The organism is Antiquaquibacter oligotrophicus, assembly GCF_020535405.1.
Classification (GTDB): domain Bacteria; phylum Actinomycetota; class Actinomycetes; order Actinomycetales; family Microbacteriaceae; genus Rhodoglobus; species Rhodoglobus oligotrophicus.
The window spans coordinates 343460-458802 of the sequence record NZ_CP085036.1; the positions used below are offsets into that span (position 1 = coordinate 343460).

Annotated in this window: 105 protein-coding genes (2 of these 105 running past the window's edge); 34 read left to right on the plus strand and 71 right to left on the minus strand. The window is 65.8% G+C overall.

What is annotated here, in order from left to right; all coding sequences use genetic code 11:
• Positions 1-864, plus strand: partial view of a TIGR01777 family oxidoreductase gene (locus LH407_RS01710; protein ID WP_322133018.1) — the 3' portion only. It extends 48 nt beyond the left edge of the window; only the last 864 of its 912 coding nucleotides appear in the window; its start codon lies off the left edge, out of view; its stop codon occupies positions 862-864.
• Here LH407_RS01710 and LH407_RS01715 read toward each other — a convergent pair.
• From LH407_RS01715 to LH407_RS01730, 4 genes are read right to left on the minus strand one after another with little or no spacing between them, the layout of a single operon-like run.
• Entirely contained in the window at positions 827-1279 is a 453-nt protein-coding gene (locus tag LH407_RS01715; protein WP_322133017.1) for a hypothetical protein, read from the minus strand. The genes LH407_RS01710 and LH407_RS01715 overlap by 38 nt on opposite strands.
• The gene (gene dapB, locus LH407_RS01720; protein ID WP_322133016.1) at positions 1276-2028 is read right to left on the minus strand and encodes a 4-hydroxy-tetrahydrodipicolinate reductase; all 753 of its coding nucleotides are present in this window, start codon (positions 2026-2028) and stop codon (positions 1276-1278) included. The genes LH407_RS01715 and dapB overlap by 4 nt, the downstream gene beginning before the upstream one ends.
• Before the next feature lie 39 nt (positions 2029-2067).
• On the minus strand, positions 2068-2670 hold the full coding sequence (locus tag LH407_RS01725) for a histidine phosphatase family protein (RefSeq protein ID WP_322133015.1): 603 nt from the start codon (positions 2668-2670) through the stop codon (positions 2068-2070).
• A gap of 23 nt (positions 2671-2693) precedes the next feature.
• The gene (locus tag LH407_RS01730; RefSeq protein WP_322133014.1) at positions 2694-4055 is read right to left on the minus strand and encodes a M16 family metallopeptidase; all 1362 of its coding nucleotides are present in this window, start codon (positions 4053-4055) and stop codon (positions 2694-2696) included.
• A 207-nt stretch (positions 4056-4262) separates the two neighbouring features.
• Between LH407_RS01730 and LH407_RS01735 the strand changes: the two genes are divergently transcribed.
• Positions 4263-4856 carry a TetR/AcrR family transcriptional regulator gene (locus LH407_RS01735; protein ID WP_322134912.1) on the plus strand — a complete coding sequence of 198 codons (594 nt, stop codon included), beginning with the start codon at positions 4263-4265 and terminating at the stop codon, positions 4854-4856.
• Positions 4857-4884: 28 nt separating this feature from the next.
• Here LH407_RS01735 and LH407_RS01740 read toward each other — a convergent pair whose 3' ends face one another.
• A complete protein-coding gene (locus tag LH407_RS01740; RefSeq protein ID WP_322133013.1) occupies positions 4885-5874 on the minus strand; it encodes an aldo/keto reductase in 990 nt (329 codons plus the stop codon).
• Positions 5875-6036: 162 nt separating this feature from the next.
• Positions 6037-8316: a polyribonucleotide nucleotidyltransferase gene (locus LH407_RS01745; protein ID WP_322133012.1), complete on the minus strand. Its 2280-nt coding sequence runs from the start codon at positions 8314-8316 to the stop codon at positions 6037-6039.
• Positions 8317-8652: 336 nt separating this feature from the next.
• On the opposite strand from LH407_RS01745, the gene LH407_RS01750 reads away from it, so the two are divergent.
• Positions 8653-9300: a DedA family protein gene (locus tag LH407_RS01750; RefSeq protein WP_322133011.1), complete on the plus strand. Its 648-nt coding sequence runs from the start codon at positions 8653-8655 to the stop codon at positions 9298-9300.
• 4 nt (positions 9301-9304) lie between these two features.
• On the opposite strand, the gene LH407_RS01755 is transcribed toward LH407_RS01750, so the two are convergent.
• Both LH407_RS01755 and LH407_RS01760 read right to left on the minus strand, forming a co-directional pair.
• Positions 9305-9931, minus strand: a complete 627-nt coding sequence (locus tag LH407_RS01755) for an FMN reductase (protein ID WP_322133010.1) — start codon at positions 9929-9931, stop codon at positions 9305-9307.
• Positions 9931-11136 carry an LLM class flavin-dependent oxidoreductase gene (locus LH407_RS01760; protein WP_322133009.1) on the minus strand — a complete coding sequence of 402 codons (1206 nt, stop codon included), beginning with the start codon at positions 11134-11136 and terminating at the stop codon, positions 9931-9933. Before LH407_RS01760 ends, LH407_RS01755 begins: the two co-directional genes overlap by 1 nt.
• Positions 11137-11264: 128 nt before the next feature.
• On the opposite strand from LH407_RS01760, the gene LH407_RS01765 reads away from it, so the two are divergent.
• Both LH407_RS01765 and surE read left to right on the plus strand, forming a co-directional pair.
• Positions 11265-12218 carry a 1-phosphofructokinase family hexose kinase gene (locus tag LH407_RS01765; RefSeq protein ID WP_322133008.1) on the plus strand — a complete coding sequence of 318 codons (954 nt, stop codon included), beginning with the start codon at positions 11265-11267 and terminating at the stop codon, positions 12216-12218.
• The gene (surE, locus tag LH407_RS01770) at positions 12215-12982 is read left to right on the plus strand and encodes a 5'/3'-nucleotidase SurE (RefSeq protein WP_322133007.1); all 768 of its coding nucleotides are present in this window, start codon (positions 12215-12217) and stop codon (positions 12980-12982) included. Before LH407_RS01765 ends, surE begins: the two co-directional genes overlap by 4 nt.
• Here surE and LH407_RS01775 read toward each other — a convergent pair.
• Entirely contained in the window at positions 12972-14192 is a 1221-nt protein-coding gene (locus tag LH407_RS01775) for an alpha/beta fold hydrolase (RefSeq protein ID WP_322133006.1), read from the minus strand. The two genes, surE and LH407_RS01775, sit on opposite strands and share 11 nt — an antisense overlap.
• An 82-nt stretch (positions 14193-14274) precedes the next feature.
• Here LH407_RS01775 and LH407_RS01780 point away from each other — a divergent pair, with 82 nt between their 5' ends.
• Positions 14275-15267: a hypothetical protein gene (locus LH407_RS01780; protein WP_322133005.1), complete on the plus strand. Its 993-nt coding sequence runs from the start codon at positions 14275-14277 to the stop codon at positions 15265-15267.
• A gap of 6 nt (positions 15268-15273) precedes the next feature.
• Here the strand turns inward: LH407_RS01780 and LH407_RS01785 are convergent, their stop codons facing one another.
• The 6 genes from LH407_RS01785 to rpsO all read right to left on the minus strand — a co-directional run bounded on the left by LH407_RS01785 (position 15274) and on the right by rpsO (position 19256).
• A complete protein-coding gene (locus tag LH407_RS01785; protein ID WP_322133004.1) occupies positions 15274-15963 on the minus strand; it encodes an anti-sigma factor in 690 nt (229 codons plus the stop codon).
• Entirely contained in the window at positions 15944-16522 is a 579-nt protein-coding gene (locus LH407_RS01790) for an RNA polymerase sigma factor (RefSeq protein ID WP_322133003.1), read from the minus strand. Before LH407_RS01790 ends, LH407_RS01785 begins: the two co-directional genes overlap by 20 nt.
• Entirely contained in the window at positions 16519-17142 is a 624-nt protein-coding gene (locus LH407_RS01795; protein ID WP_322133002.1) for a class F sortase, read from the minus strand. Before LH407_RS01795 ends, LH407_RS01790 begins: the two co-directional genes overlap by 4 nt.
• A gap of 60 nt (positions 17143-17202) precedes the next feature.
• The gene (locus LH407_RS01800; protein ID WP_322133001.1) at positions 17203-18024 is read right to left on the minus strand and encodes a DUF4397 domain-containing protein; all 822 of its coding nucleotides are present in this window, start codon (positions 18022-18024) and stop codon (positions 17203-17205) included.
• Positions 18025-18125: 101 nt separating this feature from the next.
• Positions 18126-18884 carry a fructosamine kinase family protein gene (locus LH407_RS01805; RefSeq protein WP_322133000.1) on the minus strand — a complete coding sequence of 253 codons (759 nt, stop codon included), beginning with the start codon at positions 18882-18884 and terminating at the stop codon, positions 18126-18128.
• A 102-nt stretch (positions 18885-18986) separates the two neighbouring features.
• Positions 18987-19256, minus strand: coding sequence for a 30S ribosomal protein S15 (gene rpsO / locus LH407_RS01810; protein WP_322132999.1), 270 nt, complete (start codon positions 19254-19256; stop codon positions 18987-18989).
• Positions 19257-19423: 167 nt separating this feature from the next.
• On the opposite strand from rpsO, the gene LH407_RS01815 reads away from it, so the two are divergent.
• Positions 19424-20602, plus strand: a complete 1179-nt coding sequence (locus LH407_RS01815; protein ID WP_322132998.1) for a MarP family serine protease — start codon at positions 19424-19426, stop codon at positions 20600-20602.
• Positions 20603-20619: 17 nt separating this feature from the next.
• On the opposite strand, the gene LH407_RS01820 is transcribed toward LH407_RS01815, so the two are convergent.
• The 7 genes from LH407_RS01820 to LH407_RS01850 all read right to left on the minus strand — a co-directional run bounded on the left by LH407_RS01820 (position 20620) and on the right by LH407_RS01850 (position 28312).
• Positions 20620-21294, minus strand: a complete 675-nt coding sequence (locus LH407_RS01820) for a lysoplasmalogenase (RefSeq protein WP_322132997.1) — start codon at positions 21292-21294, stop codon at positions 20620-20622.
• Positions 21295-21296: 2 nt separating this feature from the next.
• Positions 21297-21755: a VanZ family protein gene (locus LH407_RS01825; RefSeq protein WP_322132996.1), complete on the minus strand. Its 459-nt coding sequence runs from the start codon at positions 21753-21755 to the stop codon at positions 21297-21299.
• Between the two features lie 41 nt (positions 21756-21796).
• Positions 21797-22546 carry a nuclease-related domain-containing protein gene (locus LH407_RS01830; RefSeq protein ID WP_322132995.1) on the minus strand — a complete coding sequence of 250 codons (750 nt, stop codon included), beginning with the start codon at positions 22544-22546 and terminating at the stop codon, positions 21797-21799.
• A 236-nt stretch (positions 22547-22782) separates the two neighbouring features.
• On the minus strand, positions 22783-25014 hold the full coding sequence (locus LH407_RS01835) for a HelD family protein (RefSeq protein ID WP_322132994.1): 2232 nt from the start codon (positions 25012-25014) through the stop codon (positions 22783-22785).
• Between the two features lie 176 nt (positions 25015-25190).
• The gene (locus tag LH407_RS01840; protein WP_322132993.1) at positions 25191-26423 is read right to left on the minus strand and encodes a PrsW family intramembrane metalloprotease; all 1233 of its coding nucleotides are present in this window, start codon (positions 26421-26423) and stop codon (positions 25191-25193) included.
• Between the two features lie 30 nt (positions 26424-26453).
• Positions 26454-27023, minus strand: coding sequence for a hypothetical protein (locus LH407_RS01845; RefSeq protein WP_322132992.1), 570 nt, complete (start codon positions 27021-27023; stop codon positions 26454-26456).
• A 17-nt stretch (positions 27024-27040) separates the two neighbouring features.
• Positions 27041-28312 carry an MFS transporter gene (locus LH407_RS01850; protein WP_322132991.1) on the minus strand — a complete coding sequence of 424 codons (1272 nt, stop codon included), beginning with the start codon at positions 28310-28312 and terminating at the stop codon, positions 27041-27043.
• 84 nt (positions 28313-28396) lie between these two features.
• Between LH407_RS01850 and LH407_RS01855 the strand changes: the two genes are divergently transcribed.
• The gene (locus LH407_RS01855; protein WP_322132990.1) at positions 28397-29353 is read left to right on the plus strand and encodes a GlxA family transcriptional regulator; all 957 of its coding nucleotides are present in this window, start codon (positions 28397-28399) and stop codon (positions 29351-29353) included.
• Here LH407_RS01855 and LH407_RS01860 read toward each other — a convergent pair.
• The 3 genes from LH407_RS01860 to LH407_RS01870 are packed head-to-tail and all read right to left on the minus strand — an operon-like array spanning position 29343 to position 32138.
• Complete coding sequence (locus LH407_RS01860) at positions 29343-30179, minus strand: mycofactocin-coupled SDR family oxidoreductase (RefSeq protein WP_322132989.1); 837 nt, start codon at positions 30177-30179, stop codon at positions 29343-29345. The two genes, LH407_RS01855 and LH407_RS01860, sit on opposite strands and share 11 nt — an antisense overlap.
• Positions 30142-30705, minus strand: a complete 564-nt coding sequence (locus LH407_RS01865) for a carboxymuconolactone decarboxylase family protein (RefSeq protein ID WP_322132988.1) — start codon at positions 30703-30705, stop codon at positions 30142-30144. The genes LH407_RS01860 and LH407_RS01865 overlap by 38 nt, the downstream gene beginning before the upstream one ends.
• Positions 30706-30746: 41 nt before the next feature.
• Entirely contained in the window at positions 30747-32138 is a 1392-nt protein-coding gene (locus tag LH407_RS01870; protein WP_407650609.1) for an FAD-binding oxidoreductase, read from the minus strand.
• A gap of 111 nt (positions 32139-32249) precedes the next feature.
• On the opposite strand from LH407_RS01870, the gene LH407_RS01875 reads away from it, so the two are divergent.
• The 3 genes from LH407_RS01875 to LH407_RS01885 are packed head-to-tail and all read left to right on the plus strand — an operon-like array spanning position 32250 to position 35180.
• Positions 32250-33710: an Ada metal-binding domain-containing protein gene (locus tag LH407_RS01875; RefSeq protein WP_322132987.1), complete on the plus strand. Its 1461-nt coding sequence runs from the start codon at positions 32250-32252 to the stop codon at positions 33708-33710.
• Positions 33707-34198 (plus strand): DUF6328 family protein, encoded by a 492-nt coding sequence (locus LH407_RS01880; protein WP_322132986.1) that lies wholly within the window; start codon positions 33707-33709, stop codon positions 34196-34198. The genes LH407_RS01875 and LH407_RS01880 overlap by 4 nt, the downstream gene beginning before the upstream one ends.
• Complete coding sequence (locus tag LH407_RS01885; RefSeq protein ID WP_322132985.1) at positions 34188-35180, plus strand: YihY/virulence factor BrkB family protein; 993 nt, start codon at positions 34188-34190, stop codon at positions 35178-35180. The genes LH407_RS01880 and LH407_RS01885 overlap by 11 nt, the downstream gene beginning before the upstream one ends.
• Here LH407_RS01885 and ku read toward each other — a convergent pair.
• A complete protein-coding gene (gene ku / locus LH407_RS01890; RefSeq protein ID WP_322132984.1) occupies positions 35177-36073 on the minus strand; it encodes a non-homologous end joining protein Ku in 897 nt (298 codons plus the stop codon). The genes LH407_RS01885 and ku overlap by 4 nt on opposite strands.
• A 109-nt stretch (positions 36074-36182) precedes the next feature.
• Here ku and LH407_RS01895 point away from each other — a divergent pair, with 109 nt between their 5' ends.
• Together LH407_RS01895 and LH407_RS01900 are read left to right on the plus strand one after the other, a co-directional pair.
• Positions 36183-38660, plus strand: coding sequence for an ATP-dependent DNA ligase (locus LH407_RS01895; protein WP_322132983.1), 2478 nt, complete (start codon positions 36183-36185; stop codon positions 38658-38660).
• 9 nt (positions 38661-38669) lie between these two features.
• Positions 38670-39152: a protoporphyrinogen oxidase gene (locus LH407_RS01900; protein ID WP_322132982.1), complete on the plus strand. Its 483-nt coding sequence runs from the start codon at positions 38670-38672 to the stop codon at positions 39150-39152.
• Positions 39153-39161: 9 nt separating this feature from the next.
• Here LH407_RS01900 and LH407_RS01905 read toward each other — a convergent pair whose 3' ends face one another.
• The gene (locus LH407_RS01905) at positions 39162-40259 is read right to left on the minus strand and encodes a polyprenyl synthetase family protein (protein WP_322135031.1); all 1098 of its coding nucleotides are present in this window, start codon (positions 40257-40259) and stop codon (positions 39162-39164) included.
• A gap of 331 nt (positions 40260-40590) precedes the next feature.
• On the opposite strand from LH407_RS01905, the gene LH407_RS01910 reads away from it, so the two are divergent.
• Genes LH407_RS01910 through LH407_RS01940 form a run of 7 tightly spaced genes read left to right on the plus strand, consistent with a single transcriptional unit; the run spans position 40591 to position 47565 of the window.
• On the plus strand, positions 40591-41769 hold the full coding sequence (locus LH407_RS01910) for an inositol-3-phosphate synthase (RefSeq protein WP_322132980.1): 1179 nt from the start codon (positions 40591-40593) through the stop codon (positions 41767-41769).
• On the plus strand, positions 41769-42668 hold the full coding sequence (locus LH407_RS01915) for an SCO3242 family prenyltransferase (protein WP_322132979.1): 900 nt from the start codon (positions 41769-41771) through the stop codon (positions 42666-42668). Before LH407_RS01910 ends, LH407_RS01915 begins: the two co-directional genes overlap by 1 nt.
• Positions 42665-43543: a sugar phosphate isomerase/epimerase family protein gene (locus LH407_RS01920; RefSeq protein ID WP_322132978.1), complete on the plus strand. Its 879-nt coding sequence runs from the start codon at positions 42665-42667 to the stop codon at positions 43541-43543. The genes LH407_RS01915 and LH407_RS01920 overlap by 4 nt, the downstream gene beginning before the upstream one ends.
• Before the next feature lie 8 nt (positions 43544-43551).
• Positions 43552-44169, plus strand: a complete 618-nt coding sequence (locus LH407_RS01925) for an EboA domain-containing protein (protein ID WP_322132977.1) — start codon at positions 43552-43554, stop codon at positions 44167-44169.
• 5 nt (positions 44170-44174) lie between these two features.
• Entirely contained in the window at positions 44175-45053 is an 879-nt protein-coding gene (locus LH407_RS01930; RefSeq protein WP_322132976.1) for a TatD family hydrolase, read from the plus strand.
• Entirely contained in the window at positions 45050-46171 is a 1122-nt protein-coding gene (eboE, locus tag LH407_RS01935) for a metabolite traffic protein EboE (RefSeq protein ID WP_322132975.1), read from the plus strand. Before LH407_RS01930 ends, eboE begins: the two co-directional genes overlap by 4 nt.
• Complete coding sequence (locus LH407_RS01940) at positions 46168-47565, plus strand: nucleotide pyrophosphatase/phosphodiesterase family protein (RefSeq protein WP_322132974.1); 1398 nt, start codon at positions 46168-46170, stop codon at positions 47563-47565. The genes eboE and LH407_RS01940 overlap by 4 nt, the downstream gene beginning before the upstream one ends.
• 19 nt (positions 47566-47584) lie before the next feature.
• On the opposite strand, the gene LH407_RS01945 is transcribed toward LH407_RS01940, so the two are convergent.
• The gene (locus LH407_RS01945; RefSeq protein ID WP_322134910.1) at positions 47585-49072 is read right to left on the minus strand and encodes an aspartate ammonia-lyase; all 1488 of its coding nucleotides are present in this window, start codon (positions 49070-49072) and stop codon (positions 47585-47587) included.
• Between the two features lie 32 nt (positions 49073-49104).
• Positions 49105-50940, minus strand: a complete 1836-nt coding sequence (locus tag LH407_RS01950) for a DUF2207 domain-containing protein (protein WP_322132973.1) — start codon at positions 50938-50940, stop codon at positions 49105-49107.
• A 46-nt stretch (positions 50941-50986) separates the two neighbouring features.
• On the opposite strand from LH407_RS01950, the gene LH407_RS01955 reads away from it, so the two are divergent.
• A complete protein-coding gene (locus tag LH407_RS01955) occupies positions 50987-51733 on the plus strand; it encodes a glycosyltransferase (RefSeq protein ID WP_322132972.1) in 747 nt (248 codons plus the stop codon).
• Here LH407_RS01955 and LH407_RS01960 read toward each other — a convergent pair.
• Both LH407_RS01960 and LH407_RS01965 read right to left on the minus strand, forming a co-directional pair.
• Entirely contained in the window at positions 51718-52614 is an 897-nt protein-coding gene (locus LH407_RS01960) for an alpha/beta fold hydrolase (protein WP_322134909.1), read from the minus strand. The genes LH407_RS01955 and LH407_RS01960 overlap by 16 nt on opposite strands.
• A 23-nt stretch (positions 52615-52637) precedes the next feature.
• Positions 52638-53576, minus strand: coding sequence for an alpha/beta hydrolase (locus LH407_RS01965; protein WP_322132971.1), 939 nt, complete (start codon positions 53574-53576; stop codon positions 52638-52640).
• Between the two features lie 143 nt (positions 53577-53719).
• On the opposite strand from LH407_RS01965, the gene LH407_RS01970 reads away from it, so the two are divergent.
• Positions 53720-55120 carry a maltokinase N-terminal cap-like domain-containing protein gene (locus LH407_RS01970; protein WP_322132970.1) on the plus strand — a complete coding sequence of 467 codons (1401 nt, stop codon included), beginning with the start codon at positions 53720-53722 and terminating at the stop codon, positions 55118-55120.
• 10 nt (positions 55121-55130) lie between these two features.
• Here LH407_RS01970 and LH407_RS01975 read toward each other — a convergent pair whose 3' ends face one another.
• Together LH407_RS01975 and LH407_RS01980 are read right to left on the minus strand one after the other, a co-directional pair.
• Positions 55131-57275: a DEAD/DEAH box helicase gene (locus LH407_RS01975; protein ID WP_322134908.1), complete on the minus strand. Its 2145-nt coding sequence runs from the start codon at positions 57273-57275 to the stop codon at positions 55131-55133.
• 192 nt (positions 57276-57467) lie between these two features.
• Positions 57468-57812, minus strand: a complete 345-nt coding sequence (locus tag LH407_RS01980) for a DUF6804 family protein (RefSeq protein ID WP_322132969.1) — start codon at positions 57810-57812, stop codon at positions 57468-57470.
• A gap of 47 nt (positions 57813-57859) precedes the next feature.
• Between LH407_RS01980 and LH407_RS01985 the strand changes: the two genes are divergently transcribed.
• Positions 57860-59098 (plus strand): hypothetical protein, encoded by a 1239-nt coding sequence (locus LH407_RS01985; protein WP_322132968.1) that lies wholly within the window; start codon positions 57860-57862, stop codon positions 59096-59098.
• Between the two features lie 392 nt (positions 59099-59490).
• Here LH407_RS01985 and LH407_RS01990 read toward each other — a convergent pair whose 3' ends face one another.
• The 3 genes from LH407_RS01990 to LH407_RS02000 are packed head-to-tail and all read right to left on the minus strand — an operon-like array spanning position 59491 to position 62430.
• Positions 59491-60036, minus strand: a complete 546-nt coding sequence (locus LH407_RS01990) for a hypothetical protein (protein WP_322132967.1) — start codon at positions 60034-60036, stop codon at positions 59491-59493.
• Entirely contained in the window at positions 60033-60611 is a 579-nt protein-coding gene (locus LH407_RS01995; RefSeq protein WP_322132966.1) for a hypothetical protein, read from the minus strand. The genes LH407_RS01990 and LH407_RS01995 overlap by 4 nt, the downstream gene beginning before the upstream one ends.
• A 25-nt stretch (positions 60612-60636) precedes the next feature.
• On the minus strand, positions 60637-62430 hold the full coding sequence (locus LH407_RS02000) for a DUF2207 domain-containing protein (RefSeq protein ID WP_322132965.1): 1794 nt from the start codon (positions 62428-62430) through the stop codon (positions 60637-60639).
• A gap of 82 nt (positions 62431-62512) precedes the next feature.
• Here LH407_RS02000 and LH407_RS02005 point away from each other — a divergent pair, with 82 nt between their 5' ends.
• On the plus strand, positions 62513-63835 hold the full coding sequence (locus LH407_RS02005; RefSeq protein WP_322132964.1) for a M20/M25/M40 family metallo-hydrolase: 1323 nt from the start codon (positions 62513-62515) through the stop codon (positions 63833-63835).
• A 4-nt stretch (positions 63836-63839) separates the two neighbouring features.
• On the opposite strand, the gene LH407_RS02010 is transcribed toward LH407_RS02005, so the two are convergent.
• From LH407_RS02010 to deoC, 5 genes are all read right to left on the minus strand, one after another.
• Complete coding sequence (locus LH407_RS02010) at positions 63840-64718, minus strand: glycerophosphodiester phosphodiesterase (RefSeq protein ID WP_322132963.1); 879 nt, start codon at positions 64716-64718, stop codon at positions 63840-63842.
• 89 nt (positions 64719-64807) lie between these two features.
• Positions 64808-65722, minus strand: a complete 915-nt coding sequence (locus LH407_RS02015; protein WP_322132962.1) for a ribokinase — start codon at positions 65720-65722, stop codon at positions 64808-64810.
• Complete coding sequence (locus tag LH407_RS02020; protein ID WP_322132961.1) at positions 65698-66555, minus strand: aldehyde dehydrogenase family protein; 858 nt, start codon at positions 66553-66555, stop codon at positions 65698-65700. Before LH407_RS02020 ends, LH407_RS02015 begins: the two co-directional genes overlap by 25 nt.
• Positions 66552-67994, minus strand: a complete 1443-nt coding sequence (locus tag LH407_RS02025) for an aldehyde dehydrogenase family protein (protein WP_322132960.1) — start codon at positions 67992-67994, stop codon at positions 66552-66554. Before LH407_RS02025 ends, LH407_RS02020 begins: the two co-directional genes overlap by 4 nt.
• A gap of 3 nt (positions 67995-67997) precedes the next feature.
• The gene (gene deoC, locus LH407_RS02030) at positions 67998-69017 is read right to left on the minus strand and encodes a deoxyribose-phosphate aldolase (protein ID WP_322132959.1); all 1020 of its coding nucleotides are present in this window, start codon (positions 69015-69017) and stop codon (positions 67998-68000) included.
• 91 nt (positions 69018-69108) lie between these two features.
• Here deoC and LH407_RS02035 point away from each other — a divergent pair, with 91 nt between their 5' ends.
• Positions 69109-70044 (plus strand): ROK family protein, encoded by a 936-nt coding sequence (locus LH407_RS02035; RefSeq protein WP_322132958.1) that lies wholly within the window; start codon positions 69109-69111, stop codon positions 70042-70044.
• On the opposite strand, the gene LH407_RS02040 is transcribed toward LH407_RS02035, so the two are convergent.
• Genes LH407_RS02040 through truB form a run of 5 tightly spaced genes read right to left on the minus strand, consistent with a single transcriptional unit; the run spans position 70026 to position 73946 of the window.
• Entirely contained in the window at positions 70026-71267 is a 1242-nt protein-coding gene (locus LH407_RS02040; RefSeq protein ID WP_322132957.1) for an MFS transporter, read from the minus strand. The two genes, LH407_RS02035 and LH407_RS02040, sit on opposite strands and share 19 nt — an antisense overlap.
• Positions 71264-72214 (minus strand): bifunctional riboflavin kinase/FAD synthetase, encoded by a 951-nt coding sequence (locus tag LH407_RS02045; RefSeq protein WP_322132956.1) that lies wholly within the window; start codon positions 72212-72214, stop codon positions 71264-71266. The genes LH407_RS02040 and LH407_RS02045 overlap by 4 nt, the downstream gene beginning before the upstream one ends.
• Positions 72214-72624 (minus strand): hypothetical protein, encoded by a 411-nt coding sequence (locus tag LH407_RS02050; RefSeq protein WP_322132955.1) that lies wholly within the window; start codon positions 72622-72624, stop codon positions 72214-72216. The genes LH407_RS02045 and LH407_RS02050 overlap by 1 nt, the downstream gene beginning before the upstream one ends.
• Positions 72625-72654: 30 nt before the next feature.
• The gene (locus LH407_RS02055) at positions 72655-73023 is read right to left on the minus strand and encodes a hypothetical protein (protein WP_322132954.1); all 369 of its coding nucleotides are present in this window, start codon (positions 73021-73023) and stop codon (positions 72655-72657) included.
• Positions 73020-73946, minus strand: a complete 927-nt coding sequence (gene truB / locus LH407_RS02060; RefSeq protein WP_322132953.1) for a tRNA pseudouridine(55) synthase TruB — start codon at positions 73944-73946, stop codon at positions 73020-73022. The genes LH407_RS02055 and truB overlap by 4 nt, the downstream gene beginning before the upstream one ends.
• 62 nt (positions 73947-74008) lie before the next feature.
• Between truB and LH407_RS02065 the strand changes: the two genes are divergently transcribed.
• Positions 74009-75004, plus strand: a complete 996-nt coding sequence (locus LH407_RS02065) for a ketopantoate reductase family protein (RefSeq protein ID WP_322132952.1) — start codon at positions 74009-74011, stop codon at positions 75002-75004.
• Here the strand turns inward: LH407_RS02065 and LH407_RS02070 are convergent.
• Positions 75001-75660, minus strand: coding sequence for a nucleoside/nucleotide kinase family protein (locus tag LH407_RS02070; RefSeq protein ID WP_322132951.1), 660 nt, complete (start codon positions 75658-75660; stop codon positions 75001-75003). The two genes, LH407_RS02065 and LH407_RS02070, sit on opposite strands and share 4 nt — an antisense overlap.
• A 39-nt stretch (positions 75661-75699) precedes the next feature.
• Between LH407_RS02070 and LH407_RS02075 the strand changes: the two genes are divergently transcribed.
• From LH407_RS02075 to LH407_RS02090, 4 genes are read left to right on the plus strand one after another with little or no spacing between them, the layout of a single operon-like run.
• Positions 75700-76566 (plus strand): HhH-GPD family protein, encoded by an 867-nt coding sequence (locus LH407_RS02075; RefSeq protein WP_322132950.1) that lies wholly within the window; start codon positions 75700-75702, stop codon positions 76564-76566.
• A gap of 9 nt (positions 76567-76575) precedes the next feature.
• Positions 76576-77436 carry an Fpg/Nei family DNA glycosylase gene (locus tag LH407_RS02080; RefSeq protein WP_322132949.1) on the plus strand — a complete coding sequence of 287 codons (861 nt, stop codon included), beginning with the start codon at positions 76576-76578 and terminating at the stop codon, positions 77434-77436.
• A complete protein-coding gene (locus LH407_RS02085) occupies positions 77433-77897 on the plus strand; it encodes a glutaminase (protein ID WP_322132948.1) in 465 nt (154 codons plus the stop codon). The genes LH407_RS02080 and LH407_RS02085 overlap by 4 nt, the downstream gene beginning before the upstream one ends.
• A 16-nt stretch (positions 77898-77913) precedes the next feature.
• Positions 77914-78207 (plus strand): hypothetical protein, encoded by a 294-nt coding sequence (locus LH407_RS02090; protein WP_322132947.1) that lies wholly within the window; start codon positions 77914-77916, stop codon positions 78205-78207.
• 7 nt (positions 78208-78214) lie between these two features.
• Here the strand turns inward: LH407_RS02090 and rbfA are convergent, their stop codons facing one another.
• The 4 genes from rbfA to nusA form a co-directional block, all read right to left on the minus strand.
• Positions 78215-78658 carry a 30S ribosome-binding factor RbfA gene (rbfA, locus tag LH407_RS02095; RefSeq protein ID WP_322132946.1) on the minus strand — a complete coding sequence of 148 codons (444 nt, stop codon included), beginning with the start codon at positions 78656-78658 and terminating at the stop codon, positions 78215-78217.
• 132 nt (positions 78659-78790) lie between these two features.
• Positions 78791-81475, minus strand: coding sequence for a translation initiation factor IF-2 (gene infB, locus LH407_RS02100; RefSeq protein ID WP_322132945.1), 2685 nt, complete (start codon positions 81473-81475; stop codon positions 78791-78793).
• A gap of 94 nt (positions 81476-81569) precedes the next feature.
• Entirely contained in the window at positions 81570-81842 is a 273-nt protein-coding gene (locus tag LH407_RS02105) for a YlxR family protein (protein WP_322132944.1), read from the minus strand.
• Between the two features lie 31 nt (positions 81843-81873).
• Entirely contained in the window at positions 81874-82854 is a 981-nt protein-coding gene (nusA, locus tag LH407_RS02110; protein WP_322132943.1) for a transcription termination factor NusA, read from the minus strand.
• Positions 82855-82944: 90 nt separating this feature from the next.
• On the opposite strand from nusA, the gene LH407_RS02115 reads away from it, so the two are divergent.
• On the plus strand, positions 82945-83730 hold the full coding sequence (locus LH407_RS02115) for an NADH:ubiquinone oxidoreductase subunit 4 (chain M) (protein WP_322132942.1): 786 nt from the start codon (positions 82945-82947) through the stop codon (positions 83728-83730).
• On the opposite strand, the gene LH407_RS02120 is transcribed toward LH407_RS02115, so the two are convergent.
• A complete protein-coding gene (locus LH407_RS02120; RefSeq protein WP_322132941.1) occupies positions 83727-85493 on the minus strand; it encodes a proline--tRNA ligase in 1767 nt (588 codons plus the stop codon). The two genes, LH407_RS02115 and LH407_RS02120, sit on opposite strands and share 4 nt — an antisense overlap.
• 329 nt (positions 85494-85822) lie before the next feature.
• On the opposite strand from LH407_RS02120, the gene LH407_RS02125 reads away from it, so the two are divergent.
• Positions 85823-86536, plus strand: a complete 714-nt coding sequence (locus LH407_RS02125) for a hypothetical protein (RefSeq protein ID WP_322132940.1) — start codon at positions 85823-85825, stop codon at positions 86534-86536.
• Positions 86537-86577: 41 nt separating this feature from the next.
• On the opposite strand, the gene ispG is transcribed toward LH407_RS02125, so the two are convergent.
• From ispG to LH407_RS02150, 5 genes are read right to left on the minus strand one after another with little or no spacing between them, the layout of a single operon-like run.
• Entirely contained in the window at positions 86578-87729 is a 1152-nt protein-coding gene (gene ispG, locus LH407_RS02130) for a flavodoxin-dependent (E)-4-hydroxy-3-methylbut-2-enyl-diphosphate synthase (RefSeq protein ID WP_322132939.1), read from the minus strand.
• 16 nt (positions 87730-87745) lie between these two features.
• Positions 87746-89074, minus strand: a complete 1329-nt coding sequence (locus LH407_RS02135; RefSeq protein WP_322132938.1) for a M50 family metallopeptidase — start codon at positions 89072-89074, stop codon at positions 87746-87748.
• A gap of 18 nt (positions 89075-89092) precedes the next feature.
• A complete protein-coding gene (locus LH407_RS02140; RefSeq protein WP_322132937.1) occupies positions 89093-90169 on the minus strand; it encodes a 1-deoxy-D-xylulose-5-phosphate reductoisomerase in 1077 nt (358 codons plus the stop codon).
• Between the two features lie 5 nt (positions 90170-90174).
• Positions 90175-91134, minus strand: a complete 960-nt coding sequence (locus LH407_RS02145; RefSeq protein ID WP_322132936.1) for an FKBP-type peptidyl-prolyl cis-trans isomerase — start codon at positions 91132-91134, stop codon at positions 90175-90177.
• 50 nt (positions 91135-91184) lie between these two features.
• Positions 91185-91685: an OsmC family protein gene (locus LH407_RS02150; RefSeq protein WP_322132935.1), complete on the minus strand. Its 501-nt coding sequence runs from the start codon at positions 91683-91685 to the stop codon at positions 91185-91187.
• Between the two features lie 49 nt (positions 91686-91734).
• Between LH407_RS02150 and gabT the strand changes: the two genes are divergently transcribed.
• Both gabT and LH407_RS02160 read left to right on the plus strand, forming a co-directional pair.
• Positions 91735-93093, plus strand: coding sequence for a 4-aminobutyrate--2-oxoglutarate transaminase (gene gabT, locus LH407_RS02155; protein WP_322132934.1), 1359 nt, complete (start codon positions 91735-91737; stop codon positions 93091-93093).
• Entirely contained in the window at positions 93090-94040 is a 951-nt protein-coding gene (locus LH407_RS02160; RefSeq protein ID WP_322132933.1) for an asparaginase, read from the plus strand. The genes gabT and LH407_RS02160 overlap by 4 nt, the downstream gene beginning before the upstream one ends.
• A gap of 12 nt (positions 94041-94052) precedes the next feature.
• Here the strand turns inward: LH407_RS02160 and LH407_RS02165 are convergent, their stop codons facing one another.
• The 14 genes from LH407_RS02165 to LH407_RS02230 all read right to left on the minus strand — a co-directional run.
• On the minus strand, positions 94053-95387 hold the full coding sequence (locus tag LH407_RS02165) for a hypothetical protein (protein WP_322132932.1): 1335 nt from the start codon (positions 95385-95387) through the stop codon (positions 94053-94055).
• A 14-nt stretch (positions 95388-95401) separates the two neighbouring features.
• Complete coding sequence (locus tag LH407_RS02170; RefSeq protein WP_322132931.1) at positions 95402-95968, minus strand: 3'-5' exonuclease; 567 nt, start codon at positions 95966-95968, stop codon at positions 95402-95404.
• Between the two features lie 10 nt (positions 95969-95978).
• Positions 95979-97331, minus strand: a complete 1353-nt coding sequence (locus LH407_RS02175) for a transaminase (RefSeq protein WP_322132930.1) — start codon at positions 97329-97331, stop codon at positions 95979-95981.
• An 18-nt stretch (positions 97332-97349) separates the two neighbouring features.
• Complete coding sequence (locus LH407_RS02180) at positions 97350-98153, minus strand: ABC transporter permease (protein ID WP_322132929.1); 804 nt, start codon at positions 98151-98153, stop codon at positions 97350-97352.
• Positions 98150-99067 carry an ABC transporter permease gene (locus LH407_RS02185; RefSeq protein WP_322132928.1) on the minus strand — a complete coding sequence of 306 codons (918 nt, stop codon included), beginning with the start codon at positions 99065-99067 and terminating at the stop codon, positions 98150-98152. The genes LH407_RS02180 and LH407_RS02185 overlap by 4 nt, the downstream gene beginning before the upstream one ends.
• Before the next feature lie 2 nt (positions 99068-99069).
• Positions 99070-100269 carry an ABC transporter ATP-binding protein gene (locus LH407_RS02190; protein ID WP_322132927.1) on the minus strand — a complete coding sequence of 400 codons (1200 nt, stop codon included), beginning with the start codon at positions 100267-100269 and terminating at the stop codon, positions 99070-99072.
• Positions 100269-101483, minus strand: a complete 1215-nt coding sequence (locus tag LH407_RS02195; RefSeq protein WP_322132926.1) for an ABC transporter substrate-binding protein — start codon at positions 101481-101483, stop codon at positions 100269-100271. The genes LH407_RS02190 and LH407_RS02195 overlap by 1 nt, the downstream gene beginning before the upstream one ends.
• 161 nt (positions 101484-101644) lie before the next feature.
• Entirely contained in the window at positions 101645-101914 is a 270-nt protein-coding gene (locus LH407_RS02200) for a hypothetical protein (protein WP_322135032.1), read from the minus strand.
• A 47-nt stretch (positions 101915-101961) separates the two neighbouring features.
• Positions 101962-104403 (minus strand): FtsK/SpoIIIE domain-containing protein, encoded by a 2442-nt coding sequence (locus LH407_RS02205; protein ID WP_322132924.1) that lies wholly within the window; start codon positions 104401-104403, stop codon positions 101962-101964.
• 90 nt (positions 104404-104493) lie between these two features.
• The gene (locus LH407_RS02210; protein WP_322135033.1) at positions 104494-105468 is read right to left on the minus strand and encodes a zinc ribbon domain-containing protein; all 975 of its coding nucleotides are present in this window, start codon (positions 105466-105468) and stop codon (positions 104494-104496) included.
• An 85-nt stretch (positions 105469-105553) separates the two neighbouring features.
• Complete coding sequence (locus tag LH407_RS02215; protein WP_322132922.1) at positions 105554-107806, minus strand: transglutaminase domain-containing protein; 2253 nt, start codon at positions 107804-107806, stop codon at positions 105554-105556.
• Between the two features lie 26 nt (positions 107807-107832).
• Positions 107833-109269 (minus strand): DUF58 domain-containing protein, encoded by a 1437-nt coding sequence (locus tag LH407_RS02220; protein WP_322132921.1) that lies wholly within the window; start codon positions 109267-109269, stop codon positions 107833-107835.
• A complete protein-coding gene (locus tag LH407_RS02225; RefSeq protein ID WP_322132920.1) occupies positions 109270-110244 on the minus strand; it encodes an AAA family ATPase in 975 nt (324 codons plus the stop codon). It lies immediately after the preceding gene.
• A 24-nt stretch (positions 110245-110268) separates the two neighbouring features.
• Positions 110269-115343: the 3' portion of an Ig-like domain-containing protein gene (locus tag LH407_RS02230; protein WP_322132919.1), read on the minus strand. The gene runs 799 nt beyond the window's last position; the window shows 5075 of its 5874 coding nt (coding positions 800-5874); the start codon falls outside the window, past its right edge — the gene reads right to left on this strand; the stop codon is at positions 110269-110271.

Sequence of the window (115343 nt, forward strand, 5' to 3'; positions counted from 1 at the left end):
ATCGGGTCGGAACTCTGTCGCCAGCTCGAGTCTCAGGGAAACACGGTCCTGCGCCTTGTGCGCCGAGCGCCGAGAACGCCCGGCGAGTTTGCGTGGGCGCCCGCGGATGGAGTCATCGACCAGTCGGCAGTCGAGCGTGCCGACGCCGTTGTGAACCTCTCCGGCGCCAGCACGGGTCGGCAGCCCTGGACTCACGGATACAAGGCGGAGATCCTTCGATCGCGAGTTCTGGCGACTCAGACCATTGTCGACGCGATCCTTCGAGCTGACTCTCCTCCCACGGTGCTCGTGAACGGCTCGGCGGTGGGCTTCTACGGAGATCGAGGTGAGGAAAGTCTCACCGAGGCATCCCCCAAGGGCTCCGGCTTCTTGAGCGATGTCGTCTCCGCGTGGGAAGAAGCGGCGAAGCCGGCGTCGGAGCGCACACGCGTGGTCCTCGCCCGCACGGGAGTTGTTGTCGGTCACGGCGGCGCCTTCACTCCGCTGTTGGCTCTGACTCGCGTCGGCCTTGGTGCGCGATTCGGCTCGGGTAAACAGTTCTGGCCGTGGATCGGCCTTCACGACGAGGCTGCGGCGATTCGGCATCTTCTCGACTCCACGATGGACGGGGCCGTGAACCTGGCCGGCCCCGTGCCTGCAACGTCGCGCGAGATCACCGAGCAGCTCGCGAGAACGCTGGGGAGATGGCATCCCTTTGCCGTGCCCACGTTTGCGCTCTCAGCTCTCGGCGACGCCGGTCGAGACCTTCTCCTCGCGAGTCAACGCGTGGCTCCTACGCGGCTCGAGCAGGATGGCTTCGTGTTCCGAGACCGAACGCACAAGGACGCTATCGAGCGGGCCTTTGGCGCCGCTCGAGCGCGATAGCTCGGCGCACCGACCATCTCGCGCGACGTCGATCGGCACTCGCGTCATAGGCGAGTCCCAGCCTCAACCAGTCTCGCCATGACTCCGGATTGGCTTCAACGGCGGCCTTATAGACGGGAAACTCCAGGTCCGCTGCACGAGCATCGATCCGACCGCTCGGCAACCGGGGCAGGTCGTCGACGGGAAGTCCACCCTCGTCTCCCAACCGCGCGACGAGTCGCTGTGCCCGACTGACAAAAATGACTTCGGAGATGAGCGCCCACGCACCCACGAGGGGAAGCACGATGAGCGCAGCACCCATCGCGACGGCCACGCCGTCGCCCGAGCCCAGAAGCGCTATCGCGTACTGCGTCACGACCACGAGGTAGAGCACGAGGAGCACGGCCATAACGACCGCGGAGATACGTGAGATCACGTGCGCTCGTGCGAAGGCATGCCGACATCGATGAGCTTGTCGAGGCCAACGGTGAGCCCCTTTGCTTCTCGCGCCGCGCGAAGACTGACGGAAATTCCCGTGTGGTACGAGGTGCGCGACAGGGTCTCGTGGCTGATGGTCACACGCTCTCCCTCGCCACCGAAATAGACATCCTGTCGCGCCGACACACCCTGCATACGAACGCTGTGAATCGGGATACTCGCAACCTGCTGGCCGCGTGCGCGCTGATCGACGTGCGGTGCGGCCACGGGGCCGAGGTCCTCGCGAGCGGCGCCCATCAGTTCGGCCGTACGCACGGCGGTGCCCGAAGGAGAATCGACCTTCGACGCGTGATGGGCCTCGACGATCTCGATCGAGTCAAAGAACTTTGCGGCGTGTGTCGCGAGGGACGTTGCCAGCACGGAGCCGAGGGAGAAGTTGGGGATGACGACGACACCCGACTCCGGCTCGGCACCGAGGAGCCGACGGATGCCCGCCAGTCGCTCGCTCGACCAGCCGGACGTGCCGACGAGCACGTTGATTCCGAGTGCGACGCAGCGTTCGACGACCTGCTGTGACACGACGGGAACGGTGACGTCCACGACAAGATCTGCACCCTCGATTGCCTCGAGCGAGTCACGTGAGGTGATCTGGGCGACGAGCTCGAATTCCGGGTCCGCTTCGACGAGGGCCGAAATAAGCGTTCCCATCCGTCCCGATGATCCGACGATGGCGACACGAGTAGGCATGGCAGCCAATCTATCAATCGAGCGCGGACGCCTCGCGCGTCAGAACGGCTGGTCGACCGGTAGGCCGGTTCGGAGCTCTGGCGGAAGGTGGCCGAGATCGTTGTGGGTCACGAGCACGGGAGGCTTGGCACTTCTGACCCGAATGATGGTCAGGCCGCAGTTGGCCTGGTTGATGCCGAGCCACCGCCACGCGGGGGCGCCGAACACCTCACGCACGAACCACGCGATCACAAAGTTGTGGGTGATGAGGAGGTCGTGTCGGTCCTCGCGCGCCGGCGCGAGGAACTCCGAAACGGCATCGGCCATCTGCGCCTGACCCGCATCGATCTCCTGAGGGGTCACTCCCCCGAAGAACGGCTCGAACGCCGGAGGCATTGAGGGCTCGGGCCCTGACGGGATGCAGTCCATCAGCAGGGCGCTCGGAACAGACTGGAGGGCGGGCATCCGCTCGGTCATGATCGCCGCCGTCTCTTCGGCGCGCTGGAGCGGAGAATGCCACGCGCGAGCAAAGGGAACACCGCCCAGCCGTTCAGCAATCGCTCGCGCCTGTCGCACGCCGCGGGGGCTGAGCGGCCCGTCGGGCAGGCCGTATTGCGCGTCCTGTTGTTCGCCGTGACGGACAAGGTAGAGATAGTGAGCCATGACTGGCACCTCGATGTGTTTCGTTACTGCGGAAGAAGGCCCGGCGTCATCGCAAGGCCAGAGAAAGAGTCGGCGCGTACGTTGCCGACGGCGGAAAGGGACGCCGGCTGGGCACGAAGGAAATGGAGGAGGTCGAGGACGTCCGCAGCGCTGACCGCGTCGAGACGTCGGAGGGACTCATCGAGGTCGATGAACTCCCCGAGCGTGAGCTCACTGCGACCGAGCCTCGACATACGCGAGTCCGAGTCCTCGAGAGCGAGCGCCGAACTACCCGCAATCTGTCCGACGGCGCGGGAGATCTCATCGTCGCTCACACCGTCGGCGACGAGACGATCGAGTTCGGAGAGCATGAGCTCCGCGACGTCGCCAGCACGTGCGGGCGAGCATCCAGCCGCCATACCCATCACACCCGCGTCGGAGTAGCTCGCGGCAAAGGAGTAGACGGAGTAGGCGAGACCCCGACGCTCACGGATCTCCTGAAAGAGCCTGCTCGACATGCCGCCGCCCAGAATCGAGTTCACGACCGCGAGGGCGGTGCGGCGTTCGTCGGATGCCGCGATACCGGGGAAGCCCAGGATGAGGCTCGCTTGTTCGAGCGGACGCTCCACGACAACCAGCGGGCTCCCGATCGTGACGGGCTCTCCCCCGCCGACGCGCCGTTCCACGGGTGGTGCTTCGGCCGAGAGGTCCCATCCCGCCTGGGCAAGCGCGGCAACCGTGCGAGCGACGAGGATGTCGTGGTCGACGGCGCCGGCGGCCGTGATCACGAGATCCTGTGGTCGGTAGTTGGCGCGGTAGTGGGCTACAACGGCATCGCGCCCAACCCCGCGGATCGACTCCGGGCTTCCGCCGATCGGCCGCGCGAGGGGATGATCGCCCAGCACCGCTTCGAAAAACCGTTCGCTCGCGACATCCGACGGGTCGTCGTCCGCCATGGCCAACTCTTCGAGGATGACACCGCGCTCGGTCTCAAATTCGGCGGAGTCGATGAGGGACGAGGTGAACATGTCGGCGAGAACGTCGATCGCCATGGGGAGGTCGCGGTCTTGCACCTTCGCGTAGTAGCACGTGTATTCCTTGGCCGTGAGCGCGTTGTGCTCACCGCCAACCGAATCGAAGGCAATCGCGATATCGAGGGCGCTGCGGCTTGGAGTGCCCTTGAACAGCAGGTGCTCGAGGAAGTGGGTCGAGCCGTACGACCCCGGCGTCTCGTCGCGCGAGCCGACCGCAACCCAGAAGCCAACCGTGGCGCTGCGCGCGCCCGGCACACTCTCACTCAGGACGCGGACGCCGCTCGGCAGGACGGTGCGGCGAACGAGCGCATCCCCCGAGGAAATGAATCGGAGTTCGGATGTATCGAGGGGAAGAGGTACTGCGCCAGTCATCGGAGTCGAGCCTACGTCATGCCTGGGGAGGGGCGCTGGGAAGGGCCACACCGCACGAGTCCCCCACTTTGGGGACAGCAAGGAGGACAAACAGACTGGTCTGTCTGTCCTCCTTTCGTGTACAGTGATATACGGGCACCCGAAGCCCCGCATCACCGTCACCCCCGAGGCGGTTATGCAGTCCCCCGCAAAAGGAGTCGCGCTGTGATGGTTGTAGAGGAAGCTCCGACCACACAGCGCGCTCCAGCGAAGGGGCGGATCCTCGAGACCGCCGACGTGCTCTTCTACGAAGACGGAATCCGCAACGTGGGAGTCGACCGCATCATCGCAGCCTCGAGCGTCACCAAGGCGACCTTCTATAAGCACTACCGCGCCAAGGACAACCTCATCATCGAGTACATCTCGGGGCGTCACCGCTCCGAGAAGCGCGCCCTCGAAGACCTCATCTCGTCGGCCCCGACGCCCGAGGCAGCCGTTCGTGCTTTCGTCGCGTCTATTGCCGAACTCATCTCGTCGCCCGGATTCCGCGGATGCCCGTTCATCAATGCCGCCGCGGAGTTCCCGAACCCCGCACACCCCGTGCGAGTGATCGTCAGGGACCACCGCGAGTGGTACGTCGACACACTCGCCGCGCTTCTGCGCGACCTCGGGCATCCTGTGCCCGGCGACGCAGCCGATGAACTACTCCTCGCTCGAGACGGCGCCCTCTCCGGCGGCTACGCTGGCGATTCGATCGCCGCCACGGCGGCCATGAACCGAATCGTCGCGCACGTCATCGCGGATGCTCGAATCGCGGCCTAAGGCACGCTGAGATTCGTCGATATTCGTGTTAGGCGGATGCTCGGTCGAGAACGGCCACCTGGTGGCGGGTCAGCCGGATCAGCGGAGCCGGCTCCAGATCGGCCAACTGCTCGGCATCCCGAACTGAGACAACCGGCGCCACAACGTTCTGCTTCGTCAACAGCCACGCAAGAGCGATGGCACCGGGTTTGGCGGATTGTTCTTCGGCGACGGAATCCAGAGCAGCAAGCACTCGAAGTCCCCGGCGGCCGAGCAGCCGCGCCACTTCACCTCGGCGATCCGACTGGGCGACATCCGCGCGTGATCGGTACTTGCCGGTGAGGAATCCACTTGCCAGCGCGAACCTCGGCATCACGCCGAGGCCCTGCTGATAGGCGACATGAGCGAGATCGCCTTCGTACTCGTCGCGATGAACCAGGTTGTAGTGGTTCTGGAGGGCGACCATGGGCGCGACACCGAGCTGGGCGGATGCCACGCGGGCTTCGATCAGACGGTTACCGGTGTGATCCGAGCCACCGAAGTAGCGCACCTTGCCTTTGCGGATGAGTTCGTCGACAGCGAGAAGTGTTTCCTCGAACTCGACAGTCGTGTCGTCGATGTGAAGGTAGAGCAGGTCGATGCAGTCGGTGCCGAGACGTGTGAGGGACGCCTCCACCGCGCGCGTGAGCACGCGGGCCCGGAGCCCGGGGTTGTCGGCCGACTTGCCGACCTTCGTTGCAACGATCATGTCGGCGCGATTGCGTCGACGACGCATCCAGTTGCCGATCATCGTCTCGCTGCGTCCCGACGAGTAGGAGTCGGCCGTGTCCACGAAGTTGCCACCGAATCCGCGATACGCGTCGAGGATGGCATCCGTCTGAGCGTCGTCTGCAGTCCACCCGAAAACATTGCCGCTGAGGGCGAAGGGAAAAACCTGAAGGGTGGATGCCCCGACCGTTCGATGACGTGCGGGCCCGCGTAAGACGGCGGGCGACTCCCCCGTGGCCTCCGCCACGCTCACCTGGTGCACGTTCGTCACATCGACTCCGCCGTTTCGGTGCCTGCTCGGTCAGGACCAGAGTAAGGCGACGAGTGCTCAACACGGGGAGCGACAGGCGAATCGTTACAGACCCGTGGCAGTCGCGCCGTTAACGGCGAAGGCCCGCCTCACAAGGAGACGGGCCTTCGTTCGTTGGTGGGATCAGCCCTCCGCGGGAGCCTCGGGGCCCTCGGATGCGGCAGCCGAGCTATCGGTGTCCGCAGCCTCAGCCTCTTCCTGAACCGGGGCGAGCGAGAGCTTTCCACGGTCGTCGATCTTGGTGATCTCGACCTGGATCTTCTGGCCGACCGAGAGGACGTCCTCGACGTTCTCGACGCGCTTACCGCCGGCGAGCTTGCGGACCTCGCTGATGTGCAGGAGGCCGTCCTTGCCGGGGGTGAGCGAGACGAACGCACCGAATGTCGCGAGCTTGACGACGGTTCCGAGGAACCGCTCGCCGACCTCGGGGTTCAGCGGGTTCGCGATCGCGTTGACCGCGGCGCGAGCCGCCTCGGCCGACGGACCGTCCACGGCACCGATGTACACGGTGCCGTCGTCCTCGATCGAGATGTCGGCGCCGGTGTCGTCCTGGATCTGGTTGATCGTCTTGCCCTTCGGGCCGATGAGCTCACCGATCTTGTCGACGGGGATCTGCACGCTGATTACACGCGGCGCGGTCGGCGCCATCTCGTCGGGCGCGTCGATCGCGGCGTTGATAACCGACAGGATCGCGGTGCGAGCCTCCTTGGCTTGCTTGAGCGCGCCGTCGAGAACACTCGAGGGCAGTCCCGCGAGCTTCGTGTCGAGCTGGATGGCGGTGACGAACTCGGAGGTACCGGCAACCTTGAAGTCCATGTCGCCCAGCGCGTCCTCGGCACCGAGGATGTCGGTGAGCGCCGCGTAGCGGGTCTGACCGTCAACCTCGTCGGAGATGAGACCCATCGCAATACCGGCGACGGGTGCGCGAAGCGGCACACCGGCGTTCAGCAGCGACAGAGTCGATGCACACACCGAGCCCATTGACGTCGATCCGTTGGAGCCGAGCGCCTCAGAGACCTGGCGAATCGCGTAGGGGAACTCCTCGCGAGGCGGCAGAACGGGAACGAGGGCGCGCTCAGCGAGGAAGCCGTGGCCGATCTCGCGGCGCTTGGGGCTGCCGACGCGTCCGGTCTCGCCGGTCGAGTACGGCGGGAAGTTGTAGTGGTGCAGGTAGCGCTTCTTCGTCACCGGCGAGAGCGAGTCGATCTGCTGCTCCATCTTGAGCATGTTGAGCGTCGTGACACCCAGGATCTGGGTCTCACCACGCTGGAAGATCGCGGAACCGTGCACACGCGGAATGACCTGGACCTCGGCATCCAGCGCACGGATGTCGGCGAGCCCACGGCCATCGATACGGATGCCCTCGGTGAGGACGCGGTTACGCATGACGATCTTCGAGACCGACTTGTACGCTGCGCCGATCTCGGCGAGCGCGGACTCGGGGAGCTCCTCTGCGGCGACCTTCGCGGCGATGTGCTCCTTGACGCGGCCCTTGAGCTCGTCGTCAGCGGTCTGACGCTCGATCTTGTCCGCGATCCGATAAACACCCCCCAGCTCGTCGTAGGCGAAACCGGCGACGGCGTCGTAGGTCTCCTGCGCGTACGGCGGGAACAGCGGGAAGTCCTGGATCGGCTTGGCAGCCTGTGCTGCGAGCGACTCCTGGGCCTTGATGAGCTCCTTGAGGAAGGGCTTGGATGCCTCGAGGCCCTGGGCGACAACGGCCTCGTCGGGCTTGGTCGCACCGGCCTTGATCAGGTCCCAGCTCACCTCGGTGGCCTCTGCCTCGACCATCATGATCGCGACGTCCTCGTTGCCGTTCGCGTCGGTAACCAGGCGACCGGCGACGGTGAGGTCGAAGACTGCCTCTTCGAGCTGCGAGAACTTGGGGAAGGCAACCCACTGGTCACCAATGAGCGCGAGGCGAACACCGGCGACGGGGCCGTAGAACGGGAGTCCGGAGATCTGCGTGGACGCGGATGCCGCGTTGATGGCGAGCGCGTCGTAGAACTCGTCGGGTGCGATCGAGAGCACCGTGATGACGATCTGGACCTCGTTGCGCAGACCTTCGACGAAGGTCGGACGCAGCGGGCGGTCGATGAGACGGCACACGAGGATGGCCTCGGTCGAGGGGCGACCCTCGCGACGGAAGAAGCTTCCGGGGATCTTGCCTGCAGCGTAGGAACGCTCTTCCACGTCGACCGTGAGCGGGAAGAAGTCGAATCCCTCGCGCGGGTGCTTTCCGGCACTCGTCGCGGAGAGAATCATCGTGTCCTCGTCGAGGTACGCCGCGACGGCGCCCTGTGCCTGCTGTGCGAGGCGGCCGGTCTCAAACCGGACGACACGCTTGCCGAACTTGCCGTTATCGATGACGGCTTCGGCGAACTTGATTTCGGGACCCTCCAAGGGGTTATCTCCTTTGTTTTACGTCGCGAACCCGTGTGGTGCGCGACTCATCGGCGTTGTCACGAATGACGAAGCAGGAGGAGGCAGAAAGCGGCGCGACCTCGTCGAGGAGGGGCGCTGTGGCATGTGTGCCGTAGTGCGGCACTGCTCTGGTCAACAGTAGAAAAGCACCAGATCTGCGCCTGGTAGTTCACCACCGATGACCAGCTTCTTGCCAGCCTGCTCCGGTTGCCATGATACGGAAATCCGCAAACAACCTCAGTAATGCTAGCAGCCGCGGCGTGGCGGACCCTAGTGAACCCCGACTGTTCACCTTGGCGAGGTACCACTGTGCGCATGGATGCAGTGCTCGACTGGATGACCTCCGTGGCGTCTGCTCCGTGGCTCTACCCCGTGGTCCTCGTCCTTGTTGTCGCGGACGCCTTCACCGTTGTTGTGCCGAGCGAGACCGTTGTTGTCGCCCTCGCGTCGCTCTCATTTTCGACCGGACAACCGGCGCTCTGGTTGCTCCTGCCCACGGCAACCGTTGGCGCGATCATCGGGGACAACCTGTGTTTTGCGATCGGAAGGAGGCTCGGCACCACACGGTTTGCGTGGATGCGCCGCCCCAAGGTTGCCGCCGCGATCGCGTACGCGGCCGGGGCTCTCGAACGCCGACCAGCCGCTGTCATCCTCACCGCTCGCTACATTCCTTTCGCCCGGATCGCCACCAATCTCACGGCGGGCGCAACGGGATTCCCGTATCGGCGATACTTGCCCCTCACCGTCATCGCCGGAGCGGGCTGGGCTCTGTACAACTCCGTGATCGGAGCGCTTTTCGGAGTGTGGCTGGCCGAGAATCCCGTTCTGGCGATCGTCGTGTCGGTGGCCGTGGCGATCACCCTCGGCGTGACGATCGACGCGGTGACCGCGCGCTGGTCGGCCAGGGCGGTAACACGGACGCGGCCCGGCTCGGAAGAGTCCGAACCGGGCCGCACCACGTGATGACCTACTGCGCTCCGAAGCCACCCACCGGGCTGAACCCCTCCGGCAGAGCGAACGGATCGCGGATGTGCTGCGAGCGGTCGCTTGCCTCGACGAGGGCGGCGAGCTCGCTCGCGGCCCTCTCGATGCGACGGGGAAGCGCATCCTCCGCGCTACCCCAGTCCGACGAGGCGGCGTACACGCCCGTCGAGACCGGAACCGCGTGGAGGTAGGTGAACAGCGGACGCATCGCGTAGTCGATGACGAGCGAGTGCCGCTCCGTGCCTCCCGTCGCCGCGAGAAGCACGGGCAGACCCGTGATCGACTGCGGGTCGAGCACGTCGACGAAGGACTTGAACAAACCGCTGTAACTCGTCGTGAAGACCGGTGTCACAGCGATGAGGCCGTCGGACTCCGTGAGTGTGTCAATTGCCGCCTGCAGACGCGGGGGTGCGAACCCTGTGAGCAGGTTGTTAGTGATGTCCTGAGCGAGATCGCGCAGCTCGATCACGGTGATCTCCGTCGTCACACCCTTGCCGTCGAGGGCGGATGCCGTCGCCGTCGCAATACGGTCGGCGAGCAACCGCGTCGACGACGGCTGGCTGAGGCCGGACGAGACAACGGTGATCTTGCGTGTGGTGTTCTCTGTCATCAGCTTGCCTTTCTCGTCGCTGCTGGACCGAAGGACGACCCGGCGGGGGCCGGCGAGTCCTGATACGGGCGGCTACCCGAGAGGTTGTCGCCCTGGTTGGCGTTGGGGCGAGCCTCGCGCACCGGGCCGTCGCCGTAAGCGGCTGCCACGAGCGATGCGTGGGTGGGGGCATCCGGGACCTCGGCGGGGCGGTTCACCGCGAGCTCCTTTCGGAGCACCGGGACAACCTCCTCACCCAGGATGTCGAGCTGCTCGAGCACCGTCTTGAGCGGCAGCCCTGCGTGGTCGACGAGGAAGAGCTGACGCTGGTAGTCGCCGTAGTACTCGCGCATGGCCGCGTAGCGGTCGATGACCTCCTGCGGGCTTCCCACCACGAGCGGGGTCTGCTCGGTGAAGTCCTCCATCGTCGGGCCGTGACCGTACACGGGGGCATTGTCGAAGTACGGGCGGAACTGGTTCTTCGCGTCCTGCGAATTCTTCGCCATAAACGCCTGACCACCGAGACCGACAATCGCCTGCGCCGCGGTGCCGTGACCGTAGTGCTCGAAGCGCTGACGGTAGTAGCCGATGAGGCGCATGTAGTGCTCCTTCGGCCAGAAGATGTTGTTCGCGAAGAACCCGTCACCGTAGTAGGCGGCCTGCTCAGCGATCTCCGGAGTGCGGATGCTGCCGTGCCACACGAACGGCGCAACTCCGTCCAGCGGGCGCGGGGTCGACGTGAACCCCTGCAACGGTGTGCGGTACTTCCCCTGCCAGTCGACGACGTCCTCGCTCCACAATCGGCGCAGGAGGGCGTAGTTCTCGATCGCGAGGTCGACGCCGTCGCGGATGTCCTTGCCGAACCACGGGTACACGGGGCCCGTGTTTCCACGACCCATCATGAGGTCGACGCGCCCACCCGAGAGGTGCTGGAGCATCGCGTAGTCCTCGGCGATTTTCACCGGGTCGTTTGTAGTGATGAGTGTCGTCGCGGTCGACAGTTGAAGTGTCGTGGTCTGAGCCGCGATGTACGCGAGTGTCGTCGTAGGACTCGAGGAAAAGAAGGGCGGGTTGTGGTGCTCACCGAGGGCGAAGACGTCGAGTCCGACCTCCTCGGCCTTCTTGGCGATGGCGACACTGGCCTTGATCCGCTCGTTCTCGCTCGGCGTTGTGCCGTCTGTCGGATCGGTCGTGATGTCGCTGACCGTGAAGATTCCGAACTGCATTGTGTGCTCCTGTGAGGCTTGATATTCATGCGTTTGCATTGATTATCGGGGTCAACCATGCATAGCCGCTATCTATTCCCACCCGCAAGGCCTACCGGCACGGCGCGCGAAATCGTAGCGTCGAGTGCATGAGAGTGGTCATCTTCGCCCCCTCCCCCGTACTCACCATAACCGTGGAAGGCGATGCGGACAGCGGCGAGCCGGACGTACACGTCCACCCCGGTGGTCAAGGAGTGTGGCAAGCGAGGATGCTGCGCCAACTCGGCGCAGACGTCACCCTGTGCGGCGTGTTCACAGGCGAAACGGGTGTCGTGCAGAAACACCTCCTGAACGACGAGGGAATCGACGTCATCGCGGTGGATCGGCCGGGTCGGGGCGGTGCATACATTCACGATCGCCGGAGCGGCGAGCGCGCGACGATGGTCGAGACGGGCGGCGACTCCCTCTCGCGACACGAGCTCGACGAAGTGTACGGGCACGTGATCGGGGCCGCACTCGATGCCGACCTCGCGATTCTCTCCGGACCCGCGAGCGACGATGCGCTCCCCGCGGAGGTCTATCGCAGGCTCGCATCGGACCTTCGTGAAACGGGGCGTCGCGTGATCGTTGATCTGGCGGGCGAACGACTGGTCGCCGCGATCGAGGGCCGAGCGTACCTCGTCAAAGTGAGTGACGAAGAACTCCTCGCCGACGGACTCATCACAGAATCGACAACGGACGACATCAGCACGGCCATCGCTCGCATGCGAGAGTCCGGAGTCGAGGTGATCGTTGTCACGAGAGCGGAGAAACCGCTCCTCCTGCTGGCCGAAGACGTACTCAGCGAAGTGTCCACTCCGCACATGCAAGTCGCCGACCATCGCGGTGCCGGCGACTCACTCACCGCAGGAATCGCGGCCGCCCTCGGACGAGGAAGCACACCGGAGGAAGCCGTGCGGCTCGGAGCCGCGGCGGGAGCGCTCAATGTGACACGGCACGGCCTCGGGACGGGAGACGCAGAAACCATTGCCCGATTTACCGAACTCGTCGACGTGCGCCAGGTCACGGGCCCGAACGACACGAGCGAAGGAGAAACACCATGACCCATGTGCTCATCACCAACGATGACGGGATCGACTCTCCGGGGTTGTGGGAGTTGGCGAACACCGCGCACTCCCTCGGCCTTGACGTGACGGTTGCGGCACCGAGCATCCAGTACAGCGGAGCGAGCGCGTCGATCCTCGGCGCGCACGAGGACGGGAGTATTGCGTTCACCGAGCGAGAGCTACCGGCGCTCCCGGGCATCCGGTGCTTCGCCGTGGATGCCGCCCCGGCACTTGTCACTCTCGTTGCCGCTCACGGCGCTTTCGGGGCGCCACCGGACCTCGTGCTCTCGGGAATCAACCGCGGAGCGAACGTCGGGCACATCATCCTGCACTCCGGGACGGTCGGTGCCGCTCTCACGGCGGGAGTCAATCACGCGCGGGCGCTTGCCGTGTCTCTCGACGTCGGGATCGATCCACTCGCCGAACACTGGGGTGCCGCGGCACCGCACGTGCGCGCGCTTGTGCCGAGGCTTCTCGAGTCCGCGGCGGGCACCGTGCTCAACCTCAACGTGCCCAACACCGAATCCGTGACGATTTTGCGCGACGCCGACCTAGCCACGTTCGGAATCGTGCAAACCACCATGACCGACGGGCGCGACGCGGAAGGACGCGGGGTGCGTCTGTCGGTAGCCGAACCCCCGGGCGATCAGGATGCCGGGAGCGACGCCGCGCTCCTGGCCGAGGGATTCGCGACCGTAACAAGCCTCCACTCCGTGTCCGAAGCGCCCGTGCAGGGTTTCGCTCCGGAGGTCAACACGTAGAGGGGGCTTCTCCGGACTCAACCTGACGCAGCCACGACAGGACATGCGGCATGGACGCGTCTGCGGCGAGGAGGTGGGAGATCCCCTCATAGGTGCGGTAGTCGACGGACTCCCCCGCAGCGCACAGCGACTCGACAAAACTCTCGGTGGAAGTCGGGTCGACCGTGGTGTCGGCGAGCCCCTGCCCAATGAAGATGGGTACATCGATGGGTGAACCGCCGGCGTTGTTCTCCGCGAGCATCGTTTTCCACGGCTCCGTCGTCGACGGGTCGCTCGAGACGAAGGATCCGATGAGCGGTCGCGCAAGCGAATGCAACTGGTCGCCCTGGGTGAGAAGACACAGACTTGCGAGCTCGTCCACCGCCGATGCCCCCGCATCGGTCAACACGGATCGAATCTCGTCCTTCGAGTATCGGGAAGCGTAGGCGGCTTCGTAGGACGGGAAGGCGTAGGACGCGATCGTCACACCCTCCATGTACTCGAGGTCGTCCGTCATGAGCTGGGACAGATCCGCGGCGGGGGCGGCCGTTGCGACCGAGGTGATCGTCAGATCGGGGGAATACCCGGCGGCCGCCTGCTGGGCGGCGAAGAGGGCGGCCTGCCCACCCTGCGAATGACCCCAGAGCGTGACATCCGCGCCGATCGAGGGATCGAGGTTGCGGGCTGCGCGCACCGCATCGAGCATGCTGTTGCCCTCTGTGACCCCAATGAGATACGAGGAGTCGCCGGGCACCGCCATCCCCGGATAGTCGGTGGCGACGACCGCGTGACCGGCCAGAAGGAACTCGTGGATGCCCGTCATCATGAGGAACGGATCGAAGAGGAGCGACGGTGCGCAGTCCCGTGCCGCTCCCGTTGTGGGATGCCCCCAGGACACGACCGGATAGCCATCGTCTGGCGCCGGCAGGTCGGGAATCGCGAGCACCGCAGAAGCGAGCACGTCCTCGCCCGCCAAGTCTGTCGTGTGGTAAATGATCCGCCAGGCGAGGGAACCGAGCGGAGCCGAGAGGATCGGTTTGGTACGCACGATCTCTCCCGGCTGCCCTGCCGGTGTGTCGTCGGGAACGTCGTAGAACTCCGCGTCGGTGAGCTCGTCGACGACATCCTCCTCCAGCCGACGTTCGGCATTCCAAAAACACCCGGTGAGGAGAACGGAGACGGTGAGACCGAGCGCGAACGCGCGGAGCAATGACGACGGTCGCGAAGGCATGACCGGATGCTACCGCCCCCGCGGTCATGAGGCCCGGTCAGATCTTGCTAGCCTGGCGCGAGCTGCTGAGAAGGATGCACAGATGAGCGATCAGACACCACCGGGCGATGCGTTTCCACCGCCGATGCCCTCCCCGGATTCGACGTTCCCTCCGCCCACACCCCCGGGACCGGCGCTCCCTCCGCCATCAACTCCGCCCACCTATGCTCCGTACTCCCCGCCGCCTCGGCGTGCTGGACGACGTGTCGGTCTCGTGATCGGCATCGTTGCCGCGAGCGCACTCGTTGTTGTCGGGTTGGGAGTCGCGGGTTACTTCATTGCCGAGCGCGTCGTCGAGTCGATGGACGCGAGCGGCGGGGATGAGCGCACCGCGGAGATCCTTCCGCTCGTCGAGGGCTCGCCAGGCCCGGCTGTTGCCGAGACGCCACTCGAATGCCCGGAGTCGTGCTTCGAACTCGAGACATTTGGCGACATCGGCCTGAGTAGCGACACCTATGCCGAGATGGGTTTCGACCAGACCGAGTGGTGGGGCGACTACGAAGACAGCACCCCACGCAAGGAGTACAGCTACGCCGCTCGCGGTTGGGACGAGGGAGAGGGAGCACCCGACGAGTGCTTCGTCACGAACATCCGTGTGCCGGTTGCGGTGCCCATCGGCACACGACCCGAGGACGGCGGCACCATCGGGTATTTGGGCTATTACCTCACGAGCAACGACGAGTCATCGCTTCAGGAATCTGCTCGCCTGTTCGACGATTCGGCGAGTGCCGAGGCGCACATGAGTTCTCTGAGCGATATGGTCTCGCAGTGCTCGACCTACGAGATGGGAAGCGGCGCCGAATACTGGACAGCCGATGTCACGGCCGCGCCGGCGTTCGATCTTCCGCCGAGCGTCGCGGCGGTCGGTTGGGTCGAGGATTCGCCGTTCGAGAGTCGTTACTACTCGGCCGACCTCCAACGCGGCAACATCGTTGTCCGCGTTTCTCTCGGAACGTACGGTGACACAACCGAGGAGTCGTTCCGCGACTACGTCGAGAAGCTCGCGGTGCAGCTCGATGAACTCCCCGTCGGATGATCGGCTCTACGAGATCGTGAGCTGACCCCGCACGATCGAGTCCCCGGAGTGCGCTGGATCCCCATCGAGGGGCTCGGCAGACACGTCCACGAGATCGTATTCGGAGATGTCGATGCCATCCGGGATGGGGAACACACCCGACGTGCCCTGGACCGTTCCCAGGCTGACGAGCTTGGTGGCATCCGACGTGATGAGCCACACCTCGGTGTAGCCGTTTCTCTCCTCGGGGACGTCGATGTCGAGCCGCACGACCCGGGCGCCGTCCGGGCTCTCCTCGACGAGTGCCTCCCCGCGAGCACCCGGCCAGTCCGGAAACGCGTCGAGCGTCGCCGATGCGAGCACCACCGATGAGACGGGCCGCAACATCTGCCACGTCGCAATTCCGCCAGCGCCCAGGATCACGGCCAGGGCGGCGGCAATGACAAGGGGAATCCACGAGCGACGGCGTAGGGGCGTAACCGCGGCCGGAGCGGGAGCCGCGTCGGCGACCTCCGCGACGATGCGTTCCCACACACGAGGGGAAGGGACGAGAAGCTCCGCATCCAGGGTGGAGCGACCCACCCGCGCGGCGCGAGCGAGGATCTCGACCTCGGACGCGCACGTCGGGCAGTCCGCGAGGTGACCGAGTTGGTCATCCATCCCGGTCGTCTCTCCGAGCGCGATGATTGCGAGATCGTCAGGGTCGATGTGGTGCATGGGTCACCTCCAGACGTTCGCGCATCCGGTGCAGACTACGCCGGATGTGACTTTTGACGGTGCCGAGGGGCATCTCGAGTCGAGCCGCTATCTCCTGATGAGTGAGGTCATCGAAGAACGCGAGCCGCATCACGCGCTGCGCGTCGGGTTCGAGCCGGGCAATCTCATCGGCCACCACAAGTGTCTCCGCCACATCGGGAGGTTCGACCGTCCATTCACTCTCGGTAGAGACGGAGGTCAATTGCTCGTGGAGCCGACGGATGCGGGCGCGCGCCTCGTGCGTGTCTGCGATCTTGTTGCGCGCAATCGCGATCAGCCAGGTGGAGAGACTGGCCCGATCGGATCGGTAGCCGCTTCGGCCGGTCCAGGCCGCGACAAAAGTCTTCTGGGTGACATCCTCGGCGTCGCTCACATCGCCGAGCGACCGAACGGCGAGGGTGTAGACAAGCGGGGCCCAACGCTCGTAGACGCGCGCGAGTGCTCGTTCGTCGCCACGGCGGAATGCCTCAGTCAGCCGATCATCGTCGTGCCGGCTCGCCTCGTCACGGCGTGTACTCATGGAACCGGCACCGCCGTCACCATGATGTTGTCGGAATAGCGCAACTGCTCGCGGTCGAATTGCCCGCCGCACGTGATCAGGACGAGACGGGGCGAGCCCTCGCGGTCGAAGACATGGTCGACGGGCAAGTCGTCCTTCGCGAGACTCTGCACCGATTCGACGACATAGTCACGCACCGACCCATCCGAGCTCGTCACCGAGATGACCGTACCCCCGGCTAACGACCTGAGCGCGGAGAAGGGACCGAGCCCGTACTCGAGCGAATCGACGTGCGCGGAAATCACCGTGGTGCCCGCCTCGCTCCCGGGGTCTGACCCGAATCTGTACCAGCCGGCGATCGAGACATCCGGCGGCAGCTCCATAAACCCGTCGGGCTGCACGCCGACGGGCACCACGGTGACGTCGATCCCCGCCGACGGCGCCTGCACGCGCGTGGGCGGTACCGCAACACGCACAGACGAGAGAGCGGCGCTCTGCGTGCCGATCGGTTCACCCTCGCGCGTCGGCGCAGGAGTCGGTGTGGCCGTCGACGGGATGCTCGGCCCCTCCGCAATGGAGGGCGCCGAGCATCCCGCGAGCAGGAGGAGGGCCGCGACGGCAAGCGCGAGTGGCTTCATCATGGCTCTCCTCCTGTTCTTCCTGTGATGCAGGTTGTGATGCGGGGTCGTGCGGTCGAGACGTTATCGAGCTGACTCGACGCGGCGAGCCCGAACGATGGCGATTCCTACGACTGCCATGAGGGCGAGCACTGCGGAAACGCCGACGGCAACCGATGCGGGGTCGGGGTCTGCGGCAAGGCCCGCCGTACCCGAGTTCACTCCGTCGGGGGTCGAGTGCAGTCCACCGATGGTCTGCACGGCGAGGTCGAGGTTTTCGTCCTCGAGGCTGCCCCACGCGTAGACGATCGTGTTCACACCCTCCTGCACGTCGACAGGTGCCGGCCCGATGACCGGGTCGGTTGTGCCCGCTGCGGCGACGGCGGCCTCGATCGTTCCCGCCGGAAGGTTTGCCTTGGCCTCGTTCGGGTTGCTCAGGTTGCTGAATGCGACGGCGCCATTGGCGAGAACATCCACCGCGGGGGCCGCAGCAACGTGGCGAACGGTCAGCCGGCCTTCACCAGCCGGAAGGGTGGCGAGGTCATTGGTGAAGAGAGTCGCCGTCGGCGTGCCGTCCTCGGCGAGGTGAGCGACGGCCGTGTAGCTCGTGCCCGCGGCGAGCGGAAGGGTGACGGGTCCGATTGCGGGGCTCGTGATCGGGTCATCCACCGCCGTGATGACGACCTCGTAGTCGCCAGCGGGCAGGTCGACGGCATCCGTGAGGGTTCCCGGAGTGAAGTCCTCGAGGAGAACCTCACCGTTGACCCAGACATCGACGGGCAGGTCGGGAACGGCATGCAGGATGTACAGGTCTGCGGTCGAATCGGAAATCGCCTGAGCCGGGGCCGCGAAACCCACGGCGGCAACAACACCGGCTGCAAGGCCGGCGGCGAGCTTCTTGTGCATGGTGTCCTCCTCATGATCGGCGGATTTCGCCTGTCATGTATCTCTTCCCTCCACGGCATGATCCTGGATGCAGGTCGGACAGATTTTTTTCTGGAGGGATCTCACAGCTCCATGACACGTTCGGCCGCGGCGTGCAGTGCCGTGCCGTAGTGCCTGCCGTGCCCTGCCGCGTGCACGGCGAGGGGGTGGAGTTGATGCAGGGGAATCCGCGAACGCCAATCGGGCATCAGCGAATGCTGCTCCTGGTAGCCGTCGATCACGAGCTCGAGATAGGGGCAGCCAAAGAGGTCGAGCATCGCAAGATCGGTCTCGCGGTGACCTCCGTGCGCGGCCGGGTCGATGAGTACAACCCCCTCCGCTGACCAGAGCACGTTTCCCGCCCAGAGGTCGCCGTGAAGGCGAGCGGGCGGCTGTCCGTCGTCGAACTCCCCCGCCGTGATGCGCTGGCACACACGACGAACGACCTCCGCTTCCTGGAGCGTGACATTACCCGCGGCGAGAGCGATCTCCAGAAACGGAAGCACTCGGTCCCGCGCGTAGAAGACACCCCACGATCGCTCGGATGCCCGTGCCATCGATCTGCGACCGATGAAGAGTGGCCCGTCCCAACCGTCGGGCGCTGTCCCGAACGCGGCGGCGCCCGCGTCGTGCGTGCGAGCGAGTGCCGAGCCGAACTGCCGCGCTGCGTCCGCCGTCGGCGGCACCTCGACGATGCGCTCGAGACGGATACGACCGGGTTCGACATCGAGCACATGCGCGATGGTCGCGCCCCGAGCATCCGCGAGCCATCTCAACCCCGCCGCTTCGGCCTCGAAGAAGCCGTCAGGGGCGTGCGGGTTCGACTTCGTGACGTCGCTCACGGGCACACCATCGCGGGACGCAGAACGGGCCGCCACCCGCTTCTCAAGGAAGTGAGGGTGACGGCCCGTCTGATCAAGATCGACGCGATCTCTCGCAAATGCCTAGCGGCGCAGCCCCAGGCGCTCGATGAGCGAGCGGTAACGCTCGATGTCGATGTCCTGGAGGTAGCCGAGCAGCCGGCGGCGCTGGCCCACAAGCAGAAGCAGTCCACGACGCGAGTGGTGGTCGTGCTTGTGCTCCTTGAGGTGCTCGGTCAGGTCCTTGATGCGCTGTGTGAGCATCGCGACCTGGACCTCAGGGGATCCGGTGTCACCGGGGTGGGTAGCGTATTCGTCGATGATCGCCTTCTTGATGTTGGCTTCAAGAGCCATAAGGTGATCCCCTTTCTCCTCGTTGCGCGGCGCCCGTAGCGGGAATGCTCGAGCTCTCTTTATCCGCGGCCGTCAGACGGCAACCTTGGGAGTCTAGCAGAGTGAGGATGCCGGGCACACGCGCGGTCCCTCAGCCAACAGCGAGACTGCCAGCCTAGGCTCGACGCGTGAGCGAGTCGACCGTCCTGGATGTGTTCCTCGTCCTGGTGATCCTCGGATACGTCGGTTATGGGATTCGAGCGGGCCTTTCCCACGCACTCTTCGCATTCGGCGGTGTTGTCGCGGGAGGTGTTGCGGCGTTTTTCCTCGTGCCGATCGTTGCTGCGTGGGTGCCGCTGGCGGAGATCCGCCCCGTCGTGACGGTTGCGGTTGTGCTCGTGCTGCTCGCACTCGGAACCACCGCGGGCGCCGTGCTCGGGCGTCTGGCGCGCAGCGGCGTGGAGGACACTCCGCTGAGCGGCATCGATCGCCTGGCAGGAGGTCTTGCGACCGGCGTTGCCGCTGCGCTCATCGCCTCCGTGGTCGCCACCAGCGTCGCCCAGCTCGGGATCCCGCCCCTCTCGCGAGCCATCGCCGGTTCGGCCGTGCTCCGCACGATCGGCACGGTGACTCCCGACCCCGTGGAGGCATGGCTCGCACAACTCCGCGCCGGCCTTATCGATAGTGGCCTCCCGGTCGTCACCGACGCGTTCGGCATCGGTGAGCCTGTCATCCCCTCGATCGATGCGGGATCACCCGAGCTGACGGCCGCGGCACAGTCGGTCGTGCGCATCACCGGGAACGCATTTGCGTGCGGAGTTGCGCAGAGCGGGAGCGGGTTCGTGGTCTCCGACGATCGTGTGGTCACCAACGCCCACGTTGTCGCGGGAGTGACGGAACCGGTTATCGAAACACCCGGCGGCCAAGCGATCGCGGGAACCGTCGTGTACTTCGACCCCATCGTCGATCTCGCCGTCATTGCCGTGCCGGGGCTCGATCCGGAGCCGCTCCCCCTCGGTGACACCGCACAGCCGGGAACGGATGCCGCGGTGCAGGGCTACCCCTTCGGTGGACCGTTTACGTCCATCCCCGCGGGCGTCATGAACGTCGGTGTCGTCTCCGTCGATGACATCTACGAGATTTCCCGGTCACCACGCGAGATCTACACCCTCGCCTCCGACGTCAATCAGGGCAACTCCGGCGGCCCCGTCCTGTCACTGAACGGCGAGGTCATCGGCGTGGTCTTTGCGAAGAGCGCGGACACATCGCGAATCGGGTACGCGGCGACGATGGCCGAGCTCGATCCGGTGGCGGACGCGGCCGCGGGCCTCACCGCGGATGTGTCGACCGGTCAGTGCATCCGCTGAGGAGCTCGCTCTCGTCGTCAGTTCGGTAAAGCACGTTCGCGTCGCCACGCCTCGCGCACCGCCCCCAGAACGATGAGGCCTTGACCACCGATGTAGAAGGTCATGATGATGACGTCCTGCTGCCAGAACTCGAAGCCGGGCACAAAGAGGCGCAGCGCCAGGAGACTGTCGGAGACGAGGAACAGGAAGGCACCCACCGCAATGATGGGTGTCGTACCGAGTGCCGCGGTAGCTACGGCGCACACGAGTGCGCCGTAGAAGACAACGGCGACCGTGAGAGCACCGGTGTGGGGCACAAGAAGGACAAGAAGGGCGATGAGCCACACGGCGTAGCCGAGCGCGCCAAGCGGCGGCCGACGCCGTCGCAACGGCCGCAGGAAGAGCACGAGGTAGGCGACGTGGGTGAGCACAAAAGCGCCAAGGCCGATGAGGAATCCCGCTTCTCCGGGATCCCTCAGGAGGGCATCCCCCACACTCGCGAACACGAGCGCGAGGGCCGCCCAGAGTGCGATCTCGGACCGTCGTCGCGGCACGGCGACAAGAAGCGCGAGCAGTAAGGCTGGCATCACCGACACCTTCGCCCAGTAGGCGACGGGCAGGAGGAGGAGACCGAGGGTGACGAGGTGAACGATCGCGACGATCACAAACGGACCGAAGGCCAACGTCCTCGATCTGGGGATGCTGCTCGCCATGGTCAGAGTCGGCTCGCAATCGGTTCGCTCGACACACGCCCTGCCCGGCGTTTGCGTGCCGCAGCCGCTGTGAGAACGAGTGCGAGCAGGGTGCCGAGGATCGCGCCAAGGGAGTTGGCGACGATGTCGCGGACGTCGGGAACGCGACCACCGATGAACTGCTGAACGAATTCGATCACCATGGTCAGGAGGAAGCCCAGCGCGATCGCGAGCCACCACCGCCGACGACCGAGGAGGAGCACAAAAAAGAGGCCGAGCGGAACAAACATCGCGATGTTGGCGAGGAACTCGAGAGTCGAAAAGGTCAACCACTGTGTTGCCTCGTAGCGATCGAAAAATTCCGCCATGCGCCACAGCAGGTTGGAGCTCGCGCGCCCGGACTGAGGTGTGAGGGTCGCCCACCCGACGACACCCAGATAGACGAATGTCGCGAGAGACAGGTAGGGGTGTCGCGCGAACATTCCACCATGATGCCCGTTCCCTCTGTGAGAACGCGGCATCCTCACGGCGCGATGGCAGAACTCACGGTGAACGCGACCACGGCCCAGACCCCGACGCACAGCACGAGGCCCGCCGTGAGACTGAGGATGGTGCGACGGCGCGCGGCCGCGCGCACGTGAGCTCGAACCTGCGCGAAGGCACGGTGGAGGTGCCGGCGATCGGAGGTCTCGCCCGTTGGTTCCGGCCACGTTGTCTCGCGGTCGGCGAGATCGGAGAGCAGCGCCACCTCCGGCCCCGCGAGAGTTGCACTACGGCTAGCGAGGTGTCTTGCGAGTCGTTCCGCCGTCACAACCTCGACCGTGCTGTGACGGGAAATCGTGGTGAGGCGCCGAGGCGCCACGATGACAAGGAGCGGGGTCACGGCCACAGGATGGCCGCCTCCCGCGACCGTCAACCTGCGCGCCACATCATCCGCCTGACGCGCGACCGAGCCCACATCGTCGGTCCGGACACCCGCGATAAAAAGATCACCATCGAGAAGGGCTTCCCTGTCGCCGTAGTCCGCGGAACGTACAGCGAACACCCCCGTCGGCCCGAGGACGAGGTGGTCGAGATCGTGTCCCTCGAGGGGCACGTCGTGAAGGACGTCCCACCGGGGGCCGAGGTTGTCCAGGATGTCGCCGACCACGAGTTCGGCGACCGCCTCACGATAGTCCGCCCTGCACTGAGAGCTGAGCGGGCTCGCACCCAACAACCCGGCGAGGGTGGACCTCGGCGGTGCCGAAGCCCAAGCCGCGACAACTCGACTCATCGAAGACTCTGCAGCGACTCGCTCTCTCACGCCCCGCCCGTGCACCATTTAGCTCCCGCGTTCGAGGCCGGAAAAGACGTTGGGCCGGAGGCTCCCCCGCCTCCGGCCCTACTCGTTGCGGCCGAAGCCGCACCCGATCGAACCGGTCGTTCCCCCGAAAGACAACGATTCGTGTATTCAGTGTGCCAACCTGGGAGTTCTCCGCAAACCCCCCAATACGGGTGTAACCGGTGGGATCAGGGCCGCGGCATCCCCACCGGGAGATCGGAATCAGCCACAACGTACAGTCGCTGAGTCGCGCGTGTCATGGCGACGTACAGCGCGGAGGCGCCTCGACTGTGCTCGTCGACGATGCTCTGCGGTTCCGCCACAATCACCGTGTCGAACTCCAAACCCTTTGACTCCTGGGGAGTCAACACCGCGATTGCCCGAGTGAGACCAACAGCTCCCACCCCGACCTCGGATCCGAATTCTCGGGAGAGCGCCGCGGTGAGTCTCCCACGGACCTCCCCGGTGGCGATAACGGCGACGGCACCGGATCCGCGAGTGCGGTCCTCGCGAATGGCAGAAACCACGGCGGCCTCGACCGGCTGACCGAGAGTGACGAACACCGGCCATTCGCCCTCCCGCACCGCGCGCGATCGCGTGATGTCGAGCCCGTGCGCTCGCGCGACCTCTTCGGCCACCTCGCTCACCTGGGCGGGCGTTCGGTAGTTGACCGTGAGCTCCTCCAGTCGCCACGAACGACCGAGGTGGGGGTCGAGGGCGCCAGACCAGCTCGTTGTTCCTGCCGCAGCGGAAGCCTGGGCAACATCCCCCACGATCGTGAAAGATTTCAGTGGGTTTCGACGCACGAGCACACGCCACTGCAGGGGAGACAGTTCCTGCGCCTCGTCGACAACGATGTGGCCGTAGGTCCACTCACGGTCGGCGGCGGCCTGCTCCGCCGTGGTGCCGCGGTAGACCTGCGCCTCGAATCCCTCGGCGAGGGATCGGGCATCCACGAGTCCCTCCACCCGCATGTTGCGAATCGCCTGCTCCGCGTTGGCGATGTCGCGTTTGCGTTGCTGCTTGCGTTCGGCCTTGCGAGCATCCGCCGCCAGGTCGACCTCACCGAGCAGTTCTGCCGCCTCATCGAGGAGTGCAATATCGGACACCGTGAAGTCGGCGTCCCGACCGCGAAACAGCAGCGCTCGACGCTGCTCCGACCACGTCGGGGTGAGCTCGGCGAGCCACGCCGGGCGCGCATACAGATCGCGGATGAACTTCTGAGGTGTGAGAGGCAACCACGCCGTGTTGAGCAGCACTCTCACGTCGTAGGACGTCCTCAGGTCCTCGCGCAACCACCCGAGGTCGGAGTCCTCGATCGTATTGCCGTGGGATCGCAGCTGATCGGCAAGGAGTCTGGTGAGGCTCGAGAGTGCTGCCTTGTTGAACGTCACCCTCGCGACGTTGTGCGGCTTGCGGGTCTCCCACGCGCGCTGCATCGCGCTGTGAATGACCGACGGCTGGATGGTGAGTCGCTCTCCGTTGACATCGATGACCTGGGCCTCACGCGGCACGATCTGGCGCGAGCGCACGGCGCGCTTCAGGAGGTCGACCATCTCGAGGCTGCCCTTGAGCTCAGCTACCTCCGGCGCATCCTCGTCTGTGGCCTCTTCACCGGGGAACAGCTGACCGAGACTCGCGAGCACCACCCCCGTCTCGCCAAGCGACGGGAGAACCTGCTCGATGTACTGGAGGAACGACGGAGACGGGCCGACGATAAGGACGCCGTTGGACGACAGCCGCTCGCGATGCGAGTAGAGCAGGTAGGCGGCACGGTGAAGAGCGACAGCCGTTTTCCCCGTGCCGGGACCACCCTGCACAACGAGGGCACCCGCGAGTTCTGAGCGGATGATGGCATCCTGCTCGGCCTGGATCGTCGCCACGATATCGACCATCCGTCCGGTGCGCTGCGCCGTGACGGTAGCAAGAAGGGCAGCTTCACCCTGGAGCGAATCGGAGGCATCGTCGAGCAAGTCGCGGTCGAAGATTTCATCGTCGATACGGATCACGTCACGCCCAGCGCTCTGGAGGTGCCGACGTGCACGGGCCCCGAGCGGAGTGGCGGCGGTCGCCTGATAAAACGCCCTCGCCTGGGGAACCCTCCAGTCCAGCAGGAGTGGGCGCTGGTCATCGTCTCGGAGTCCGATGCGACCGATGTAGTGGTGCTCGGCTCCGGCCGGGGCATCCGCGAGTGTCAGACGGCCGAATGCGAGACGCTCATCAACCTGCCGGAGCTGGGCAACACGATCCTCGTAGATACGCGCGAAGGCGTCACGCTCAGAACGGTTTTGGTGTGTTCCACCCGCATTCTCGCGACGAACGGCGTCGAGCCGGACGCGGGCATCCTCGAGCAACTCATCGAGCCTCGAATAGAGGGAGTGGACGTAGTCCCGCTCCCTCTCCAGCTCGCTCGACGCCATGCGCCCACCTCTCGATTTCAGGCCTACAAGTCTAGACGGAGCCGACAAGAACACTCTTGCGCGTGGCGGTGAGCGGTGGCAGTCTGGACGAAGAACAACTCATCGCCCGGAAGAGTCGCAGGCAGTGCCGCACCACCGGGCGATGAGTCTGTTAACGGACTCTTTCCCGCCCGCGATCACGCCGAGGCGAGGGCCCGACGGTCGTCAACGAGAGCGGGAAGCAGTCGCGCCTCGTCCACGGTGGCAGCACTCCGGCCCCGACCGGTGATGATCCGCTGACGAGCGAACGCGAGTCGTGTTGCGCCCTGCAAGTAACGCTTCATCTCTGCTCCCTTGCCGCGAGAACGCGCCCAGGCGATGGCTTGCCTGCGGCCTTGCGCAGTGGCGATCACGGCCACTTCGTCCGGGTGCAACCATCCCGCCTGCGAGTACTCGGTCAGACGATCAAAGGTGAGCTTTGACTCTTGATGCCGAAGGAAACGCACCAGGAACACCGCACCGACAAACAGAGGAACCTGCACGAGCACGTAGTAGCCGTAGAAGTTCGAGACGAAGAACAGTGCACCGTTCCAGAATGCGTGAAGGAGAATTGCCGGGATCAGTCCGATGAGGAAGTAGCCGAGGGCGCCGAGCGCCGAGGCGCGCCGGGCGGCGAGACCGAGAGCGATACCAACAAACGACGTGAACATGATGTGCGCGAAGGGCGACATGATGCCCCGCACGAGGAAGATCTCGACGACACTCCCGTCGACACCCCCCGCCTCGATCAGTTGCGAGCCGAAGTAGAGAATGTTCTCGGTGAAGGCGAAACCGCCAGCCACCCACGCCGCATACACAATGCCGTCGACCGGGCCGTCGAAGTGCTTGCGCGCTGCCCAGAAGATCACGAGGACGCCGAGTCCCTTGCCGACCTCTTCGACGATGGGCGCTTGAACGGCGGCACCGAAGAACTCGTAGCCGGGGCCGGGGCCGCCCATGCTGTTGATGACGTTGTCGATTTCGGCACCGACGATGAGGGCCAAGAGCACCGAGAGGCCTGCTCCCCACAGGAAAGCGAACACGACAGCAGCACGAGGCTCGGGCTCCCACTTGTCGATCCATCGAATCCCGAAGAAGACGATCGCGAGCGGAACGAGCGCGAGCACACCCCCGAGCGCGAACGCATTCACACCGAGTCCTGCGATGAGGAACACGGCAACAAAAAGGGCGATGATCGAGAGCAAGACGATGCCGACTATGCCGAGAACGAGCCGCGCGGAGCTGCCGGGACTCGCGGGAGGTGGCGGCAAAGGGATCGACCCGGTCGACGCCGCGGCTACCTCGGCCGGTGCCGCGCCGGGCGCCGCGTGCGGCACGCCGGAGGACGCCGTGTAGTCCGTGATCGACGCCGTGGGGTTGGTGTGCGTCATGGACACGACACTATCGGCTCGAGGGAGCGCTCAACTCTGTTGCTCACGGAGGATCTGAAGCGCGCGATTGACTCGCTCACCGAGACCCGCAACTCGTTTCCTGGCCGTCCTCGACACCCGATCGACGAGCTCCTGGATCTCGGCGCGGTGTTGCTCGTGAACGGTGGCACGCGCGCTCGCGGCAGCGACGGATGCCCGCGCCGCTGCCAGAGCGAGCACGTAGGTGACGACGGGCAACGGCAGAGCCGCAAGGGCCAGCGGCCACGTTCCCACCGTGAGGGCGAGAGGAATGAGCGCCAGTGCGGTCGGAGCGAGCCGCCAGGGAGTTGCTCGCCAGAGCTGCGCGGTCGCTCCTCGACCCGGAGGGATCGCTCTAGCCAGCTCGCGAGCATCCAGTTCCGCGATCTGCTCGCGCAGTGCCGCAAGGCGTTCGGCGTTCGCGCGGGTGCTCTCCATCTCGAGCAATTCGGCCTTGACGCTCGTGAAGGCCGATAGTTGCGGAAGTCGGCTCGCGGTGATCACGATGTCGGCGAGTTGGAGGGCAAGGAGGCCCGTCCACACCGCAAGAAGCAGGACCGCGAGCAGAAGGTCTGTCGTCACGCGACGACACTACTCCCCTAGGTGAGCACCTCTCGGCGGGCTCGCGTGATGCCGAGGCTCACGATCGCCGCAACCACGCAGAGGCCCGCCGCCCCGAACCACGCAATGGTGTACTCGCCCGTGCTGTCTCGCACGGCTCCAGCGACGATCGCGGCGATGGCGGCTCCAATCTGGTGGGAGGCGAAGACCCAACCAAAGACGACCGGCCCGTCCTTGCCAAAGATCTCCCGGCACAGGGCGACGGTAGGTGGGACTGTCGCGACCCAGTCGAGACCGTAGATGATCACAAAAACGATGATCGGGGGCTGGACCGTCGCCGAGAGCAGGAACGGGAGGATGAGAAGTCCGACTCCGCGGCCGGCGTAGTAGATGCCGAGGAGGATGCGCGGATTGATGCGGTCGGTGAGCCAGCCCGACGCTATCGTACCCACGATGTCGAAGATGCCGACGAGGGCGAGCAGGCCGGCGGCCGTTGTCTCGGGCATCCCGTGATCGTGTGCGCTGGGAATGAAATGTGTGCCGACGAGGCCGTTGGTGGTCGCGCCGCAAATGGCGAAGCCCGCGACGAGCGCCCAGAAGGTGCGAACACGGCTCGCGCGCCGCAGCGTTCCGAGCGCGATACCCACCGCGCTGCCGGTGGGGCGCAGGGGCGGGACCCACCCCGAAGGCGCGCCGTAGGGAGTAACCCCGAGGTCGGCCGGGGTGTTGCGGAGGAAAAGGAGGACGAGAGGTACAACGAGGAGCGCACCACCGGCGACGAGCAACGATGCCTGCCGCCAACCCTGATCGGCGACGAGGATGGCGATGAAGGGGAGGAAGGCCAACTGGCCCGTCGCCGACCCGGCCGTGAGCACACCGACGACGAGCCCGCGGCGCTTGATGAACCACTGATCGGCAACCGTTGCGGCGAAGACGAGCGCCATGGAGCCAGTCCCGAGTCCGATCATCACGCCCCACGTGAGCACGAGCATCCACGGGGCCGTCGCGAAGATGCTCAATCCCGCACCGGCCGCGACAAGCAGTAAGGCGACGGCGGTGACCCGACGCAGACCGAATCGCGCCATGAGAGCCGCGGCAAAGGGTGCCATGAGGCCGTACAGCAAGAGATTGACGGTCACCGCGAGCGAAAGCTCGGTACGTGTCCACCCGAATTCCTCTTCGAGTGGCAGCATGAGCACACTCGGCGCCGCTCGGAATCCGGCGGCCCCGACGAGGGCGAGGAAGGCGACCGCGGCGACGATCCAGCCCGGATGAAGTCGACGTGTTCGGAGCTCGGGGCCTGCGGTCATGCATCGAGTATGCTCGCACTCAGGTTGGCAAGAATGGCAGTTGTCGCAATTATTTCGCCAAACCTCGTCAACAGGGAGACAGGGATGCACGAGATCGTCGCCGTAGCGCTGGATGGCAGCATCCTGCTCGATCTCGGTGTGCCCCATCAGGTATTCGACTCGGCGCGGGGCGCTACTGGCGAAGCGCTCTACCGTGTGCGCATCGCGAGCATCGGCGGTCTCCCGGTGTCGACGAGTTCCGGTGTCGAAGTGTCGGTGGCGCACGGTCTGGAGATCGTGGGGGAAGCGGATACCGTCATCGTCCTCCCCGGCCGGGAGGCCAGAGTCGGGCCCCTGAACACCGACCTCCGCGACGCCCTCGTCGGCGCACGAGAACGTGGCGTCAGAATTATGGCGATTTGCACGGGAGCGTTCGCACTCGCCGAAGCGGGACTACTCGACGGGCGCCGCGCCACAACCTATTGGGTGCGCTCTGCCGAGTTCGCGTCGCGTTTTCCTTCGGTTCGATTGGAGCCGGACGTGCTCTTTGTCGACGACGGCATCCTCACCTCGGCAGGGGTGGCCGCTGGGCTTGATCTGTGCCTCCACGTCGTCCGCACCGACCACGGCGCGGCGGTAGCGAACGACGTCGCTCGACAGTTGGTCATGCCATCCGTGCGCCAGGGCGGACAAGCCCAATACATTCCTCGACATCGCCCCGCGGATGACGACGATCGTTTTTCCGAGCTTCTGACCTGGGCCCGCGCGCGAGTGGGAGACGACCTCACCGTCGCCGACCTCGCCACCCGTGCCTCGCTCAGCGAACGAACGCTCGCTCGACGGTTCCGAGAGCGCACCGGGGCCAGTCCCGGCGCATGGCTCGTTGCCGAGCGATTCGATCGGGCACGCGAGCTCCTCGAGTCCACCGACCTCTACGTCGATGAAGTGGCGCGGGCATCCGGGCTCGGGTCGGCGGCCAATCTTCGCGCGAGATTCGCGCAGCGTTTCGGGGTCTCTCCCACGGAGTATCGCCGCGCCTTCCGCGCCACGGTCAGCGCGTGAGGAGCCCTGCGTCGAGGGTGAACTGGGCGCCCGTGGCGTAGCGAGCGCGATCGCTCACCAAGAACAGCACGAGGTCCGCGACATCCTGGGCCTCGATCCACGGCACCCCGGGCAGGAGGTTTCCCGCACTGCGCTCGGCGATCTCCTGCACTGTCGCTCCCTCCATCGCCGCAAGTCCATCGTTCATGGGGGTATCGACGCCGGTCGGATGGATGCTCACGACCCTGATCCCGAAAGGTGCGAGTTCGATCGCCCACGCCTTCGTGAGCCCCGTGAGTCCGTGCTTGGACGCCACATAGTGCGAAAGTCGGTTGCCGCCACGAAGACCCATCACCGACGAGTTGTTGACGATGACCCCGCTGCCCTGCTTTTTGAGCACCGGGACGACGGCGCGGGCGACGAGGAACGGCCCCTTCAGATTGATGTCGAGCATTGCATCCCACTCGCTCTCGGTCATCTCCTCGAGGGCCGCGTAGGCGACAATGCCGGCGTTGTTGACGAGAATGTCGATGCGCCCGAACTCGGTCAGTGCGGCATCCACCGCGGACTGTACTGCGGTCGCGTCACGCACGTCGGCGACCGCACGTATCGCGCGGCGGCCGAGCGCCCTCACTTCGTCTACGAGGGAGTCGAGTTCCTCCGTCGAACCCTGAGCGTATGCGGGATACTCGATCTTCGCCGCGACATCGAGGGCGACGATGTCCGCCCCGGCGCGCGCGAGTTCGAGGGCGATTGCTCTGCCCTGACCGTGCGCCGCGCCCGTGATGAACGCGACACGGCCGTCGAGCTCAGCGGGTGCGCTCGTCACCGGGCTTGCGGTACTCATAGAGCACCTCGTCGAGCGGCACGCGGCCGACAGTGTTGAAGAGATTGGTCGCCACCATCTGGCCCGCGAAGGCGAGCAGAAGCACACGCAATTGCGGGTGGAATGCCGCCTCGAGCCGCGCGTAGAACTCGTCGGGGATACCGGCGGGGTCGCGCACGATGTACCGGCCCCAGTCGATGAGGAGCTGTTCGGCCTCGGTGACCTGCGGGTTGTCCGGGTCCTCGCCGTTGTCGATGAGGATTCGACGGAAGAACACCGAACACACGAGGCAGTCGTTTTCGTCGGAAATCGCGTACGAGAACAGCGAGACGGCGCGTTCGCCGATGAAGGGCACCAGTTCGTCACGGAGTGTGTACCACTCCATGTAGGCCGTGAAGCTCGGAACGTGACTGAGGAGGGTGGCCTTCATGTTCGTGATGACCCCGCCGTGGTTCTCGATCTGTCGCGCGGCTGCTGCGCGCGCCTCGGCGGTTCGGTCCTGGTCGGTGGTCATCGGGAGGAACGTGGTCTGCGGCTCCTGCGTCATGGCACTAGAGTACCGGCGCTCAGGCTCGTGGTTGCGGGACGTTACGCGCCGAAGACTTTGCCGGGGCCGAGGATGCCGAGCGGATCGAACACCCGCTTGAGTTGCCTCTGGAGTTCGAGCTGATCCTCGCCGAGTTCGTCGCGAAGCCACCGCCTCTTCAGCAGACCGACGCCGTGTTCGCCCGTGAGAGTCCCGCCGAGCCGCAATGCCGCGAGGAACATCTCGTCGGCCGCCGCCCAAATCTCGGCAGGTACCTCCGGCCCCTCGAAAACGAAGTTGGGGTGGAGATTGCCATCGCCAGCGTGTGCGACGGTGGGGATCTCGATCCCGTAGCGCGCCTCGATCTCACCAATCGTGGCAAACATGGCGGGCAGGGCACTGCGGGGAACGCAGACGTCCTCGATGAGCACCGTCCCGAGAACCGCGATGGAGGGGTGGAAGGAGCGACGAAGGGCGAACAGCCGTTCGGCCTCGACCGGATCGCTCGAGAGAACCGCGATGCCGCCGAGCGACGTGATGCTCGTGAGAGCGGCATCCGCTTCGGCGAGCGCGCCTGGCCCGTCGAACTGCACGATGAGCTGCGACCCGCCGGTCGCCGGAAGACCGAGATGCGCCGCGATGTGACGGAGTGCGGATTCACCGATGAGCTCCATCACGGCGGGTGTGAGCCCGGAGGCGGTAATGACGGCGGATGCCCGTGCCGCATCCTCGACGCTGCCGAAAGTCGCACTGATGACGGCAATGGCCCCGGGTACGAGGCGTCGCGTCCGCACGGTCGCTTCGACGACGACGCCGAGGGTTCCTTCCGATCCGATCATGAGCGCGGTGAGGTCGAGACCGGTCACGCCCTTGACGGTCCGGTGGCCTAGCTCGAGCATCCTGCCGTCTGCGAGAACGACCTTCAGCCCGAGCACCGCCTCGCGTGTCACGCCGTACTTGGCGCACAGCAGCCCACCGGCGTTGGTGGCGATGTTGCCGCCAACCGTGGAGATCGCTCTGCTCGCGGGGTCCGGCGCGAACCAGAGTCCATGCGGGGCAAGCTGCTCATTCAGGTCGGCGTTGATGATGCCCGGCTGAACGACGGCATACTCGTCGTCGCGCGAGACCTCCAGCAGCCGGTTCATCGCGAGCATCGAGAGCACGATCTCGCCATGGCCGGCAACCGCCGCACCGGCGAGTCCTGTCCCCGCGCCGCGAACCACAACTGGCGTGTGTGTTGCTGTGGCGATCCGCATGACCGCTTGAACGTCGTCGATCGTCTCCGGTGTCACCACGGCCAGGGGCACGCCGTCGGATACGTAGCCGGAGCGGTCATGCCGGGCCGCCTCTCGTTCCGATTCCGCGAGGCTCACCCGATCCCCGAGGGCCGCGATCAGCGACTCGACGACAACATCGCTCGCAGCGGTCGGATGCTCGGGTGATGTAGTACTCACTCCTCCATTTTCTCAGTCCGCCGGCTGGGGAGCACCAGCTCTCGGTCGAGGGCGTGTTGCAGCGTCTGATTTCCGCTAGAGAGTGTCGTCGGCCGGTGCGAACCTAGAGGCATGACCGACCAGGATGCTCGCTTCGACGAGCGCTATCGTGCGCTCGCGTCGCGGGACCCGAGATTCGACGGACAGTTCATCGCGGGTGTGCACTCGACCGGGATCTACTGCCGCCCCAGTTGTCCCGCCATGACACCGCACCGTCGCAACGTTCGGTTCTACCGCACCGCGGCCGCAGCTCACGAGGCCGGTTTGCGCGCGTGCAAACGATGCTTGCCGGATGCCGTCCCGGGCTCTCCCGACTGGAACATCAACGACGACCTCGCATCGCGCGCCATGCGTTTGATCCTCGACGGCGTCGTGGATCGCGAGGGGGTACCGGGACTCGCGCGGCGGCTCGGGTACACCGATCGTCACCTCGTGCGGGTTCTCACCACCGAACTCGGCGCAGGCCCACTCGCCCTCGCACGAGCCCATCGTGCTCAGTCTGCGCGGGCACTTCTCGTCTCGACGAGTCTCCCGATGTCGGACGTCGCCTTCGCGAGCGGGTTCGCGAGCATTCGCCAGTTCAACGACACGATGCTCGCCGTCTACCGACTGACGCCGACCGCGATCCGTCGCTCCGCTACGCCGAAACGTGTCGGCAGTTCGGTCACGGCACCCGCGGGAGCACAGACGGTCACCCTGCGCTTGCCGACCCGGCCTCCGTTCAACGGACCCGGCCTCATGACATTCCTCGCCGACCACACGGTGCCGGGATGGGAAACCGGGGACAGCGACGTTTTCGAGCGAAACGTTCGACTACCGAACGGCGACGCGCACGTGCGATTCACGCTCGAGGGCGACACGACGGTGCTGTGTGCCGCGACGCTGGACCATCTCGATGATCTCCCGGCACTCATCGCGCGAGTCCGCCGATTCCTCGATCTCGACGCCGACTCCGCGGCGATCGATGGGGCACTCTCGCGGGACGCGCTGCTGTCACCTCTCGTCGCCCGCGTTCCGGGCATCCGTATTCCCGGGGTGCTGGACGCCGAGGAAGCGCTCTTCCGCACCCTCGTCGGACAGCAGATCTCGGTTGCCGCCGCGCGCACCGTGCTCGGTACCCTCACGCGCGAACTCGGCGAGTCCGGCCGTTTCCCCACGGCGGTGGCTTTCGCCGAACGCGGCCGCGAGGTGCTCCGCGGACCGGCGTCACGAATCTCGACCATCGTGGGTGCGGCCGAGGCGATCCTCGATGGCAGGCTCCGATTGGACATCGGGATGCCCGCCCGCGAGTTCATGGAGCAGCTCGTCGCCCTCCCGGGGATAGGGCCCTGGACGGCCGGATACCTCGCGATGCGTGTCCTCGGCAACCCCGACATCCTTCTGACGAGCGACCTGGTTGTGCTGCAGTCGGCACGGGGACTCGGAATCGCCACCACCGCGAAGGAGTTGGAAGGCCGCGCGCACGACTGGGCACCGTGGCGCAGCTACGCGGGGCTGCACCTGTGGCGAGCACGGCCTACGATCGGGTCATGAGCACCGCAGCCGACGCCCTTCCCGACGGTCGCGACGAAACCGAGAACGAGCGCCTGGACCGTAATTGGCAGGAGCTTCTCCAGGAACTGCGGGTGATCCAGACCGGCACACAGATCCTCACCGGATTCCTTCTCACACTCGCCTTCCAGCCTCGCTTCGCGGACCTGGATGCGTATCAGGTGAGTGTTTACCTCACGCTCGTCGCTTTCGCCGCCATCGCTACGATCCTGGCCCTGGCACCCGTGAGCCTGCACCGCGTGCTGTTCCGCAAGCGCGCCAAGGCCGACGTGGTGCGTGTCGCCCACCGCGTGCTCGCACTGACCCTCGTCGCGGTCGCGGCAACCCTCGCGGGCACGGTCATGCTCATCTTCGATGTCGTACTGGGGCGAGAGGCGGGGTGGGTGGCTGCCGCGGTCGCCGTAGTCCTCGCCGTAACGATGTGGCTCATCATCCCGCTCTCCTCGCGGCGGCAGCACAATGAGCGCTGAGCCCCCCACCACGCGAGGGCTCCCCCGCCGGTATTGGGCGTTTGCGGCGCGACGCGCCTGGCACGGATTCCTGCGCCATCGGGGTATCGATTCGGCGGCGTCCCTGAGCTTCTTCGCGGCTCTCGCCTTTTTTCCCGCTGCCCTCGCCATAGTCTCGGCTCTCGCCATCGGCAATGGAGACCGTGCGACCACGTTTCTCCTCTCGATCTTCGACGAAGTAGCACGTCCCGAGACCGTGGACACGATCCGCGAACCGCTCGAGGCGCTCCTGACGATCGGCAACCCCGGCATCGCTCTCGCGATCGGGCTCGTGTTGTCGCTATGGTCACTTGCGAGTTACGGAACGGCGTTCGGTCGGGCGGTCAACGGTGCGTACGAGGTGCAGGAAGGTCGCCAGGTGTGGCGGTTCCGCGGACTCATGCTCGTTGTAGCCGTTTTTCTCTTGCTGATGTTCACGGCGATTGTGGCCCTGCTCCTGACTACCCCGCGAGTCTCGTCGGCGATCGGGCGAACGGTCGGCATTGGTGCGCCCTGGACGATCGCGTTCGACGTTGTGCGATGGCCGTTGCTCGTCGCCCTCGTGGCTCTCGTGATGGCGGTGCTCTATTACGCGAGCCCGAACGTCAAACACGAGCGCATTCGATGGGTCAGTCACGGCACACTGTTCGCCGTCACCGTGTGGCTTCTTGTGACCCTCGCTTTTGCGCTCTACGTCACGACCGTTGCCCCCTACGACCGTATTTACGGATGGTTGGGCGGCGGGCTAGCCCTCCTGCTCTGGCTCTACGTGAGCAACCTCGTGCTCGTCATCGGGGCGGAAGTCGACGCCGAGGTCATGCGCATCCGACAGTTGAGCAGCGGGATGGCGTCGGAGGAATCGATTCAGGTCGCGCTACGCGACACAAAACGCAACCTCATGCTCGCGCGACAGCGCGCCGACGACGAGGCCGAGGGTCGGGCGATCCGCGAAGAAAACTCCTAGGACGCCTTGCTCGTCGACTTGCTCGCGGCCGACTTTTTTGTTGCTTTTTTCGCGGGAGCCTTTTTCGCCGTGGTCTTTTTGGCCCCTGACGTGTCGTCCTTCGTCGAACCCGAGCGGTTACGTTCGACGCTTCGTCGGAGAGCCTCCATGAGATCGAGCACCTCCCCGCCGCCTTCCTCGCCGGCATCGCCGAAGGTCTCCGCCGTGTCGACGGCGTCACCCTTCTCGAGCTTCGCTTCGATCAGTTCCCGCAGTTGCTCCTGATAGTCGTCGGTGAACTTTTCGGGAGAGAAATCGGATTCGAAGGATGCCACGAGAGCCTGCGACATCTGCAGTTCCTTATCGCTGATCGACACCTTCTGATCGAGGGCGGGGAACTGTGCCTCCCGCACCTCGTCGTCCCACAACAGCGATTGCAGCATGAGCACGTCCCCGCGGACGCGCAGTGCGCCGAGCCGTGTCTTCTGACGTAGGGCGTACTTGACGATGGCCGTGCGATCGGTCTCCTCGAGCGTGCGACGCAGGAGAGCGTACGCCTTCACCGACGACGAGTCGGGCTCGAGGTAATAGCTCTTCTCGAACATGATCGGGTCGACTTGGTCGGTCGGCACAAACTCGACGACGTCAATCTCTTTGCTGCGCTCGGCCGGCAGCGTCGCCATGTCGGCATCCGTGAGGATGACCGTGCGATCCCCGTCGTCGTAGGCCTTGGCGATATTGGCGTATTCGACGACCTCGCCATCCAGTTCGCACACACGCTTGTATCGGATGCGTCCGCCATCCTTGTCATGCACCTGGTGCAACGACACGTCGTGATCCTCGGTGGCCGAGTAGACCTTGACGGGCACGTTCACCAAGCCAAACGTGATCGCGCCCTTCCAAATGGATCTCATGGTGCCCTCCACTGCCATCGGGTCATGTTGACGAAGTGAACATTCTCCCCCAGCTTCTCGCAATGGGCTAGGGGTTTCGGGACCTGGCGCGAGACGACCATCATGAGGTATGGCTGTGAACTCGGGCGGAAACGACCAGGTCGTCACCATCGATGGTCACCGGCTGAAGCTCACGAGTCTCGACAAGGTCCTGTACCCGGAAACGGGCACAACGAAGGCCGACGTGCTCGATTACTACGCGAGAGTCGCCGAACCCCTCATCAGGCATGCCGCCAATCGTCCCGTGACGCGAAAACGATGGGTCAACGGCGTCGGAACGGCGGATGACCCGGGGCAGATGTTCTTCCAGAAGAACCTCGATGATCGGTCTACACCGCAGTGGGTGCTACGACGCGACATCCAGCACTCCGATCACGTCAACTCCTATCCACTCGTCAACGACCGTGCGACCCTCATCTGGCTCGGCCAGATCGCGGCCCTCGAATTGCACGTTCCCCAGTGGCAGTTCGGCCGCACGGGAAAACCCAAGAATCCCGATCGTCTCGTGCTCGACCTCGACCCGGGTCCTGGAGCAGGCCTGCCGGAATGCGCCGAGGTCGCGCGGCTGGCCAGGGTGATTCTCACGGGAATGGGGCTCGACCCCATGCCCGTCACGAGCGGGTCGAAGGGAATCCACCTCTATTCCGCCATCGACGGGCGTCAGACGAGCGACCAAGTGTCCGCGGTGGCTCACGAACTCGCGCGCGCCCTCGAGGCGGATCATCCTGACCTCATCGTGAGCGACATGAAGAAGGCGCTGCGCTCGGGCAAGGTGCTCGTCGACTGGAGCCAGAACAACGGCAGCAAAACCACCATCACGCCCTATTCCCTCCGCGGTCGACTCCAGCCGATGGTCGCCGCCCCGCGGACCTGGGATGAGCTCGACGATCCCGACCTCGCCCACCTCGACTATCGCGAGGTCATCGAGCGCGTCGAAAAGCGCGGCGACCTCCTCGAGGCGCTCACCGCTGGGCACCTCGCGTCGCTCGAGCCGACCCCCGAGCGGATGGCCGGTTTCATCCAGGCGGGCGGACCCGATGACAGGCTCGCCACGTACCGCGCGATGCGCGACGGTGAGAAAACACCGGAACCCGTGCCGAGCGAGGCGCCCCCGCCATCCGACGGGAATTCGTTTGTCATCCAGGAACACCACGCGAGGCGCCTCCACTACGACTTCCGACTCGAACACGACGGCGTGCTCGTGAGCTGGGCGATCCCGAAAGGGGTACCGACCGACCCCGGCCAGAATCACCTCGCCGTGCAGACCGAAGACCACCCGCTCGCGTACGGGGCGTTCGAGGGCACGATTCCCGCGGGCCAATACGGCGCAGGTGAGGTCACCATTTGGGACAAGGGCGCCTACGACCTCGAGAAATGGCGAGACGGCAAAGAGGTCATCGCCACCCTTCACGGCGAGCGCCACGGCTCGCATCGCTACGCACTCATCCACACGGGTGGCCGAGGTGGAGACGACAACAACTGGCTCATCCACCTTATGAAGCCTGCCGACGAGCAGCCCCCGCGAACGAGCAAGGCCGACTCGCGCCGTCGTGTCATCGGAGGAACGAGATCGCTGCGTTCCACGTCGGAGAAAAGGATCGCCCCCATGCTGGCGAGCCCCGGCGCACTGGGCGAACTCGGTGACAGCACGGCCTGGGCCTTCGAAATGAAATGGGACGGCATTCGAGCGATCGCCGAGATCGAGGGTGGCACCCTACGACTCGTGAGCCGCAACGGCGTCGACATCACGGTGACCTACCCGGAACTGGACGGACTGCCCCGGATGTTGCCAGCCGACGCCGTGCTCGATGGCGAGATCATCGCCCTCAACAAGGCGGGCCGACCGGACTTCGGTGTGCTGCAGACCCGCATGAAGCTCACCAAAAAGAAGTACGTCGATGAGGCGCGCGCCACCACGCCCGTCCAGTTCATGGTGTTCGATCTGCTCGAGTACGACGGGGAGCGCTTGCTGGAGCGAACCTACGATGAGCGGCGTTCGATGCTCGAGGAGGTGCTCGCCGCCGAGCATCCCGTCGAAGTCCCCCCGGCATTCGACGGTGACGCCAAGGCGGCCTTCGCTGCGAGCCGGGAACTTGGGCTCGAGGGAATCGTCGCGAAGCGGCGCGCGAGCGGGTATCTCCCCGGCAAGCGGGCATCGTCGTGGATCAAGCTGCGCCACAATCTCTCGCAAGAGGTTGTCATCGGCGGATGGCGACCGGGGTCGGGGGCGCGGTCGCACCGCATCGGCTCCCTGCTCATGGGAGTGCCCACCGACGAGGGTCTTCGCTACGTTGGGCGCGTCGGGTCAGGGCTGACCGACCGGCAACTCGACGAGCTAGCGTCGCGGTTGCGACGGATGTCGCGCTCGACCAGTCCCTTCGTCGGTCTCCCGCCAGCGGACGCCTCGGACGCGCACTTTGTCACCCCTCGTCTCGTGGGTGAGGTGACCTTCTCGGAGTGGACGCCGACAGGCAAGCTGCGGCACCCGTCCTGGCGGGGGTGGCGCCCGGACAAATCACCTGAGGACGTACGCAGGGAGTCGAACTAGGCTGGCCGCATGAACCCCAGACTCCTTGCTCTCGCTGCAGGCCTCGCCGTCGGATACGTGCTCGGAACCCGCGCCGGACGGGAGAAGTATGACGCCATGAAGGCGAAGGTCTCCGCGGTCTGGGAGGACCCACGCGTGGCGCGTGCTCGGCGCGAGGTCGAAGAGTACGCACGAGCGCAGGCGCCCATCATCCGGGACCGAGCCGAAGCAGCGGTCAAGGCAGCGCCCGGGGTCGCGAAGGATGTCGCCGATCGCGTCTCGTCCACGGCGAAGGATGTCGCAGGCAAGGTGTCGACGACTGCGAAGGATGCCGCGGCCACGGCCACCGCAACCGCCAAGGACGTCGGCGATCGTGTCGCGACGACGGCCAAGGACGTCGGCGACCGCGTCGCCACCACGGCGAGGGATGTCACCGAACGGGTGACGGAGGCCGCCGGGGATGCTCGCGATCAGGCACTCCACGTCATGGAGGACGACGACGCGCCACGCTGATGCCCCTGCTCAGCTGCTGCGCGGAACCACCGTTGCCGCAGCGGCTGTGAGGTAGGCGACAAGCGGCGCAGGTAATCCGCTCGCTGGCTCGAGGAAGCCCAGAGCTCGTTCCACCGTGGTGAGCATACGGGCGCGGTGCTCATCGGCTGCGCCCGAGGCAAGGATGACCTGGCGCAGGGTCGACGCCTCGGCAGCACCCATCGACTCTTGGCCGACGAGTTCGTCGAGCCGCTCGCGCTGGGATGACGTTGAATGCTCGTAGGTGAGGCGCAGGAGCCCCGTGCGTTTGCCGCTGCGGAGGTCCGCCGTCACCGATTTACCCGTGACACCGGGGTCGCCGAAGACCCCGAGTTCGTCGTCCTTCATTTGGTACGCGACACCGAGATACTCGCCGAACCCCGTGAGAGCGGTCACTGCGAGCGCGTCTGCCCCGGCCGCGACGGCTCCCAGCCGGAGCGGCAGCACGGTTGTGTACCTGGCCGTCTTGAGGGATGCGATGACATCCGCTGGAATATCGGCGGGCGGAGCGACTTCGCTGCGAACATCGAGCCATTCCCCTCCGATCGTCACGGCGAGGGCATCGAGAAGTTCTGCCATCACGGCAACCGTGACCGTGGGCTCGAGGGGTGCAGTGAGCAACTCACGCTGGCTCTGTGCAATGGCAAGATCTCCCGCGAGAACCGCCGCTGCCATACCCTCCCGCCCCGCTCGTCCAGCCGAGCCGCCTTCGGCTAGGACTCGCTGGCGCGACAGCCCCGCCACGTTGGGTCGCCCGTGCCGCACCGCATCCCCGTCGATGAGATCGTCGTGAACACACAGACCGAGGTGGAGAAGTTGAACCGACACGGCGAGGGATGCCGCTACCGCGTCATCCTCCCCACCGAGGCCGGCGTAGCCCGCGACCGCGAGTCGCGAGCGAAGGAACTTGCCACCCGTGAGGTCTGCGAGGACTCTGGCCGGAAAGGCCGCCTCGTCGTGCCGCTCGGCAAGGGCCGCAACAACGGGACGCCAGGATTCGGCAACTCGTTCGCCGGTAGGATCCACGAGTCTGTCGACGTGCCGCGCGAAGGCCGCGGGCGTGAGGGATTCGATCGTGCTGTCCGCCATGGAGACACGGGCGTCGGCTTCCACGGGTAGGCTGACCTCCTGTCGCGGCACGTCAGCGTGCCGCCTCGAGCGCCCGAGAATTCGGGACTGAGGCTCCCTGGGCGTACGTCCAGTATGACTCACACTCCGTAATTTGTTGGGCGCTAGCAGAAACGGCAGTCCACGCGGTCTACCCCACGGTCGATCTCACCTCGAGATCGGCGTAAGTGAGTAGCGGTCAGGGGCGCGGGCATTTTGTTTTGACGTCCGGAGAAATATCGCTTAGCGTCCTCATAGCCGTTCTGTCGGCATGTGTGCGATGGCGGACGCAGAGATTGGGAGCACTTCAACGATGAATCGTGATTCTGGCAAGCGAACGGGCCTCTGGCTCGTCGGAGGGCGCGGAAGCGTCGCAACAACGGCCGCGCTCGGCATCGCGGCACTGAGCCGAAATCTGGCCGAACCGGTGGGTCTCGCCACCGAGAGCGCGCAGCTGCGTGACCTCCCCATGCCTGCACTGAGCGACCTGATTGTCGGCGGTCACGATGTCGGCACGACTCCGCTGGCCGACAAAGCCCGAGCGCTGAGCGCCGCAGGCATGATCGACGGCGCCCTCGTCGCATCGGTCGCCGACGACCTGAGCGCGCTCGACGAGAACATCCTTCCCGTTCCCACCGCCCCCACCCAGGCCGAGGAGATCGAGCTCCGCGCCGCCGACATTGCGGCCTTCCGTGAGCGCAACGGGCTCGACCGTGTTGTTGTCATCGACGTGTCGTCGACCGAGCCGCTTCCCGCGTATCGCAGTGAGTTCGAGGATCGCTCCCTCCTCGAAGCCGCACTCGCGACGCCCGGGGATGCCGTGCTCCCGCCGAGCTCGCTCGGGGCACTCGCCGCGGTCACCGCGGGCGCCGCCTACGCGTGCTTCACGCCGTCGACCTCGCTCAACCTTCCCGTGTTGTGGCAGTGGGCGACGGATGCCGGCATCCCCTTCGCCGGCCAGGACGGCAAGACAGGTGAGACCCTCCTGCGCACCGTGCTCGCGCCGATGTTCACCTCGCGTGGGATGAAGGTGCGCTCGTGGGCCGGCACCAACCTGCTCGGCGGCGGCGACGGGCAAACCCTCGCCGACCCGGAAGCCGTTCGCTCGAAGCTCGCGTCGAAGAACCGCGGGCTGCACGCGCTCCTCGGCCCCGACGTCGTCGCACCCTTGCACATCGACAACGTGCCGGACCTCGGCGACGTCAAGACGGCGTGGGATCACGTGAGCGCCGAGGGCTTCCTCGGCAGTCGCGTCATCCTCCAGACGACCTGGAGCGCGTACGACTCCATGCTCGCCGCACCCCTCGTGATCGACCTCGCGCGTCTTCTCTCCCTCGCCCAGGCGAGCGGCGAGAGCGGCCCCGTCGGTGCACTCGGCTTCTTCTTCAAGGATCCGTGGGGCAGCGATGTTCACGCGTTCGCAGACCAGACGAACCTGCTCACCGAGTGGGCCCAGCGCGTCGCATCACGACTGCCCGTCGGAACCCCCTGATGCCCCTGCGCGACTATCTCGAACTCGTTCGTGCCCCCGCGGCACTCTCCGTCATCGGTGACACCGTTGTTGGAGCGAGTTGGGCGGGTCGCCCCCTACACGGCAGGGCGATCGGTTTGCCGATCTCCTCGGTGCTGCTCTACTGGGCGGGCATGGCCCTCAACGACGTGGCGGATGCCGATCTCGATGCAGTGGAACGACCCGAGAGACCCATTCCCTCCGGGCGGATCTCTCGGCGTGCCGCGACGATCACCGCTGGAGCTCTCGTGGCTGGCGGTATCGCCGCCGCGGGAATCTTCGGCGGTCGCCGTTCGGTTGCTATGGCCCTGCCCTTGGCCGCAGCTATCTGTACGTACAACCTCGCCGCGAAAAACGGTCCGTTCGGCCCCGTGGTCATGGCCGCATGTCGCGGTCTCGACGTCCTAGTCGGCTCCGGGTCCGACCGTGCCCTCGCCGCAGCTCCCGCGGCCGCGATCGTTGCGGGCCACACCGCCAGCGTCACAGTGCTCTCGCGCGGCGAAGTGCACGGTTCGACCACCAAAGCGGTCAGCGGTTCGGTAGCTGCGACGGCCGCGGTCACGGCCGCCACCGTGCTTGTGCCGGCACCGGCCGCGGCGCACCCCGATGAGAGCCTCGGTCGAAGCGCTGGAGCACTCGGTGCCGCCCGATTCGCCGTCGAGGTCGGGGTTCCCCAAGCCGCCGCTGCCGCGGACCCGCAAGCCGGCCCGATTCGCACGGCCACGCGGGCCGGGATCATGGGCATGATCCCGCTCCAGGCAGGCCTTGTCGCGCGAGCGGGCAACCTGGTCGGCGCGATCGCCCTCGCAGCCCTCGATCTCACTCTCGAGTCTCGACGGGCGCGCGCGTCAGCCGCCACGCGGGGAGCTTCGATCACGTGAGCCCGAATCTCCTCCCGGTCTTGGGTTATGGAACAAACGGCTTCACCGATCACACCCTCAACGACATGCTCGACGTCGTCGCCGGGTACGGCTACGAGGCCATTGCGCTCACGCTCGGGCATCCGCACTTCGATCCTTTTGCCGATGAGTGGGAGCGTCGGGCGCGGGAGCTTCGATCGGCCCTCCATGAGCGCGGCATGCGTGTTGTCGTCGAGACCGGTGCGCGCTACCTCTTGGACCCGTACGTGAAGCACCATCCGACACTCGTGGACCGTGAGGCCTCGCGACGGTTGACCTTCCTCGCCCGCGCCATCGAGATCGCTGGAGTGCTCGACGCGGACTGCGTGTCTCTGTGGTCCGGTGTCACTCCCGACGACGTCACCTCCGATGAGGCGTGGTCGATGCTCGTCGAGCGAATGGCTGATGTTGTCGCACTCGCATCGGTTCGCGGTGTCCAGCTGGGGTTCGAACCCGAACCGGGAATGCGTGTCGAGACCGTCGCGGATGCCCTGGCGTTGCGTGAGGAACTCGGCAACCCCGACCGCCTCGGCATCACCGTCGACCTCGGGCACTGCGTCGCTGTCGAGCCGGGCGGTGTTGTCGACGCACTCCGCTCCGCCGGCGATCTGCTCGTCAACGTGCAGGTCGACGACATGATGCCGGGTGTCCACGAGCACCTCGAACTCGGCACAGGACAACTCGATCTCGCTCTCGCGTTTCGAACTCTCAGCGAGATCGGGTATGACGGAGTAGCAGCCATCGAACTCCCCCGGCATTCGCACGCAGCGCCGCGGCTCGCACGGGAGAGCATGGAACGGATGCGCGAGGCGCTGAACGCGGCCTCGGAGTCGACGACGACCCGAAAGAGTTTGTGAGGAGAGCCATGACAAGTCCCGACGAATGGATGTCGCAGGCCACTGCCGCTGTACGCGAGAAGCCTGCTGCTGCGCTGCGTTGGCTCGCCCAAGCCGGTCTCGGGGTGGGTCGCGATCCCCTCGACGCCGACGATCCGGCCGGACTCGTTGCGGGCACGACGGCGGATGCCGCTCGCGCGACACTCGTCGTCGAGCTATCCGGAGTGCTCGACGACAGCGCGTTTGCCGCAGCCGTCACGTCGCTTTACGAGCAGGGTGACAACGAGGTCAAGCGCGGGGTACTGCGCGGGCTCAACGAACTTGCCGCGGAAGACGAGTTGCCAGCCCCCGTGGCTGCGGCAGGTGTGGCTTTGGTGCACGACGCGTTCCGTGCGAACGATCCCCGGCTCGTGGCATCCGGTATGGGCGCCTTCGCGGGTCGTCACCTCGACCAGGACACCTGGCGTCAGGGTGTCATCAAGCTCGTCTTCATGGATGTGCCCTTCACCGCCGTGGCGCGCCTGGACGAGCGTCGCGACGACGAACTGGAACGTATGGCAAGAGACCTCGTGCGTGAACGGAGTTCCGCCGGTCGTGTCATCACCACAGACCTCAGCACACTCGCCGAGCCGATCGCGAAGGGATAGCGGCCATGCGCATCTTCGATCCACACATCCACATGTCCGCCCGAACCACGGACGACTACGAATCGATGTTCGCCGCGGGTGTTCGCGCCGTCGTCGAGCCCGCATTCTGGCTGGGGCAACCTCGAACCAACGTCGGCTCGTTCATCGACTACTTCGACCTCATCACCGGGTGGGAGCGATTCCGGGCCTCGCAGTTCGGCATCCGGCATCACGCGACGATCGGCCTCAACCCGAAAGAGGCCAATGACCCGCGCTGCCGCGAGGTCATGAGCGAGTTGCCGCGCTTCCTCGTTCGCGAATCGGTTGTCGCGATCGGCGAGACCGGCTACGACTCGATGACCGTCGAGGAGCAGGACGTCTTCGAAGAGCACATGCAGCTCTCGAAGGACTACGACCTTCCCGTACTCGTTCACACACCCCACCGCGACAAGCTTTCCGGCACCAAGCGCACACTCGATGTCGTCGCCTCCTCGGGAGTGGCGCCAGAGCTCGTTGTGGTTGATCACCTCAACGAGCTCACGGTCGACCTCGTCGCCGAGTCGGGATGCTGGATGGGCTTCTCCATCTATCCGGACACGAAGATGGACGAGCAGCGGATGGTGGCGATCCTGCGGCGCATCGGCACCGACCGCATCCTCATCAACTCTGCGGCGGACTGGGGTCGCTCCGATGTGCTCAAAACGCTGAAGACCGGAAAGCTCATGCTCGAGTCCGGTTTCACCGAGGCCGACGTCGATCGTGTGCTGTGGCAAAACCCCATCGACTTCTACGGGCAGAGCGGACGTGTGGATGTCACACCGCTCGCCGGGTTCGAGGCACTCGAGGCTCCCCCGCTGTTCGAGGGCAACTCGGTGCAGCGCGGAGCGCCCGTGGTCGCCCCATGATGCACCTGTCGTACTGCACCAACGTGCATCCGGCCGAGGACCTGGACGGCGTCATCGCCCAACTCGACCAGTTTGCGGGCCCGGCGCGATCCGAGGCCGAGCTCGACGTCGTCGGCGTCGGGCTGTGGCTGCCAGCGGAACTGGCGCACGAGCTCGCCACGAACGAAACGTCGCGCGACAGACTTCGAGCAGCACTCGAACGCAACGGTCTTGAGGTCCGCACGCTCAACGCGTTTCCCTACGCTGCCTTCCACGCCGAGGTCGTGAAGCTCGACGTCTACCTTCCCGACTGGACCGACCGACGCCGACTCGAGTACACGATCGACGCCGCTCGGGCCCTCGCGGCCTTCCTGCCACCTCGTGCCGACGGCAGCATCTCCACCCTTCCGCTCGGCTGGCGCACCGGATGGGGCCCCGCCGAGGACGAGGTCGCCACCGCAGCCTTCGTCGAGCTGGTCGCAGCCCTCGAGCAGATTCGCGACACCACGGGCCACACGATTCGCATCGGCATCGAGCCGGAGCCCGGATGCATCCTCGACAACGTGGCCGACATCGTCGAGTGGCTGGGTGCCAGAAGCGATGTCATCGATCCCGAGTTCGTCGGAGTGTGCCTGGACACCTGCCACCTCGCTGTGTCGTTCGCCGACCCGACGGAAGCCGTGACCGCCATCGAGTCCGCGGGTCTCAAGGTCGTGAAGATCCAGGCCTCGGCGGCCCTCGAGGTGCTGACCCCCGCGGATCCCGCCTCGCGCGAGGCGATCGCCGTGTTCGGTGAGCCGCGATACGTGCATCAGGTCCGCGAGCGTCATGCCGACGGCATCCTGCGAGTCGATGACCTCGACGAGGCTCTCGCGACTCTTCCCGGCAACGGACCGTGGCGCGTGCACTTCCACGTTCCGCTGCACATGGTGCCGGATGCCCCGCTCGGAGCCACGACGGACGTGCTGCGCACGGCGGTTGACGCCGTCGTGGCGACACGCCCGACCCACGACGTGCACCTCGACGTTGAGACCTACACCTGGTCCGTCCTACCCGAACCACCCGCCGACCTCGCGGCCGGTATCGCAAGCGAGCTGGCCTGGGCCCAGCGCGAACTGATGGGAGCACGCATCGAATGACGCGTCCGATTCTGCTTCTGGACATCGTGGGTCTCACCGCCCCGATCCTGGAGCACATGCCTCGCCTTTCCGCACTTGCGCGCGCGGGCTCGCAGTCGAGTCTCGGCACGGTGCTGCCTGCCGTGACGTGTTCCGTGCAGTCGACGATCCTCACGGGAACGATGCCGTCGGAGCACGGAATCGTCGGCAACGGCTGGTACTTCCGGGGCCTCGGTGACGTCTACCTGTGGCGCCAGCACAACAAGCTCGTCGCCGGAGAGAAGGTCTGGGAGACGGCTCGACGCACGAAGCCGGACTATCGGGCGGCCAACCTCGGCTGGTGGTACGCGATGGGGGCCACAACGGACGTCACCGTGACTCCCCGACCGATTTACCATGCCGACGGTCGCAAATCGGCCGACGCATACGTACGCCCACCCAGCCTTCACGATGACCTCGAGACGCGGTTCGGCGAGTTCCCGCTCTTCCAGTACTGGGGGCCCACCGCCACGATCAAGTCCTCGCAGTGGCTCATCGACTCGACCCGGTACATCCTCGAGGGTGGTGGCACGGGTGGCGCGGTTCCCGACCTGACCATGACCTACCTCCCCCACTTGGACTACGACCTTCAGCGATTCGACCCGGAGGGCCCGGAAGCCGCGAAGGCGGCCGCCGAACTGGATGCTGCACTCGCGCCGCTCCTCGACCAGGCCGAGCGACAGGGGGTCACCGTCGTCGCTCTCGCGGAGTACGGTCTCGCAGCAGCGAACAAGCCCATCGACGTCAATCGTGCGCTTCGGCGCGAGGGTCTTCTCGAGGTCTACGTGCAGCAGGAGCTCGAACAGCTCGACCCGTGGACCTCGCGTGCGTTCGCGGTGGCCGACCACCAGATCGCCCACGTCTACGTGGACAACCCCGACGACATCCCCCACGTTCGCTCGATTCTTGAGGGACTCGACGGGGTCGCCGAGGTCCTGGACCGCGAACAGCAGGCGGCCTACGGTCTCGACCACGAGCGGGCTGGTGAACTCGTCGCCGTGGCCGCCCCCGGCGCATGGTTCACCTACTACTTCTGGCTCGACGACGACAAGGCTCCCGAGTACGCCCGGGGAGTGGACATCCATCGCAAGCCCGGCTACGACCCCGCTGAACTGTTCTTCAACCCGGCCGACCCGCTTGTGAAGGTCAAAGCGGCGGGCAACCTCGTGAAGAAGGCTGTCGGTCTGCGTTACGCGATGAAGGCGATCCCGCTGGATCCCACCATCGTGAAGGGCACACACGGGCGTCTCCCGAGCGGACCGGCCGACACCCCGATCATCCTGTCCTCCGACCCGGCGTTCCTCGCGGGCGAGGGAGATGTCGTTCCCGCGACGGCGGTCAAGAGCCTCATCCTCCGAGCGCAGGGTTTGGGCTGAGCCCAAGCTGCGCGCTGGGCTAGGTCAGCTCGTCTGGCGGGAGTTGCACCGGGAGCGTGAGTGCGCCCGTGAGTGGAACCATGCCAGACAGTCGCTCGGGCGAGAGAACGCGGTCGACTTGTTCGGCCTCCATGAGGCCCGCCTCGACAACAAGGTCGCGAATCGAGGCGTTCGAGGTGAGTGCCGTGTGCGCGAGGGATGCCGCCGCCTGGTAGCCGATGTACGGGGTGAGCGCCGTGACCACCCCGACACTCGTCTCGACCTGCATCGCGAGCCGCTCGGTGTTGGCCGTGATGCCCTCGATGCAGTTCACCCGCAGTGTGTAACAGGCGTTGGTCATCCACGCCAGTGACTGCAAGATCGAACTCGCGATCACGGGCTCGAAAGCATTGAGCTGAAGTTGCCCGGCCTCGGCCGCAGCCGTCACCGTTGCGTCAGCGCCGATCACCGAAAACGCGACCTGGTTGACGACCTCGGGGATGACCGGGTTCACCTTGCCCGGCATGATCGACGACCCCGCCTGGCGGGCGGGGAGGACGATCTCGCCGAGTCCCGCCTGCGGTCCGCTCGACAGCAGGCGCAGATCGTTGCAGATCTTGGAGAGTTTGACGGCCGCGCGCTTGAGGGTGGCACTCGCGGTCATAAAGATGCCGGCATCCGACGTCGCCTCGATGAGGTCGGGTGCGGTCTCCATCTCGATTCCCGTGACCTCGACGAGGTGACGGCGCACGGCCTCGGCATACCGCGGATCGGCCGTGATGCCCGTCCCGATTGCGGTGGCACCCATGTTGATCTCGTTGAGCCACGGGATCACCTCCGAGAGGCGATCGTCGTCCTCGGCGAGGGTCGTGGCGAATCCCGAGAACTCCTGACCGAGAGTCATGGGAACGGCATCCTGGAGTTGCGTTCGCCCGATCTTGAGAACGGATGCGAACTCCCGCCCCTTCTGAGCGAAAGCCGCCCGCAGCTGGCGGTGTTCGTCGAGGAGGCGCTGGATGCCGAACACCATCGCGAGTTTGATGGCGGTGGGATACACGTCGTTGGTGGACTGGCTCCGGTTGACGTCGTCGATCGGATGCAGGTAGGCGTAGTCTCCACGCTCGCGCCCGAGCAGCTCGAGCCCACGATTGGCGATGACCTCGTTGGCGTTCATGTTCGTCGACGTGCCGGCACCACCCTGGATCGCACCGACACAAAACTCCTGGTGGAGGGCCCCCGCGACAATCTCCTCACACGCCCGGTCGATGACATCCGCTTTGGTGTCGCTGAGAGCACCCAACTCCCGATTGGCGCGAGCGGCAGCCTGCTTGACGCGTGCGAGGGCGATCACGAGGTAGGGATAGTTGTAGATGGCACGGCGCGTAATGGGGAAGTTTTCCAGTGCCCTGGCCGTATGAATACCCCAGTACGCTTCGGCGGGGATCGGCATCGATCCGAGCGAATCGCTCTCGAGCCGTGTGGGGATCTCCCCCCGGAGCGCAGCGAGGAACTCGCGACGCGGCCACATCTCGTCCCCTGTGAGGAATCCGTCCGTTGTCATTAGCGACCTCCTCCGCCGCCGCCTCCGCCGCCACCACCGGAGAAACCTCCCCCGCTGGAGCCGCTGGAGAAACTGGATCCGCCCGACGACGACCAGCTCGATCCTGACGACGATGAGGTGACGATGGGGCGCACCGACGACATCGACGACGCGGAGAAGCCGCGCAGAGTGCTGACCGAGAGATCGGTTCCGTCGAGCCACGCGGGAGCAGCATCCGGCCACTGCGCACGGAGCACCTCCACCCACTGGTCCTCGACGCCCCACAGCACCGCGTAGGGAAGAAGTCGCTCGTTGAGCTTCACGACGGCACCCCGATCGGTCGGATCGACGCGCAGTGCTCCATCGGGAGATTGCAGCATCCGGAAGCGCTCCTCCTCGGCCACCGTGAGGTAAAGCTTCAGGCCCTCGAGGTACTCCTTGTGGTCCGCACCTGCGCGCGTGAGCCTCGCCGGGACTGCCAGGATGATCGACACGGCGAGCGCCAGGACAGTCGCGACGAGGGCCGGCACAACGACCTCCGCGACGAGGGCCCCCATCCACACCGCCCAGACCCACAGTGCACCGAACCCGAGCCACGTGACGAGCGAGATCCTGCGGAGCCAGACCTGGGCCGCCGTCTTCGGCTTGGCACGTAATCCTTCCGAGATCGCCGCGCTTGTTGTCGAAGCCGGAAGGCCGTAGAGGCTCGCGCCGGTCGCGGCCGGGAGCGCGTCCAGTTGGATCCGCTTGCCGGGTTCGAGCTTCGAACCGAACAGCGCACGCAGGACTCGCAGTTCACGGGAGTTCGCGCCTTCGCCCGAGACGAGCTCGAGAGAGAACGCGGAACTCGTTGCCGAACCCTTACTCCTGTCGATGATTGTGACGAGTCCGCGTACCGCGAAGTCCACGAGGAGCGCGGGCAATCCCGATCGCTGGCGACCGATGATCTCTGCGTCCATGAGCAGATCGCTATCGCGGGGTGGCTCATAGTGGGCAATGATGGTGCCCCGGCCGCGTGCATCCCTCAGTACGAAGGTGCGTAGAAGCACGGCGATGACGACCCACAGACCCGAGGCACCGAGAAGCACCTTGGGGAGCACCTGGATGGGCCACGTCTCGCGCGGCGGTGTCGGTTGAACGACGGTGCCGCCCTCGAAGCCAATCGCGACGGTCAGCGTGTTGTAGGCGCCTACCTCCTCGACGCGGGTGGAAATGGTGTCGCCCTCGGCACGGATGTCGCACTCGTTCTGCTCCCCGTAGTAGCCGAGATAGCAGCTCACGTTCCCCGTGAGTGCGTCCACGAGATCCGCAGAGAGGTGGACTGTCGCGCTGACCGAACCGAACGGTTGTGGCCACCCATCCCCGTTGACATCCCAGTAGAACTCGTCGCCACCGGAGTCCTCAAAATGACGGATGACGTCACGCATCGTGTACTCGATGACGTAGGTGGTCCGTCCCTGCACGTAATCGTCGGTGCCGAGGGCGAGTTCGGCGAACCCGTAGTAGTCGTCCCGTTCGAAGGGCACCGGCGTGCCGTTCTCATCGGTGACCGAAACGACGGAGAGGTGCAGCGGTGTCTCGTCGTAGTCCAGGGGTATAGCCCTGATGATGCCGCGGTTCTGGTCGAAGTCTGGGAACAGGGCGACGATGGTCTCCACAACACGGAGTTTCGCTCGGCCAGAATCATCCGTGTCCAGGTAGTACTGCGCATCGAACGACTCGAACGTGAAGTCCTCGACACCGTTCGCGACCGTGCGTGGATCGGGCTGCGCCGCATCCGCCGACGGAGCGCCGATCACACCGAACAGGGGGGCGAGAACGATGGCCGCGACCGCGGCGATGCGCACGTGCTTCACGGGGACAGACTAACGCCGCCACCCGCTGGCTATGCTGGGGATCGCTATGGTTCGGCTCTCGGTCGTCATCCCCGCGCTGAACGATTCGGCGATGCTCGAGGGATGCCTCGCGGCTCTCAGCGCCCAGTCCAGACCCGCCGACGAGATCATCGTCGTCGACAATGGGAGCAGCGACGACACCCGCGACGTCGCGCTTCGCTGGGGCGCGACGATCGTCGATCAGCCGATCCGCGGCATCTTCCCCGCCTCCGCCGCGGGATTCGATTCGGCCTCGGGCGACATCGTTCTCCGACTCGATGCCGATTCGGTGCCCTCCCGCGATTGGGTCGAGCGGGTCGAGTCGGCGTTCGCGGGCGATCCCCAACTCGACTTTCTCTCCGGGCCGGGGAGGTTCTACGGGTCTAATCGGACCGTGCACTGGATGGCTGAGAACCTCTACATCGGCGGATACATCTGGTTCGTGGGCCTCCTGCTCGGGCATCCCCCGCTCTTCGGCTCCAACCTCGCCTTCCGCGCGGACGCCTGGCGAAGAGTGCGCACGTCAGTGCACAGCGATCTCCGCGAGATTCACGATGATCTCGATCTCGCCATCCACCTCGAGCCGACCATGACCGTCCGCTTCGATCGGACGCTTGTCGTGGGTGTGTCGGCCCGACCATTCAAGTCCTTCGCCGGCTTCCGTCGACGAATCCGGTGGGCGTTCGGCACACTCGGTCTCAACTGGCGGGAACGTTCACTGCTCGACCGGCGGCGCGAACGCCGAGCGATCGAACACGCTCAGCGCTCGTTGTAGAGCGTCAGGAGATCGAGGACGAGCTCGTACGGTGTCGTTTCGCACGGGCTGTGACCGGTCGGATAGATGACCAATCGCGCGCCGAGCGAATCGGCAAACGCTCGGTGCAGTGAGGTGGGCCACAGATCGTGCTCACCGACGGCGATGAGCATGGGGAGGCCCGACGAAGCCAACTCCGCAACAGCATCCGGTGCTCTCTTCATGAGGGAGATGATGTCGCGAACGGACTGCCGACGCGTGAACCCGAATCGGTGCCGAACGAAGGCGAGCCTCCCCGGAGGCACCTTGGTGAAGTTGCGCCGCACGCCCCAGATCATGAGAGCAGCACCCACGCGCCCGGTGGCAAGGCCCGTGAACGGGCCGAGCCGCTTGACCCCGCGAAAACCCTGACCGGATTCGGGTGGACAGCTGAGGAGTGTGAGGCTTGCGACAAGCTCCGGACGGCGCACGGTGGCAAGCTGCGACACGGTGCCCGCGAACGAATACCCGAGAAGATGCGCCGGCCCCGGCCCCGCCTCGAGCACAGAGATGAGGTCGTCGACGAAGAGATCGTGATCGTAGGACCGTCGCGGTGGGGTCACATTCTCGGGGCCGGCCTCCGCGGATTCGTATTGGCCCGCCATGTCGAATGACTCGACCCGATATCCCGCATCGGCAAGCAACGGCATCATGAGGATGAAATCCTCCTTCGAGCCCGTCACCCCAGGCACCAGCACCACACGCGGTGCGGCCGGGTCACCAGCGCTGATCATGGCGAGGCGGCCGCTCGGCGCCGAATGCCACGAGCGGGTCACGCCGTTCGGCAACTCCGACCAGTCACGATCGGGCAGCGCCGCGTCTCGCCGACGAGCCTCAGCGCGCCGCGCCCCCTCGTCGCCCATCACGCATCACAAGATAGCCCCGATCAGGCGAGGGACGGCGCAGGTGACACCACACGAGCCACAAAATCGTGCATGCGCTCGTAAACCGCGCGCGAGCCCGGATGATGGGAATCCTGCTGCCACGTGTGCTGAGCGTTCTCGTCGATATGGACCTCAACGGGCACTCGATGGCGCCGGAGCGCGTCAACAAAATTGAGGCTCGCCCGATAGAACGGGTCGGGTCGCGAGGTTGTGACGAGGGTCGGCGGGAAAGCAGGGTCCACCCATTCGATCGGCGAGAGGAATCGTGCTGCGGCGCGCGTTGCCTTCGCACCGATGTGCTCCGGGAGGAGCATCCGCACAAATCGAGTGCTCAGGATGAACCCGCGTTCGAAGATGACCGAAAAATCGAGGGCGGCACAGTGCTGCACGAGGCCACGGATAACACCCGGATGGGTGCGCGTGATGCCGTAGTGCGTGGCGAGTTCCGCATTGATGCTCGTCGCGGCGGCGAGAGCGGCGAGCTGTCCGCCCGCGGAGTCACCGCCGAGCACCACACGCCCGGGGTCGCCTCCGAACCCCTCGATGGAGTCGTGCACCCAGTCCAGCGCGGCATGCGCATCGGCCAGCATCTCGCGCATGCGATGGCGCGGGGCCATCCGGTAGTTGACGTTTACGACGACCATCCCGGACTCCGCCTGTGTCGCGCAGTACCGGGTGAGCGGTGCTTTGTCGCCCGACGTCCACCCTCCGCCATGAAAGTAGACGTAAACGGGGAGCGCCTCCGACATGCGTTTGGGGGCAATAACGTCGAGAGTGTGCTCACGGATGCCGTCGCCGACGTAGTCGATGTCGAACGAGTACTCCACCGTCGTGAGGGGGTCGACGTTGAAGCGACGTCGCTCTCGCGGTCCGAGGTGCGCCATGAGCGCGCGCCAGGCCCAGACGGGAACACGGGAGAGCCGCGGAGCGGGTATCGGCATAACGACAAGCTAGGCGACCTGTCCGGGCACGCCCTGAGCGGTCCCTGCACAAATGCCCAGTAAGACCAGGGTCGAAAGTCAGCACACTTGGCGAACGCGCGCTACCCCTTGACCACGACCGGATCGCGGCCATTACTGGTTCTATGGCTTCGTCGTGGCAGAGCAGTGCCCTCTGGGAAGGCACGAACGGCAGCGTCCCCTGGCAAGGTCACAACCCCGTGGTCGAGTGGATGGCGCGTCAGCGGTGGTACGCGAGCAAGGGGGTGGTGCCGAGTCTCGTCGAGATCGCCTCGTGGGAGGTCACGGGCGATGACGAGCACCACGTCGTGACGTACTTGCTCCTCGACCGCGCGTCGCCCTCCCCCGTGCTCTATCACGTGCCGCTCTCCTACCGGCGGGAGGCGAGGGAGGATGAGGGGCTCATCGGCATGGTCGACGGCTGGTGGATACACGACGCGTCCCACGACAGGGACTACGTGGCTTCCGTGCTCGCGCTGTGTGCGTCTGGTGGTCGAGTGGTGAGCCCGACATCGGAGGTCACCGGTGTGCCGAACGCGGGCGGGTTCGCGGTGGATGCTGCATCCGGCGCACGTCGATCGAGGGTGCTGCGCGGCGAGCAGTCGAACACATCCATCGTCGTCGAGTGGGATCACCCCGACTCCACGCCGGTGGTGATCAAGCTATTCCGTACGCTTCACCACGGGAGGAACCCCGACGTCGAGCTTCAGGGCCTCCTGTCGGCCGCGCAGTCGCGCAGTGTGCCGCGCGCGCTCGGGCACGTTCGCGCCCGGTGGCCAGACTCCGGGCGCAGCGACCGCGTGGCCGATGGCGACATCGCCGTCGCCCAGGAGTTTCTCCGGGGCGTTCGCGACGGGTGGCAGGTCGGACTCGAATTCGCCACACGCGACGAGTCGTTTGCCGCGAATGCCGCTAGTCTCGGCTCCCTCACCGCTGAGGTGCACCGTGTACTTCGCGGGGAAGCACACCACCGGGCAGCCGACGATAACGACGTCGAGCGGATGCTCGGCGAGATGCGCCGCCGCTTGGAGTTGGCACTCGGTGCCGTGCCCGAGCTCGGTGAGCGCCGCGAGGAGCTTTCCGGCGTAATCGACCGCGCGCACACGTGTCGGTGGCCGGAGCTGCAGCGTGTTCACGGCGACTTGCACTTGGCGCAAGTGCTCGATGCGCCGGGTCGCGGTTGGGTCATGGTCGATTTCGAAGGGGAACCCCTCCGCCCGATGAACCAGCGGACGATGCTCGATTGCCCGCTCCGTGATGTGGCCGGCATGATGCGGTCGTTTGACTACATCGCCGGGTCGCTCGAGGCAACGATGTCGTGGGACGCGAGCGCATGGGCGGCGGAGGCACGCGAGTCATTCCTCGACGCATACTCCGCAAGCTCAGGGCTCGACCTTCGCCAGCACAAGCCGCTCCTCGACGCGTTCGAGATCGACAAGGCGCTCTACGAGGCGGTGTACGAGAGCAGGAACCGCCCGGAGTGGCTTGTCATCCCGGTGAGGGCGATCGAGCGCATACTGGGCTGACGTCGCCCAGCTAGGAGCGCTCGAGTGCCTCCCGCAGAAGGCTCGAGAGCGCCTCCAGCTGAATGTTCGACTCGCCAGCGACATCCTCATCGGAGCCGTCCAACGCGCGCGCAGCGAGGCCTGCCTTGCTGCCGATCAGTTCGGCGATTCGTGCGTCGATCGTGTGCGCCGCGATGATGCGCCAGGCCGTGACGGGCAGTTCTTGTCCGATGCGGTGGACACGGTCGATCGCCTGGGTCTGCTCCGCATTGGTCCAACTGAGTTCGGCGAGCACGACGTTCGACGCCGCCTGAAGGTTCAGCCCGACGCCGGCAGCGGTGAGCGATGCGACAACAACGGAAACCTCCGGATCGGCGCTGAACGCGTCGATCGCCTCCTGGCGCGCCTTCGGGCTCTGGTCGCCGCGAATCGACACCGACTTCAGCCCCACCCGCTCGAAGTGCTCTTCCGCAGCATCCATCACATCGATGTGTTTGGCGAAGAACACGACCTTGCCGACCGAGCGGGCTAGCTGAGCGGTGTAGTCGGCGGCGAGAGTCGCCTTGGCCTGACCGATCCTGCGCACCATCGTGAACACGTTCTCGCCCGTGTTCTGACCCTTCGACTCCTCGAGTTCGGCGTGCGCGACCACTCGGATGAGGTCCTCGGTCGACGCATCCGGCTTAATCGCACGAACCCGACGGAAACGATCGAGAAGTCGCGCGGTCAGCGCGGCTTCAGCGGCGCGGATCGAGCGGCCGAACTCGTCGTCGAGTTCGACGGGGATGTCGGCGATACGGCGCGCCGGAATGTCGGCGGCCACATCGACCTTCTTGCGACGGACGATACCCATGTCGACAACAGCGCGACGAGCCTCGGCGAAGAAGCCGGGATCCGCTGGCGTAAGGCCGGTGTCCTCGAGTTTCTTCATGAGCGGGGCGAGCGGCTTCTTGTCGTCGATCCATCCGAGGAACTGCCAAATGGCGCGGAAGTCTTCGATGGAGTTGATGAGCGGTGTACCCGTGAGCGCGATCATGAGCGCCCTGGGGTAGGTCGCCCGGATGCTGCGCGAGAGCGCGAGCACGTGCTTCGAACGCTCCGACTTGAGGTTCTTGATGAAGTGCGCCTCGTCGACGACCATGCCCTTGAAGCCGAAGCGGCTGAGCCACCCGACGTGACGGTCGAGGATTTCGTAGTTGACGATGACAACATCGCTGAACGCGTCGACATCATTGCCATCTCCGTGAACCACGGTGGCGCTGCGACCGGGTGTCCACCGCTCGACCTCTCGCGCCCAGTTCGTCTTGACGACGTTCGGCACCACCACGAGCAAGGGGTACGAGTTCGAGGCTGCGGCAGCCAGGAGCGCCTGGGCCGTCTTGCCGAGGCCCGGCTCATCGGCGAGGAGGAAGGTGCGGTGACCCTGCCGGACCTCTTCGACGAATCGAGCCTGGTGTCGCATGAGCTCGAGGTCGCCCTGCGTGTGGAGTGAGCCCGCCTCCGGCAGATCCATCGTCGCGGCCCCACCGCCCGCGCCGTACTCGAACGAGCGGAAGAGTGGTTCGATGAGTTCCCAGTTCGCGAGGCGACTCACGGGGGTGGTCTGTGCGGCGACGGCGCTGAAGTCCGGCGCCAGGAACGGGTTCGACATCTGCATCTGACGCACGGATGCCGGAACGACCTGCTTCTCGACCTGCTTGTCGACCGGTTTCGGTTCGGTGGTGATGATGAGCTCGTCCGGGCTGAGCTCGACGCCGGCGGCGAGCAGAAGGTCGCGGCGCAGGGCCTTTGCCGCGGCGGTGATGGGGGCATCCTCGCTCAGCATGGCGATGAGGCTCGTGTCACGGGCGGCCGTCTTGGCGAGAATGCCCGCGAGCCCGTCGAGTCGCTTTTGCTCGTTCTGGCGCTCGGCGTCGGAAAGCGACGTGTCGGCCTTGACCCGCGCACGCTCTTCCCTCAGGAGGAGCGCTGCTACCTGGAAACGCGCGCGATTCGCGGGCTTGAGCGGCCCCTTCTGCACGGCGGTTTCGACCTCACGGGCCGCGCGCGCGAGCACGGGGATCACGCCGACGTCATCGCCGGGACGCGTGCGCCTGCGCTGAGCGCTCGAAGTGCGCGAAGCCGAACGCTGACGGGTCGAGCGTTTGCTCGATTCTGACTGGCCGGTCGATGCCACGTAGTCTCCCTGCACGGGATGTGGGTACCCCGCACCTGATCGATGAACGGTCTCCGGTGGACTACCGGAGCGCGGCGACGATTCGTACTTCTCCAGACCCGATCGCGCTGCAATCGGTGGAAGAACCGTCGTCACTTCACAGTGTACGCCCAATCCTTGCCCGGTGCCGCACCGGGCGTCATGGCGTGCCGCTCAGCGTTCGCGAGCCGGCGGCGTGATTTTGATGAGGATGCCCGCCGCAATGAACACGGCCGCGGCGGCAAAATGCAACCCACGCCAGAGCTGCGGGTCACCGAGATCGATGGGGAACACGGGGTTCCACAGAACCGCGATGGGGATGAGACCGACGAGCCACCACCACTGCTTCGCCTGCCACGCGAACACGGCAACGATGAGCGCGAAGATGCTGACGATGAACAACACGACGACGTAGCCGGGGGCATCAACAACCGCGGCTCCGACGAGGAGCGCCACCGCGGCAATAAGTGCGGGAGCGAGCGCCACACGACGGGCGGGGTCGGGATAGGAGGCACTCATCCGTCCAGCGTATCTGCGGTACCCCGCCCGGTCGGTACGCTGGCCTCATGCGCAGGATCGTGACCGACACGGGGCGACTCGTGCTGGCTAACTTTCCGGCGCTCATGGTGTTTTTCCTGGCCGGATGGGCTGCTCACTACCTGCTCATCCGGTTCGCCGGCTTTGTCGCGAACATCGACCCGCTCTACGGCCAGCTCGTGCTCCCCCTCGCCGTGCTCGTTCGCATCTCCTCGTACGTTGCGATGTTTCTCGTGTTGCGACCGGCATCGCGCTTCCTCGATGCGCTCAGTTCGAGCATCCTGCCCTTCCTCGTGGTGTTCTCGACGTGGGGCATGCTCCACGACGATTGGGTCGCTTTCTCTCTCGCGCAGCTCGAGCAGCGCGGCGACAGCGATGTTCCCCTCTTCATCCAGGTAACCCCCATCACGATCGCTGTGGTGGTGGTCGCCTTTGTGCTCCGTCTCCTCGTGAGCCGCAACAGCGAAAAACTTCCGCGCTGGTTCGGGTTCGTCGGCGCGTACCTCGAAGCGGTGTGGCTCTTCATCGCCGTCGACGTTCTGTCGCAGCTCGTCGGATTCGTCACGGAATGGGTGCAGTCGCGCAGCATCGTCGTGTGGTACACCGACGTCGTGGCGCAGGCTCGCGAGTTGTTCGCCCCCATCGGCTGGGTGGCCGACGCCATCGGCTGGATCGCCGCCGAGGCGGGAACCGTGCTGGGGCTCCCCCTCGCATGGCTCACGCTCGCCGGTATCGTGTACGCCGCGGCCGCGGCACGGCGGGATCCGAGTGCGCGGATCCTCGCACTGACTCGTCGCTGGGCCCGACTTCCTCGACGCCTACGCCGCAGGCTCGCCGAAGTCGGATCCGATCTCGCCGGGCGATGGATGCCCATCGCAACCTCGGTTCGACTGCTGTGGGCGGCCGGCATCGTGACGGTTGGGCTCTTCGTGGTCGCCTACGCCGTGCTCGACACCAGCACTGCGTGGTTGCGGCTCGGGTTGTACCGACTACTCGGACCTCACGAGATGCAGTGGTGGTTTGCGACCGATGCCCTCATCGGGCTGGGCGTCGACGGGATCGTCGAGCCGTTGCGGATCGCCCTCATCGCTGCCGCGTGGGGATACTTCCTGTCTCGCAGCGCTGAGGGTCGCGAGACCCTACAGGTCGAAGTCGAGCAACTCGGGAAGCGAGTCGCGAGCGGAGAGCTGGAGCCTGGCGTCGTCGACCGCGTCGTCGGGAACGACGAACCAGGACTGGAGAGTGTAGGGCGCGACAGCGTCGGGTGAGCAGTAGGTCTCGGCATCCTCATCCGCTTCGAGGTCTACGTCTGCATAGGATGCCGGATTCCAGTGCCGCGTGTCCGAGGCGTCGATGAGGCGAAGCGTGCAATCCGGTGCCGCGGATCCCGGCTCGACACGCAGCTCGACGAACACGAGTGACGTCCCGTCGACCAGACCGAGGCCTTCGGCGGCCTCATCCGATGAGGACAGAACCCCCGCTCCCGTGACCGACCAGGTAGCGCCCGCGTACTGAACGTCGGCCTCGCGTTCCACGCGGACGACGCGGCCTTCTTCACGCTCGACGTAGGAGAACCAGCCTGCCGACAGCGCCACGAGAACCGCGAGGGGTGCGACCACAACGAGCGCGACGAGATACCAGCGCTCGCGCTGCAGCCAGGTCACGGGGCGACCCTCGTCGAACGGGCGATCTCGATGCGATCCTCGACCCGCAGCGTCGACAGATCCACATCGATGGCGATCGCAGAGTCGAGTCGCCAGTCCGAGCCCGTCGCGAGCGCCACACGAACGGTACGGTCGGAGACCTGTCGGGGTACCTCAAAAAACACGGTTCCCTCGGTCGGGATGCCGGGTACCAGGACATCGGACTCGAATCCTCCCGAGAGCCGGTCGAGCCCTCGATACTCGAACCCGTCGACCAGGAGGAAGCTCTGACTGCCGGTTGGCTCGGTGAGGTTCATGGCAACGAGGTCGACGACCACCCAGAGACCCTGCGTGCGCGCGACGGAATCCTCGAGGAGGAGAGAATCGGCGAGCCTGACGTCCGTGTAGCGCACCTCGAGATTGCGACCGACCCCGTCCACACCGAGCGGCACCGTCTCGATGAAAGGGGCCTGGCGCACTTGCTCGCCCGGTTCGAGAGCGACGACGACCCCCGCCGCCACAATCAGCGCGAGTCCGACGAGCCAACGCAGTGCTGCGGTCATCGCGTTGCGTCCAGTTCGACAACGGCGGCTGGTTCCGGTGATGACCAGTACGAGCCGTACGTCACATCCCCGTCTTCGGTGAACGACTTCGCCATGATCGTCACCGGAATGATCCCGTCCTCGGGGACCAGTTCTGTCGGGATCTCCCAGATGAACACAACATCGACCGGGACGTTCGGGTTGACCTGGACGCCGAGCTCGCCGTCGGCGTAGACGACCCGCTCGGCCTTGGCGAGGTCATCCCCCAGCCACGGCAACTGCAGGAGATCGGTGAAGGTGATCGAGGAGACCTTCCAGAGGTTGGTCACGGTCGCAGACACGGCCAGGTACGTGTTGCCCTCCTCGGCCTCCCCCACTCGCCCGGTCACCGCGGTGTCGATCTCGACGGAATGCACCGTCGTCGCCAGTTCCGGCCCGACAAACTCCTCCGCCACCGAGACGACTTCGGGACCATCGTCGGCCCGCTCGGCCTCGTTCAGACCGCCGAACACCGCAGAGATTCCGAGCAACGCGGCAACCGCCGCAATGACCCACCAGCGCAGGGGCACCCTGTCCAACCAGCGGGAGGCTCTCACGCTTCGAGCCTAGCGTTGGGGGCGATCAGACGCCGCCTCCACCGCCACCTCCGCCACCGCCACCGGACGAACCGCCACCCCCGGAACCGCCGCTGGAACTACTCGAGGAGCTTCCCGAGTAGGAGGATGAGACGGAGGAGGCCATCGAGCCAATACTCGAGGCGAAAACTGCCGCGTTGAACGTCGACGTGCCCGAGTACCAGTGCGGGTTCTCCTCCGTGTAGTACCGACTGAGCTCCTGCGCCCACTCCCGTTCGAGGGAGAAGAGAACGGCGTACGGGAGGAGCTTCTCGTAAAGATCGAGCACCTGGCGTGGGTCGGTCGTCGAGACCGTCTCGCGCTCGGCGCCGGTCGGCGACTGCAGCATCCGGAGTCGGTCGGCTTCGGCGAGCCGGATGTAGAGCTGCAGCCCCTTGAGATGGTCGCGCAGCTCAGACCCCTTCGCCGTGAGCGGCACCCGCACGACGAGACCAAAAACGACAAACACCGCGACGACCGCAGGAGCAACGAGGATGAGTGGCCACGGCCCGCCGATCGCGTTGTCGACCATAAACACACCACACAGGAAGGTGGCGACGGTCGCACCGATCACGAGCACGATGGGGAGGGCCGCGACGATTGCACGACTCGGCGAGCGGTAGTCCTGCTGTGACGCGCGCGCCGTGCCCATCTGGACGAGAGCACGGACTCGCTGACTCAAGACCGTGTCGCTCTTGGACATCAGATATCCCGTTCCGGGCGCCAGCTCCCAGCCGAACAGCGCCGTCGCGAGGTCACGTTCCGACTCGTCCAAACCCGTCGGATCGAGAAGCTCGAGAAGGTAGTCGTTGCCGCGAGCGAACCAACCCTGCGCGGGACTCTCGACGATGCGAATGTGCCCGCGGACGGCCATATCGACAAGCATCGCCGCAACCGCCTTGCGGGTTTTGCCGAGGATAACCGCCGACGTCATGATGCCCGCCTCGCGTGGCGGTGTGTACTCGGCGATGATCGTTGGCCTACCCGGCGCGTCAGCCAGAGTTGTCGACCGGAGCACAATCGCGAGGACCAGCGCGAAGGCGACACCGAGTAGTGACACGAGCTGGAGCCACCCGAGGTAGGAGCCGAAGTAGCTGTCGTCGCGCGGGACGAAGGTTCCCGGCTCGAACCCCACCGAGAGGGTCATGTTCTGGTAGGCGCCGAGCCCCGACACACTCGACGTGAGCACAACACCGTCGGGCTCGGACGCCGTCTGAAGGTCGCACGTGTTCGTCGACCCCTCGAATCCGTAATAACACGCGGCGTCGCCGGTCAGAGAGTCGGCGAGCGCCTGTGGCACGTGCACTCGCGCCGTCACCGATCCGAAGGGCTGCGCCCATCCGGTGCCGTTGGTGTCCCAGTAGAACTCGTCGGCGTCCGTGTTCTCGAAGTATCGAGTGACATTGCGCTGGGTATACGTGAACACGTAGGTCTGCGCTCCGTGCACGTAGTCGCGCGCTGCACTCGTGACGAGCACAAATCCGTCGTCGTCCGTCTCTACCTCGAACGGGCGCGGGTCGCCGTTCTCGTTCGTGACCGAGAGTACGTCGACATCGGTGGGTGCACCGAGGTACCGCGAGGGGATGGCTCGCCTCATCCCGCGGTTTTGGTCGTACTCCGGGAAGACGGCGACAAACTCCTCGACCGTCCTGAGTGTGCTTCTCCCGTTCTCGTCAACGTCGAGGTAGTAGTCCACCGAGAGACTTTCGAACGTGAAGTCGTCAACCCCGGCGACAGCTGACAACGTCGTCGACGCCGCCTGCACCGAAACGGGCGCAGCGGCCAGGACGGTGGTGCTCATGAGCACCAGGGCTACGGCAGCTCTCGTGATCGCTTTCACAGCAGCCACGGTATCGGATGAGGTGTCTCGCTAGGCTCCCATCATGAGCAGCGCCGCGGTGGAACGTTTTCGGGCTCTCCTGCGAGTACCGACGGTGTCGCGACTCGACGTTGCGACCACCGACTGGCCGCAGTTCGAACGATTTCGCGGTCTGCTCGAAGAGCTCTACCCGCGTATCCACGAGCATCTCGACCGCGACATCGTTGCCGGGCACTCGCTTCTCTTCCGCTGGAAGGGTGCGTCGAGCGAGCGCCCTCTCGTCCTTCTCGCCCACTACGACGTTGTTGACCCCGGAACTGCCGAGTGGCAGCATCCGCCGTTCGATGCGGCACTCACGGATGATGGCCTCACCGTGTGGGCGCGCGGTGCCCTCGACGACAAAGGCTCGCTCGCGGGCATCCTCGAAGCCGTCGAATCCCTCCTCGAGTCGGGCCATCACCCCGAACAGGATGTTTATCTCGCCTTCGGGCACGACGAGGAGACTCGGGGTTCCGGTGCTTTGGCGATAGCGGACCTGCTGGCCGAACGCGGAGTGCACCCCGCTCTCGTGCTCGACGAGGGCGGCGCGGTCGCCCTCGACGGCTTCCCGGGGGTCGACAAGCCGCTTGCCGTGGTCGGTGTGAGCGAGAAAGGCACCACCGTCGTGCGGCTCGTCGTGAATCAGCCGGGCGGACACGCGTCGACCCCGCCCCGGGTGAGCGCGACAGCGCGACTCGCACGGGCCATCGACCGGATCACTCGGCATCCGTTCCCGGTGCGACTCTCGCCGCCCGTGCTCGCCATGCTGCGCGCGATCGCACCTCATGCGAGCGGGGTCACGCGTGTCGCGCTGTCGGCCCTCCCCCTCTCGACGCCCATCGTGGAGCGTGTACTGGCCGGATCGGATGAGACGCGAGCGATGATTCAAACGTCCTGTGCCGTCACGACCCTCACCGCGGGCCACGCCGTCAACGCCCTGCCCGAGAGTGCGGAGGCGACCGTGAACCTCCGTATCGCCGTCGGTTCCTCCGTCGACGCGGCGCTGCGGCACCTCACCACGGTCATCGCCGACCCGGGAGTCCACATCGAGATCGTGAACCGTGGCGAACCGGCACCCGTCTCCCCCACCGATGGCCCGGGGTGGGATGCCATTGCCACCACCGTCGGAGAACACTTTCCCGACGCCGTCCTCACCCCGTACGTTCAGACCGGCGCGACGGATAGCCGCCACTTCACGCGGCTCAGCGCTGCCGTGTATCGCTTCACGCCGTTCCGCGTTTCACGCGCCGAACGAGATGCCCTTCACGCTCGCGATGAGCGGCTCAGCGTCGCAAGCTTCGAGGAGGGCATCCGGTTTTACCGGGATCTCATCGCCCGGTTCCGCTGACGCGTCACTCGGACTCTGGGCCCGCCCAGCGACCCAGCTCGGCTGGTGTGTCCGTGATGATGCCGTCAACGCCGAGCGTGATCGCCTCGGACCAGGTTCCCTCATCGTTGAGCGTGTAGAGCATGACCCCGAGCCCCGCAGTGTGGATACGGTCGACGACCTCGGGATTGCGTTGCACAAACGACATACTCGTGACGATTCCGATCGCGCCGCACGTCCCGGCGAGAGCCTGGGGGTCGCCGTTGACCTCGCGGCTGATGATCACACGTTGGATGCTCGGCGCGACCTGTTGGGCCGCTTGCAGTGTCTTGACGTCGAAGCTCGCGAAGACCACACGCTGCTGCAGATCCCAGTCGTGAACGAGATTGGAGACGATGATGACCTGTTCTGCCGTCCACGACCCCTTGAGTTCGATGATCGCGTGCTTGCCCGACGGCTGAAGGATGCCGAGGAACTCGGTGAGGTGCGGCACCCGGATGCCCGCGAAGTCGGGCGAGACCCAGGAGCCGGCATCCAGCTCGCGCACCTGCTCCCACGTGGATGCCCACACCGGCCCGGTCCCGTCGGTGGTGCGATCGAGTGTCCAATCGTGCATGAGGATCGGTACACCGTCTGCGGTCAGCTGCACGTCGGTTTCGACAAACTCCGCCGAACTCTCGAGGACGGCTTGGAGCGCGGGGAGAGTGTTCTCCGGTCCGCCCTCTGCGTCGCCGCGGTGGCCGGCGACATAGCCGACCTCGCCGGGCGCTCGAAGCGTCGAAAACGTTGTCGCTGCTGGCCCTGTCTGGGGTGCAAGCACGATGACGATGGCGAGAGAGAGCGCACCCGAGATCACCGCGAGGAGCTGGGCGGCGAATCGCCGCCACCGGTGCGCTGTCGCCATCGACACGCCTTTCGGGCTTCGGGTCCACCCCGCGCCGTTGCGGGACCCCACCACTGTAGCGTGTTCGTTACCTTTTCGTTACCTCAGGCTCAGTCGGCGATGCGATCCAGCTCCGTAGCGATCTCGGCCCTCGTCGGAATCGACGGCACGGCGCCCGCACGCTGCACGGAAAGCGACGCGGCAGTCACCGAGAACCGAAGAGCCTCGGCGTCGGGCATCCCTTCGGCGAGCGCTACAGCAAGCGCGCCGCAGAAGGTGTCCCCGGCGCCCGTCGCATCCACAACGTCGACAATGGGAGCGGGCACCTCGACGGGGGCCTTCTCCCGACGTTGGAGGATGGCACCCTTCGACCCGAGGGTCAGAACGACAACAGGTACGAGGTCGAGCAGGTTGGTGACACCGGTCGCTCCGCGCAACTGCTGCGCCTCGAGCTCGTTGACAACCAGGACGTCTGTCGCGTCCAGGAGGGCAGCAGGAAGGGCCGCCATGGGCGCAGCGTTAACGATCACAAGGGTGCCGGAGTCACGCGCGCTTACGGCAGCCTCGACGACCGAATCGATCGGGATCTCTAATTGCGCGAGAAGCACGTCGGCGTCCGCGATGACGGCACGGTCCTCCGGCCGTATCCGAACGTCGGCGTTGGCGCCAGCCTCGACGATGATGGTGTTCTCGCCGCCCGGTTCGACAGCGATGAGGGCTCGCCCGGTGGGAGCCTCGATGACACGCACCGCGTCGGTGTCGATCGAGTCCTCGGTGAGGCCCGCAAGGGTCAGGCGTCCAAAGTCGTCGGAGCCGAGGCACCCGACAAAAGCTGTCGAAGCGCCGGCACGCGCTGCGGCGACCGCCTGATTCTGGCCCTTGCCACCACGAGCCGTCATGACGCCGTGCGACAGGATCGTCTCGCCCGGCGCCGGAATCGCCTGAACCGCGAACACCTCGTCGACGTTGGCACTGCCCACGACGACAACGCGCGGTGGCGTCACAGCAGGGACTTGGTGTGCCACACCGTCTTCGTCTCCGTGAACGCCACGATACGGTCCAGGGTGGGTGCCGGAATACCCGGATGCGGCGGCACAACGCGCTTCAGGGTGTCGGCTGCCGCGATCTGAAGGTCGACCCACTCGAGGTCGCCGGCGCCCGTGAGGTCCAGCGCGTTGACGTCGGCGTGCGAGGCGAGCCACGGCGCCAGTTCCGCGGGTGACCCGGTGAGTACGTTGACAACTCCCCCGGGCACGTCGCTCGTCGCGAGCACCTCGGCGAGGCTGATCGCCGACAGCGGGGCTCGCTCACTCGCGACAACAACCACCGTGTTGCCGCTCAGGATCGCGGGAGCAATGACCGAGACGAGGCCGGCGAGGGAGCCAGCCGATTGTGGCGCGATGATCGCCACGACACCCGTGGGTTCGGGCGTCGACAGATTGAAGTACGGGCCGCTCACGGGGTTGCCGTTGCCGGCGGCCTGCACGTATTTGTCCGCCCAGCCCGCGTACCAGACCCAGGCGTCGATGGCGGCGTCGATCTGTTTCGCCGCTGCCGCGCGAGAGGCCCCCTCGGTAGCGACAACCTCGTCGACGAACTGTTCGCGTCGGCCCTCGAGTATCTCCGCGATGCGGTACAGCACCTGCCCGCGGTTGTAGGCCGTTGCTCCCGCCCAGCCGGAGAACGCGGCGCGCGCTGCAACGACGGCATCGCGGGCATCCTTACGACTGGCCAGCGACGCGTTGGCGAGGAAGTCACCCTTCGTGGAGACGACCTCATAGGTCCGCCCACTCTCGCTGCGCGGGAACTTACCCCCGATGTAGAGCTTGTAGGTCTTGGGAACGGCGAGACGAGTCACCAGCTTCCTCCCTCGAGGTAGGCGGCGAGGCCGTGGCGGCCACCCTCCCGGCCGTAGCCGGACTCCTTGTAACCGCCGAACGGAGACGAGGGATCGAACCGGTTGAACGTGTTCGCCCACACAACACCCGCGCGGAGTTGGTCGGCCACGGCGAGGATCTTGGAGCCCTTGTCGCTCCAAATACCCGCCGACAGCCCGTACGGCGTGTTGTTTGCCTTCGTAATGGCCTCCGCTGGCGTGCGGAAGGTCAGAACGCTGAGCACCGGGCCGAAGATCTCGTCGCGCGCGATGCGACTCGACGTCGAGACGTTCGTGAAGATCGTCGGCGCGAACCAGAAACCCTTCTCGGGAATCTCGCACGGCGCACTCCACCGTTCGGCACCCTCCGCTTCTCCGATATCGCTGAGTTCACGAATGCGGTCCAGTTGCTCGCGAGAGTTGATCGCCCCGATGTCGGTGTTCTTGTCGAGCGGGTCGCCGAGCCTGAGTGTCGACATACGGGCCTTGAGGCGCTCGACGACCTCGTCATGGATGCTCTCCTGAACGAGCAATCGGGACCCGGCGCAACACACGTGGCCCTGGTTGAAGAAGATGCCGTTGACGATGCCTTCGACCGCCTGGTCAATCGGTGCGTCGTCGAACACGATGTTCGCCGCCTTACCACCGAGCTCGAGCGTGACCTTCTTGCCGGTTCCTGCCACCGACTTCGCGATGGCTCGACCGACCGCCGTTGATCCGGTGAAGGCGACCTTGTTGACATCCGGATGATTCACGAGGGCCTCGCCCGTGTCACCCGCGCCCGTCACAATGTTGACGACCCCGGCCGGGAGATCGGCCTGCTGCAGGATCTCAGCGAAAATGAGTGCGCTCAGTGGTGTGGTCTCGGCCGGCTTGATCACGACCGTGTTGCCCGCCGCGAGCGCCGGGGCGATCTTCCACGCGAGCATGAGCAAGGGGAAGTTCCACGGAATCACCTGCGCGGCGACGCCGAGCGCCCGAGGGTTCGGACCGAGCCCCGCGTAGTCGAGTTTGTCGGCCCACCCCGCGTAGTAGAAGAACCATGCGGCGACGAGCGGGACGTCGACATCCCGCGACTCCTTGATGGGCTTGCCGTTGTCGAGGCTTTCGGCAACCGCGAGCTCACGCGCGCGCTCCTGGATGAGCCGCGCGATGCGGAAGAGATACTTACCGCGATCGGCGCCCGAGAGCTTCGACCAGGTGCGATCGTAGGCGCGGCGCGCGGCGGCAACGGCCGCATCCACGTCCTTGGCGTTGGCGTTCGCCACCTCGGCGATACGCTCCTCGGAGGCCGGCGAGATCGTCGCAAACGGCTTTCCGTGTCCCTTGACGAACTGCCCGTCGATGAAGAGCCCGTAGCTCTTCTGCAGGTTCAGCACACTCGTCGACTCCGGCGCGGGTGCGTAGTCCAGAAAACTCATGAATCAGTCCACCGTCACGTAGTCGGGGCCGGAGTACCGGCCGGTGCGGAGCTTCTGCCGTTGCAGCAGAACATCGTTGAGAAGGCTCGAGGCGCCGAACCGGAACAGGTGCGGCTGCAGCCAGTCCTCGCCGACCGTCTCGGCGACCGTCACGAGGTACTTGATGGCGTCCTTCGAGGAACGGATACCACCCGCGGGCTTGACTCCGATGCGCTCGCCCGTGAGGCGGTGCCAGTCGCGCACCACCTCCAGCATGAGAAGCGTCACGGGCAGCGTTGCCGCGGGTGACACCTTGCCGGTCGACGTCTTGATGAAATCCCCGCCAGCCAGAATGGACAGCCAGGATGCCCGGCGAACGTTGTCGTAGGTGGTGAGTTCACCGGTCTCGAGGATGACCTTGAGGCTCGCATAGCTTCCGTCGTCGCGTCGGCAGGCCTCTTTGACCGCAACGATCTGGTCGAAGACGAGACCGTAGTTGCCCGCGAGGAACGCGCCGCGGTCGATCACCATGTCGATTTCGTCGGCACCGGCGGCCACCGCCTCCGCCGTGTCGGCGAGCTTGACGTCGAGCGACGCTCGGCCACTGGGGAAGGCCGTCGCGACTGCGGCAACCGAGATGTCGCCGTCGTCGGGGTCACCGTGGGCGGCGCCGAGGGCGTCAACGGCGAAGGGCACCATGTCGCCGTACACGCACACCGCCGCTACGCGCGGGGTCTCGGCATCCGTCGCATCCGGTGTGATGGCCTTGGCCACGAGCGAGCGCACCTTGCCGGGGGTATCGGCTCCCTCGAGTGTCGTGAGATCGATGAGTCGGATGATCACGTCGAGGGCTGCAGCCTTCGACGTCGTTTTGATCGAGCGGGTGCCGAGAGCGGATGCCCGTTGCTCAAGCCCTACCGCATCCACTCGCGATAGCCCATCCAGGTACTGCCGGAGGGATCGCTCGGTGAGGTCGGAACCGATGAGCTTCACTGCTCGTTCGGCGGGGGCGAGAGCCGCCCCTGATTGCCTGGATGCGCTCATTGCCTCAGTCTACCGAGCGACCCTCCACACCACCCGAGACAGTCGGCGACCGTGCTGCCTCGACACCGCGTGGCACCCCTATGCTGGCCGCATGGCACAGTGGGCGCTGGCAGTAGACCTGGGCGGAACGAAGATCGAGGCGGCGCTGGTTGACGCGGCCGGTGCAGTCCTCCCCGGTTCGCGGTTCCGTCTCCCGACGGGGGGTGGCTCGTCGAGCGCAGAGTTGGAGGCAGGCGCGCGTGCCGTCATCGGCGCGGCCTACGCTGCCCTGCCTCCGGGCGAGAGCCTTCTGGGAGTCGGCATCGGCTCCGCCGGGCCCATCGACGTCCACCGCGGACTCGTCTCCCCCTTGAACCTTCCCGCGTGGCGCGACTTTCCGCTCCGCGCTCTCGCCGAGGAGGTTGTGCCGGCGACTCCGGTCGTTCTACGTATCGACGGTGAAGCGATCGCCCTCGCCGAGCAGTGGGTGGGCGCGGCGCGCGGCAGCGACAACCTGCTCGGGATGGTGGTCTCGACCGGCATCGGCGGTGGCCTCATCCTCGGCGGCCGCGCGCTTGCTGGCCCCACCGGAAACGCCGGCCACATCGGACACGTCGAGGTCGGCGGCATGAATGTTCCGTGCCTGTGCGGTGGAACGGGGTGCGTCGAGGCCGTGGCATCCGGGCCCGCCACAACCGCCTGGGCACGCGCGCAGGGGTGGGCAGGCTCCACGGGCGAGGACTTGGCCGCAAGCTACGCTGCCGGAGACGCCATCGCGAGGGCGGCCGTACAACGTTCGGGCACCGCGGTCGGGCAGGCAATCGCCTCGGCGACGGCGCTCCTCGATCTCGAGCTTGTGGCCATCGGTGGCGGCTTCTCGCGAGTCTCTCCGGACCTCTTCGGGTTCATCCGCGAGGCGATCGCGCGCCGCAGCCCGTTCCCCTTCGTCGCCAAGGTGCGTGTGGTTCCCTCCGGCCTATCCGACGAGGGGCCGCTCATCGGAGCGGCAGCCCTCATCCACCGGGCCGACTATCGCTCGGAGGTCTGAGAAGCCAGCTCGTCCTCGACGAAACGGGGCTTCGCGAGCACGACGGCGCAGAAGCACGCGGGGAGGGTCGCCGCGAGAAGCACGATGAGAGGCACCGTCCAGTCGCCCGAGGCGTCATGCACCAGTCCGACAACGAGCGGACCGAGCGCACCAACGCTGTAGCCGACCGCTTGGGTGAAACCGCTGAGCGCTGCCGCCGCTGACGGGGTTTTTGTCCGCAGACCCATGAGCGCCAGGGCGAGGGGGAAGCTCACTGGCCCCAGCCCCACGAGAGCGACCCACACAACCGTGAGGGTTGTCGGCACCAGAAGGAGTCCGAGGTAGCCGACCACAAAACATCCGAGGCCCGTCCAGATGACGGGGGCGACGTTTGTGACACGCGCGGCGATTGCCGGGCCGAGCAGCGAACCGGGCAAACCCATGACCGCGAAGACACCGAGCAGCACTCCGGCCTGGGTGGCGTCGACACCCGCCCGCTCGACGAGCAATTGCGGAAGCCACGCGAACATGGCGTAGGCCCCGAAAACGGTGACACCAATGGTGAGCGCGATCGCCCACGCGGTGATGGAGCGCCAGAGACTGCCGAGAAGGTGCGGCGGCGGTTCAGGCAACTCCTCGTCGAGCTCATCGTTGCGCGTGCTGCGCCGCTGCCGAACAACAAGAAGCAACCAGGGAACGAGCGCTACCGCGGCGACCACAGCCCACAGTCCGAGCGAGGCACGCCACCCTGCTGCATCGGCAACGGGAGAAGCAATGACGGCGGGTGTCGTCGCGCCGATGGCGAGCAGACTCGCATAGAGCGCGGTAACAGTACCGATGCGGTCGGGGAAATACTCTTTGACCGCCGCCGGCAGCAGGATGTTGGCGAACCCCATCCCCGCCAGAGCGACCGCGGTGCCGACCGCGAGGACCGCGTAGTCGCTCGCGAGCGCCCGGATGATCGGGCCGGCGACCATCGCGAGGCACGCAAGCACAATCGTCGCCTCGAGCCCGACCCGGCGAGCAACCCGTGGAGCGACGAGCCCCGCGGCGGCGAACGCGACGGGCGCGAGAGTCCCGATGATCCCGAGACCAACGGCATCCACCGCAACGTCCTCGCGGATGTGGGAGGCGATCGGCGACAGCGCCGATACCGCCGTGCGTAAGTTGAGCGCGAGCAGGACGATACCGATGAGGACCGTCGCGCGGCCCCGCCAGAGGGCACGACGTGCCGGCGCGATCACGAAGGAGTCCGCGGCGCAATCCCGAGGATCTCGCGGGCGATCTCCTCGTCTCGAGCGATCTGGTCGATGAGCGCCTCAACCGTTGTGTACTTGACCATGCCGCGGATGTGCTCCACGAACTCGAGCGTGACCGTCTCGCCGTAGATGTCGAAATCCTGATCCAGCGCGTGCGCCTCGACCTGTTTCTCCGGCACACCCTCGAACGTCGGGTTGTTGCCGATGGACACGGCAGCGGGGTACCGAACACCTCGGACCGTCAACCATGCGGCGTAAACGCCGTCCGCCGGTGTGAAGCCTTCACGTTCGGTGGCCAGGTTCGCGGTCGGATATCCGAGTTCGCGTCCGCGATGCGCGCCATGCACCACCGTCGCGCGCACGCTCGGGAGTGTGCCGAGCAGGGCAGCAGCGCCCTTGACGTCGCCCTGCGCGAGAAGCTCGCGCACCCACGTCGACGACACACGCCTCGTGCCATCGGGAACAACGTCGTCAATCACAACGACCTCGAAGCCGAGCTCCGCGCCCAGACGCGTGAGCAGGGCGACGTCACCCGACCCCCGAGATCCGAAACGGAAGTCACCACCGACGAGCACAACACGTGCGCGAAGAGCCTTGACGAGAATTTCCGACACAAAGGCCTCGGCCGACATGGTGCGGAACTCCTCGTCGAAGGTCACCATGAGAGTCGCCTCAACACCGGCCTGAGCGAGCAGTTCGGCCTTTTGGCTGTTGCTCACGAGCGGGTCCGGGCACAGCTCCGGTCGAATCACGCTGAGGGGATTGCGGTCGAAGGTGACCACGGCGGGGACGAGCTCCCGCTCCGCCGCGATCGACAGCAGGGTCGCAATCACGGCGCGGTGTCCCGCGTGCAGCCCGTCGAACTTGCCGACCGTGACCGCACTCGGACCGAAGTCGCTCGGTACGTCGCGAGCGTCTGTCCAGAACTGCACTACGACTCCTCGGGACGCGGTCGTGTACGCACGAGCCAGAGGATGCCGAGAACCGGGAGAACAAGCGGAATGAACAGGTACCCGCGACCGAAGTACGACCACACCGTGTCATCCGGGAAGTAGTCGGCGTGGATGAGACTCAGAGTGCCGACAACGAGAACACCGAGCATCTCGATGGAGATCGCCACCCACGCGACGCGGTACCACGCTCGGCCCTTCCCGATGAGAGCGACCGTGGCGAGGATGTAGATGAGTCCGGCGAACCCGGACAGGAGGTAGGCAAGGGGTGCCTCGTCGAAGCGGCCGATGATCTGCACGGCCGATCGTGCGGTCGCGGCGAGCGCGAGCACGGCGTACACCGCGATGAGCACGCGGCCGACTCCGACCGCGCGCGAAGAGAGCTGTGACATCGGCGTTAACTCTAGGCCGTCGCGCGGGTACTACTGGCCCTGGATGAACCAGATGACGCTCATGCGGTAGACCATCACGGCGATCGCCAGGCACGCGACACCCACGATGACCGTGCTCCACCGGTTCCGCTCGATGAGGGCCCAGAGCACCGCGAGTGGAGGTAACAAGACGGCCGAAATCAGGTACACCCAGAACTCCAGGCCGCTGCCCGTCGGAACGTTGCCGAACGCGGGCGCGACGATCGCCAGGACGACCTGAACAATGAGAAGCACCTCAACGAGAGCCGCAGAGCCGAGCACGAGGTCATTGGGTGCGCGGCCGGCAAGACCGAGCGCTACCGCGAGCAGACCTGCGATGACGGCCACAGCGACGTGCGCTGTGGTGAACCACTCGATCATGACGACGGATCCTCCACGGGAAAATTGGTGAGCACGCGAGCGGTGCCATTCGTAACGGTCACGAGCCCGACAAGTCGGCCGTGTGGGTCGACGGCCGCGACCGGCGAGGCGTCCGGCGTATCGAGAGCAACACGTTTGCCATGACCCAAGTCCACGGTTGTGGCCGCGTCGAGTTCGACGACGGGGAAGAGACGAGCGGCAACGTCGGCTGGCGAAACGACGTGCTTCGCGAGCTCGTCGTCGATCGCCGCGGCATCCATCACGTCGAACACTCCGACACGCGTTCGTCGGAGCGCGGTGAGGTATCCCCCGACACCGAGCGCGTCGCCGAGATCTCGGGCCAGGGCACGGATGTAGGTGCCCGACGAACACTCGACCGTCGCCGTGACCTCGATCCACTGGCCGTCGGAGTCCTGCCCGCGCGTGAGTCCGAACACCTCGAAGCTGTGCACGGTAACGGGACGCTCCGGCAACTCCACCGCTTCGCCCTCACGCACCCTGGCGTAGGCGCGTTTCCCGTCGACCTTGATCGCACTGACGGCGCTCGGCCGCTGTAGGATCGGCCCGGTGAGCCGCGCCACCTCCTCACGCACGCGGTCGTCGGTGATTGCGTCAACGTCCGTCGGTGTAGCGCGTGAGGTGATGTCGCCCTCGGCGTCGTCAGTGGTCGTGCGTGCACCGAGGCGGATCGTCGTCTCGTAGGTTTTATCGAGTCCGACCATCCAGGTGAGCAGTCGCGTCGCAGAGCCGATGCCCAACACCAGAAGACCGGTCGCCATGGGATCGAGCGTTCCGGCATGCCCGATCTTGCGTGTTCCGAGGGCACGACGGGCCCGGGCAACCACACCGTGGCTCGTGAGTCCGGTCGGTTTGTCGACGAGGAGGATGCCGGGCGCCACGGATTCCGATTGCCTGGCGACCATAATTCGATCCTAGGCGCGGCCCACAGCAAGGCTGACCGCCGGCCGCCACCTAGGATCGACACATGCGGGTGGGCGTGATCGGTGCGGGCGCCGTCGGCGGTTCCCTCGCGGCCCTCCTGGCGCGCGGCGGCCACGACGTCGAGGTCACCGCGCGCGGCGCGCACCTCGAAGCCATCCGTGCTGCGGGCATCCGGCTCACGGGCGCATGGGGTGATTACACGGCCGTCGTCGAGGCGAACTCGGTGCTCACCCGCGCGCCCGAACTGGTCATCGTGGCAACCAAGGCTCAGGATTCGGTTGCGGCGATCCGCGAGAACATCGCCCTCCTGCGCGGCGTGCCCGTGCTCGTGGTGCAGAACGGTCTCGACGCTATCGATGCTGCGACGGCGGCCAGTCCGCGATCGGATGTAGTTGGGGGCCTCGCCGCCTACGCGACGAGCTACCTCTCCCCTGGTGTCGTCACCGTGACGACGGCCGGCAACCTCTACGTCGGCGTCGCCGGTGAGGATGACGTGCCAGCACGTTATGTCGCGTCGGTGCTGAACCCCGTCATTCCCACGACGGTCGTGCAGAACTTCGTGGGCGCGCAGTGGACGAAGCTCATCATCAACCAGGTCAACGCTCTCCCTGCGATCACGGGTCTGAGCGTGCAGGAGGTCGTCGCCGATGCTCGGCTGCGTCGCATCATGACGGCGAGCATGCGTGAGGCGGTGCGCACGGGCCTGCGCCGGAAGGTCCGTTTCGTGTCACTGCAGGGCCTCGGGCACCGGTCATTGCGACTCTTTGCCGCGCTTCCCCTCGCGATCGGTGGGGCGCTCCCCTCGCTTATGAGTGCCAGGATCGGGAAAGTTCCGAATCCGGGATCGACTCTGCAGAGCATCCGTCGCGGTCAGGCGACCGAGATCGATTACCTGAACGGCGCCGTCGTGCGCGAAGCCGAGTTGGTTGGTTCCACGGCACCCGTGAATGCGCTGCTCGTGACGCTCGTGCACGACGTGGAGGACTCGGGCGATTTCCTCACGGCCGACCACGTGTGGTCTCGCTTCCGCGCGCTCTAACAGCTGTCGGCGAAGATTCGGCGCGGCCGCTCGGCATCGGTGTTGTCGACGATTGCTGAAGCGCGCGTGCGAGGGTTCGCCTCGGCGAGGTACAGGCGTTCCCCGCCGGCGTAGCGCTCGCTGCGCGGCGCGGCGCCGTCCACGGTGGCGCAGCGCTCTCGTGCCTTGTCTACGTCGACGTCGAGCCACACCGAGAAGTGCCACAGCCCACGCAGTTCCGGCCGCCCGAGGAAGGGCCCGTCGACAATGAGGGTCGCGTCCTGCGGCCCGGTCTTCCATTCCATGACAACGGGGGTGTCCCGCTGGGCGTCGAACGCCGCAGTGACGAACCCCGCACTCCCACCGAGACGGAACGGTTCGATGAGCACACGCCGAAACTGGTCGTAGTCATACGAATCCTGGTAGTAGCCCTCCGCCGAATCGACCCCGCGCACCAGTCGCTCGGACTTCGGTCGCAGGAAGTCGTCGATGGATGCCCGAAACACGGCGTGCCCGTTGCGACCGAGTCGCTCGGCGAGGGCATCCGCGAAGGCCGCACGACACGACCCGTCGAGTCCGTCGACGGACAGCAGAGTGCGACCGCGCGTGTAGAACCCGAGGAACTCGTCGGCGAGTGAATCGAAGAACGCCCTTTTGTCGGCGGACCACAGCGGCATGCGGTCAGTCTAGTTTTCGACCGTGATTAGGGTGAGGGGATGGACATCGCCACGCCGCTCGGAGAGTGGTTCAACCGCGAGGGACGTGACCTGCCGTGGCGTCGCCCCGGGTTCGGCGCGTGGGGCATCCTCGTGAGCGAGGTCATGCTGCAACAGACTCCGGTCGCCCGCGTCATCCCGCGGCTGGCTGAGTGGCTTGCCCGCTGGCCGACTCCGGCGGATCTCGCTTCAGCACCACCGGGAGACGCGGTTCGCGCGTGGGACCGACTGGGTTACCCCCGGCGGGCTCTGCGATTGCACGCCGCAGCGACGGCGATCACCGAAGAGCACGGCGGTGTTGTTCCCCGGGACCTCGATGCCTTGCTCGCTCTACCGGGCATCGGGGAGTACACGGCTCGAGCCGTGGCCGCCTTCGCGTTCGGGGACCGTCACCCCGTCGTGGACACCAACGTGCGGCGTGTGCTCGCTCGCGCGATCGCCGGTCAGGGAGAACCGGGCCCGCCATCAACCCGACGCGATCTCGCGGCCATGGAAAGTGTTCTTCCCGAGAATCTCGACGCAGCACGTCTGACCAATGCCGCCGTCATGGAACTCGGCGCCGTCATCTGCACGGCCCGTTCACCTCGTTGCGACGCGTGCCCCATTAGCGACGTGTGCCGTTGGCGCGCCGCGGGTTACCCGCCGTACAAGGGAACACGGGCGACCGTCCAACCTCGATTCGAGGGCAGCGACCGCCATGTTCGCGGCCTCATCATGGCCGAGCTCCGCGCTAGCGAGATTCCGGTCACGGCGACGGAGATCGCTCGTGTGTGGGCGGACGACGCACAGCGCGACCGAGCCCTACAGAGCCTGATAGCCGACGGTCTCGCCGAACCGACCCAGGACGGCTTCACCCTTCCTGCCTAGGCTGGGAACGTGCCAGAACTGCCGGAGGTTCACGCTCTCGAGGTCGACCTACGTCGCAAACTCGCGGACCGTATCGTTGCACGCCTGGACGTCGTCGATTTTTCTGCGCTCAAGACGTTCGACCCACCTGTTTCAGTCCTTGAGGGTTTGCCCGTGCTGAGCGTTGAGCGACACGGAAAGTTTCTGGACTTCGGCATCGGCAACTACCACCTCGTTGTCCACCTCGCCCGTGCCGGCTGGGTGCGCTGGAAGGATTCGGTTACCCCCGAGAGGCCTCGTCCCGGCCGCGGGCCGCTGTCGGCGCGCCTGCTGCTGGACGACGGCAGCGCGCTCGAGTTCACCGAGGCCGGCACAAAAAAGAGCCTTCAGTTGCACATTGTTCGGGACCCCGCGGATGTTGCGGGTGTGGCTCGGCTCGGGCCGGACCCGCTCGACCCCGCATTCACGGTGGACGTGCTGCAGGGCATCCTGAACGGACAGGGGCGAGCGCAGATCAAGGGTGTCCTGCGCAATCAGTCCCTCGTCGCGGGGATCGGTAACGCCTACTCCGACGAGATCCTGCACCGCGCGCGGATGTCGCCGTTCACCCCAGCGACCATGCCGCCGGAGCGTGTCGCTGCGCTCTACGACGCGCTCACGTCCACCCTGCGCGAGGCGGTCGAGCGAGCCGACGGGGTGCCGGCGAGCGAACTCAAAGGGGAAAAGAAGTCGAACCTGCGTGTCCACGGGCGGACCGGTGAGGCATGTGCCGTGTGTGGAGACACGATCCGCCAGGTGATCTACAGCGATTCGACCTTCCAGTACTGCCCGACGTGTCAGACGGGCGGAGTGCCGCTTGCCGATCGAGTGCTCTCGAGGTTGCTGAAGTGACGGCGCTCGCCGACCTGCTCGCGCACGTGGTTCTCGAACTCTCCGCGGCGGCCGTTCCCGACGAGGCTCTCGGTCAGCTTCGCGAGGCCCGGCGGCTGGGGCCCATCACGCGCCCGCCGGCCTTTGTGGCGGTCGGACGCGCGTGGCGATTGGGCGATCTGCTGGTCACGAGCGACGGACGATTACTCGCCACCGGTCACGTGGTGCGGGCCATCGTGCCCAAGGATTTCGCGGCAAACAAGGGGCCAGCCGAGGCGCAACGCCGGGAGTTGCAGCGCGCGGCGGCGAGGGGGAAGTTTCGACCCGGCGAGTCGGTCAACTACGGCTTCCGGGATGCTGTGGGCGACACCGTCGTCGAACGGGACGGCCGCTACATCCTGCGGCTCAGCTACGCCGATGTCCCGCTCGAAACGTACCTGAGCGACCGGGTGCGTCTGGCGATAGCTCCCGGGCCCGACTGAGCACTACGATCGCGGCATGACGGATGCCGTGCGCCGACGCTCCACCCGCGTGCCCAAGATCATCGCCATTGCGGGGCTCGCCGGGATGCTCGTGCTGTGGGTTCTGGAAGTGCAGGCGCTCACGTGGGAATCCGGCGACAGGGTTTTGCACCTGAACTACATCGGAATCGCGGTGTGCGTGGTCATCTCGGTCGCCGCGGCGTTATGGATCGCTCGCAGCACCCGTAGGGCGGGAGCGATCGTGGTGCTCGTGGTGAGCATCCTCATCAACCCGATCTGGCTGTTGCTCCTGATCCGGGCGCTCGGCTGAAACGTGCTTAGTTGTCGTCTTCGTCGTCGATGACCCGCGGCTTGACGTACGGATCTTCGTCGCCCGCGTAGCTCGCCTTTTTCGCGAGGTTCTCCACTTTGGCGTCTCGCGCAGCGGCTTCGTTGAGCAGCGTCTCGATGAGGGCCGCATTCTCGGGGATACCGTCAGGGATGAACTCGAGGGACGGGGTGAGCCGCGCGGTGATGTTTTTGCCCACCTCGCTACGGAGCATGCCCGTCGCGGACTTGAGTGCGGCGGCGGTGTCGGCTCGCTCCTCGTCCGATCCGTACACGGTGTAGAAGATCGAGGCGTGCTGAAGGTCGCCGGTCACTCGCACATCGGTGATCGTGACGAAGCCCAGGCGTGGGTCTTTGACACCGCGTTCGAGCGCCTGCGCAACGATGACCTTGATTCGGTCGGCCATCTTCGCCGCCCGTGCTGCATCCGCCATGTTCTTCCCTCTCCCGTCCTGCCGCGCGATTAACGGAGGTGGGGTGCCGGAACTCAGCTCCTGGGCTCTTGAGCAATACGCAGTATTGCGAACCTGCCCAGGCGCTGAGTTCCGGCACCCCGCCGGCTCACGTTAGACCCGCGGCTTTTCCTTCATTTCGATCGTCTCGATCTCGTCGCCGACCTGGATGTCGTTGAACTTGCCGAGTCCGATTCCGGCCTCGAAGTCCGTACGAACCTCGGTGACGTCGTCCTTGAAGCGGCGCAGGCTCTCGATCGTGAGGTTGTCGCCGACGACGACGCCATCGCGGATGACGCGTGCCTTCGCGTTTCTAGTGATCGTGCCGGACCGCACCACGACACCCGCAATGTTGCCGACCTTGGACGAGCGGAAGATCTCGCGGATCTCGGCCACACCGGACTGCACTTCTTCGAACTCGGGCTTGAGCATTCCCTTGAGGGAGTTCTCGATCTCCTCGAGTGCCGAGTAAATGACCGAGTAGAAGCGCACGTCGACACCTTCGCGCTGGGCGCGCTCGCGCGCCTTCGTGTCGGGCCGGACGTTGAATCCGATGATGATGGCGTTGTCGATCGTGGCGAGGTTGACGTCGCTCTCGGTGACGGCACCAACACCGCGGTGGATGATGCGCAGCTGCACGCTGTCGTCGACCTCGATCTTGAGGAGTGCGTCCTCGAGCGCCTCGACGGCACCGGAGACGTCACCCTTGATGATGAGGTTGAGGGCTTCGACCTTGCCGTCTTCGAGGGCCTTGGTGAAGTCTTCGAGGCTGATGCGCTTGCGAGCCTTCGCCAGCATCGCGTTGCGCTCGACCGCTTCACGCTTTTCGGCGATCTGTCGGGCAGTGCGGTCCTCTTCCGTGACGATGAACGTGTCACCGGCGCGCGGCACCGTGGACAGTCCCTGCACCTGAACGGGGCGCGACGGGAAGGCCTCCTCGACGGTTGCGCCGTTCTCATCCATCATCGCGCGGACGCGGCCGTAGGCCGTTCCGGCGACGATGGCGTCACCGACACGGAGGGTTCCCGACTGGATGAGCACCGTGGCGACGGCACCGCGACCCTTGTCGAGCTTGGCTTCGATGGCGACACCGCGGGCGTCCTTGTTGGGGTTGGACCGCAGGTCGAGACCGGCGTCGGCGGTGAGGAGCACCGCGTCGAGCAGCTTGTCGATGCCGAGGTTGTTCAGTGCCGACACGTCGATGAACATCGTGTCGCCGCCGTACTCTTCGGCGATGAGGCCGAACTCGGTGAGCTGCTGACGCACCTTCGCCGGGTTGGCACCCTCCTTGTCGACCTTGTTGACCGCCACCACGATGGGCACGTTCGCTGCCTGTGCGTGGTTGAGCGCCTCCACCGTCTGCGGCATGATGCCGTCGTCGGCGGCGACCACGAGGATCGCAAGGTCGGTCACTTGCGCACCGCGGGCACGCATGGCGGTGAACGCTTCGTGACCGGGGGTGTCGATGAAGGTGATCGCGCGCTCGATGCCCTCGTGCTCGGTCCACACCTGGTAGGCACCAATGTGCTGGGTGATGCCACCGGCCTCGCCGGCGACGACGTTGGCCTTGCGGATGGCGTCGAGCAGCTTGGTCTTTCCGTGGTCGACGTGACCCATGACGGTGACGACGGGCGGACGGATCTCGAGATCCTCGTCCGTCTCGTCCTCGAGCTCCTGGTCGAGGTCGAGGTCGAAGCCCGCGAGGAGCTCCTTGTCCTCGTCCTCCGGGGAGACCATCTCGATTTTGTAGCCGAGCTCGTCGGCGAGCACCTCGAAGGTGCCCTCGTCGAGGGATTCGGTCGCGGTCGCCATCTGTCCGAGGTGGAAGAGGGCCGTCACGAGGCTTCCCGGCTGAACACTCAGGCCGGTCAGCGTCTCCAGCTTGTCGGCGAGGTCCGAGATCGAGGCGCCACGGCGCAGACGGATGATCGTCTTGCCGTCACCGCGGGGAACGGCAACGCCGCCGAGCGAGGGGGCTTCCCTCAGCTCGAACTCTGCGCGCTTCGTCCGCTTCGACTTACGTGCCTTGCTCTTTCCGCCGCCGCGACCGAAGGCACCCGCGGTTCCACCGCCGGGTCCGCGTCCGCGACCGCCGCCTGCCGGCGGACGGTTCGGGCCGAAGTTGCTACCGGGAGCGCCGGGACGGAAGCCACCGCCGCCAGCTCCACCGGGACGCGGTGCACCGGGACGCTGCTGGAAGTTGCCGCCACCGGGGCCACCCGGACGCTGCTGGAACCCGGGGCGCGGCCCCTGGCCGGGGCCACCGGGACGCGGTGCGCCCGGACGCGGTGCGCCGGGTCGGGGCATCCCCTGGTTCGACGAGAACGGGTTGTTGCCGGGGCGCGGAATGCCGGGGCGTCCCATTCCCTGGTTCGACGAGAAGGGGTTGTTGCCGGGGCGCGGTGCGCCAGGGCGGGGGATGTTGCTGGGGCGGGGGGCATCCGTCGGCTTGGGAGCCGTAGCTGCTGCCGCGGCCTCCGCCTGTGCCTGACGCTCAGCGACCGTTAGGGGTGCTGCCGGAGTCGGCGGCGCGTCTGCCGCTGGCGCGCTTGGTGCGGGGTCGGCAGGCTTCGGCGCGGGCTTCGGCGCGGCCTTGGGTGCAGCCTTGGGCTTTTCGGCAGCGGGAGCCGGCTTGATGCCGTCCGCCTCGAGAGCGGCCTTGACGCGGCGCGCAACGGGCGGCGCAACACTGGAGGACGGTCCCTTGACGAACTCGCCCATGTTCTTGAGCTTCTCAAGAACGACTTTCGATTCGATGCCGAGCTCGGAAGCGATCTCGTGCACGCGTGGGTTTGCCACATTTCTCCTGTTCTAGGCCTGCGCCCAGAAACAGGGGCAGGCGATTAGCGGACGGGTCTCATTTCGAGCCGCTCATTAGTTGTCCATAGGTCAATCAGCCTGTTCGTTCGGATGACTCGGTCGAGCCATCTACTGCTGCACGTACGTCGCTCGCGTCCAGCGCTTTGCTCGCTCGAAAGGCTCGGGTCCAGGCCCGCCGCTTTTCCGCAGCTTCCACGCAGTCGAGTGTGGGATGGACCCACGCTCCTCGCCCGTCGAGACTCGCGGACGGATCCGGAATCACGCGCCCGTCCCTGACGACCAGACGTAAAAGAGCGGAGCGGTCATCTCGGTTTCGGCAGCCGACGCACGTTCGTGCGGGTTCCATCTTACCCCCGGTTGCTGCTGGAGTGCTGACCTCAGGATTCGAGGATGCTGTCGGGTTGGATGTCGATGCGCGCTCCGGTGAGTTTGGCAGCCAATCGGGCGTTCTGACCCTCTTTGCCGATGGCGAGGGACAACTGGTAGTCCGGTACGAGCGCGCGCACGGCCTTCGTTGATTCGTCGATCACGAACGAGCTGGAGACCTTCGCCGGGGAGAGAGCGTTCGCAACGAAGGTCGCCAGGTTCTCTGAGTAGTCGACGATGTCGATCTTCTCGTTATTGAGTTCCGCGGTCACAGCACGAACGCGCTGACCCAGCTCACCGATGCACGCGCCCTTTGCGTTGACTCCGGGCTCCGTGGCTCGAACAGCCATCTTGGTTCTGTGGCCCGCCTCACGCGCGAGGGACGTGATCTCGACGATCCCGCTCGCGATCTCGGGCACCTCGAGGGCGAAGAGCTTCCGGACGAGCGCCGGGTGTGTGCGGCTTACCGTGATCTGCGGCCCCTTCACACCCTTGCTGACGGCGGTGACGTACACACGGATGCGAGTCCCGTGAGCGTACTCCTCACCAGGAACCTGCTCCTCCGGAGGCAGGATGGCTTCGACCGTTCCGAGGTCAACGTGGATCATCCGGGGATTCGGACCCTGCTGGATCACACCCGCGACGATGTCGCCCTCGCGCCCCTTGAACTCGCCGAGAACGTGATCGTCGGCGATGTCGCGCAGGCGCTGGTTGATGACTTGCTTGGCCGCGAAGGCGGCGATACGACCGAAGTCGCTGGGGCTGTCTTCGGCCTCGCCGATGATCGCGCCGTCCTCGTCGCGCTCCGGAACCCACACACTCACGTGGCCGGTCTTGCGATCGAGAACCACGCGCGCGGCGCTCGTGTCCGTCTCGCCAATGTGCTTGAGGTAGGCGGTCTGGATCGCCTGCTCGATGATCTGGACGAGTTCGTCGAAGGGGATCTCGCGCTCGCGCTCCATGAGGCGCAGCACGCTCAGGTCGATGTCCACTGAGGGGCCTCCGCTATTCGTGATGTCTGGCTCGATCGGCGGTGGCCGACGGCGTCGGTCCAGTTTAGCGCGGAGGCCTACAGTGTTCGTGTGGGTCGCAGCATCCGATTGATCGCTCTCGTCTGTGCTGTCGCGCTGATCTCGGGGTGCGCAAGCGATCTCCGGTCGGCCCCCATCGAGGCCGACGACGATTTCGGCACCGTCGAGGTGTTCGCTGTTGACGGCGATGGGATGCTCGAACCCGACGCGAGCGGACTAGCCGAGCACGTGTGGTCGACCTTCACGCGTGTTGCCACTCCGGAGTTCGCCGGACGTACCGTCAGCGAGTACCGCGTGGGAGACGCACCGGACAGCGACACCATGGCTTACGTCTTTCAAGCCGACGATCCGACCCTGTGGGTGTTGGCAGCGAACCTCTCGACGAGCGACGACGACACCCTTCTCATCCCGACATTGATCCACGAGTACGCGCACATCATCACCCTCTCCCCGAGCGAGGTCGACCCGGACACCGTGTCTTGTCCCACCCTCGATCTCGACGAGGGATGCGCGAACCTCGACTCGGTCCTCCTGACCTTCTACGACCACTTCTGGGCAGGGTACGGAGATGACGCCCCTGCGCCCGGCAATTCGGACAGTGACGCCGCGTATGAGTTCTACCGGGAACACGAGAACGATTTCGTGAGCGATTACGCGGCGACCAACGTCGTCGAAGATCTCGCCGAGAGTTTCATGACGTTCGTGCTGGAACCGCGGCCAACCGGCGATACCGTAATCGCGCGAAAACTCGAGTTCTTCTGGTCGTATCCGGACTTCGTCACAACACGAGAGCGCATCCTGGCGGAATTCACCGCGGAGATCGGGCCCGTCGACTAGGCGATAAGTGCGGCGCCCAATTCCTCGATCGCGACCGACGTGCGCTCCCCCGTGCGGCGATCCCACAGTTCGACTCGGCCGTCGGCCGCGTCCCGGCCGACGATGACAATGACCGGCACACCGAGCAGTTCCGCGTCGCCGAACTTCACACCAGGTGACACCTTCGGACGGTCATCGAAGAGCACGTCGAAACCGCTCTCCTCGAGGGACCCCACGATGACCTCGGCCGTCGCGTACACGGTCTCATCACGGCCGGTCGCGATGACGTGCACGTCGAAGGGGGCAACGTTCTTCGGCCAGATGAGTCCCTTCTCGTCGTTGTTCGACTCCGCGATGACAGCCATGATGCGCGTCACGCCGATGCCGTAGGAACCCATCGTGACGGTGACGAGCTTGCCGTTTTCGTCGAGCACCTTGAGGCCGAGCGCCTCCGCGTACTTGCGGCCGAGCTGGAACACGTGGCCGATCTCCATGCCACGCGCCAATTCGACGGGCCCCGAGCCATCCGGAGCTGGATCGCCCGCGAGCACCTCCGCAACCTGAACGATTCCGTCGGTCTGGAAGTCACGACCGGCGACGAGGCCGAACACGTGTCGCCCATGCTCGTTGGCACCCGTGATCCAGCCACTGCCGTCGGAGACTCGCGGGTCGACGACGTAACGGATGCCCGTCACAGACTTCTCGCCGAGCACGGGCCCAGCGGCCGACCACGGACCGATGTAACCCTTCACCAGGCCGGGGTTCTTCGCGAAGTCAGCCTCCGTGGCCGCCTCGACGATCGCCGGAGCGAAGGCGACCTCGGCGCGCTTCATGTCAACGTCACGGTCTCCCGGGAGCCCGACAACCACGAGTTCGCGATTGCCCTTGAGGTCGGTCAAGGCCAGAACGATGTTCTTGAGCGTGTCGGCGGCGGTCCAGGCACGTCCGTCCGGTCGCGGGTGCTTGGCATTCGCGACGTCGACGAGGGTCGCGATGGTCGGCGTGTCCGGGGTGTCGAGCACCTCGGCGGGGGTGAGACCCTCGTAGGCGCGTGCGGGCGGGGCTGCCGTCGTGAAGGCCTCAACGTTGGCCGCGTATCCTCCGTCGGAGCGCACAAACGTGTCCTCCCCGATCGGCGTCGGGTGCAGGAACTCCTCCGACTTGGATCCACCCATTGCCCCGGCATCCGCCTTGACGATGACGTACTCGAGGCCCAGGCGCTGGAAGATGCGCTCGTAAGCATCACGATGCTGCTGGTAGCTGACGTCGAGACCGGCATCCGTGTAGTCGAACGAGTAGCTGTCCTTCATCGAGAACTCGCGGCCGCGCAGGAGACCTGCGCGCGGGCGAGCCTCGTCGCGGTACTTGTCCTGGATCTGGTAGATCGACAGCGGCAGGTCTTTATAGCTCGAGTAGAGGTCTTTGACGAGGAGCGTGAAGACCTCTTCGTGAGTCGGAGCGAGGAGGTAGTCAGCATCCTTGCGGTCTTTGAGCCGGAAGATTCCGTCGCCGTACTCCGTCCACCGACCGGTGATCTCGTAGGGCTCGCGCGGCAGGAGCGCCGGGAAGTGCACCTCTTGCGCACCGAACGCCTCGAGCTCCTCGCGGATGATCTTCTCGATCTTGCGGCGCACCTTCAGGCCGAGCGGCAACCACGCGAAGACACCTGGTGCCTGACGGCGGATGTAACCGGCTCGTACGAGCAGTCGGTGACTTGCCACCTCTGCATCGACGGGGTCCTCGCGGAGGGTGCGGACGAAAAGCTGGGAGAGGCGCGTAGACACCTGCCCATGTTACTTGCGCGTCGCCACGCTCCGGTCTGACGCAGAACGTTGGACTGCGGCATGCGAACAGTCGATCGTCGTCAGGTCGCCGAGGCTGGGGATGGACTCCACCGGCTCGAGCCCACGGCGGGAAGACTCACCGGATGCGTCGACCCACTCCACTGCCTCCCGCGCTTCACGCCGCAGGATTTACCGTCGCCGAAGCTCGGGAAGCATGCGTCGGAGAAGGTCGACTACGTTCGTCAGACCTGACGAGCCCGTTCTACGGCGTGCGGTCTTCGAGCCAACCGAGCACGGTCCTGGCGCTCGCACGGGCGCTGCACTCGCGTATGACGCCCGACCAATATTTCAGCCACACGACCGCAGCGATCCTGCTCGGGCTCCGGATGCCGGAGGGCTTCCGTGAGCCAACACTGCACGTCACCTCGGTTCGACCGCGCCGGGCCCCTCGCCTCAGCGGGGTGTCGGGCCACGACTCCGGGCCCCGAGACCTGGTCTGGCTGGATGGGATCCCCGTGCTCAACCCGATCGACACGTGGCTTCAGCTCGCGGCGAGATTTGGCCTCGATGATGTGATCGTCATGGGCGACGGTCTCGTCAGACGGTTGCGCCCGATCACGACGCTGGAGCGACTCGGTGAACTCATCCACGGTTACCGCGGGCGAGGAAGCCGTCGCCTCCGCGATGCCATCTCTCTGATGCGCCACGCCACCGACTCTGCACGCGAGACGACGCTGAGGCTGGTCGTCGTCCGCGCCGGGTTCCCGGAACCCGAGGTCAACGGGGTGATCCGCAACCGACACGGAGCCGTCGTCGCCCACGGCGATCTTGTGTTCCGTCCTTTTCGCACCATCCTGGAGTACGAGGGCCGTCACCATGGCGAGAGTGAGCGACAGTTTTCCATCGACATCGCGCGGCTTGATGAACTCATGGACGAGGAATGGCGTGTCATCCGAGTCGACAAGGCTCTCATGGCACGACGAGCGACTCTCCTGGGAAAAATCGACCGCGCGCTGAGGAAGGGCGGGTGGAGTCCCACCTGACACAAAACGCTGCTCCGGATAGCCGGAAACGCCGTTCTCCGTCAGTTCGCGGTAACCACCTGCGGGCTACCGACGGCGCCGGGAGGCATCTCCGCCGCGAGACGGTTGGCCTCTTCGATAAGGGTCGCGACGATGTCTGCCTCCGGCACGGTCTTAATGACCTCGCCCTTGACGAAAATCTGCCCCTTGCCGTTACCGCTGGCCACACCGAGGTCCGCCTCGCGGGCCTCGCCGGGCCCGTTGACGACACAACCCATAACGGCGACACGAAGCGGAACGGTCATACCCTCGAGGCCCGCGGTGACGCTGTTGGCCAGCGAGTACACGTCAACCTGCGCACGACCGCAGCTCGGGCACGAGACGATTTCGAGCTTGCGCTCGCGAAGGTTGAGCGACTGCAGAATCTGCAGGCCCACCTTGACCTCCTGCGCCGGCGGGGCCGACAGTGACACACGGATGGTGTCGCCGATTCCCTCAGAGAGCAGGATGCCGAACGCCGTCGCCGACTTAATCGTGCCCTGGAACTCGGGGCCCGCCTCGGTCACACCGAGGTGCAGCGGCCAATCGCCGCGCTCGGCGAGGAGGCGGTAGGCCTTGACCATGATGATCGGATCGTTGTGTTTCACCGAGATCTTGAAGTCGTGGAAGTCGTGCTCCTCGAAGAGGCTCGCCTCCCACACCGCGCTCTCGACGAGCGCCTCGGGGGTGGCCTTGCCGTACTTCTGCAGGAGGCTCGGCTCGAGCGATCCGGCGTTGACGCCGATGCGGATGCTCACGCCAGCGTCCTTCGCCGCCTTGGCGATGGCACCGACCTGGTCGTCGAACTTCTTGATGTTGCCGGGGTTGACGCGCACAGCGCCGACGCCCGCGTCGATGGCCGCAAACACGTACCGCGGCTGGAAGTGAATGTCCGCGATGACCGGAATCTGGCTCTTCATCGCGATGATCTTGAGCGCGTCAGCGTCATCCTGGTGCGGAACCGCAACACGCACGATGTCGCAACCGGAGGCGGTGAGTTCGGCGATCTGTTGGAGCGTCGCGTTGATGTTGGTGGTCTGCGTCGTCGTCATCGACTGCACGCTCACGGGGAAGTCGCTACCGACCCCGACTTTGCCGACGTGGATCTGTCGGGTCTTGCGGCGGGGGGCGAGGGTTTCGGGGACCTTCGGCAAACCGAGATTGACTGCTGGCACGACTCAAGCCTACGGCTTACAGGATGGAGATCGGCTTGACGATATCGGCATACGCGAGCAGCAACGTCATGCCGGCGAGAATGATCGAAACCACGAGCGTGACGGGGATGAATCGCGCCGTATCTACGGGCCCCGGATCGGGTTTGCCCCGCAAGGCCGCGAACTTGCGACGAATCGCCTCCCACAGCGCACCAGCCACGTGTCCTCCATCGAGCGGGAGGAGCGGGATGAGGTTGAACACAAAGAGCGCGATGTTGAGGGATGCCAGGAGCTGCACGAGCGTCGCGGCGCGATCGGCCACGGGCGCTGCGCTCAGGCTCGTGACCTCGCCAGCGATTCGCCCGATCCCAACGACTCCGATCGGGCCGTTCGGGTCCCTCTCCTCGGGACCGAAGGCCGCGATGGCGATGTCGACGAGTCTCTGAGGAAGGGTGATGACGATCTGGACGACGCGTACGACGTTGTCACCGACCGCGGGGAGCACTGCCGTCACGGGCTGTTGCACGTTGACCGTTGCCGGCCCGATCCCGAGGAACCCGACCTCCTCCGTGATCGGGTTGCCGTCGGCATCCTCGGCAATCTCGCCCGTGGCCGTTGTCGCATAACGCTCGGACAGGAGAGGCACGGCGCGCAGCGTGACGTCGGACCCGCCCCGCTCGACCACGAAGGTGAGTTCTTCGCCGGGAGACTCCCTGATGATTTCCGTTGCCTGCGTCCACTCCTCGATCGCCTGACCATCGATACTCACGATGCGGTCGCCAGGTTCGATGCCCGCGGCGAGCGCGGGCGACGCGGCATCCCCGGGAGCGCACTCCTGACTCGAGCTCGAAGCCGGGATCACACACTCGTTGACGCGACCGATCGTCGTACTGAGCTGCGGGATGCCGAACCCACACAGCACGATCGCGTACAGCAGCACACCGAGCAGAAGGTTCATGACGGGTCCACCGAGCATGATGATGATGCGCTTGGGGACGGGCAGCCGGTAGAAGGCTCTACTCTCGTCGACGTCGACGAGAGTGTCCGCGCTCAGCTGTCGAGCATCCTGAACGAGGGTGTCGAAGATGCTTGTGGTCGCGGTTCGACTGCGCCCGCCCGGCCGGCGAGGCGGGAACATCCCCGCCATGGAGATGTATCCGCCGAGTGGCAGCGCCTTGATTCCGTACTGTGTTTCGCCACGACGGAACGACAGCACGGTCGGCCCGAAACCGATCATGTACTGACTGACGCGCACACCGAACTTTTTCGCGGGGAGCAGATGCCCCACTTCGTGAAGTCCGATGGACAACGCCAGTCCCACGAGCACGATCAGGATGCCGAGAACGTACAGCAGTACCGATTCCACGGCGTCAGATTACCCAGTTCATGCTGACAACAGGCTGTCGGCCGCCGAACGCGCCCACCGTTCCGCCGCGAGGACGCCGTCAAGACTCAGCTCGCCGCCCTGGTGCTCGCCGACAACTCGTTCGATGGTCGGCACGATGTCGAGGTAGCCGATAGCCCCGGCGTGGAAGGCCATGACCGCCTGCTCATTGGCGGCGTTGAAGACGGCAGGGAACGTCCCCCCGGCCTCGCCGACCAGCTTGGCGAGGCGAACGGCGGGAAATGCCTCCTCGTCGAGCGGGGCAAACGTCCACTCACTCGCGGTCGTCCAGTCGAGGGGCACCCCGACACCGGCAACGCGGTCCGGCCATCCAAGACCGAGCGAGATGGGAAGTCGCATGTCGGGAGGGCTCGCCTGCGCGATCGTCGAACCGTCGACGAACTCCACCATGGAGTGGACGATGGATTGCGGATGCACCGTCACCTCGATGCGGTCGTACGGCACGTCGAATAGCAGATGGGCCTCGATCACCTCGAGACCCTTATTGACGAGCGTCGATGAGTTCGTCGTGACCACCAGGCCCATGTCCCACGTGGGGTGGGCGAGGGCTTCCGCGGGAGTCACCTGTGCGAGCGAGTCGCGACTGCGGCCGCGAAACGGCCCGCCGGAAGCGGTGAGGATGAGACGGCTCACCTCGGAGGCAGAGCCCGAGCGTAGGGCCTGCGCGATAGCCGAGTGCTCGGAGTCGACGGGAACGATCTGACCGGGAGCGGCGACGGATGTCACGAGGTCGCCGCCCACGATGAGGCTCTCCTTGTTGGCGAGAGCCAGGGTCGCTCCCGCGTCGAGCGCGGCGAGGGTCGGTGCGAGGCCTACCGACCCCGTGATGCCGTTGAGGACGACATCGGCACGCACGCTGCGAACGAGTCGTGCAGCGTCATCCGCTCCGAGCGCCGTCTCGGTGACGCCGAAACGCTCCGCTTGCTCGGCCACCATGTCGGCGTTCGACCCCGCGGCCAACCCCACAACGCGGAAGCGTTCGGGATTGGCCGCGATGACATCGAGCGCCTGAGTTCCTATCGAGCCCGTGGAGCCCAGGAGGATGACGTCGCGCACGTCACCTAGCCGAGTCCGAGAATGTCCACAACAAAGACGAGCGTGTCGGTACCACCGATGTCCTCGCCTGCACCCGCTTCCCCGTAACCGAACTCGGGCGGGATCACCGCGAGAACCTGAGAGCCGACGGTCTGACCGACGAGCGCCTGAGTGAAGCCCGGGATCACTCCGTTGACGTTGAACGTTGCGGGCTCGCCGCGCTCCCAGCTGGAGTCGAACGTCACGCCGGTGTTCCAGTTCAGGCCTTCGTAGTGAACAACCACGTCAGCGCCGTCGGTGACCTCGGGGCCGTCGCCCTTCTTGAGCACTGCAATCTGCAGGTCGGTGGGCGGTGCGCTGTCGGGAAGGGTGATGGTCGGACGCCCATCGGCGTCGAGCTCCACGGTCGGGAGGCCCGGGGTCGGCTCCTGGTCCTCTCCGTTCGCACGGGGAAGTGCGGGCTCCGGTGCCTCGGCGACCTCAATGATGTCGACAACAAAAACGAGGCTCTCGTCGGCTGCGACTCCCAGCGTCTCTTGTCCGGCGTCGCCGAACGCGTCGATCGCGGGCACAACTCCGACCACACGGGAGCCCACGGTCGAGCATTCGAGAGTCTTGACGATGCCAGGAAGCAGGGCTGCCTCATCGAGCGTGAACTCGGCGACCGGCGTCTCGCCGTACTCGGTCGAGTCGAGCTCTTCGCCGCTCTCACCGTTGAAGACCTTGTATTCCACGAGCACGGTGTCGCCCTCGACAACCGTCTCACCGTCGCCCTGAATTGCGACGGTGCGCTGGGTCTCCTCGGCGGACACGGGGCTGGGGATCGTCACCTCGGGGGCAGCTCCGAAGTCGCCGCTGACCTCGATCGAGTCCGAGACCGAACCGGACGGCGTCGTCGGGCAGTCGGGAGTGGAAGCGCCGGGAGCGCAGGCGGCGAGCGACATCACCAGCCCAGCCGAGAGAAGAAGTGGGGTTGCTGCGCGCACGAGGGCACCTTTCGAGGGGGAATTGAGCGGAATGTCTCCCCTATCCTTGCCTACTCCGGCTGAGTCGTGGGTGTGGCTTTGCCTGCCACAACCTGGATGGTGGGCTCATGGGCTACCGGAAAGGCGAGCGACGCGTTGATGAAACACAACTTCGCGGCGTCATCGTGCAGCCTGCGAGCCCGATCGGGGTCACCCGCTGAGATCGTCACCTCGGGTCGCAGGGTCGCCGACACGAAGGCACCGCCGCCGTCGGCGTTTGTGCGAAGCAGGCCGGTGGCGGCATCCGCGTAACTTTCGACAACGACCCCCTCGCGCGTGGCCACGTAGAGGTAGCTCAAGAGGTGACACTGCACGAGCGAGGCGATCAAGAGCTGCTCCGGATTCCATCGATCGTGCGCCCCGTGGAATGGCTTGTCGGCTGACGCGAGGATGCTCGGCAGACCGTCCACGGAGATCTCGGTATCGCGCCCAAACGCCCGCGGACCCGACGTACCGGTACCTCGATTGCCCAGCCAGCGCACGTCCACGCGGTAGTGATGGTCTGTTCGCATCGCGTCCTGAGCCTTCTGCCCGCCGGGGGCGAATAAACTTGGCCTCATTATGACTGACACCACCGTTGCCACCGGCACCCCCGACACCTCGGCACCAGTAACCCAGGAGCGGCGGGTGGTCACGGCGATCCCGGGACCCAAGTCGCAGGAGCTCCACGCACGCCGTCTCGAGGTGGTCCCCGTCGGTGTGACCGCCGCCCTCCCCGTCTACATCGAGCGAGCCCACGGGGCGATCGTGGTCGACGTCGACGGCAACCAGTTCATCGACCTCGGCGCCGGAATCGGCGTGACGACCATCGGTCACACCAACGATGCAGTGGTGGCCGCCGCCACAACCCAGCTCGACAGCGTCATCCACACCCTGTTCACGATCACGCCGTACGAGTCCTATGTCCGTGTCGCGGAGCTGCTCGCCGCGCACACACCGGGCGACTTCGCGAAGAAGACCGTCCTCGTGAACTCGGGCGCCGAAGCCGTGGAGAACGGCGTCAAGATCGCCCGCAAATACACGGGCAAAAACGGGGTCGCCGTGCTCGACCACGCCTACCACGGTCGTACCAACCTCACGATGGCCATGAACTTCAAGGCTGCCCCGTACGCGACCGGCTTCGGACCGCTCGCCGGCGACGTGTACCGCGCTCCGAACTCGTACCCGTTCCACGACGGACTCTCCGGGTCGGAGGCGGCACGCCGCACGATCTCGTACCTCGAGAAGACCGTCGGCGCGGACGACCTCGCGTGCCTCGTCGTCGAGCCCATCCAGGGCGAGGGCGGTTTTGTAGTGCCGGCAGAGGGCTACCTGCCCGCGCTCCAGGAGTGGTGCACCGCCAATGGCGTTGTGATGATCGCCGACGAGATTCAGTCCGGCATGGCCCGAACCGGTGCGTACTTCGCGAGTGAGCACTTCGGATGGGTTCCCGATCTGGTGCTGAGCGCCAAGGGCATCGCCGGTGGACTGCCGCTCGCGGGAGTTACGGGTCGCGCCGAGATCATGGATGCCGCCCAGCCTGGCGGTCTCGGCGGAACGTTCGGCGGCAACCCCGTCGCGTGCGCCGCGGCGGTCGCAGTATTCGAACAGATCGAATCGCAGGGACTTCTCGCCGAGGGCAAGCGCATCGAGAGCGCGCTCGTCACGGGCCTGCGTGACCTGCAGGCCAAGTACCCCGTCATCGGAGACGTGCGCGGAATCGGCGCGATGATCGCCATCGAACTGATCGTTCCCGGCACCCACGAGCCCGATGCCGCTGCTGTGACAGCGGTTGCCGCCTACGCTGCGCAGAAGGGTGTGCTCCTTCTCACTGCAGGGACATACGGCAACGTCCTGCGCTTCTTGCCGAGCCTCGCGATCTCCGACGAGCTCATCGCCGAGGCCCTCGGCGTGATCGACGAGGCGTTCGCCAGCCTGTGATCGGGGAACTCCGCCCCGCCACTGCCGTCGAACTCGCCGTCGTCGAGCGTTCAGGTCTGCGCGAATCGAGCCACATCGGTGCGGCGGTGGTGCTCGACGGGGACGGCGAGACACGGGCAGAACACGGCGACGCTGGCGCACTCATCTATCCCCGTTCGACCATGAAGCTCTTCCAGGCTGTCGCGCTCCGTCGCCTCGGCGTGCACCTCGAGGGCGAGGAGCTGGTGATGTCGGCGGCGAGCCACATCGGCACACCCGATCACGTGCGAGTGGTGCGCAGCATCCTCTCGCGCGCTCGACTCACCGAAGACGCCCTACAGTGCCCCGTCGATTGGCCGATGGATGCTGCGGCGCGCCACGAGGCGGATGCACCGAGCCGCGTCACGATGGGCTGCTCCGGCAAACACGCGGCATTCCTCCTCGCGTGTGTGCACAACGGCTGGCCCGTCGACACCTACCTCCACCCCGATCATCCGCTGCAAAAAGCCATCCGCGAGACCGTCGAAGAATTTGTCGGCGAGCGCATAGTGCACAGCGGAATCGACGGATGCGGGGCGCCCGTCCACGCCATGAGCCTCCGCGCCCTCGCCAGGGGCGCCAGCCGAGTGGCGCGCGGTATCGATGACGACGCCGCGCGGCTCGCGGACGCCATCCGGCGGCACCCCTGGGTTTTGGACAATCGCGTCGTCCGCACGGTCATCACAGAGACGGGGATGGTTGCCAAGAGCGGCGCGGAGGGCGTTTTTGTTGCCGGTGAGAAGGATGGCACCGCAGTCGCGGTTCGTGTTCTCGACGGCTCACAACGTGCTCTCGCACCAGTAGCCCTCTCGTTGCTCATGCAGCACGGTGCGCTCGGTTTGGAGCTCGGCGAACGCGTCACGGCAGCAGTCACCGAGCCGGTGCTCGGAGCTGGTCTCCCCGTCGGATCGTTGTACGCGGTCGTCTGACCGAAGCTCCGGTCAGGTCGTGACCTGCATCGCGTCGATGTATTCCTTGATCGTTGGCATTCCCATCAGCCGGTCTCGGAAGAACGTGTTGATGAGGTTGATCACACGCGTCTGGGCGGCCGCGACCGTAGCGGTTCGGGCCTCCCCCGCCTCCTGATCGTCGAGCGTGCGTCGGAGCGCGAGAAGCGACTCCACGATCTCGACCTCCTCGTCGCCCTCGAGGGCGCGGATAACGTCCATCACGAGCGCGTCCGATTGTTCCTTGACCGCTTCGATCGGGATGGATGACCCCGGCACCGTCGCGTTGTCCAGCGTCGTGATGAGCGACCAGACCTGGTAGAGGATCGTCGCTGGTTCGTCGAAGAGTTCGCGAACGAACGCGGCATCGAGGTGACGGCCCGACAGACGGAAGACGTTGTACATGCGCTTGGCGGCCTTGCCATAGTTGAGCGACTTCGTGAGGTACTTCCTGACCTCGCCCTCCAGCTTCTCGACGTACTCGTCGAGGGCGTCGTCGGAGACGAAGCTCGCCACCTTGGCGAACACCGGCACGGCATCCGCGTCGAGGTAGACCTCCTGGAAGTAGGCGTCGAGGTATCCGTCGAGGGCCACGATCTCGCCGTCGGGACCCTCCCATGTCACATCGATGACGTTGCTCGCGTTGGAGAGCTGCCGCCGCTCCGGATCCGCCACCACCCAGTCGGCCTTCACCCAGCCGGGATCACGGGCGGCGTCCTCCCACCGGACAACGTGAACTGACCCGGCGCTGTGAACGTGTTGCTCTCCCGCCTCGATCTCCGCTGCCGACCAGGAGATGGGGCTGCCCGCGCGAACGGCGCGCCCACCGACCTCGCCATCGAGTGCGTACGTCCCGAGCTTGGCTTCGAGGAACTGGTACGTGGGACCTTGCAGGGTCGAGAGCACCTTCTCCCGCAGCACGGTGGCGAGGATGCCGCTGGCCTCATCTCGGGTCGCGGCGATGATGTTGAGACGCTGGAAGTAGTCCGCGTCACCCGGAAAACTCTGGATCTTAGACTGCGCGGCGGAACCCGACAGGGCGAGGGCTCCTTCGACAACACCCGCGGGTCCGGTCACTTCGACGATCTGACCGATACGCCGAAAGCGAGCCAGATCGTGGGGACTGAAATCGAGCATCGTGACCTTATGGCCGAAAGTGCCGCTCTCGGTGTCGATCTGCAGGGCATCCGGGTCCGCCTGGGCTGCCGCAATCGCCGTGAGCCACTGCGTCGTGGACTCCTCGTCGAGTTCGACCCCAAGCCTCTGGGCTGACTCGACGATACGGCGAACCTCATCGGCGGCATCGTCGATCACGGGCTGGTCCGTCACGGTGAACCTCGCTCTCAGGCGTCGTGCGCGGCGCCCGAATCCGCCAGAATCGCGCGGAACAGCGCGGCCTGGTCTCGTGCGTCGCCCAAAGCATTATGGGAGAGTGCCGACCCACCGAGGTATCGAGGCGAGAGCTCGCTCATGCTCGACTGCGCCAGGGTGGAACCGGCCTTGCCCATATAGTAGGCCTTGATGTCGACGGCGGCGTGGCCGAACGGATTGCGTCCGAGGTGACGTTCGAAGTAGTCGGCCACGAACATCCAATCGAAAGCGGCGTTGAACCCCACGAACACCGGGCGCTCGCCTTTCGGGGTCACCTCGTCGACCCATTCCGCAAACTGGCGCATAGCGACCTCGGGGTGAGTGCCGTCCTGAGCGAGTTCCTCCATCGAGAGCTTCGATACCTCGAGAGCAGCGGGAAGCGCAGCCTCGTGCTCTGGCGCGAGCTCGACGTAGAAAGACACCTCGGGCCGGTCGACGAGGCACGCACCAATCGAGAGGAGGGAGTAGAGGCTCGGGACAGGGCCGGCGGTCTCGACGTCGACGGAGATGAAGCACTCCGCTGGCTCGGGTTGGGGCATGGGCCCAACGTTATCCGTAGAGGCTGACGACCGCCTCACGGAACGCCTCCGTGTGTCTCTCAACGTCGGCGGGAGACGTCACAGGGCACATGAGCGCCATGTTGTGGAACGGTGTGATGAGGATGCCGCGATTGAGGGCGTGCAGGTGCAGGTACTGCTGCAACTCGAAATCATCGGCATCCGCTGCCTCGCGTCCGTCGCGCGGCGGCGTTGGTCGGAAGCTGTACTCCGCCCGCGCACCGAGTTGGGTGACCTGCCACGGCACGTCGAACTCGTCGATCGTCTTCTGAACGCCCACGGTCCATTCCGTGGAGCGAGCGATCATGTTGCCGAATGCGCTCTCGGTGAGCACGCGCTCGAGTGTTGCCCTCATACCCGCGAGAGAGAGGGCGTTGCCGGCGAGGGTTCCCCCCACTCCCCCGACGTCGATGTCCTCGAGGTCGAGCGACTCGCGCACGGCGTTCGAGAACTCGCGCGTCATGCCCCATGCGGCGGCGGGGATGCCCCCGCCGATGCTCTTGCCGAGCACGAGCGCATCAGGCTCCAGGCCGAGCTCGCGAGTAAGCCCACCGGCCCCCGCACTGAACGTGTGGGTCTCGTCAATGATGAGGATCGTGCCGTACCGTGTGCACAGCTCGCGCACCGCGTCGTGGTAGCCGGGATCCGGCAGCACGATACCGATGTTGGTGAGGGCCGGCTCGATGAGCAGCGCCGCAATCTCCCTGGTGCGCAGTACCGCATCGAGGCCATCAATGTCGTTGAACTGCACAACGGCCGTCGTCTCGTCGAGCGGAACCGGTGCACCGATGTTGCCTCGGCGTGAAACCACGGCACCGTCGGCGTCGAGCGTCGCATACGCCTCGTCCACCGTGCCGTGGTAGCTGAAGTCGTGCACGGCGATCTTCCGCCTGCCGGTCGACTGACGCGCGTAGCGGATGAGGCTACGGTTCGCGTCCGTTGCGGAGAGCGAGAACTGCCACACGGGGAGGGGGAAACGCGCACTCAGGAGCTCGGCCGTCGCCGCGGCATCCTCGGTGGGGAGCATAAAGGTCGAGCCGCGCCGTGCCTGCGCCTCGATCGCCGCGACGGATGCCTCGGGTGCGTGGCCGCACATGGCTCCCGTATCACCGAGGCACAGGTCGACATGATCGATGCCGTCAACACACGTGAAATGGGCTCCGCCGGCGGACTCGACGTAGACCGGCCACGGCCCCGGCCATTTCGCCATCCACAACATGGGCACACCGTCGGGCAGGTGCTCGATCGCACGCTGCCACTGGTCGGCAGATCGCGGGCGCGCCGCCCGAAACACCTCGAGCTCGCTCTCCCACGCCGCAGCCAGTCGCTCCCGGTCCTCGTACATCGTCGGTTTCGCTCCGGGTCAGCCGAGACGGGCGAGACGCTTGCGGCGAGCCGACTGGGTCACCTGACCGACGATCACCAGGACGATCGCGAGAAGGAACACTGCGGACGCGATCACGTTCGCCTCCGCCGGCACACCACGCGCGGCGGCCGTGTAGATGTAGATGGGGAAGGTCGTCACCGCGCCATTGTTGAATCGCGTGATGATGAAGTCATCGAAGCTCAGCGCGAAGGAGAGCAGTGCTGCCGCGATGATTCCCGGGAGCAACAACGGGAATGTAATACGCCAGAAGACTTGGGCGCTCGAGCCGTAGAGGTCACGGCCCGCCTCCTCGAGTGCGGGATCGAGACTGGAGATGCGCGCCTTGACCGTCACGACAACAAAACTCAGGCAGAACAACGCGTGCGCGGCGATGATCGTGCCGAGCCCCTTGGGGATGCCGGCCGACAAGAACTGCGCCGCAAGGCCAGCGCCCAGCACGATCTCGGGGGTCGCCATGGGGAGGAAAAGCAGCAGGCTGACGGATGAACGCGCGCGGAAGCGGTACCGCGTGAGCGCGAGTGCCATGAGGGTGCCGAGCGCTGTCGCGATGATCGTCGCAACAACACCGACCAGGATGCTCGTGCCGAACGCGTTACACACGCTCATGTCAGAGCACACGTTGATCCAGTTGTCGAAGGTAAACCCGACCCACACGATGTTCGACTTCACCGACGCGTTGAAGGAGAAAACGAACGTGTAGGCGATGGGAACCAACAGGAAGACCAACGCGAGCACGGCATACACCGGCAGGAGCCACTTTCCGAGGGAGAACGACCTCACAGCAGGTCCTCCGTTCCGCTGCGACGCACGTACAGCCCCACGATGAGAAGGATGAGCCCCATAAGAATTACCGACATGGCCGCGGCCGCGGGGTAGTTCAGCAGTTCGAGGAAGTTCGCTTCGATCACGTTGCCCACCATTTGTGTGGACGTCGACCCGAGGAAGCTCGAGCTCGCGTTGATGAAGTCGCCGGATGCCGGGATGAAGGTCAGGAGGGTGCCCGAGACGATCCCCGGCACCGAGAGCGGAAGCGTGACCTTCCAAAACGTCGTGGCCGGTGTCGCATATAGATCGGAACCCGCCTCGAGGTAGCGCGTATCGAGACGTTCGAGCGTGGTGTAGATCGGCAGGGTCATGAAGGGGATGAAGTTGTAGGTGAGTCCGAAGATCACCGAAAACGCGGTGCCCGTCAGGTGGCCGTCGGGAGGCAGGATCGCGAGCGCCTTGAGCCCCTGCACGAGTGGAGTGTCATCCGACATCAGCTGCTTCCACGCGAGGGTACGCAGGAGGAAGGAGATGAAGAACGGCGCGATGACGAGCGTGAGCATGAGCGCCTGGAGAAGCGGCCACTTGCGTGCCGTCACGCCGATGAAGTAAGCGAGCGGATAACTGATGATGAGCGCGAAGAAGGTCGCGGCGAGCGCGTACCCGAACGCCCGGAGGAAGTGCGGCCAATACTGGGCGACAACCGTCGCGTAGTTCTCGATCTTGAAAGCCTGCTGATACTGGCCGACGTCGCCGAAGTCCACGGGGGCCTGGAGCGAGGTGAGAATGAGAGAGATAAACGGCGTGAGGAAAAAGAGCGCGAGATAGGCGAGGCCCGGCGCGAGAAGCACCCAGGCGATCCAGCTCTTCTTGCGCGGCGCTTGCTCGACGGGCTGCGCCGTCGACGATCCAAAGGCTGCGAAGGCCATCGTCAGGCTTCCTCGATCTCCGCGAGGAGGTCCTTGCGCGTCTGCAGGGCGATCGAGGAGGTGTCGGCGTCGGACGCGAATCTGGGTGCGGCCTCCGGCTCATCGGCCAGACCGAAGCCGTGATCGACCGTCCACGACACCCACACTTCCGCCCCCTCGTGGACGACGGGGCCGAAGACCATGTTCTGCGCAAAGACCGTCACCGGCCCGACCCCGGGAATGGCGATTTGATACTGGGTGCTCACGCCACTGAACGACACGTCGATAACCCGTCCAGGGCCGAGGATGTTGGTGCCGGGAGCCGCTGTCGGGGCGGAGGTGGCGAGCATGAGCTTCTCCGGCCGAACTCCGATCGTCACACGCCCCGTGTGCCGCTGAGCGCGCTCCTTCGGCACTTCGATCTTCACACCAGCGACGTCCACCACTATCGAGCCGCCGGTCGACGAGGTGACCGAACCGGTGAAAAGGTTCGACTGCCCGAGGAAGTTTGCAACGAAGGCCGTTTTCGGCAACTCATACAGTTCTTCGGGCGCGCCCATCTGCTCAATGGCGCCCTTGTTCATGACGGCGACCGTGTCGGCCATCGTCATGGCTTCTTCCTGATCGTGCGTCACATGGAGGAACGTCAGGCCGACCTCGTCCTGGATGGTTTTGAGCTCGGTCTGCATCTGTCGTCTCAACTTGAGATCGAGCGCCCCGAGCGGCTCGTCGAGGAGCAACAGCGCTGGGCGGTTGACGACCGCACGGGCGAGAGCGACGCGTTGCTGCTGGCCGCCCGAAAGCTGCTGCGGTCGACGAGACGCGAGATGATCGAGTTCCACGAGTCGCAAGGCCTCGTGCGCCTTCCCGAGCGGGTCGCCGATCTTGCGGCGGCGAAGACCGAAGGCGACGTTCTCCAGAACGGTCATATGCGGAAAGAGCGCGTACGACTGGAACACCGTATTGACCGGACGCTTGAAGGGCTTGACGCTCGTCACATCCTTGCCGCCGATGAGAATGCGACCAGCGGTGGGCTGTTCGAGTCCCGCGACGAGGCGGAGAGTTGTCGTCTTGCCGCACCCGGACGGCCCGAGAAGTGCGAAAAACGAGCCGGCCGGAATCACCAGATCGAGGTCCTCGATCGCCGTGAATCCGGGAAACCGCTTGTTGATGCCGACGAGTTCGAGATCGGCTCCGGCCTCAGCGAAGGTGCGGTCGGCCATCAGGCACCGAGGCTGACTCGCTGGAACTCGTTGTTGAAGGCCTGATCGTCGGCCGCATCGAGCGTGCGGAAGATGTGCGCGTTGCTGAGCGTCTCCTCGTCGGGGAAGATCAGCTGGTTTTCGGCCACCTCGGGGAACAGCTCGGCGGCCGCCTCGGCCGCTCCCACCACGGGCGTGATGTAGTTGACCCACGCTGCGACCTCGGCAGCGACCTCAGGCTCGTAGTAGTAGTTCATGAGCGCTTCCGCGTTCGCCTTGCGGGTCGACCCCATGGGCACAACAAAGGTGTCGCCCCACAGGGTGCCACCGGTATCGGGAAGCGCGAACTTGAACCGCTCGTAGCCCACCTCCGCGTTCAGCACGGTGATGTCACCCGACCAGCAGATCCCGGCCACAGCATCGCCGGCAACGAAGTCCTGCATGTACTCGTTGCCCTTGATCCCGAGGATCTGCCCGTCTGTGACCTGCTTCTCCAGCACCTCGATGGCAGCGCCGTACTCGTCGGTGCCCCAATCGGACGACGAAATATCGACGCCGTTGGCGAGCAGGATCACCCCCATGGTGTCGCGGAGTTCGCTGAGGACGGTGACCTTGCCCTTGAGTTCTGGTGACCACAGGTCATCGAGTGACTCCAGGCCGGCGGGCACGGCTTCCGTATCCCAAGCAAGACCCGCGAAGCCGTTCTGCCACGGCAGGGACTTCATACGCCCGGGGTCAAAATCGGGTTCCAGGAGCGACGGAGCGAGATTTGCCTTGTTCGGAATGTTCGCCTCATCCAAATCTTGGACGTATCCGAACCGGATGAGGCGAGCAACCATCCATTCCGTGAGGCAGAAAGTATCGAACCCGGGGTACTGACCGAGAGCGAGCTGGTCCTTGATGGTCCCGTAGAACGTGTTGTTGTCGTCAATGTCGACGCGGTACTCGACCGCGATGCCACTCTCCTCTTCGAACCGCATGAGAGTGGGCGAGGCTCCGGAATCGTCCTCGTCGAGGTACGCCGGCCAGTTTCCCCACACAAGTGTTGGGTCGTTCGCAGAGTTGTCCTCCGCGGGGGTGGGCGCGGTTCCCCCCGACGGCGCGCACGCCGCGAGCGCGAGAGCACCAGCTCCGATGCCCATCCCCTGCAGGACATGGCGACGGCTGAGCTGTGCCCGCTTGGCCTGCAGCACAAGCTGGCGAATCATCGGGTCCTGGGGAAGTTCTCTCGGCATCGGCAGCCTCCTTTGGTTCGCGCGTCTTCGAATCCTGACACACTCCGTGAGCAGCGCACAGCACCGAACGGACAAATCGCGCGGTTTGTAACATGAATTTCACCGAATCAGTGTCGCCGGGGCGGAAAATGTGCGGAATCCATCGTGCGGGCGGCATGGCGTTACACAGCCCGGCCAGCCCCCGGGTCGATGGGGAGACGAATACGCCCGATGGTGTTATCGGCTCGGTACTCCCACGCCATCGTCGATCCGACGGGAAGCGGTGGAGGCACGGTGCGCAGACGCGTCACCATTCGAACGTCGGAGAGCGAGCATCCGTCGAGCACAACGTGCATGGTCGAACGCAGCGACGATAAGAGCCCCCAGTGCGATTGCCACTCGTCGAGGTCGGCGACGATCGCCGACGAGCTGCTCGTCTCGGTGGTCGACACCGCCGCAATACCCTCCACCCGCCATCCCGTACGCGCGAGTTCCGCGGCTAGATAGTCGGCCCGCGTCGAGGCCACTGCGAGCGAGCGACCGGGCTGCGGCACGGCCACGACCGGTTCGCGGCCGGTGTCGCGCACCTGCGCGAAGTGTGCCACCTGGATACGTGTGTCGCCCCTGAAACCCCACCCGGGGTGAGGACGTGCCGCAAAGGACTCACTCCTTCCACCCGCCAGCACCCAGTCCTGGCGCGAGGATGCCCAAGGAGGATCGTCGACGGGAAGAGAGCAGCAAGCGCGAGTGACTCGCCCTGGAGCCGCACCGCGCTCGCAGCAACCATGAACCCCCCACCCGGCCCTTCGCGCAGGATGCGGGTCAGCGAGTCCAGCCACGCGACACGGTGCTCACCGGAGAAACGCGACAGGATCGCATCCAGGTCATCGATGATCAGGATGCCCGGCTCCAGCCGATCAGTGTCGAGCCGATCCGCGGCCTCCGCAACGACATCCCACGCCCGCGGCGGGTCGGGCGGAACACGGATGCCCGGAATGCCTGCCAACGTGGTGCTCTTGCCACTGCGCGGGCCTCCGATGACGAGAAGGTTCCCGTCGGCGCTCGGATCCCACCCGAAAGTCTCTTGCCGCTGGACCTCGGGGATATCCGCGGCGCCCAGAGCGATGCCTCCCTCGATTCGCGCGAGCGTTGATGGCGCAATGTCACGTGGGAGCGGATCCAACCACGGTCGCCGTGGACGCGCCGCTCGGGCCCAGCGCTTCCGCACCACGTCGGCGTCGGCCGCATCGGCGAGTCCGACCTGGAGTGTTTCCGTGTCTGCACCTGCCCGGCGGACCACGACGCGACCGCGGCTCGCGGCGCTCAACTCCGACGCCTCGGATGTTCCGACGACGGCATGACTATCGGCGGCATTGTTGACGCGAAGCGAGAGTCGAAGATCGGCATTGGCCAGGAGGGAGTCTTTGACCACTCCGGCGGGGCGCTGAGTGCACAAAATGAGGTGCACGCCGAGCGAGCGACCGCGTGCCGCGATGTCGGCGAAGAGCGCATGGAGGTCGGGGAACTCGGCGAGCATCGCAGCGAACTCGTCGGCCACGATCACGAGGCGCGGCATCGACACGTCCTCGATGCCCCGAGCTCCGGTCACGGCCAATCGAGTTTCCCGGTAGCGCAATTCGGCCCGGAGGCTCGCCAGCGCCCGCTCCGCTTCGTGCTCGTCGAGGTCGTTGATCGTCCCGACGACATGCGGGAGCGAGGCCAGCGGGGCGAATGCAGATCCACCCTTGAAGTCGATGAGAAGAAAAGAGACTCGCTCCGGGGAATGCTCTGCCGCCATGGCGATGACCCAGGCGATGAGCAGTTCGCTCTTGCCACTCCCCGTTGTTCCGGCCACCACGGCGTGTGGACCTTCGGCGACCAGATCGAGTGACACGGGGCCGCTCGGACCGACAACGGGTGTGCACGGAAGCCCCGGTGCCGCCTCGTCCGCGACAGGGCGAAGGAGCGAACCTAGCGTCACGCTGTGCGGCAGTGCGGCTCCGATCTCCGCGACGGCCCTGGGGTCGTCGCGAAGGCGCGAGACCCAGGCCTCCGCCTCCCGTTGCGAGACGAAGGCGAGCCGGAGCGACACGCGGGCATCCGGCTCAGGATGCTGGACAACACGTGCCTCGTGCGGCCCCGTCACGACAACGATGCGGCACGTCGGCGGAATCTCCGCCTCCGATCCGCCGAGAGCCAGACGGATCACCGGATCAGCGTGACCGTGCTGTCCGAACGTGATGATCGACGCTCCGCCGGTGTCGCTGGCTTCGACGCGACGATGCGGAATGAGAGTGAGCCACAGCTCGCTGAGCTCATCGGAACAACTCATCCAGTAGTCCGCCGGTGGAAGAGAGCGAAGCAGCTGCAGCACGAGGCCGCGATAGACGGCGAGCGCGGTAGGCGCAGGCCCGACAATTCCGATTCCCAAGCGCGGGTCGGCGCCGAAGGGGCCGAGCAGTGTCCGGGCGGAAACCGCGATGTCAGTGATGTCGTCGCCGCTGCCGGCTGGCGGGGTGACCTCGAGCGAACTGCGGATGTCCGCTTCCCCGAGGACGACAACGAGAGCGCGTGTATCCGCGTGCCACAGTCCTCTGTCGTGCCGGCGCGACAGGATGGCCGGACCGTCGGGCCAGGCGTCCAAGAGCGCATCGCGCTCGCGCGAATGGGCGCGGACGATGTGTGCGCGTGCCTCGAGCATCTCGCGGTCGAACCTGGCCCGCTCGCGCGCGGCCCCGCGTCGACCGCCCCACCATTGGTCTCCAACGCTCGCGAGCGCTGTCACGGGGCCGAGTGCGGCGAAGCCGAGAGCGAAGAGTGACCCCGTGATCAGCCAGAGCGCCACCGAGACGACCACGGGTGCCAGTACCGCGAGCACGGGAAAGCGCCACGGCGTGGCGGGGGCGACCGGTGTGGGCAGAACGAGTCGGTTGTCTAACACGGCCGCAGTCTGCCGCCTCGCGCGGCCCGACATCCGGTGACTGAGCGGAGCTGTGCAGAACTAGCCGTCCACAACGCAGGGAGGTGGCGGTCAGCTCACGATGAAGAACTGCTCACCGATCTCCACGCGCGTGCCTCGCGCGATGCGGTAACGCTTGCCGGGTTCGCAGCGGCGTGCTGGCCGCTCGGGCTCTCGAACGATCGTGCCGTTGCCGGAGTAGCGATCGCTCACCCAGAAGGCACCGCCCTCCCGCCCGAATTCGAGGTGTGTCTTGGATACGGACTTGCCGGGATCCGAGATCGCCACGATCGTGTCCATGTGTTCGCCGGGTTCGGGGGTCGGATTACGACCCAGCAGCCCGGTTCCCGTGACACTCACACTCTCGCCCGTACTGAACTGCAGGATGAATCGGTCGCCACCCGCGCCCGGCGCCACGATTCTGGTCTGCTCGAGGTCCTCATCAAGTCGCAGCACAGCATCGACGGGCGTTGCGGCCGCGTGCCGTCCGTCCGTCGACCGGGCGATCGGCTCGGGCACGCCCGGCTCAGGCACGACCGGCTCAGGCACGACCGGCTCAGGCGCGACCGGCTCGGGCGCACTGTCGGTCACGACGAGCGGGTCATCACTCCACGGGAACGGCTCGATGATCTCGGTGTCACGCGGAAGAGCACTGCCACCGACGCGAACGAGACCGCACTCGCCGCAGAAGATATCCGTCTCGGAGAGTGCTGCTCCGCATTGCGCGCATGTCAAGCCGTGCTCACCCGGTGCGTCTTCTCGAGATGCGGGTGGGGCGGTGGGCGCGTGGACGATGGGCTCCGGCTGGGATGGCGGAGGCGGCGGAGTGGCCTCGGGCGGGGCTACCGGAGCGGGAGGCGTGGTGGCAACGGGAGGGGTCGGATTCTGGTCAACCACAGCGGGCGGGAGGTCGGCGAGGAAGTCCTCGCGCACCGCCGGATGCTGAGCCTCCGGCACCACGAGGTCCTCGACGACGAGCTCCTGGAGGGACCAGGGCGCGAGGGCGGGCTCTTCCGCCGCCGGTGCGGGCGTAGCCGCGTCGCGCACGGCGACGGCTCGACCACATTCGCCGCAAAACATGGCTCCGACCGGCAAATGGGTTCCGCAGTAGGAACAGGTCACGGTCGTCCTTCTATCGGGAAAAAATCCTGGTCACACTATAGCCACCGAGGGAGCGCAGGGAGACGCGAGCCTTCAGCCGCTGCCAACGGGTCAGGCCTGAGTCCAGAGTGCCACGCAGGTCGTCGACCGCACGCCATACGACGTCGGCATCCTCCGCTGTCGGTTCGTCCGGAGAGAACGTCGCCCTGTCCGCGACCGCGGCGAGGACCTGTGCCCCGACAACCCCGGTTACCCCTGCGACCTCGCTTCGGGTGCTCGAGGGTGCAGTCGAGACGCCGTGGTCGAGCACGGCATCCTCGAACTCGCGCCATCCTCCCGCGACGCGATCGGCGGGGAGCGTAGCGCGTCGTCGCAGACGGCGACGTCGGGCTTTCGCAACGATGATGACGAGGAAGGGCGAGATGAGGATCGCAAGCGCAAGCAGGACCCAGCCGAGCACCGTTGCGATCGCCAAGAGCACTCCCCAGAGCGGGTTGAGGTCAGGGGGAAGCTCTTGCTCGCTGTCGGGCGTCTCCTGGCGATCGGGTTGCTCGGTGTCGACGACCGGCGGGGGAACGATCGTCGGGGGGCGCGACACCTGCGCGTTGTCCTCCGGGAGTTCTTCGGGAATGTCGCGGTAGGGCGGAGTGACATCGAGGGCCACCCAGCCGTACTGAGCGGTATCGACCTCCACATAGGCGACGACGTCACCGCCTCGCACGACACCATCCTGAGGGACGAAACCGAGCACCACACGAGAGGGGAAGCCGAGCTCTCGCGCCATGAGCGCGGCGGTCGCGGCGTACTGTTCGCCGTCGCCGATCATCCGAGGCGCCGACAGGAGTTCGGTGAGACGATCGGACCCGTGTCCAGATCGGCTGGGAGGCTCGTCGTCGGTTACGCCGTGGCTGATATAGCCGTTGACGGCCAAGCCATCCAGCATGGCGGCCAGTTGTGCGCCGGGACCGTCCACTCCCGACACGTATTCCTCGAGAACGGTCACGAGTTCCTCGGGCACACCTGTCGCCTCCGGCACCACTGCGGACCCCGGTTCGAGATCTGAGATGTCCGAGAGTGCCGGCGATGGCGGCACGACCGAGTCGAGCTGGTAGCGATCTCCAGAGCTCAGGCCGCGCAGATCTGCCGCGGTGCCCGTGGTGTCGTTGTAGAAGAACGCTCCCCGGAGGTCTGCACCGTCAGGCCCCTCGAAGTCGATGGATCGCAGCTTTCCCACGGTAGGCACCCACACACCCGAGTACTGGTCGATCTCAATCGACGTCGACGTGTCGACCCCCTCGAGTCCAGACTGGTCGAACGTGGACGGCACACGTACGAAGGCACCGGATTCGCTGGTCACCGCAGCGCTTCCGACGGCAAAAACGACGCCGTCGTAGGTGTCGAGCGTTGCCAGCCGCACCAACTCCCCGTCCTGTCCGCTGACACGGAAGAGCACCGAATCGACCGTGTCTTCTTGCCAATAGCTTCGAAACGCGGAGAGCGGGCTGACGTAGTCGCGCGGATCGAAAGGCTGTTCCACGGCGGTGCGAAGCACGGTACGCGCCGTCGTCGGAGCGAGAGCCGACGCCGCTCCGACTCCCGCGCCTGCAGCAAGGACGAGCAGAACGAGGCCGCCGGCGAGTGCTCGGAAACCGGCGGCGTCTCGGGTCGGATGCTCGTCCGTCTCGCGAGCGAGGGCCGCCGTAGCTGCACGACGACGCCCCTGCCGAAAGCCGATGAGAGCGAGTGCGACGGCGGTCAGAAGAGCGATGGGGAGGATGACACTGGCGGCCCGATCATCCGGCCCGAAGGCGACGGCGACGATGTACACGATGACGGCAGGGAGCACGGATGCTTCCGGAACACGCGTTCTCGTCGCGATCGAAACGCCGATCACGACCGAGAGGAGCACGAGGAGAAAAGCGGGAACCAGGAGCGCCTCGTAGTCGCCGACGGGAAGCGTGACGGTGAGGAGCTGCTTCCACCCGAGTGCGACGCCGGCGAGGAGATCGAGGATTCCCTCGGGAGTGGGAAAAATCCCGTTGAGCGCGCGGGAGGGAACGGCGACCGGCACTCCGACCGCCACAAAATAGAGCGCGGTCAGGATCATGACAACCCATGACGGGTGACGGAATCGGGCGCCAAGGCCCGCGACAACGGCACCCCCTACGAGTCCCGCGCCGATCGCCACAAGAATGCCGCGGCTCTCGTAGATGGGCCACAGCGCCGCGCCCGCGATGAGGGTGACAAGCCAGACCGCAAGGATCGCGAACACGATCCGCGCCACGGGAACCCGCTCGCGCGACGGCGCCTTCACTCTGCCGCCGATCGCGACAGGGCCTTCTGAAGGTCTTCGAGGTAGCCGATGGTGAGGACACTGAGGCCTGGCACCCTTCGCAGACCGGGCGGCTCATCCGGGTTACAGACGACGGCCACAACATCGACATCGGGCGGGAAGAGAGTGGACGCCGCGCGCAGTTCACTGGGGCTCACACCCGAACCGCACACGAGGAAGGCCACGGAGACGCCGACGGTCCGATCGCCGGTCACGCGCGCAATGTCGTGCATTCCGAGCGCCGACTCGGAGAGTTCGACTCCCGCGAGATCATCGAGAAGCCTCGATCGCGACAGCGACGACAACTCGCGCACAGCGTAGAGCTTTCTCTTCGCAAACTGAGGTGTCTCGACACCCGTCACGACCGTGATGGTGCGCGCATCCCGAATGGCGCGAGCCCCGAGCGATCCCGCGACACTCACAGCGAGTTCGAACTCGTCTGGCGACCCGTAGTCCGCGTCGGCAACACTCAGCGCGACAACGAGGTGGCTGCGCCTGGTCTCCTCGAACTGCCGCACCATGTAGGTGCCGGTTTTTGCCGTCGACTTCCAGTGGATGTTGCGGCGCTCATCCCCCGGGACGTACTCGCGGATGGCATGGAAGGCGACATCGTTGGCCGCCAGGTCGCGCGTGGGGTTTCCCTCGAGATCTCGGATGAGTCCGGTGCTCATGCTGGGAATACCCACGGTGCGCGGATGAATGTACAGCTGTGCGACGTCCGCCCACACGACATCTCGGCGCACGATGCCGATCGGGTCCGCGCGAACTGTCCGCACGGGTCCGACGGTGATGATGCCGCGACGCGAGCTCGGAACAACAAACTCTCGAGTGGACTCCGCTCCTCCGGCGAGGCCGGGAAGGGCGAGTTCCACCACACCGGGACCGACGGGGACCTCGACGGTGGTGCCGATCGCCCGTCGGCGCGATGGATTGCGCACATCGATCTCGCCGATCGCTCGCTCCCCGACCACCACCCGCGAACGCGGAATGCGAACAGACAGCCGCATCGGCGACCGTCCGATCAGGTAGACGACCGCGAGGGACACGAGTGTGACGAGTGCCCATCCGAGCACAACGAACTCGACGATCCCCCAGACGTACCCGGCGATCAGTGCGGCCGGTGCAAGCACGATCAGGGTCCATCCGACGGGCGAGATAACGTCGGCGACGCGACCGAACACCCGCGAGGTGACCTTGCGAATGGCTCGACCAATCCTGACAACCCCGATGACAAGGTCTGCAAGGAATCCGGTACGGTCACCGACGATCTTCGTTCGAGCGTTCGTCAGTCCCCGCGTACCCGTACTGAAGTGACTGTCGAATCTGGACGAGGTTGCATCCCGGGCACGCGTGGACTGCCGCGTCGATGACGCAGCCGTCTTCGACGCGGCAGAGCCGCCAACCGTTCGTGCCACCTACTGAGCCGTTTGCCGATCGGACGGCGGCGGTGTCTCGAGGATGATCTGCGCCATAAGGCTCGCGGCCGTGACGCCGTCGAACTCGGCCTCGGGGTCGACGACAAGTCGGTGGGCCAAAACCGGCTCCGCGAGAGACTTGACGTCATCCGGGATCACGTAGTGGCGACCGCTCGCAGCAGCCAGCGTCTTGGACGATCGCACGAGAGCGAGGGCCCCTCTGACACTCGCACCCAATCGAATTTCGGGTAGCGAGCGTGTTGCTTCGACGAGGCGCCCGACGTAGTCGTTGATCGACGGGTCGACGTGAACGGTTCTAGCTAGCTGCGCCATCTCCGTGACGACCTCTGCGGTGACGATCGGCGACAGAGTGTTCTCGTGTGAACGGACCACGGAGCCCTCGAGGATACGCATCGTCGACGCGTGGTCGGGGTACCCGATCGACGCTTTCATGAGGAATCGATCGAGTTGGGCCTCCGGGAGACGATACGTTCCGGCCTGCTCGATGGGATTCTGCGTCGCGATGACCATGAAGGGCGATGCAACATCGTGGGTGACACCGTCGACCGTCACGTGCTGCTCTTCCATCACCTCGAGGAGAGCGGACTGAGTTTTGGGGCTCGCACGGTTGATCTCGTCGGCGAGCACGATGTTGGCGAAAACCGGCCCCGGGTGGTACTCGAACTCCGCCCGTCCCTGGTCGTAGATGTTGACCCCCGTGATGTCACCGGGCAGGAGGTCGGGGGTGAATTGGATGCGACTGGATGTACCCGCAACCGACTGCGCGATCGCCCGTGCGAACGAGGTCTTGCCGGTGCCCGGGTAGTCCTCGAGGAGAAGGTGTCCCTCGCTGAGCAGGGCGGTGAATCCCAGCCGCACCACAAACGTCTTACCGAGGAGAACCTGGTCGACGTTCGCGACGAGGCGGCCGAAGATATCCGAGAACCACGAGGCCTGTTCCGGGGTCATGGTCATAGCTTTCTCCTGGTGGTGATCGGGTCAGTCATAGTCGAATCCGTTGTAACTCGCGTCGTAGGTCCCACCCGCGACAAGCACACGAATCGTGAGGTACGGGGTCTCCCCCGCCGCGGCCTCGAATCGGCAGGATGCCCCCGCGATCGAGATACTCGTAAAACTACCCGCGCCCGGACTGGAACCGCACGCGACTTGCACGTCGTCGTAGCTTCCGGTCGGCCATCCGGTGAAGGCGAAGTTACCGGTGGGCGCCTCAGATGAAGGGTCATCCCAGGTGTACGTGATGCCACTCGCGCCCGCATTGACGGGGACACCCATGGTCTGAGAGGCGGAGGGAACGTCCTGACACAGCTCCTGTCCCGAGTACACCCGGCACGCGACGGCGGTGATCGCCACAGACGTTCCGTACTGCAGAGGGTCGGCCTCGATGAACGACCCGATCGTGATCGGCCCCTTCAGCGTGCCGCCATTGAGCCTGTAGTACACACGGAAATCGCTCGTGAGCGCCGTCGAGCCCATCTGCCCGCCCGTGAGAACAAAGTCGAACAATGTTCCCGTGCGCGCGGTGGGACCGCTCCAGGTGAGGTTGGTGATCACACCCGGTTTGGTCTGCGCACGAACTGCCGGGCTCGCGGTACAGCCCTGGCTGTTCACCGCGAAAACGATGAACGAATACTCGGCGTTGGCGTTCAATCCGCCGAACGATGTCGAGGTGCCCGTGCCGACTGAATTCACGGTGGCACCGCCGGCGTTGATCGTGCCGTCCGGGGCGCACGTTGGGGCGGAATCGGTGTATGCCGCTGCGTGATACGCGGTGATCGGTCGGCCGTTGTCGCTGAACACACCCGCCCACGTGAGAGCGATCTCGGTGTCGCTCGTCACGGAGGCGAGCGGGCTTCCCCCTGCCACGGGCGGACCAGCTGGGGTTCCCGTGACCGACGAGGAATTCCACGCGGCGAGAGGACTGTAGGCGTCGTTGCGGGCGCTAACGGTCGCCGTGACGGCAGATCCGTTGGTCAGGGACGCGTCGTAGATGTCCGCCGAGCACCGCGCGGTCGAGCATCCGGCCGTCGTACTCACTCCCCCGACCGTGACGAGATAACCCGACACCGGCGATGCGCCGGCGGGCATTGCTACGCGATCCCACGACACACGCAGCCCGCGGTTGAGGGGCTCGGCGCTCAGACTCGTGGGTGCTGCGGGGATGACATCGGACCAGATGTTCTCGAGGAGCGACACGGGATCGGACGCACCGATCGCGTTCACCGCCGAGACAGACACGCGCACGGCGTTGCCCGGCCCGTTTCCGGGAGTCGAGATCGTGCAGGTTGTTGTCGGGCACGTCGTAACCCCGAGAGGAGCACCGCCCGCTGACTGGATTGTGACCCGGTATTCGGTGATGGGCGAATTGTTGAACTGGCCCGCGTTCCAGCGCAGAGTGATGCTGCGATCGCCGAACGACGTCGGGGCAACGTTCGTCACCGGATCTGGACGGTCCTGCACGGATGCGGTGATCGTTCCCCACGCAAAACGAGTCGGATCGTTGGTCGCATCAGCTACCTGGTACTGGAAACTCACGTCCGCAGGCGCGGCGGAGGGCGCGACGCTGACGACGAGGGTCGAATTGTCCGAGCTCGGGCGCACGGACAACCCCGCGGGAAGCGTGCTGCCATCGAGGCCGCGAATCTGGACGACACGCAACGGCACCGAGGGGAAGGGATTTGTGGCGCGGTCGTTGGCGAGCACATCGATTGTGGTGGTTTCGCCACGGCGCACAACAGCGCTGTCGGGCGCAGGGCGCACAAGCGGTCTCGTCGAGGCAACAACCCGCACATCGACCCGACCCGACTTGCCCTCGCTCAGATCGTCGCGAACGCCGATACCGAACGATCCGGTCGACCCCTTGACCGCGTTGGCACCAGCGATGATGGTCAGCTGCGTTCCGCTGAGTGAAGCCGTGAATCCTGTCGGCTGTGTTCCCACGATCGAGTAGGCGAGCTCGGTGAGGTCATCGGGGTACGGGTAATTTGTGAGCCGGAGCAGATCGATGACCTTCTCTTGCCCCGGTTCGAACTCGAGCGACGCGCCCGTGAACACCGGCGGCTGGTTATCTCTCGGCAGCACGGTGATCGGCAGCACGAGGGTCGCGGTTCGACCATCAGGGTCGGTCGCGCTCGTCCCGTCGGTCACCTCGAAGGAAATGGATGCCGGGCCGAAGTACTTCTCGGCCGAGGTGAACTCGAGTGTGTCAGAGTCCACGACGAGATCGTCGCCGTTGGCGTGGGTCGCCTGCACGGAGCTCGAATCGGTGAGCCTGACCTGTTTGCCCCCGACAGCGATGACGTAGTCATTGATGTCGATGCGCAGGGTCGACTCGCTGTTGACCCGTAACGCCGGTGCACGAGTATCGAGTTGCGGAAGGGCATCCTCGAACCCCGGAACACGAATGAAGGCGTAACTGAACACCTCGGGGTCCTCGGGATGGGTGACCCGGAACGGGATGATTTGGCGCCGCTCATCGATGGTCACCTCCACGAGCTTGGTGTCGAGGACACGCGCCGACCCCTCGAAGCCCGGGTAGATGCTCAGCCCCAGCGAGCGCGGATCACCGTCGGCGAAAAACACTTGCGAGAGAACATCGACCATGACGGTGTCGCGATCAAGCACATCCGAGAGCGTCAATACCGTGTCCGAAGCGACGGGATAGGCGAGCGGGGCATCCTCGGCCACCCGCACTCGGATGAAGTTCTGGCTCGTACCGCCAAGTTCGTTTTCGATGCTGTAGATGACGCCGTACGTGCCCTCCTGACGCGGCGGTGTCACGCGAACGACGTCTCCCACAACCTGGGCGATGGTCTCGGGGTCGTTGGGTTCCGCCGAGACCACACGCAGGGGACTACCGTCTGGGTCGGAGTCGTTGGCGAGCACCTGCACGGAGACGGTGAAGCCGGGGCGCACGGTCACCTCGTCGACGATAGCGACCGGGTTACGCGCGCCATCGAGGCGTGGGCTGATGCCGACCCTGATGGTGCCGGTGGCCCTGGCGCCCAAGGCGTCGATGACCGCGTAGGTGAAGACGTCGGTGCCGGCGGAGTACTCCCCCGCCTCATAAACGAGCGACTCGGCATCCGCGGAGACGACCGTTCCCTTGTCTGGATTGCTGGACTGACCCAAGAGCTGCACGGAGTCGCCGTCCGGGTCGGTCCCGGTGAGCGGAATGCGGATGCTCACACTCTCGCCGGCGAGGACGCGCGCCGTGACGGTGGGTGGCACGGGAGGGTTGTTGGTCGCGGCATCCTCTTCTCGAACCGCGATGCGAACCGTTGCGGTCGCGAGTTGCCCGTCCGGCCCTGACACCGAGTAGGCCGCCGTGAAGTTACCCGGTGTCTCGGGTGCGAGATAACGCAATACGTTGCCCGACGCGAAGAGCAATCCGCCGTCCTCTGGCACGTCCTGCGCAAGTTCGGGTTCGAGGGTGAGAGCGAGGCCATCCGGATGCTCGTCGTTGCTGAGAACGGGGATGTCGATGGCATCCCCGACCCTGACCGTCGCGGAGTCCTCTTCGGCGATGGGTGGCTGGATTCGAGCCGGTGCGGGGATCTCGACGACGGTGATGACACCCTCGGCTTCGGCGAGACCGTTGCTTATTCGATAGTTGAAGGCAACCGGCCCCGAATCCAAGGGGGATTCCAGGCTCACTCGCACAAGTCGCTGCTCGAGGATCTCGGCCCGTACTCCCGATCCTTCGGGGAGGTTCATGATCCCCGTGACGAGGAGAACGCCTCCGGCCGGGTCGACATCGGTACCTGCGACGTCGATTCTCTCGTTGCGCAGGGTCTGAACAAAAACGGTTTTGGGGATCGTGATGGGCCGCGTACTCGTCGTCGGCGAGACCACATCGACACGAACGACCCCGTTGGCGGTCTGTGTGCCGTCGGTGACGACAAAGTCGACGTAGTGGGTGCGGATCTCGGTACTGACGAAGCGGAATGTGCCCGTTTCGTAGCTTGGGGTGACGGTAAAGCCAGAGCGTGCCGGAACACTGCCGAGGCGGATCGTTCCGGATCCGCCCGTGACGTGATCGAGCGGAGCCACCGTGAGTTCCTCGCCAGCGATGGCCGTCACGACAAACGGCCGCGCAGTGAGAGGCACCTCTCCGCGCGGGAGCACCGCAACCGTGAGCGCGCCCGTGCCCTGAGCCAAACCGTCCGAGACGACGAGCGCCACGGTCTTGGCCCCTGAGGCCTCCCCTCCGTCGGAGAAGACGACCGTGCCCTGAGGCTTGTATGCGACGCTGTCAGGCGCGGGGATGCTCGCGTCCACGAGGTAGAACGGGTCGCCGTCGGGGTCGACCCAGTCCCCCAGCACCTCGGTCGCCACGCGGCCGCCCACCTCGACGGTGGCGCTGGTTGATCGCACTTGAATCGGCGGAGAGTTTTCCTCTGGCGACCTCACCGTCACGGTGACATTGGCGGAGGCCACTCCTCCGCGGCCATCGGAGATCGAGTAGCCGAACGTCACGGTTCCGCTCGCTCCGGGAGAGAGGGTCAGTTGAATCTGCTGACGCTCTGTGATGAGGTCGGCGCGCCCGATCGACTCGTCGATCGGTGTTACCTCGTCGATGACGAGCACGTCACCGTTGGCGTCGTAGTCGTTGAGCAGTACGGGAAGGACAGTGGCTCGACCCGGTCGCGCCCCGAACTCGTCGTCGACAGCGACGGGAGGTTGCTGAACCTTCTCGACCTCGGTGGGAACGTTCTCGTCCGTGAGTTCCTCGTCTGGCTGCTCGTCGTCGGGAACGATGAGGTCGTCCCAATTGTCGATCAGCTGACCATCGCGCTGAATTGCCCACGAATCGCCCGATCGCGAATCGTTGAGCACCGCACGCGAACCGTTGGCGACAAACGCGAGCGCCGCCGTCGACGGCATCGAATCGAGTTCGATAGTCGCACCGGCATCCGTCCCGCAACGCCGCCACGATTGGCCGGATGTCCACGCCGCGTATTCACAGTCCCCGATCGCGAACGGAGGAGCAGCAACACCGGATGTGTCGCCGGTGATCTCAACGGGAGCCCCACCGTCGAACGGCACCCCGACGA

Bases quoted from the DNA above. Each gene is read 5' to 3' on its own strand.
- rbfA (WP_322132946.1), bottom strand. From the start codon at position 78,658: ATGGCGGATGCAGCACGGGCGGCGAAGATGGCCGACCGAATCAAGGTC.
- LH407_RS01860 (WP_322132989.1), bottom strand. From the start codon at position 30,179: ATGAGTACCGCAAGCCCGGTGACGAGCGCACCCGCTGAGCTCGACGGC.
- LH407_RS02190 (WP_322132927.1), bottom strand. From the start codon at position 100,269: ATGGCCGACCGCACCTTCGCTGAGGCCGGAGCCGATCTCGAACTCGTC.
- LH407_RS01825 (WP_322132996.1), bottom strand. From the start codon at position 21,755: ATGTTCGCGCGACACCCCTACCTGTCTCTCGCGACATTCGTCTATCTG.
- deoC (WP_322132959.1), bottom strand. From the start codon at position 69,017: ATGAGCGCATCCAGGCAATCAGGGGCGGCTCTCGCCCCCGCCGAACGA.
- LH407_RS02005 (WP_322132964.1), top strand. From the start codon at position 62,513: ATGAGCAGCGCCGCGGTGGAACGTTTTCGGGCTCTCCTGCGAGTACCG.
- LH407_RS01725 (WP_322133015.1), bottom strand. From the start codon at position 2,670: ATGGCTCACTATCTCTACCTTGTCCGTCACGGCGAACAACAGGACGCG.
- LH407_RS02150 (WP_322132935.1), bottom strand. From the start codon at position 91,685: ATGCGAACAGACCATCACTACCGCGTGGACGTGCGCTGGCTGGGCAAT.
- LH407_RS02010 (WP_322132963.1), bottom strand. From the start codon at position 64,718: ATGGCGACAGCGCACCGGTGGCGGCGATTCGCCGCCCAGCTCCTCGCG.
- LH407_RS02170 (WP_322132931.1), bottom strand. From the start codon at position 95,968: ATGCCCCAACCCGAGCCAGCGGAGTGCTTCATCTCCGTCGACGTCGAG.
- LH407_RS02025 (WP_322132960.1), bottom strand. From the start codon at position 67,994: ATGAGTTTTCTGGACTACGCACCCGCGCCGGAGTCGACGAGTGTGCTG.
- surE (WP_322133007.1), top strand. From the start codon at position 12,215: ATGACCCATGTGCTCATCACCAACGATGACGGGATCGACTCTCCGGGG.
- LH407_RS01755 (WP_322133010.1), bottom strand. From the start codon at position 9,931: ATGACAGAGAACACCACACGCAAGATCACCGTTGTCTCGTCCGGCCTC.
- LH407_RS01880 (WP_322132986.1), top strand. From the start codon at position 33,707: ATGAGCACCGCAGCCGACGCCCTTCCCGACGGTCGCGACGAAACCGAG.
- LH407_RS02035 (WP_322132958.1), top strand. From the start codon at position 69,109: ATGGCACAGTGGGCGCTGGCAGTAGACCTGGGCGGAACGAAGATCGAG.
- eboE (WP_322132975.1), top strand. From the start codon at position 45,050: ATGATGCACCTGTCGTACTGCACCAACGTGCATCCGGCCGAGGACCTG.
- LH407_RS01915 (WP_322132979.1), top strand. From the start codon at position 41,769: ATGCCCCTGCGCGACTATCTCGAACTCGTTCGTGCCCCCGCGGCACTC.
- LH407_RS02185 (WP_322132928.1), bottom strand. From the start codon at position 99,067: ATGGCCTTCGCAGCCTTTGGATCGTCGACGGCGCAGCCCGTCGAGCAA.
- LH407_RS02055 (WP_322132954.1), bottom strand. From the start codon at position 73,023: ATGATCGAGTGGTTCACCACAGCGCACGTCGCTGTGGCCGTCATCGCA.
- LH407_RS02070 (WP_322132951.1), bottom strand. From the start codon at position 75,660: ATGCCGCTGTGGTCCGCCGACAAAAGGGCGTTCTTCGATTCACTCGCC.
- LH407_RS01820 (WP_322132997.1), bottom strand. From the start codon at position 21,294: ATGGCGAGCAGCATCCCCAGATCGAGGACGTTGGCCTTCGGTCCGTTT.
- LH407_RS01965 (WP_322132971.1), bottom strand. From the start codon at position 53,576: ATGCCGATACCCGCTCCGCGGCTCTCCCGTGTTCCCGTCTGGGCCTGG.
- LH407_RS02175 (WP_322132930.1), bottom strand. From the start codon at position 97,331: ATGTACGAGGACCGGGAGCGACTGGCTGCGGCGTGGGAGAGCGAGCTC.
- LH407_RS01790 (WP_322133003.1), bottom strand. From the start codon at position 16,522: ATGAGTACACGCCGTGACGAGGCGAGCCGGCACGACGATGATCGGCTG.
- LH407_RS02105 (WP_322132944.1), bottom strand. From the start codon at position 81,842: ATGGAACCCGCACGAACGTGCGTCGGCTGCCGAAACCGAGATGACCGC.
- LH407_RS01835 (WP_322132994.1), bottom strand. From the start codon at position 25,014: ATGGCGTCGAGCGAGCTGGAGAGGGAGCGGGACTACGTCCACTCCCTC.
- LH407_RS01735 (WP_322134912.1), top strand. From the start codon at position 4,263: ATGGTTGTAGAGGAAGCTCCGACCACACAGCGCGCTCCAGCGAAGGGG.
- LH407_RS01990 (WP_322132967.1), bottom strand. From the start codon at position 60,036: ATGACCGCAGCACTGCGTTGGCTCGTCGGACTCGCGCTGATTGTGGCG.
- LH407_RS01905 (WP_322135031.1), bottom strand. From the start codon at position 40,259: ATGGCGGACAGCACGATCGAATCCCTCACGCCCGCGGCCTTCGCGCGG.
- LH407_RS01800 (WP_322133001.1), bottom strand. From the start codon at position 18,024: ATGCACAAGAAGCTCGCCGCCGGCCTTGCAGCCGGTGTTGTTGCCGCC.
- LH407_RS01830 (WP_322132995.1), bottom strand. From the start codon at position 22,546: ATGAGTCGAGTTGTCGCGGCTTGGGCTTCGGCACCGCCGAGGTCCACC.
- LH407_RS02065 (WP_322132952.1), top strand. From the start codon at position 74,009: ATGCGGGTGGGCGTGATCGGTGCGGGCGCCGTCGGCGGTTCCCTCGCG.
- LH407_RS01895 (WP_322132983.1), top strand. From the start codon at position 36,183: ATGGCTGTGAACTCGGGCGGAAACGACCAGGTCGTCACCATCGATGGT.
- LH407_RS01865 (WP_322132988.1), bottom strand. From the start codon at position 30,705: ATGACGCAGGAGCCGCAGACCACGTTCCTCCCGATGACCACCGACCAG.
- LH407_RS02125 (WP_322132940.1), top strand. From the start codon at position 85,823: ATGACGCCCGACCAATATTTCAGCCACACGACCGCAGCGATCCTGCTC.
- LH407_RS01955 (WP_322132972.1), top strand. From the start codon at position 50,987: ATGGTTCGGCTCTCGGTCGTCATCCCCGCGCTGAACGATTCGGCGATG.
- LH407_RS01925 (WP_322132977.1), top strand. From the start codon at position 43,552: ATGACAAGTCCCGACGAATGGATGTCGCAGGCCACTGCCGCTGTACGC.
- ku (WP_322132984.1), bottom strand. From the start codon at position 36,073: ATGAGATCCATTTGGAAGGGCGCGATCACGTTTGGCTTGGTGAACGTG.
- LH407_RS02050 (WP_322132955.1), bottom strand. From the start codon at position 72,624: ATGTCACAGCTCTCTTCGCGCGCGGTCGGAGTCGGCCGCGTGCTCATC.
- dapB (WP_322133016.1), bottom strand. From the start codon at position 2,028: ATGCCTACTCGTGTCGCCATCGTCGGATCATCGGGACGGATGGGAACG.
- rpsO (WP_322132999.1), bottom strand. From the start codon at position 19,256: ATGGCTCTTGAAGCCAACATCAAGAAGGCGATCATCGACGAATACGCT.
- LH407_RS01900 (WP_322132982.1), top strand. From the start codon at position 38,670: ATGAACCCCAGACTCCTTGCTCTCGCTGCAGGCCTCGCCGTCGGATAC.
- LH407_RS01765 (WP_322133008.1), top strand. From the start codon at position 11,265: ATGAGAGTGGTCATCTTCGCCCCCTCCCCCGTACTCACCATAACCGTG.
- LH407_RS01795 (WP_322133002.1), bottom strand. From the start codon at position 17,142: ATGATGAAGCCACTCGCGCTTGCCGTCGCGGCCCTCCTCCTGCTCGCG.
- LH407_RS01960 (WP_322134909.1), bottom strand. From the start codon at position 52,614: ATGGGCGACGAGGGGGCGCGGCGCGCTGAGGCTCGTCGGCGAGACGCG.
- LH407_RS01875 (WP_322132987.1), top strand. From the start codon at position 32,250: ATGACCGACCAGGATGCTCGCTTCGACGAGCGCTATCGTGCGCTCGCG.
- LH407_RS01750 (WP_322133011.1), top strand. From the start codon at position 8,653: ATGGATGCAGTGCTCGACTGGATGACCTCCGTGGCGTCTGCTCCGTGG.
- LH407_RS01910 (WP_322132980.1), top strand. From the start codon at position 40,591: ATGAATCGTGATTCTGGCAAGCGAACGGGCCTCTGGCTCGTCGGAGGG.
- LH407_RS01785 (WP_322133004.1), bottom strand. From the start codon at position 15,963: ATGCACCACATCGACCCTGACGATCTCGCAATCATCGCGCTCGGAGAG.
- LH407_RS02090 (WP_322132947.1), top strand. From the start codon at position 77,914: ATGACGGATGCCGTGCGCCGACGCTCCACCCGCGTGCCCAAGATCATC.
- LH407_RS01940 (WP_322132974.1), top strand. From the start codon at position 46,168: ATGACGCGTCCGATTCTGCTTCTGGACATCGTGGGTCTCACCGCCCCG.
- LH407_RS02225 (WP_322132920.1), bottom strand. From the start codon at position 110,244: ATGACCATGACCCCGGAACAGGCCTCGTGGTTCTCGGATATCTTCGGC.
- LH407_RS01730 (WP_322133014.1), bottom strand. From the start codon at position 4,055: ATGACTGGCGCAGTACCTCTTCCCCTCGATACATCCGAACTCCGATTC.
- LH407_RS01850 (WP_322132991.1), bottom strand. From the start codon at position 28,312: ATGACCGCAGGCCCCGAGCTCCGAACACGTCGACTTCATCCGGGCTGG.
- LH407_RS01840 (WP_322132993.1), bottom strand. From the start codon at position 26,423: ATGACGCACACCAACCCCACGGCGTCGATCACGGACTACACGGCGTCC.
- LH407_RS01775 (WP_322133006.1), bottom strand. From the start codon at position 14,192: ATGCCTTCGCGACCGTCGTCATTGCTCCGCGCGTTCGCGCTCGGTCTC.
- LH407_RS02000 (WP_322132965.1), bottom strand. From the start codon at position 62,430: ATGAGCACCACCGTCCTGGCCGCTGCGCCCGTTTCGGTGCAGGCGGCG.
- LH407_RS01855 (WP_322132990.1), top strand. From the start codon at position 28,397: ATGCACGAGATCGTCGCCGTAGCGCTGGATGGCAGCATCCTGCTCGAT.
- LH407_RS02195 (WP_322132926.1), bottom strand. From the start codon at position 101,483: ATGCCGAGAGAACTTCCCCAGGACCCGATGATTCGCCAGCTTGTGCTG.
- LH407_RS01970 (WP_322132970.1), top strand. From the start codon at position 53,720: ATGGCTTCGTCGTGGCAGAGCAGTGCCCTCTGGGAAGGCACGAACGGC.
- LH407_RS01760 (WP_322133009.1), bottom strand. From the start codon at position 11,136: ATGCAGTTCGGAATCTTCACGGTCAGCGACATCACGACCGATCCGACA.
- LH407_RS01985 (WP_322132968.1), top strand. From the start codon at position 57,860: ATGCGCAGGATCGTGACCGACACGGGGCGACTCGTGCTGGCTAACTTT.
- LH407_RS01930 (WP_322132976.1), top strand. From the start codon at position 44,175: ATGCGCATCTTCGATCCACACATCCACATGTCCGCCCGAACCACGGAC.
- LH407_RS01885 (WP_322132985.1), top strand. From the start codon at position 34,188: ATGAGCGCTGAGCCCCCCACCACGCGAGGGCTCCCCCGCCGGTATTGG.
- LH407_RS01780 (WP_322133005.1), top strand. From the start codon at position 14,275: ATGAGCGATCAGACACCACCGGGCGATGCGTTTCCACCGCCGATGCCC.
- LH407_RS02075 (WP_322132950.1), top strand. From the start codon at position 75,700: ATGGACATCGCCACGCCGCTCGGAGAGTGGTTCAACCGCGAGGGACGT.
- gabT (WP_322132934.1), top strand. From the start codon at position 91,735: ATGACTGACACCACCGTTGCCACCGGCACCCCCGACACCTCGGCACCA.
- LH407_RS01945 (WP_322134910.1), bottom strand. From the start codon at position 49,072: ATGTGGCCGCGTCGCGAGTTCCTCGCTGCGCTCCGGGGGGAGATCCCC.
- truB (WP_322132953.1), bottom strand. From the start codon at position 73,946: ATGGTCGCCAGGCAATCGGAATCCGTGGCGCCCGGCATCCTCCTCGTC.
- LH407_RS01980 (WP_322132969.1), bottom strand. From the start codon at position 57,812: ATGAGTGCCTCCTATCCCGACCCCGCCCGTCGTGTGGCGCTCGCTCCC.